The organism is Vibrio sp. 2033 (assembly GCF_033339735.1).
The window spans coordinates 141093-256435 of record NZ_JAWOVC010000005.1 but is presented as its reverse complement, the minus strand read 5'-3'; the positions used below and the strand labels follow the sequence as shown (position 1 = coordinate 256435).

The following is a 115343-nucleotide window of genomic DNA, read 5'->3' as shown; positions in this document are numbered from 1 at the left end:
GTCACCATCAAATTGCAGAGCGCGCTCCGGTAGAGTGAGCACGTTTTCAGACCTCTTCAGAATGATTTGAGCCGTCGATGAAAAACCAGAACGAAGCAACACATCTTGTGGGATCTTGAGTTCTCCCACTTCAACCTCAAAACCGTTATCAAAACTTTTTGCCGAAGCATTGCCCTCTGGTGAGTTGAGGTTCTCAGATTGAATCGCCACTTTGGTTAGCACACCAGAAATCGCCACATCAGGATAAGGCGCAACCGTCAACATAACGGGCATTCCCGGAGACAACTGCGCAGCATCATGCTCACTGACGCTACCTTTAAAAATCAGACTGTTCATGTCGGCCAATGACATCATTTCAGTCGCGGCTTGGCTTGATTGAGTCGAGATGATCGGCTCTCCGACCTCTACTTTCTGGTTGAGTACTGTGCCATCAATTGGCGCGTAGATCGTCGACGTTAAACGCGCATCGCCGATCGACGCCTCACCACTGCGGATGAGTTCGAGATTCTGGCGCTTTTGCAATACGTCCGCTTGCGCAGATTTGACTGCCGAGCGCGCACTTACGTATTCGTCGTAGTTACTTGGAATAATGTCCTGCTTGACCAAGCTTTCTAAGTTGGACAGTTTTTGTTTGGCGGATTCCAGATCGGCTTCGCTACGCATGAGTTCTGCCGATGCATCCGTTAATGCTTGGGGAGTTGGGTTTGGACGCACTTTGATCAGCGGTTGGCCTTGCTTCACCTTTTCACCAACTTTCGCGTAAATTTCACCGACGATACCGTCGATTTGTGACTTGATAGACACAGAGTGTGCAGGGACAATTTTACCAACAGCCACCGCTTGTTTTTCAATCGTGCCTTTTTCCACAATCAATGTAGGCAGCAATTCTGGTTGAGCAGCAGATTGGAGATAGAAATACGTACCACCGCCGAGCAGCGCGAAGCTCACAGCGGAGACAAACCAACGTTTCGTCATTATTTATTCCAACAATTATTGGGTAGTCTAATGACTACTCCTAAAACACAAAGTTGAAGGAATAATATCCTGCTTTAATAGCGGTTTGGTTGTCACAGTTGGTATGGCTTTGTCAGTCGGCTCTGACAATCAAAAACTAAAGAATCATTCAGCAAAGACGTTGTCTACGATGGCGACTAACAAGCTCTGTAACCGCTCGTTTCAACCGCCCCCCTTTTCATTCTGAACAATGTGCAAAATGGCGCTGTTCTGTATCCTTCAATCGCATATCCATACAGTCTTGCGCCTCACGTCCTAAAGCAGGAAAAACCGCATGCGCTTTTAAAATGCCTTGGCTGATAAAGCCACATTTCTCCAACACACGAATACTCGCGTGGTTGCCAATATGCGGGGTAGTGCGAATGCGCTTTATACCCAAGCTTTGCAGGTAAACAACGCCAAGTTTGCAGGCTTGGGTTGCATAGCCTTTTCCCTGATAGCGAGCAGAAATACCAAAATGGATTTCACTGCTGTCTTGCTCAGGTATCAGCACCAGACAACCAATAGGAGTTTGAGAAGTGAGTTCTTCAATAGCGAAGACTAATAGGTTGGGAGACTTTTGATCATATTGAGCGCGCCATCTTTCGATCGCTTCAAGGGTTTGATTAACATTTTGGTGGGCTTGGCGATTGAGGAAGCGGCATGCTTGCTCATCGCCTAAATAGTTTTCAAACAGGGGAGCAGCGTCTGTTGTTTTGAGGTATCTGATTGCCACTTGTTGAGATTCAACTCTCATCATGATTTAGCTCTGATAAACATTCGGTTTCCAGATTTGCATGAAGTTTTCTACTGGAGCAATAGGAGTGAACCCAAACTGTTCGTACAACCCATGAGCATCGCGGGTTGCAAGCATCATACGGCGTAAGCCTTGTAGTTCTGGATGAGCAACAATTTCTGATATCAACAACTTACTGATGCCTTTACCACGGTGTACCTCCACAACAAACACATCGGCAAGGTACGCAAACGTGGTACGATCGGTAATTAACCGAGCAAAAGCAACGAGTTGATTTTCATCATCCAAAACCGCGAAACAGAACGAATGGCGCAATGACTTCTCAAAGCGTTCTCTTGGAATACCCTTTCCCCAATAACTGTTTGAAATGAACTGGTAGATAACGTCTAAATCCATGTCATCTAACGACATAGTAATTCGAAATCCTTGCATTGTATCCCTCAACATTGATTTATATTTTCTCAGCCACACAGACAAGCGAGTTGGCATTCGCCTCAAATACTTGCGCTGACCAAGATTGGTACTTCTCTATGATTCTGAATCCCGCTTGTTCAAGGAAACCCTCTATGTCTTCTAGCGGACGATATTTTAAATCAATGCTGGAATGCTCAATCGTTCCACTTTCAAAATGGCGCTCTTTGTTCAAATACATGATGGACGTTTGCAAGTCATACTCGGCCTTCATACCGAAATAATTCACTTCACCATAAGTTGGAGAAACATAGGTTTGCCACAGCGCCATCTCATGATCCAATTCTAGATTTTCTGGCGTTGGTAACCGCGTATCGAAAACAAATCGCCCACCTTTTTCGAGGTGTCTTGATATTGAGCTCAGTGCACCTGCTAGCATCTCGTCACTTAAAAAGGCTTGGAATGCATTCCCTGTCATTATGGCTAGGTCAAACTTCTTACCTAACGAAAACTGGGTTGCGTCGAGATGAAGAAAACGCAAGTTACTCCTGCTTTTGGCTTTGTCCTTTGCGTGTTTGAGCATCCCTTCAGAAATATCAATGCCAATGGCTTCGTTGAGTTGCTCAGAGACTGGAATCGTGACAATACCGGAACCACAACAAACATCCAATACACTTCGAGCATTGGTTTCTTCGATTAACCTTGTGATGAAAGCAATGTCGTGATGGTAATGCTGGTCGTATTGAGCATCGTATTCAATGCCAGACCCGAATTCGGTTAAATCTTGTGTTTTCAAAAACAATCCTTGTTTGTTACTTATTTCAGCGGTGTGACTTTTTCTGCTCTAGCATCAAGTATCGACACACATAACCAACACCAGATACGTAACCAATCACATTTTCTAGGGAAACCACTTCCAACCCAGCTTGCTGACAGAGTTGCTCAACTTCACTTTCGGTATATGCCTTATGCACGACCGATCCACTATAAGTATTTCGAGGCAAATCTTGTCCATCCGGATCGTGGTATTGAAAGCTGATAAAACATCGTCCATTCGCAGTTAGCTTATGCGAAATGCACTCCAGAAGTTGTTGAGGCTCTGCTAGAAACTCAGTAAAACCAAGTGCGGTGATAAGGTCGAAGGTTTGTTCAAACAAAAGGGAAAATGGCTCATCGAGATTATGAACCGCGACGCTTTGATAGAGGTTAGTTTGGCGCGCTTTATCAACCATTTTGGACGAGATGTCTAAGCCATGGATGGCGAGTTCTGGATAGTGACTTTTTACGACATGGCCGATACTGCCAGTCGCACAGGCTAGGTCGAGAACCGAGCCTTGCTCGATGGGAAAGGTTTTTAACTTCTCAGAAATCCAACGTGGACCGACGTAGTGACTGTCATCCACCAACTTTTGATAACGATCCGACACATCATCATACATTTTTGCTACGTTCATCGTTTCCTCCTTGATAACCAGAACGATGCTCGAATGTAGCACGCAATAAGCATCTAGACACTTATTGGTTAACTAGTTCTTTATGGTATGTGACCGACTGGTTGTTTAGGACAACAAAAAAATCCGATACTCAATATTTTGAATATCGGATTTTTATAGCGTTATCGAGCTAACCAAATTCTCGCTAGTATTCCTATCGGAGTGGTAACGCCAGTTGTGACAGAGGAAATTTCACCATTTCTTAAAACATAAATGGTTGGGGTCACGCTAATTTTCCATTCGCGCATAATATCGCTTGAAGGATCGTTTATGTTTTCGAAACGATATTCTTTTGCCCTCATAAACTGCGCCACACGCTCATTCGGTCCCGACGATCCAGAAACGCCAACTACGGTGTAGTCATCACTCAGCCAGCTCACGCTTGGGCTTACAAATTTACAAGCGGGACACCAAGTCGCCCAAAAATAAACAACGACAGGTTGTTCATAACTTTGCGCGATGGCATCGAAGTGTTCACCAGCGCTCAATACGGAGCTCAATGGTGGTAACTCCTGTTTAGGAATATCTTTAGTGCGATACCAATCCATCGTGATGGAAATGACGGTGACAATGAGCACCATCTGTACGATTTGAACGAGCCAATATCGGAATGTTCTACGCTGCTTTGTCGAACTCATTGAATGGTTCCCCCACTCGCTTGTTTCACCGCGCTTAAAACAACATCATCAGTCAGAATAACAGGTAACGGGATACCTTGTGGCGCCGCCGGGCCATAGACGATGTTAAACGGCACACCGTAAAGCCCATGAGCTCGTAAAAAGTCAGTTACCGAGCTGTCCGGATGTGTCCAATCCCCTTTTAACGTCGCCACATTAGGGCTTCGCAGCAATGAGTAGACAGGATCTTGCCAGATCACACCGATCTTGTTCGCTTTACACGTGACACACCAATCCGCAGTGACATCCACAAACACCACTCGCCCATTATTGACGTGATCTTCAATCGCCGAGTTAGAAAGCTTCTGCCACGCTAAGTCCTCAGGAAGCGGTATCGCCCATTGGTCGGCAGTGACACTACCAAGTAACAGGCCACCAGCTATCAACACTAATGACGCAGTTCCGGATACAGCAAGCGCTTTCTCACCATACACTTTCTTGACTCTTGCCATCATTACAACAAAAGCAGCCACAGCGATAAGTGCAATCCATAGCATCGGTACATGATTTGCCATTAATGAAAGTAGCCAAACGCTGGTTGCCAACATCATTATGCCAAACACTATTTTAACGACATTCATCCACGAGCCAGGCTTTGGTAGTTTCAGCGCGATATTTGGAAACACAGCGACTAAGAGCCAAGGCAGTGCCATACCCAATGCTAATGCTGTAAAAGTTGCAAATAACGTTAATACGTCGGCACCCAAGGCAAATGCCACGGCCGTTCCTAGAAAAGGCGCGGAGCAAGGCGTCGCAAGCAATGTAGCAAACATACCTTGAACATAGTGACCAACTAGGGAGTTATCACCTTTCGAGGCCAGCCATGTATTGGTACCCGATGATAGACGGATTTCAAACAGCCCTAGCATATTGGCCCCAAACAAAGTGGTGACCAACACCATCAAACCTAAGAACCAGGGGCTTTGAAATTGCACGCCCCAACCAATGGCATTACCTGTTAGCTTGAGCACCAAAATAAAACCAGCGAGAATCCAGAACGACGTTAATATACCAAGTGACGAGGCAACAAACTGAGCGCGAATTTGACGACGCTCGATACCTTGAGCGGCAACAATACTACTTAGCTTCATCCCCAAAACCGGAAGAACGCAAGGCATAATGTTAAGAATTAAACCGCCGAGCAACGCGAATAGAAAAACACTCGTTAGAGACGTGCTCGGCAGCGGTTCAACTATTGCCTCAGCAGTTGCTTGAGTGGTTTCTTCTGCTAGTAAATTGGTGTCTTTGATGGTCACAAACAGCGACTGTTCATCTAACGCCACATCGCCCAGCCAAGTATCAACGATATAGCTCGCGGTGACGATGTTTCCTTCTTGATGCATTCCTTCAAGCTTGAAGCTATAGTCTCGCGTTGCTTCATCGACACCATCCACCAGCACTTGTGGTTGTTGCCAACCCTGACTGTTCTGTAGCTTGATTTGTAGTTTCGATTGGTTCGCATCCCAACTCGCCTGAGTAACATCAATAAACGGCGATGGCTGCGGCACGTTACTCACTGCTTGAGCGTAACTGAACATCACGCCTTCATCGACTGTTAGATCAGAAGGCAAGAACGTCAATTGAATTTGATAGTCGGTCAGCACACAAATCGTCGTACAAGAAGAAAGTGTCAGTACCGCATCAATCGTGACAGGTCTGGACATGTCTTCGACGTGCAGCGTCATGGGGAACAAAGTATCGCCTTTATACCCAAGAGTCTCGATACCTAATAGTTCGAATTTTTGTGGGTGCGGCCATTGCCAATCCACTTTGGATAAATTTTGTGAATTTTGCCAATCAATAGATGGTGCTACGCCGCCCTCACCAGGTGAACGCCAGTAAGTTTTCCAATCTCCGGTTAACTTGACATCCAAATAACCTGTAAGTGTTTTGGCTTGCGGATCTTGTTGACCAGTGAGCACAAAGCGCGTTTGCACTGGAGGATGTTGTGGGTTGGTTAGCCAACCTGTATCAGTAGTTTGAGCTGAAATACTCAGAGAGAGCAAACTCAAAGCAAGCGTCATAAAAAACATGAACGCAAACTGAGTCAGTTTAGTAATTTGATTCATAGTGATTCCTAGTTAAAAGACAAAGGTGCTAAATAACTGACGCTAGTGGTCAGAAAGCACGCTTTTATTCTCGGAACACACAGAAAGTCAGATGGACTCGATACTTACGGCCTATCGGTTCCGTCCAATGTTGCGCACCAATATAGGCACTGCACAACCAAATTGCCGAAGCAAAAAGACCGACAAACAGAACAACAATAAATACATCGAGTTGATGTTGAGAAAACTGAATTAACTTTTCAGACAATTCGCACTTGCTGGTTTCTTTAGTATCAATCGACTTGACGCTCGAACGCTCATCAGTAAGTGAAACCGCGGGCGATTCCGTCTCATATTTCATAGAGCATGACGATGCAAAACCTGAATTTTGCATCAGACACACAACCACCACCCAGCCAATAATCGCCAGTAGCCATTTTGCCCGCTTATGTGGCGTGTGATGTCGTTTAGTCAACAAACTCATAAGAATTCAGATAAAGTAAGAACGAAGAAGATAATACGCGAGTCGTCATAAAGCTCAAGTTGTATCCTCTAAATAGCCTTAAGAGGCTTCACTCGGTAAGCTTTAATCTAGCTTGCCATAAATATATGCCAACTCTGCGACGGTTTTTGCCGAGAACTTCTTCAATAGATTAGCTCGGTGTACTTCAACCGTTCGCATTGCTATGCAAAGTTCGTCAGCAATACGAATGTTGCGCTTTCCTTCAATGATCAAACGCAAAATGTCTTTTTCTCTAGGTGTGAGCGATTCATAAGCCGATTTTGCTGCTGCCATATCGAGGTTTGTGGCAGACTGCGCCTGTCCCTGCAAAATGGCTCGTGCCAGTTCATCGCCTTTGACTGGTTTTTGGAAGAAATTGACCGCCCCAGCATGCAATGCATCGACCGCCATCGGAACATCACCATGCCCTGTCAGATAAATAACGGCTAACGGGCTGTTGGCTTTATTTAAAATTTGGTGCACTTGCTGGCCACGAAGGTTGGGCATTCGGCTATCAAGGATCACGCATCCGGCCTGATGAATGTTCACTTTATCGAGAAAAGATTGCCCATCAGCAAAAGTCGTCACGTTGAAGTCATGCTCTTCCAACATAAAAGCGAGCGAGTCACGCACCGATTCATCATCATCGACTACAAAAACAGGTAGCTGCTTTTCACCGCTGCTCATTGAGTGCTCCTATGCCTAGTTCAGATTAGTTTTGATATGGAAACACAAGCTCAACCAAACAACCATGTGGTGCTATCGAGCTGATGACAAACTCGCCACCATGCATTTCCATCACATCGCGACAAATGGCTAACCCTAGCCCAAGCCCTTCTTCTTTGCTACTCACAAACGCTTGAGTCGGATTCTCTTGCTGCAACCCTGTACCATTGTCTAACACTCGAATAGAGAGTTGACTGATTTGGTAATCGCAATGCAGGGCAATTTTACCTTGATAACCTGATGAGTGATATTTCTCTTGGAACAAAGTACACGCATCAATCGCGTTGCTGATCACATTAACTAAAACCTGTTGTACGCCAACTGCATCGACAAGTAACGGACGAATGTTCCCTTCTGTACTGGCCACAATAGAAATGTTTTGCTTCTGCATCCGAAAATGGAGTAACTCAATCGTGTCATCAATGAGTACTTGAAGATCGCACGACGTTTTGTCGACACTGCGCTTGCGAATCAACGTTCTTAATCGCTGAATAATTGCATCGGCTCTTTCAACTTGGCCCTGTATTTTCTCAAGCACAGGGACAATATCTTCATGAGGGCGCTTTTTGGCCAAGCGAAGTAAACCGCCTTCACTATAGTTGCGAATGGCTGCCAGTGGCTGATTGAGTTCATGGGCAAGACTAGTGCCGATTTCTCCGACAATCGCGACCCTTTGTGAATGTTCTAACTGTTCACTTTTCTCTTTTAATCGCAACGATGTCTGCTCCAACGCTTGCTTACTCTTGCTAAATCGATACTCAAGCCAAAAGTGGTACGCGTTCAACACAATCACAAACATGAACAGCGCCCATGCCCATTCTTGATGACTACGCAGCCAGCGTAGAGCCTCACTCCACCAAGGTTGTTGCAACGGATGGAGATCCAACGCCTGATAAAGTTTGTCGATGCTCAGCAAGCTGACGGGGGACGTCCAACCTGACGCGCCTGCCGCAATAACCGCAGGGTGTTCAGGTGGCATCGCTAACAATACTTGCGCAATCTGTTTGGCGATCTGAGCTGAGCCGCGCTCTGTTTTGGCAAATGACCAGTTAGGATAAAGCGGTGTGGAAACAGCGCATAACGAGCGCTCGTTCGGCTGTTGATTTAAAACTCGATAATTACTCGGTTGTAAAAGCCCTTCACTTAGCATCTGTTCCAATAAACAAGCAGGGACAACGGCCGCTTCCACATTGCCATCACGTAATTGATACAGGTTGGCATCAATAGGAAAACCAAGATAGCGGACATCAGAAAAGAAATCGTTTGGATTAAGCCCCATTTTGACTATTTGATAGCGCATCGTTAGATAACCACCAAACGCTTTTTCTGATACCGCCGCAACAGGACGTCCTGAGACATCTTGCACCGTTTGATAACTTGAATTGGCTCGAACCACAAGCGCCGAACCAATGCCGTAATTCGAGTTTTGTGGTGCTCTGCTGGTTAGCGTTGCCATCCACGACAGCGCGTATTGCCTGCCCAACCGCACTGCCTGACCTGGGTTGGTTAAGATGAAATCCATGGTCTGAAACTTCACCGCTTCGCCCATTTCATCCAAGTTAAGGGGATGAAGGACAAAATGCACATCGGAAATTTGCTGATTGAGCCAATCAATGGTCGGTTGCCATCTCTGCTCAGCATAAAGATGGCCGCGTATCGCTAACACGCCCACTTCGACTTTTTGCTTGGCCTGTGGCTGCTCTGCTTTTTGCTCTTGCATTCCTTGCAGATCTGCTTGTTCAGAAACTGCGCCCTGAGCCAAAGATGCAAAGGCAACTAAGCAAAGAACCCAAAACTGAAGCAACCGTGGCGTTTTGTTCATGATGAGTAGAATCGTTCCTTCGAAAGTAATGGAGCAAGAATAACAGCTACCCTTGGTAAACCACATTTGTTTTAGATCAAGTTTGATCTGGGTATGTGGAAATCCACAATATAAGCCTCGCAGTGCATTTCTCACAATGGAATCAGTCAATTCAAATACAACAAAAAAAGCAGGTGAGTTATGGATTCCACCAAACGTCGCTTTCTCAGCGCGGTCACAGCCGGAGCCGCGTTAATTCCAGTCGCTGGCATTGGCACGGCAACTGCGGGAAACATTATTCGAAATAACCAGTCCGCTGACCGAAAAGGACAAGTCGGGAAGCGTTATGCCATGGTGATAGATTTGCGTAAATGTGTCGGATGCCAGGCTTGCACTGTGGGTTGCAGCATCGAGAACCAAGCGCCAATCGGTCAATTCCGAACCACCGTAAAGCAATACGAAGTTACGTTAGATGATGGCTCTACAGCCACGCGAGAAGCAAAAGCCTTTATGCTACCGCGCCTTTGTAACCACTGCGACAACCCGCCTTGCGTGGCAGTGTGTCCGGTTCAAGCAACCTTTCAGCGCGAAGATGGCATTGTCATGGTGGATAACAGTCGCTGCGTAGCGTGTGCGTATTGTGTACAAGCTTGCCCTTACGATGCTCGCTTTATCAATGAAGACACCCTCACCGCAGATAAATGTACCTTCTGTGCTCACCGTCTAGAACAAGGTCTATTGCCTGCCTGCGTGGAAACCTGTGTTGGCGGTGCACGTGTAATTGGTGATTTGAATGATCCATCAAGTGAAGTCCGCCACTTAATTGCGAAGCACCAAGACAATATCAAAGTGCTAAAACCCAATGAAGGCACCAAGCCTCACGTGTTTTACATCGGCATGGATGAACGCTTCACCAGCCACATCGACGGACAACCTGCTATTTACGACCCACAGGGAGAGCGCGCATGAACATCACCGAAGTGTTAGTCCAACCTCAAGCGATGGCTTGGCTCCCGTGGGCGGTGCAATATTTCTTCTACATCGGTTCGGCTTATGCGGCTGCTGTTTTATTCCTAATCGCCCTATTATTTGAAAAACACACCAGTCACAGACTGCGCGCTGCGCTTGTTCTGACGCTGGCCATCGGCGCCATCGTGGGGCCATTAGCGTTAACTGGCGACCTTCACCAACCGGGACGCGCATGGCATTTTTACGCACACATCACTCCGTGGTCATGGATGTCTTTAGGGTCGCTTTTCTTGCCTGTTTTCTCAGGTTTAGCGGTAGTGACTGCATGGCTGTATCTCCGCGAGGATCTGATCAACTTACGTAATCAGCCAGGGAAAGTACTGCCTCTAATTTCAAAGCTGTCACTGGGTGACTGGGCGCTCTCTCGTAGAGTCATGCTTATGGTATCTGTTATCACGGTGCTATCAGGCATCACCATTGCAGTCTACACAGGCGCTGAAATTGCAGTCGTTCAATCGCGCCCTTTATGGCACCAACCCGCGTCACCAATTCTTTGGTTTGTCACTGCATTTATGGGCGCGGTCGGATTTTCTCTGTTGATTTGGCTCTTGCTGCCTAGTCAGTCAAAGACGCTGACATCTGGCGATACTAATTTACTTAAAAAATCAGTGGTTACCAGCGGTGTATTAACGCTGATACTGCTACCGATTTGGGCATCCAACAATTCCGCATTTTCGCTCTATTCTAGCGAACAATGGATGCACAACATTGCCCTGCTCACTTTTGTCGTTTTAGGTTGTGTTTTGCTCGCTTTCATCTTCTTTCGCGATACCAAAAAGTCCACATCAGCCAGATTTCGTCACGTCATAGGGCTCGGTTTTGTGTCTGCTGCCGCACTGGCAAGTGCATGGCTGATTCGCTGGTTTACCATCATGGAAGTGCAAACCATCGCCAAGTTCGATGCAGGGCTGTATCCATACCAACTCACTATGGATGGAAATGGCTGGATAGGCATTATCGGCATGCTCGGATTATGGCTTGCACTGGCACTGCTCAGTTCGGAGCTGGTTCAGCCAAAACAAAAGATCGAAGTAAAAGCCTCATCACTCACCTTAACTGAACGCTAATCAAAGAGGATTTCATCATGGATAACAAACGCCGTCAGTTTTTGAAATCAGGCATTGCAGTGGGTGGGCTTGGCGCATTCGCTGCGGGTTACGCCACCACCACCAAACACATGGTCGAAGGTGCGCTCGAAGGCACTGCGGGAGAAAAAACGCGTGATATTCACCACGGTAACTCGCTTGAACCAGAGTACACGGTCAACAGCAAAGGCAACCTAATCCCTAATCCAAATCAGCGCGTTGCGCCATCGATGTGCTTTGGTTGTTGGTCACTGTGCGGATTGCGTGTACGCATTGATAACCGCAGCGACGATATTTTGCGTATTACTGGCAACCCATATCACCCACTCTCTCATCAGCAACACATTCCGTTCGAAACGCCAGTCAAAGATGCTTATTTAAGTTTGGCAGGAGAAGCGGGCCTTGACGGTCGTTCAACAGCATGCGCACGTGGCAATGGGATGTTAGAAATTCGCAACAGCCCGTACCGCATTACTCAGCCACTGAAACGAGTTGGAAAACGCGGCGAAGGAAAATGGATTCCGATCAGTTACGAACAACTGATAGAAGAAGTCGTCGAGGGCGGTGATTTATTTGGTGAAGGTCATGTTGATGGCTTACGCGACATTCGCGATTTAACAACGCCCGTTGATCCTGAAAACCCAGAATATGGACCGAAAGCCAACCAACTGTTAATGACCAACGCCGGTAACGAAGGCCGAGACGACATATTCAAACGCTTCGCGTTCAACAGCTATGGTACGCGTAACTTTGGGCATCATGGCTCTTACTGCGGCTACGCATTTCGTGCTGGCAGCGGCGCATTTATGAACGATTTAGATAAGAACGCGCACTTGAAGCCAGACTTTGATAACGCGGAATACATCATCTTCATCGGTATGTCACCAGCTCAAGCGGGTAACCCTTTTAAGCGTCAGGCGCGCCAACTCGCCAATGCGCGAACAGAAGGTAGCTTGGAATACACAATCGTCACGCCAAGTTTGCCTGCGGGTTCATCGAGCTTGGCCGCCGGTGACAACAACCGCTGGATACCAATCAAACCGGGCACCGACTCTGCCCTCGTGCTTGGCATGATCCAATGGATTATCGAAAACCAACGCTACAACAAAACCTTCTTGGCGCAGCCGGGGGCAAACGCGATGAAACGAGCCGGCACCGCGCACTGGTGTAATGCTACGCATCTCGTGATAAGCGATAATCAGCACCCGAGAAACGGCACGTTTTTACGCGCGTCGGACTTGAATCTGCCATTCGAGGGCGAAGCGTTGTCTGACTCCGACCCGTACGTCATCGTGGATGAGCAAAGCGGCGAATTTGGTGTTCATACCCAAGCTGAGGAAGCAGCACTGTTTGTCGATAAAACGGTTTCGCTTGCATCGGGCGAAGTGCGCGTAAAATCGTCTCTACAAAGACTCAAAGAAGAGGCGTTCAAATACAGTCTTGAGTTCTACAGCCAACAATGTGAAATCCCTGTCGAACAAGTTGTTGAACTAGCAAAGCGCTTCACCAGTCACGGAACAAAAGCGGTGGTCGATACCCACGGTGGCAACATGCACACCAATGGGTTCTATAACTCGTTTACCATCATGATGCTCAATGCGTTGATTGGTAACATAAATATGAAAGGCGGCGCGATGGCCAAAGCGGGTGGCTACCCAACTTCCGCTGCGGGTCCTCGTTACGACTTCACCAAATTTGCTGGCAAAGTCGGCCCGAAAGGCGTCTTTTTGTCGCGCAGTAAATTCCCCTACCACAAAACCAGCGAATACAAACGTCGCGTTGAGGCAGGTGAATCACCTTACCCAACTCGCGCCCCTTGGTATCCGTTTGCCGCGCCACTGCTGACAGAGCACCTATCTGCGGCTATTGATGGGTATCCATACCGCGTTAAAGCGTGGATCAATCACATGGCGAACCCAATGTATGGTGTACCCGGCTTGAAAGCGCTGCTGGAAGACAAGCTTAAAGATCCAAAGCAGCTCGGTTTGATTGTGTCTGTTGATGCGTTCATTAACGAAACCACCGCATTGTCGGATTATATTGTGCCGGACACGGTCACCTACGAAAGCTGGGGTATGGCAACGCCTTGGCACGACGTTCCGGTGAAAACCATCACCGCTCGCTGGCCGATTGTGGAAGCGCGAACAGAGAAAACCGCCGATGGTCGTTCAATTTGCTTAGAAAACTTTTTGATTGATGTCGCCAAGAAAATGCAACTAGGCGGCTTTGGTGACAACGCGATTCAAGATGCGCAAGGGAATTGGCACGCTCTCCACAGCGCTGAAGATTTCTACTTACGTTCCGCGGCAAACTTGGCTTATGTGAAAGGCGGGGTGCCTGAAGTTTCGGCAGAAGACATTGCGTGGTCCGGCCTAGAGCGTTTAATGCCAGCCATGCAGAAGACGCTGACAGCGGATGAGATGAAACGTGTGGCGTTTATTTTTGCTCGCGGTGGACGTTTTGAAAATGCAACCGAAGCGTATCAAGGTGAGCAAATGAAGCACAAATGGACACGACCTGTCGCGATATGGAATGAACGTGTCGGCAGCGCAAGAAACACCATGACCGGTGATTTCTACACGGGTTGCCCAACATGGCATCCACAAAAACTGGCCGATGGCACACCAATGGAAGACCAGTTCCCAAGCTCAGAATGGCCTTTCAGCCTGACGAACTTTAAATCCAACATTCACAGTGCGGTATCCAATCTATCGCCAAGGTTGAACTCGATTAAAGGCGTAAACCCAGTGTACATCCATCCAATCGATGCCGAGCGCGCAGGCATTAAAACGGGTGATGAGTTTGTTATCGAGACGCCATCTGCAAGCACCAAAGCACTTGCGATGATAGTCAGCGGGATTCGCCCTAGCACACTCGGATTTGAACATGGGTTTGGTCATACCGAGCTAGGACAACGCTCGCACTGGATCGGCGATAAACAACAACCCGTAAAAACGCGCAGCCAAGATGGCGTCAACATTAACGACATTGGCTTAATTGATCCTACCCGAGAAGGTAAAGGTGTATTGTTGGATTGGGTAGTGGGCGCGGCGGCACGTCAGTCCCTGCCGGCCAAAATCCGCAAAGCGTAACGCCGCACGTTAAGACGTCTCTACCACTTAGAGCTGCCGATTTGTGCAGCTCTTCACCACTTTGTTTTTATCGCTTATAGAACAACCAATAAAAACAAATACGGCCATTTACACTTATTAAATATGTGGAAATCCACAATACCTTTCATTATTGACAAGGCCGACAATATCGTCCAAGTGACTACCAAGTAGCACTTAGACATATTAATAAAAATTAAAGTGAGTCAGCATGTCAAAAATTCTTCCAGTGGTGGTGGCCTGTTTGTTAGCAACCACTATGGGCGCAAGCGCCTCGTCTATTCCGGAAAAAGCCAGCGTATGTAGCGGTTGTCACGGCCAAGATGGCATGGGACAGCCAAATATCGCGCCGATGATCGCTGGTTTAAACGCGAATTATCTCAACACTCAAATCGAACTATTCCTTAGTGGCGAACGCCAAAATGTGGTCATGCAAGGCATGGCGAAGGAACTCAGCGATCCCGCAGACCGTAAGGAAGTTATGGAGTACTTTGCTAACCTCCCGAGCTATGGGTTCACGAATCCAGAACAACGCGGCGACCAAGCTGATATTCGTAACCCGTATCGTAAGTTAATTTTCCAAGGCGATTGGGATAGAAACATTCCAGCTTGCGCAACTTGTCATGGAGCCAGCGGTATGGGCGTCGACAAGTTCCCTCGCCTCGCAAGCCAACATGCTGATTACTTAAAAACGCAATTGATGGCATGGAAAAACGGCACTCGCAGTGGTGACCCGCTCAATATGATGGGGACCATCGCAAAAAATCTCACTGACAAAGAGATCGAAAATCTTGCTTACTACTTTGCCTCATTACGTTACTAGGAGCAGTCATGAAATGTTTCTATTCTTTGTTCGCACTGCCTTTCATTTCTACGCTCGTATTAGCTAACGATCTGTTACCGGACCGCCAGAAAGAGCTACCTGCGATAGAAAAAGAAAAGCACGGTGAATACTTAAAACCGCGTGATCTCAGCACAACCCCAAACACCGCATTTGGTGAGCAAGTAAAACGCGGTTACTCGCTCTTTGTTAACTCACAACAAATGCGCGGAAAATACGTTGGCAACGAACAAAACTGTGTGAACTGCCATATGGAGGCAGGACGAAAAGCAAACGCTGCGCCACTGTGGGCAGCTTACATGGCATACCCGGCATATCGTAAGAAAAACGATCGCGTAAACAGCTATGCTGACCGTATCCAAGGTTGTTTCGAGTATTCCATGAACGGTAAAGCGCCCGCTTACGATTCGACAGAAATTGTTGCCCTTAGTGCTTACGCCTACTGGTTAGCGATGGGCGGCTTGCTTGACAAACATGGTATGGCGGATGAACCCATTCCAGAGCTAGACGCAAAAGCGTTGCAAATTGGTGGAAAAGCAAAAGACTTTCCGTTGCCCGAAGCCATCGCACAAGCATTACCAGTTGAAAAGCGAGGTAATCTCTCTGGGCGTGGCTACCCAAAAATCGCCGCCCCTGAGCAAGAACCATCAATAGAGCGAGGCGCATTGGTCTACGAAAAGAGCTGTGAAACTTGCCATCGCGCCGACGGTTCAGGCATCAAAGACACCAACGACCATTCATACATTCCACCACTTTGGGGCGAATATGCGTATAACTGGGGCGCAGGCATGCACCGGATTAACACTGCAGCCTATTTTATTTACGAAAACATGCCGCTTGGGAAAAGTGTGCAGCTGACAGAGCAAGAAGCTTGGGATGTCGCAGCATACGTCAACAGCCATGAGCGTCCACAAGATCCTCGATTCAAAGGCAATGTCACCGCAAACGCGGAGAAATATCACCAGCACCAAGGCTATTACGGCAAAACGCTCAACGGTACGCAAGTCGGCTCCAATGCCTTTAAGAGCGGAACGGTCAAGTAAAGTACAACTAAGCACCTTAAATAAAATGCTCTTTTTCCCTGCTCAGATTATCTGGGCAGGGTTACTTACCCTTAAAAACAAGTAATTACCCCCTCCAATAAACCAAGCAACATCATATTACTTTCGGCTTCCAACATACTCATCTTCGCCGTAAAATCTTGTACCAAACGCGACTTCGTTTATGTCTTAGATCTCCCATATGCTCTAATGCCAAAAGTAAGAAACTCGTAAACTCCTGAATCAAAACAAGCGTGCCCAGTGAAAAAAGAGTATTCTTAAAGCAAATGAATCTAAAACCTACCCGATGAGTATTCAACCTAATTCCCGTCAGTTAATTTCATGCGAAGAGTGCGGCCTTGTTGTTCGCATTCCCGATATCGAACAGGGGCAAAAAGCACAATGTCCTCGATGTTCGCATTCGCTGACTAAAGTGAATGCCAAGCCTTACCAAAGCGTGATCGCCATATCATCGGCATGTTTGATCATGTTAGTGCTAAGCATTTCTTTCCCTTTTATGTCGTTCAGCGTGCAAGGGTTGTCGCAAGAAATCACCTTGTTGCACGCTGCCAAAATGCTGGCTGAGTTTCAAAATGTGCTTTTGGGTGTGCTGCTACTCGCAACAGTTATCGTTTTGCCTGCAATCTATGTTGGTCTCATTCTCTTTCTTCACCTTGAAGCATTAAAAGCACGTAAACATACCCCCTCTAGAAAGCAGCAACGAATGGCAAAAGTTTTATGCCGTCTTCTGTTTCGAGTCGAACCCTGGTTAATGGTGGATGTCTTTTTGATTGGCGTGTTGGTCAGCTTAATTAAAATCGCTTCCCTCGCAGACATAGGTATGGGCACTTCATTCTGGGCGTTTTGTGTATATACCGTTCTGGTAGTCAAATGCATATCAATGGTCGACAAAAGCTGGCTCTGGGGGCACTTTATTCCAGCTATCGAGCTATCTGATGTAAAAGAGGGTGATACGCACCATAACCACAACCATATTGGTTGTCATACGTGTCACCAGCTCAACCCTATTGAAGCTAAAAAACACCAACACTGCATTCGTTGTAAAAGCCCTATTCACAAATACAACCCCGCAGACAATTTACAAAAAGCTTGGGCGCTTTTGTTTGCTTCAGTCATTTTCTATATCCCTGCGAACCTCTACCCTATGATGTACACCGTAAGCCTTGGACATGCAGAAGGTTCAACTATCATGGAGGGGGTAATATTGCTTTGGCATTTAGGTTCTTACCCTATTGCGATGGTAATTTTCTTTGCTAGCGTATTTATTCCAATGGCGAAAATGCTGGCACTCGCGTGGCTGTATTACAATGCGCAAAAAGCGCGATATCTTCCGCACGAAGAGAGTATTTCACGCTTAAAGATCTACCGCATAACTGAGTTTATTGGTCGTTGGTCCATGATCGATATCTTCGTCGTCGCGATCTTAGTTGCACTGGTTCAGCTGCAAAACTTAATGGCGATTTATCCAGGTCCTGCTGCGCTCTCTTTCGCGGCAGTGGTCATTTTTACTATGCTTTCTGCAATGATATTTGACTCACGTTTGTTGTGGCAATTGCCACAAAACGAAGTGCAGGAGCCGATTTCTGACAACTTAAACGAGAAAGCCAAATATGAGTGATGAGAACAACGTAACCGCTCAAATAAAACCGCAAAAGCAGATTTCTGCGATATGGATTGTCCCGATCCTTGCGCTAGCCATGGGAGCGTGGATGCTGTTCCAATATATCAACAGTACAGGCCCACAAATTACTCTCCAACTGCCAACCGCAGATGGGATTGAGGTTGGCAAAACCGAAATCCGAGCATTGAATGTAAAAGTCGGACTGATTACTGAAGTCACTCTCAGTGAAAATTACGATCACATCATCGCTAAGGCACAAATGAACAAGGATGCAGAACGCATGCTGCGAGATGACACCATGTTTTGGGTGGTGAAGCCTCGTATTGGCCGTGATGGCGTTTCAGGTTTAGAGACCTTGCTCTCTGGCGCTTATATCCAACTTCAGCCGGGTAAATCTAAAATAGAGAAAGAGCGCTTTACGGTCTTAGATGTTCCCCCAGTGGCCTCTCCTGATGCAGAGGGGTTACGCCTTGTGTTAACACACCGCGAGGCTGGTAAGCTAGGCGTTGGTGACCCCGTCATTTATAAAGGCTTTACGGTTGGTCGTGTAGAGAAAACTAGCTTTGATGTTGACACTCGCAAAGCGTTATACCAACTCTTTATTTTCAAGCCTTATGACAGCTTAGTGCGCACTCGTACCAAGTTCTGGCTGAATTCTGGCGTAGATTTACAGCTCAATGCTGAAGGGTTCGAAGTCAAGTTTGGCTCATTAGAGAGCATGCTAACGGGTGGTGTTACCTTCGATACCGTTCCAGGTCTTGAATCCGGTGAACAGCTCACTGAAAATATGGTCAACTTCCGCTTGTACGATGATATTAAACAACTTCGAGAAGGCATGTACGATGATTATATTGAATTCGTTATGCTTTTTGATGAATCGGTACGAGGACTTAAACGTAAGGCACCTGTCGAATATCGAGGCTTGAGAATTGGTACTGTGATGCGTGTACCAATGCGACTTCCAACCCCAGAAGAGAACTTTTCTGCGAAAAAAATCCCTGTATTGGTACGTATCGAGCTCGGCCGTGTTTATGGCGATTTCCAATCCCAATCTTTACCAATGTTAAAAGATAAATTGAAGAGTGAGTTTGCTAAAGGCCTACGTGGTACTTTAAAAACAGGTAACTTATTAACAGGCGCACTGTATGTTGACGCCGACTTCTATCCAAACGACGAGCCTTACGTACCGAGTAAGTTTGCTGATTTAGATGTTTTCCCAACTATGCGTGGTGGTTTTGCGCAGGTTCAGCGCCAAGTGAACGACTTCCTAAATAAGATTAATAACTTACCAATGGAAGAAACACTAGACTCTCTCAATTCAACGTTAAAAACGTCCGAAAAAACGTTAGCTTCAGCAGAACGCGTGGCGGACAGTATTGATAAACTTTTGAATCAAAAAGAGACGCAAGAGATCCCAACAGATATTCGCCAAAGCTTACAGCAATTACAAAAAACACTCGATGGTTATGGGCCCAACTCAACCATGTACAGCGAAATGGAAGCCACGCTAAAAGAATTAGAAAGCGTGATGACAGAGTTTAAACCCGTACTTAAACAGCTAAACGAAAAGCCAAACTCTCTCGTGTTTGGAGAAGATGAAACCAGTGACCCAATACCAGTTAAAGGCAAAAACTAATGAAACGAGTATTCTTTCTGTCTATCGCGCTATTTGTCGGTCTAACGGGTTGCAGTAGCGCTCCGCAAACTAAAGGAGCTATGTACCTTCTACCTAAGGCGGAACCAGTGACGCTGAGCTCTTCTGATATCGCTCAGCGCCCAACTTTAGTTGTTCGTCCAGTGACATTGGCGAGTTATTTGAATGATAATGGCATTGTTTATCGAACCTCTGAGACCCAAGTTATTCAGGCGAAGCACAATCAATGGGCGCACAGTATTTCTGAGCAAATCACTCAGAGAGTCGTCGCGGAACTACGTCACAAGCAAAGTCATTACTGGCCGACTGAAATGAATAATCTGTTGGATCAAAGCGGTGAAGCCAAACTCCAGCTTACGTTAAATAAATTTAATGGCAGCTACAAAGGTAATATCGAAATTGAGGGGGAATGGTTACTCATTAATGCCGAAGGTAAGGTAGAAAACAGCGCGCCAATACAAATCTCTCAGCTGCTTCAAGATGAGGGCTATGAAGCGCTCGTCAACGCTTTATCCATAGGCTTAGAAAGCCTAACCTCAGACATTGCCAAACAACTCTAAGTCAATGTTAATTACAGGGAAGCAAGTTGCTTCCCTTTTTTATGCAGAGTGTAGCGACTTCTACTAAGCTGAAAGCTGACGAAAAGCCGAAAAGGAAATTGGATGAAACCATGTAACCTGCTATCACTCTCCTCACTCATTCTTGTATTACCTACATCAGTAGCGCTCTCAGCCGAGACACAAGAATCTCGTTGGCGAAATAGCATAGAAGTGTACATGCTAGGACTGAATATCCACGGGGATACCAGTATTGGTCGCTTTTCATCAGAGGTGGATGTCGATCCTAAGTTTATCGTAGACCACCTCGATATTGGGGCGATGTTGCGATTCGAGAGTATTTACCAAAGTAAGTGGGGCTACTACATAGATTATAGTTTCATGAACTTAAGTGGTGATGTTAATAATATCAAGGGCGCTCTGACTAACGCTCGTTATCGTGCGGACATCGAAATACGGCAAGGTGTTCTAGAAGCAAAGGCATTCCAACGCGAACAATATTCATTTGGTAAACTGGATTATATGTTTGGATTACGTTGGTGGGACAATGACATCACCGGCAAGCTGTATCGTAATAACAACCGGGTACTAGAAGATAGACTGTCATTACAAGAAGATTGGGTCGATTTTTTAGTTGGCTTGCGACTCATTGATGAATTGAGCGAAAACTGGCGATTTCATGCCAGCATCGACGCCGGACTTGGCAACGATACTCACTTCACTTATGCCATTCAAACTGGTGTTCGTTATAGCTTTAACGAATGGTCTGATCTCAACTTAGCTTACAAGTCGACCTGGGTCGATTACAAAAATGAAGAGGTATTTGAATATGATACGGCTTCTCAAGGGCTTTTAGTCGGACTTGGCTTTTACTTTTGATTAGGTTGAACCCTAGCCTATATTCAAGCGTTGTAACTTGTACCAACTCTAGGTACACGTCTAGTGCCACGTTACAGATGCTTAAATAAGGCAAATTGATCTTCATCAGACTATAAATTGCTCTTCGGTGCTACTCTCTGTCACAAAATATAAAACCCCACTCTATGACCTCATATAGGTCTTGTTGATAAGGTTCCCGAATAGCAATGTCGATTAACATTTCCGATTTAACCACCGCCCTAAATAAGGTGGAGCATATTCATAAAGTGCAGCTTGAAAACGTACATCAGTTCTTCAAAGCAAACGAAGCTTTCTCGTTGCAAACATTCAGCCAGCTGATATCAAGCGACTCGCTTGATGATCGATTTAAAACCATCGATAAAGCGTTCTCTTTGCTTGGTGATGCAAAAACCTACCTTTTAGAAGCGTCTTACCTTATTAAGTAAAAAAGAAAGCCCCGATAAAATTCATTACCGGGGCTATCATTTTCTATCTAAACTACTGATTTACAATTTGTAACGATCATCAATTACCGTTAATTCTGGGAAGGTTTTACCCTCGTCCATCGCTTCTTCTGTCTCTTCTTTTACTTGGTTATCAATCCAGAAATTACCGATATCCATTGGATGAAGCACCCATTCTGTCGCTTTTGTCATGCCATTTTTAGGAATTTTAACCCAGCGCCAATGAGCAACTCGAGAATAAGGCACCATGTAGCCAGGAACGATGATATTCGCTTTGCTGACATAGTTTTGGATTTGATGCGACAAGTCGTAACGCTTCTCCTGATCAAACTCAGAATCATACGCTTCAATTAACTTGTCTAGCTCAGGGCTGCTGTAATTGGTGTGAGCATTCGTTTGTGGTCGATTTGCATTATCCGAGTGTAGGTATTCCCAATACGCAGGGATCTCACCAGAGCCCATATTCAAAAACGCTAGCTGATGCTTTTTCTCAAGAATGTATTTAAACGCAGATGAGCCATCCACCAAGTTTAACGTGAACTCAAGACCAGCAAGTTTCGCTTGCTCTTTCAGGTATGCAATACGCGGTGTCCAAGAGTTGTATCCGTAGGTGATAGCAAAGCTCAAGCGTTGGCCCTTGTCGTTAACACGAATACCATCTGCGCCCACTTTATCAAAGCCCGCTTTTTCGAAGTGTTTAACCGCCGCATCAGCATCAAACTTTGGCGGTGTATTGCTAGGATCATCGTATTCGCCATGACCAAAGCCGAGTCCATGCGGTTTACGTGAATAATCTCCACGCATGATGTTTTCAATCATGCCGTCATAGTCAGTGGCTGCCATAACACCTTTACGCACTTCTAGGTTATCCAACATAGGCATCGCTGTGTTCATCCAAAGACCACCAGCTCCTTGCGGTGCTTCGTTAAAGCCCCAGTACTTTTGGATATAGCCTTTTTTGTACACATCACTATTGGTTTTGTCATGCCAAAAGCTTGGTAGCACCATCTCAAAGTAGTCTAAGTTGCCTTTCTCAAAGTGCTTCATGGCAATATCAGGATCGCGAATTACCTTAATGCGAACCTTTTCAACGTTATAACGGTTTTTATAGTAGCGGTTGTTGTATCCCCACCAATCTTCACCGACATGTTTGAATGTCACGCTCTTACCTTTCTTCACTTGATCAATGTAGTAAGGCGCTGCGGTTGGCTCAGATTTAAAGTTAAACTTTCTGACGAAGTTATCAGGCATGCCATCGTTATTTGCGTCCTTTTCTCCTTCAAAGAAGTGTTCAGGACGAGGCTGAAAACCATTACTTGGCATGTTAATCATAACCATAAGTGAGTCATGACTTTGAGCTACAGCAAGATTGACTTTGATCGTGTAGTCATCAATTTTTTCAACACTCACAATACTGTTTGTGAAGAAGTCGTTATACCACGGGTCGATAATGTCTTTTGACGTGTAGTACTTCATCATAAAGACGTAATCATCTGCTGTAATTTTTTCACCATCTGACCACTCGGCCGTTTCGTCGAGTTTAAAGAATACGGTTTTGTTGTCTTCTCCAAATGCCCATGACTTAGCAAGTTGAGGGATCCATTTGCCAGTATTTGGATGACGCTGAGCCAGTTTTGGTGAACCATCCATTAAGTATTGGCGCAAACCTGAGTTCGCATCTGGACCAACACTTCGTAATGTTTGCGGAAAGCTCTGAATGTAAGTGCGATAGGTGCCACCTCGTACCGCTTCTTCAGAGGCAAATAGAGGTTCGTTGTTGTTTGAAATCCATTCGATATCAGCTGGCAATTCTGCCGCACTCAGTTGAAAACTGGCAGCGGTCAGTGTTGCTAGTACTGAAAATGGCAGTTTTTTAGTCATGTTTCTTCCTTGTTGTGTTTGCGCACTAAGGTCGTAACAAGGAAGACAGCGTGTGAAAGCTCACAGAAAGCTGCGATTTAAAATACGCAGATAGGAAATAATAGGAACGTAATATGAAGTGACGTCCTGCCAGCTTCTATATTAATTTCAAAGAGTTTCACTAGGTCATCCTAGACCTTACAACGCAGTGAATGCATCTTCGCCATAGTATTCTTTAGATATTTGTAACGCAAGCCATCAATAACACATGATTGCATTTTCGAGGCATCACAGTGAGTTATGTTACAAAAGTGTGATCAGCATAGTACCAAGCCCTACTTTACTCAGAATAAACCGCAGAACCTTTATCTCTATTGGCCCCGATATACCAGTTACAGCGAGTAAATGATCAGACATAGCTGGTTAAAAGGAATGGTTGTTTACCGCGATCAGTATTTTCACTCGATATAAAAAGTGAGGCATCTTAGCCTCACTTTTCTCCATACAATCGAGACAGTGCTTACATTTTAGATAAGCTCTCATTGATCGACTTCAGCACTTCTGCAGGATTTGACGCTTGAGTGATAGGGCGACCAATCACAAGATAATCTGAACCTGATTGGATAGCGTCTACTGGCGTCATGATACGGCGTTGGTCACCTTGTTCTGAACCAGCAGGTCGAATACCAGGGGTCACTAATTTAAATTCTTGGCCTAGTTCGCTCTTCAGTAGTGAGGACTCTTGCGCTGAACATACGACACCATCTAAGCCCGCGTTTTTGGTCAAGGTTGCTAGACGAATCACTTGCTCCTGAGGCGCAACATTCAAACCAATACCAGCTAAATCACTTTGTTCCATACTGGTTAGTACCGTTACACCGATAAGAAGTGGACGATCTTTACCATATGGCTCAAGAATTTCACGTGATGCCGTCATCATACGCTCACCACCGCTCGCGTGTACGTTCACCATCCATACACCCATTTCAGCCGCAGCGCGAACTGCTTTCGAACAGGTGTTTGGAATATCGTGAAATTTTAAATCTAGGAATACCGAGAAACCACGTTTATGGAGTTCACGTACAAAATCAGGACCAAATAGCGTAAACATCTCCTTGCCAACTTTTAGTCGGCATGACGCAGGATCAATTCTATCTACAAACGCAAGTGCATCTGCTTGGTTATCATAATCCAGTGCGACAATAACTTTTTGGTCGATCATTTCATCTCCTAACTGTTTTGGTTCTTATTAAATAAAAAGTTAAAAAAATGCAGCGGACAGAAACTCTGCCAGCTGCATTAAGAATTATTCACCATCCAATCCGCGGATTGGCTTGATCGTCCCCCATCCTTTACAGGACGGACAATGCCAATAAAGGGAATGGGTAGAAAATCCACACTTCCGGCATCGGTAATGCGGTTTCACTTTTAACTGTTCACCCACCATCGCTTGTAGTGTTGATAGGCTGTCTTTCGCTCGACCATCTTCTGCTTCTGCAATGTGGTAGTCAATTAAACGGTAGAAGCCCTTCATGGTTGGGTTTTTCAGCAATTGTTTCGTCAGTAACTCTTGAGCAGCCCCAACGTTCTCGTGATGAGCAACTAATTGAGCCAACATCAACTCGGCTGATACGCCTGCTTTCTTATCAATACAAGCTCTCAGAAACTCGACAAGTTCATCTTCCTGACCCAGATGATGATAGCATTCTGCAATAGTTGGCAAGACATCACTGATAAAGTCTTTATCTTGCTCAAGTACCCCCGTCAGATATTTGATGGTGTGCTTATAGTCTTCAGACTCTAGGTAAATTCGTCCCAAAGCAATACTTGCTCGAACACACTTCGGGTCTTCCGCTAACGCTTTTTTAAAATGCTGTATTGCCTTATTAGTATTCCCATCAGCTTGGTCGAGCATGGCTATTTCACACCAAAAATGGGCAATATTTGCACGCATCCTTGAGCGTTTATTACCTAACTTAGCCAATTGGTTCGCGTAATAAATCGCCTTTTCCCATTCTCGTGTTTGCTGATAAATGGTCACTAATTGTTGAAGAGCCGCCTCTTTGTAATCTGGCTCTTCGACTAACTGTTCGAAGATTTTCTCTGCACGATCAAGAAAACCAGAGACCATGTAGTCTTTCGCTAACTGTTGAAGGGCGAGGTTCTTTTGGTCCAGTGTTAAGCCTGAACGAGAAATAAGATTTTGGTGAATTCTGATTGCGCGGTCGACTTCACCACGAGACCGGAACAGGTTACCCAACGCAAGGTGAGTATCGATGGTCTCGTTATCAACTTGGAGCAATTCAATAAAGTGATCGACAGCCTTATCTGATTGGTCAGAGAGCAGCAGATTAAGACCCGTCATATACTGACGAGAGATTTGATGAGATTGCTTCTGCTTGTCTTGCTGAGCGCTGCGATGCCCCATATACCAGCCATACGCAGCAGCTATAGGCAACAACAAGAAGAGTAGTTCAAGCATTAAAGTTAAGCCTTATCCTTATGCCTGTTTTTCAATGGCTGGCTTATCAGCAGCGTTGTTTGATTCAGTTGGTTCGTACTTTTTCAGTTTTTTCTTTAAACGACGGACCTGTAGCTGAGTTTTCAGTTGGATGCTACCAAATATAACCCACGCTAAAGCAAAGCCAACCACAAATACTACACCTAATAGCGTAGATAAGTGGAACTCTCCTTTTGCTAGAAGATAGTTAAAAGTCACGAGCTCTTGGTTTTGGGAACCTAACGCCAATGCAATTAAAAAGAGAGCTAAAACAGCAACGATTTTTATAATTTTCATGTTACATCACCCTTCTAGGAGTAAGTCGGTAAGATTATGCAGGAAAATGCTTCTTCAGACTACGTATATTAGCAATAATCTATACCCAAGTAACCTCAAGATGCTTAGTTTGTAGACATGCTTAGAAGTTAAAGTTATTTGGGTATAGAAAACAGCTGAATCCACAATTAGATTAGTAAACGATCTTGGATGTATGACTAACTTGGATACATTACAAAAAAGCGGCATACACAAACGTATGCCGCTTTTTTCAAACTAATAAGAGTGCATTAACCAATATTTACACGCTCACGAAGTTCTTTACCAGGTTTGAAATGTGGAACGTATTTACCTTCCAATTCCACTTTATCGCCCGTTTTAGGGTTACGACCTACGCGAGGCTCGCGGTAATGAAGAGAAAAACTACCAAAGCCACGGATCTCGATACGGTCACCGCTCTCTAGTGTAGAGGCCATGTGCTCTAAAATATCTTTTACAGCATCCTCTACCTCTTTCGCTGATAAGTGTGTTTGCTCAGCGCAGAGTCTTTCAATCAGTTCAGACTTAGTCATAGTTGCCCTCTTTGAGTATCTTTATCACTTATTATAGTAAGTAATACTAATTCCAACAAACACTTGCTGACAATTCTAGACAAATTTTATGCAAAATGCGCAATGAAGAAATGCCTTTTATTAAGATAGTTTACTGTCATTAGTATTACTACTTAAATATGACCAAATATAAAAAAGGAGCCTTGCGGCTCCTTTTTTGCTTAAGCGAGTATATTATTCGCCTTTAGCAGCTTTGAAAGCGTCAGCCATTGCGTTACCGAATGCATTGTCATCTTGCTTGTTGATAGATGCCATTGCTTCTTGCTCGTCAGCTTCGTCTTTAGCTTTGATAGATAGGTTGATTACGCGGTTCTTACGGTCTACACCTGTGAACTTCGCTTCAACAACATCACCAGCGCTTAGGATTAGAGAAGCATCTTCTACGCGATCGCGTGATACTTCAGAAGCACGGATGTAACCTTCAACGCCTTCTGCGATTTCAACAGTAGCGCCTTTAGCGTCAACAGCAGTTACAGTAGCGTTAACTAGAACACCTTTCTTGTTGTCAGCAACGTAAGCATTGAATGGGTCATTTTCCATTTGCTTGATGCCTAGAGAGATGCGCTCACGCTCAGCGTCTACTGCTAGAACAACTGCAGAGATCTCGTCGCCTTTCTTGTACTCACGTACAGCTTCTTCGCCAGCAACATTCCAAGAAATGTCAGATAGGTGAACTAGACCGTCGATGCCGCCTTCTAGACCGATGAAGATACCGAAGTCAGTGATAGACTTGATCTTACCAGTAACTTTGTCGCCTTTAGCTTGTGCTTCAGCGAATGACTGCCATGGGTTAGCTTTACACTGTTTCAGACCTAGAGAGATACGACGACGTTCTTCGTCGATTTCAAGAACCATAACCTCAACTTCGTCGCCAACATTAACAACTTTAGAAGGGTGGATGTTCTTGTTAGTCCAATCCATTTCTGAAACGTGAACTAGACCTTCAACGCCTTCTTCGATTTCAACGAAGCAGCCGTAGTCAGTTAGGTTAGTTACGCGACCAGTTAGTTTGTGACCTTCTGGGTAACGCTTAGCGATTGCTACCCATGGATCTTCGCCTAGTTGCTTAAGACCTAGTGATACGCGAGTACGCTCACGGTCGAACTTAAGAACTTTAACTTGGATCTCGTCACCAACGTTAACGATTTCAGATGGGTGCTTAACGCGCTTCCAAGCCATATCAGTGATATGTAGAAGACCGTCAACGCCACCTAGGTCAACGAACGCACCGTAGTCAGTAAGGTTCTTAACGATACCTTTAACTTCAGAACCTTCTTGTAGAGTTTCTAGAAGCTCGTCACGCTCAACGCTGTTCTCTGATTCGATAACTGCACGACGTGAAACAACTACGTTGTTACGTTTTTGGTCAAGTTTGATAACTTTGAACTCTAGCTCTTTGTTTTCTAGGTGAGCAGTGTCGCGGATTGGACGTACGTCTACTAGAGAGCCAGGAAGGAAAGCACGGATACCGTTTAGTTCAACAGTGAAACCGCCTTTAACTTTACCGTTGATGATACCAACAACAGTTTCAGCTTCTTCGTAAGCTTTCTCAAGTACGATCCAAGCTTCGTGACGCTTAGCTTTCTCACGAGAAAGTTGAGTTTCACCGAAACCATCTTCAACAGCGTCTAGAGCTACGTCTACTTCAGCGCCAACTTCAACTTCAAGTTCGCCAGCAGCGTTCTTGAACTGTTCAGCAGGGATAGCAGATTCAGACTTAAGACCAGCGTCAACAAGAACGAAACCGTTCTCGATAGCTACTACAGTACCTTTAACGATGCTGCCTTGTTGGAATTCTGTTTCGTTTAGAAACTCTTCAAAGAGTTGAGCAAAAGATTCAGTCATTTAATTAATCTTCAATAAATTAAACTTCCACGGGTATCCTACCGCATGGGGTTATTAAATTCGCCAGTCATCATCCTTGCGACCAACGCTCTTAGCCTAGTCGAGTATTATTACTCAGCTAGCTTCGATTCGATATATTGTAGTGCCTTTTCTACTACTTCGTCGATAGTCATCGACGTAGAATCTAGCACAAGCGCATCCTCAGCAGGGCGTAATGGCGCCACTGGGCGGTTACGATCTCGGTCGTCACGCTCTTGGATCTCGCTTAAAAGGTCAGCAAATCTAACATCTAACCCTTTCTCTTGCAACTGTTTAAGGCGTCGATTTGCACGCTCTTCAGCACTCGCATCAAGGAAGATTTTTGCTTGCGCACTCGGGAATACAATTGTGCCCATATCACGACCATCAGCAACCAGACCCGGAGCGGTCTCAAATGCACGCTGACGACGTAGTAATGCTTCACGAACACGTGGCAAAGCCGCAACTTTAGATGCTGCCATACCCGTTTCTTCTTTACGAAGCTCCCCTGACACGTCTTCGCCTTCTAGAATGACCTTAACTAAGTCACCTTCCGCGATAAATTGAACGTCTAGGTGGGTTGCTAGTGGGACAAGAGCATCTTCTGACTCGGTGTCGACACCGTGGTGAATCGCAGCGAGTGCAAGTACACGATAAATTGCGCCAGAATCTAAGAGTTGGAAACCCAACTTTTTCGCCAGCAACATACATAAAGTGCCTTTACCTGCACCACTAGGTCCATCTACGGTTACAACCGGAGTTTGAGAGGACATGTTCTTCTCCACCAATAGTTTCTTTTCAGCAATTTGCTCGGTTTTCGAGGCGCACATTATACGGGTAATCAGTCTTTGGAGCGAGGAAAAATGTCGTGTAAAGCATTACACCTAATGCGTAATTGGATTCATCAATAAACATAAAGTTCAACAAAAACGGCGAGAGCTTCCGCCCTCGCCGTTTTAAATGTCATGAACTTAAGCTCGATTAAACAATCGGCTTTTGACCACGCTCAGCTAACTTTAAAATAACACTATCAGCGACTTTACCCGCCACACCTGCTAGCTTGTCGGCCAGTTTTTTCTTTTGTACATAATGCACAGAAAGTACAGTTTTATCTTTGCATGCTGCAACAACGATATCATCAGATGTACTAATGTCATCCACCAAACCAAGCTCTTTCGCTTGTGTACCGAACCAGTGCTCACCAGTGGCTACTTTGTCTAGGTCCAAACTAGGACGACGCTCACGGATGAAGTCTTTAAACAAGACATGTGTTTCTTCAAGTTCTTGCTTAAACTTATCGCGCGCTTTATCGGTATTCTCACCGAACATCGTTAGCGTGCGTTTATATTCACCCGCTGTTAGTTGTTCGTACTCAATGTCATGTTTCTTCAACAGTTTGTTGAAGTTAGGAATTTGTGCGATAACGCCAATAGACCCCACAATTGCAAATGGTGCAGAAACAATCTTATCTGCTACACATGCCATCATGTAACCGCCACTTGCTGCAACTTTGTCAACAGAGATGGTCAGAGGAAGACCTGCGGCTTTGATTCGGTCCAGTTGAGAAGAGGCAAGGCCGTAACCATGAACCATACCACCGCCAGACTCTAAGCGAAGTAACACTTCATCACCTTCACGTGCGACAGCCAAAATAGCGGTGATTTCTTCACGTAGAGACGCAACTTCTTTTGCGTCTATGCTACCGTTGAAATCAAGAACAAATAGGTGTGGTTCACGCTTGCTATCTAATGAACCGTCTTTGCTCGCTTGTTTGATTTCTTTCTCGCGAGATTTGTTCTTCTCTTTTTCTTCTTTCTTGACGGCTTTATCTCGAGCCTTGATGAAAGCATCGTCATGCAAATGATGCTCTAACTGCTCAACAGATTGTTTGTGTTGCTCTGAAAGGTTGGTAATCTCTAACTCCCCTTTCGCCGCACCCGATTTGCCACCAGCCGATTTTGCAATAATGAGCAGAACAATTATCGCAGCAACCACCGTGATAATTTTGGCCAGAAACAGACCATAATCTAATAAAAATTCCAACGAGAGCTCCTTTATCTCATTTCAGATGACGTTAGTATGTTACGCAGAAACATCAGCGAGAAGGCAGCGCGGTTTGTAACCACTTGTTCTGATTGATAGCATACCTAACGAAAGTTCTGGAATTGGTATAACACATGAATTGGTGTATTGTAACCATCTTGTCACGATTACCAAGATTTTCCATTGAGAAACAGGCGTTTTTTAGCGTCAATTAACTATCATGGACCCTCTTACAATAATAAGGATTTATCGCCGTGAACTACTCCGTTTCAGCTGATGCTCTAAAAGGTAAAGTCATTCTTGTTACTGGCGCTGGTAATGGCATCGGCCGTCAAGCCGCGCTTTCTTATGCCGAGCACGGTGCAACTGTTATTCTCTTGGGTAGAAATGTGCAAAACCTTGAATCTATCTATGATGAGATTGAAGCTGCTGGCTATCCACAAGCTGCTATCATTCCATTGGATCTCAAGGGTGCAACTCAGCAGAATTACATTGATATGGCAGAGACAATCGAAGGACAGTTTGGTCGCTTGGATGGTCTATTACACAACGCAGGTGTCTTGAGTTCGCTGTGTCCATTTGATCAAATCAAAGAGGAAGACTTCGACGATATCATGCAGATCAACGTGAAAGCCGAAGTGCTAATGACTCAAGCATTACTGCCTGTGATGCGTAAATCAGAAGCTGGGCGTATTATCTTTACCTCTTCAACCGTCGGCCACTCTGGCCGCGCATTCTGGGGGCCATACGCTATCTCTAAATTTGCCGTAGAAGGCATGATGCAAGTTTTAGCTGACGAGCTGAGTGATACACCGATCCGCGTTAACGCAATTAACCCTGGTGCCACTCGTACTCGCATGCGTGAAAAAGCATATCCGGGTGAAGATGCGAATACTCTCAAAACGCCACTGGATATCATGCCGCTATATTTGCACTTAATGGATCCTGCGGTTACCGATGTGAACGGTCAGTGCATCGACGCTCAACCGAAGCGTAAATAACTCATTCAGGTTACCTCACATAATCGATTGAAAAGGCAGCAAACGCTGCCTTTTTTCATTTCTCTCTTCATAAAAATCTTGCGACTTTCTCCCACAGAAATATACTGTACATATACACAGGTATTTATTATGCAAGATATTATTCAGAACTTAAAAAGCCAACACCTTGTTTGGCAAGCAAATTTAACGAAAGCAGATCCTCAGCAGTTGCAGACTAGTTCCGGTTTTTCTGAATTAGATGATTTGCTCGGCGGAGGCTTTCCACCTCATGGCGTAGTGGAGATGGAATCTATTGGTAGTATTGGTGAATTGCGTTTGCTCGCTCCCTATTTAAAAGCCACTCAGACCAATGGTATGACCGCATTTATTCAACCACCTGCGCTAGTGAATTCTCTGTTTTTACACTACATCGGGTTGGATATAAACCAAGTGTGGGTCGTTACTCCAACTCACCCCAAAGACGCTCTTTGGGCTGCAGAGCAATGTCTGAAAAGTGGGGTATGCAGTAATGTTTTGTTATGGCAAGAAGAGCTTGAAATACATCAAGTGAAACGCTTACAGGTAGCGAGTGAACAAGGTACTTGCCCTCTCTTTATGCTTAAAACAGATACTATCAACCGCTTGTCTTTGCCTGTATCACTCAGTTTAAAACTGAAAGGCGACGAGCAAGGGATTCATGTTGAAGTGCTGAAAAGGAAAGGAGGCTGGAATAGAGGTAGCGTTAGTATCGGATTCCAACACCATTACCCGCAACTGGTGAAACCATCATCTGAAACTGTGCACTCGACTGTGGTCAATTTCCCACTGGCGAACCAAGGTTAGTGATATGTCTCTGTGGATTTACTTGCACTTCCCTCGCCTGCAGCTAGACGCACTCTTTGGTGATAACCAAGAACAACCCGTGGTGATTGTCGAAAGCCAACGTTGCCAGATTCTTCAATACAACGAGATTGCCGAACAACAAGGCATTAAGCCTGGTATGGGCTTAGGCAGTGCTGCGTCCTTGTGTCGAGATTTACAAGTGCATCCTTATCATCCACAAACCGAATTAAATAAATTACAAGAGGTAGCCCAGTGGTTGTATTTGATCACATCTGACGTTGTGTTGATGCCAAACCAAGGTATTTTACTGCGTGCTACTCCAATGCTCGCTCTGTATGAAGGGCTTGAAAACTATTGGAATAAAGTCAGAGCTCACTTATCGGAGCTGAAACTGAGTTTTCAATTCGGATGTGGTTTTTCGCCTTTTGCTGCCAAATTGATGGCAATATCAGGAGCGAACGTCATCAGTGAAGACAAATCTGCCATACAAAAAGTCCTATCACCATTACCGTTAACACTGGCAGATTTATCAAGCGCTACCGTAGAGAAGTTACAACGTGTAGGCGTCACCACATTGCAAAACCTGCTTGAACTGCCATTGCAAGACATCGCACGACGCTTTGATATCGATTTGGTGAACTACGTTGGTCGACTGACTGGGCAGTTTAAACACCCTGTCGACCTTTATCACCCTACCGAATCCTTCCAAGTTTATTTAGAGCTGTTGTTTGAGATCGAAAACGTTCAGTGGATTGAAAAACCGTTGGCCAAATTACTTCGTCAACTCGAAACCTTTCTTAAATTAAGAGATAAGGTCGCTTTTGAACTGTGTTTAACACTCCACCAGCGTGAGAAACAAGAGCAACACCTTCAACTCACTTCTGCGCAAGGTGATTACCTATGTCAGCGTTGGCAACAGTTAGCGAGTTTAAGCTTAGAATCACTCTCGCTTAATGGCCCAGTCACAGGGCTAACGTTAAAAGTCATCCGTCAAGGTGAGCCTCTTAGTGCATCACGCGATCTCTTTGCTGGGCAGAAAGGAAACATGAATGCTTTAGAGCTGCTCTCTTTACTGCAAGCTAAATTGGGGAAAAGTGCCGTTTTAAAACCCAATATTGCTTGCGATCCTAGACCAGAAAAGGCCAGTCAGTATCGCCCTGCTGATGCTCCAGATAAAAAGGGGCACGCCATACCTTCCATACTACGCCCCGCAATGCAATTACCCACTCCCATTGTATTGCAAGAACAAGTTTCTTTGGTCCACGGACCTGAGCGAATAGTTTCTGGGTGGTGGGATGGTGATGAGATCATGCGTGATTACTACATTGCACACACCAAGCAAGGCCGCTGGTTATGGATATTTCGCGATCAGCACAAGCACTGGTTTCTTCATGGCTATTTTTGTTAAATCGACAGTTATTTTTGTTGGATCATTATGAGTTACGCGGAACTATTTTGTCAGTCTAACTTCTCTTTTTTGACTGGGGCTTCTCATGCAGAAGAGCTGGTACTCCAAGCTGCTTTCTATCGCTATCAAGCTCTAGCTATAACGGATGAATGCTCAGTCGCGGGCGTTGTCAAAGCCCATGCAACCATCGAACAACATAAACTCGATATCAAACAAATCGTTGGAAGTATGTTTTGGTTAAATGATGAATGCCAAATCGTACTGCTTTGCCCTTGTCGCAAGGCTTATGCCGAGTTGTGTCGTATCATCACAAACGCAAGGAGACGCAGTGAAAAAGGCAACTATCAACTGTTCGAATGGGATTTGATGTCGGTTCGACATTGTTTGGTATTGTGGCTGCCCACACATCAAGAGAGTGATCACTATTGGGGGCGCTGGCTCAATCAACACCACGCTAATCGTTTGTGGGTAGCGATTCAGCGCCATTTGAGTAACAACGATACTGAATACATTGCGCACTGCGAGCAGTTAGCACATGAATTTCAATTACCTATAACTGCCTGCGGAGGCGTTCTCATGCATGATGTTGAACGCTTGCCATTACAGCATGTACTTACTGCTATAAAGCATGGGTGTAGCGTCGATAAACTCGGTTTTGATCGTATTTCGAATACTGAGCGAGCACTTCGTCCTTTTAAAAAGTTGATTCGGATTTACAAACCAGAATGGCTGGAAGAAAGCACTTACATCGCCGATTTATGCGAGTTTAAGCTCTCCGATTTAAAATACGAATATCCTACCGAGCTGATCCCAGATGGTTACACACCCGACTCTTACTTACGTATGTTGGTCGAACGCGGTAAAAAGCTGCGTTTTCCTGAAGGCGTGCCAGCAGAAGTCAATCAAACCATCGAGAATGAACTGGCGCTTATTCAAGAGCTAAAATACCACTACTACTTCCTTACTATTCACGACATTGTAATGTTCGCGAAACAGCAAGGCATTCTTTACCAAGGGCGAGGTTCCGCTGCAAACTCTGTGGTGTGTTATTGCCTGGAAATTACCGCCGTCGATCCTCGACAAATCGCTGTCTTATTCGAACGATTTATCAGTAAAGAACGTAAGGAACCGCCGGATATTGATGTGGACTTTGAACACGAGCGCCGTGAAGAAGTTATCCAGTATATTTACAAAAAATATGGCCGTGAGCGTGCAGCACTTGCTGCAACAGTGATCAGCTATCGCTTTAAAAGTGCCGTGCGTGAAGTCGGTAAAGCACTAGGGATTGAAGAGACCCAATTGGATTTTTTCATTAAGAACGTTAATCGCCGAGATCGCAGCCAAGGCTGGCAAGCTCAAATTATTGAACTGGGCTTACAACCAGAATCTCTCAAAGGGCAGCAGTTCATCCAATTGGTCAACGAGATCATTGGCTTCCCACGCCATTTATCTCAGCACGTAGGTGGCTTTGTAATTTCATCTGGACCTTTATATGAGTTGGTACCTGTTGAAAATGCCTCGATGGAAGATCGCACTATCATTCAATGGGATAAAGACGATTTAGAAAGCTTGAAGCTACTAAAAGTCGATGTGCTCGCACTCGGCATGTTAAACGCCATCAAAAAGTGCTTTCAACTGGTCGAGAAACATCACCAGCGATCCCTCTCTATTTCCGAGATCACTCGCCGACAAGATGATCCACACGTGTACCGCATGATCCAAAAAGCCGACACGATAGGCGTATTCCAAATTGAATCTCGTGCACAAATGAGCATGCTTCCTCGCCTAAAGCCTGCTTGTTATTACGACTTAGTGATTCAAATTGCAATTGTTCGTCCAGGCCCTATTCAGGGTGATATGGTGCATCCTTTTTTAAAACGACGAGATCACAAAGAGCCAGTCAGTTATCCATCGGAAGAAGTAAAAAGCGTTCTGGAGCGGACTATGGGCGTCCCTATTTTCCAAGAGCAAGTCATCAAGCTAGCCATGGTAGCCGCAGGGTTTAGCGGCGGCGAGGCCGATCAACTCCGTCGAGCGATGGCATCATGGAAAAAGAATGGCGATCTCGCTAAATTCAGACCAAAACTGATCAATGGTATGCAAGAGAGAGGCTATGACTTAGCGTTTGCTGAGCGCATTTTCGATCAGATTTGCGGCTTTGGTGAGTACGGCTTCCCTGAAAGTCATTCAGCGTCTTTCGCAGTGCTGGCATATTGTTCTGCATGGTTAAAATATTATTACCCAGCCGAATTTTACACTGCATTGTTGAACAGCCAACCAATGGGATTTTATAGCCCATCGCAATTAGTACAAGATGCTCGCCGACATGGCATCGAAGTATTGCCGGTGTGCGTCAATCATTCAAAATATCAGCATCATCTCGTCTCACGTCCGAATGGCAGGCTCGGCGTGCAACTTGGTTTTCGCTTGGTGAAAGGCTTTAACGCAGAAAGCGCACAAAGGCTTATTGAGCGCAAACCACTTAATGGTTACCGAACGATTCAAGAAGTAAAGCAGATATTAAGAAGCCGAAGTGACATTGAATTATTGGCTTCAGCCAATGCATTTCAGGCCTTATCGGGGAATCGTTATAACGCTCGCTGGGCAGCAATGGATTCCTTATCTGACCTACCATTGTTTCACAAGGTCGAAGAACCCAATGTTAGCTACCAGACTCAACCCTCTGAATATGAAAATTTAATTGAGGATTACGCAAGCACGGGACTATCTCTTAGCCGCCATCCAATTAAATTATTAGAAGAAACGGGCAAACTCCCTCACTTTACTCGCATGATGCAACTGGCAGAGAAGCCGCATAAGTCACTGGTCACAGTGGTAGGCGTGGTAACAGGAAGACAATCTCCAGGCACCGCCGCTGGCGTGACATTTTTTACGTTAGAAGATGACACGGGCAACATTAATGTGGTCGTTTGGCAAGCGACAGCACGAGCCCAAAAGCAAGCGTATTTAGGCGCTAAAGTATTAATGGTGAAAGGCATTCTTGAAAGAGAGGGAGAAGTCACGCACGTTATTGCTGGCAAGTTGATTGATTGCACGCACTACTTGAACAATCTACAAAGTAAATCTCGGGATTTCCATTAGTACAGAGGAATTAAGGAGAGAGATGTTAAAAATCAGAGAGAGGTGCGCTCCCTCTGATTTCACTAGATCTAATCATGCACTTTTAGAAAGCATCTGGCGTAATCGGTCTTGAGCAACTTCAACCAGCAGATCCGGTTGGAATTTAGATATAAAGCGATCACAGCCTACTTTTTGTACCATGGCTTCATTAAAACTACCGCTCAGAGAAGTGTTCAATGTGATAAACAACTTAGACATACGTGGATCTTGGCGCACTTCATGGGTCAGTTTATAACCATCCATTTCAGGCATTTCAGCATCCGTAATCATCATCAACAGCTCTTTTTCTACATCTTTACCTTCATCACACCAACGTTTTAAAACCGTTAACGCTTCCAGCCCGTCACGACACTCGATGATATTCATACCTAATTGAGAAAGCGTATCGCGAACTTGATTACGAGCTGTAGAGGAATCATCCACAATCAGAACATTACGCCCGACCATTGCTTGGGCCAGTTCTTGATCGAGAATGTCCTCCGAAATAGTCACGTCGTAATGCACGATCTCTGCTAAAACTTTTTCAACGTCAATAATTTCGACAATTTGAGAGGCATCCCCCTCTTTGATTTGCGTGATAGCCGTGAGGTAATTCGAGCGACCAGACGTGGAAGGAGGCGGCTGAATTTCAGTCCATGCCGTATTAATAATGTTTTTAACCGGACCGACTAAGAAGCCCTGCACCGTGCGGTTGTACTCTGTCACGATCAAATTTTCTTCTTCCGCTTCACCACGTAAAGCAGGAAAACCAATTGCGCCTCGTAAATCAATCACTGGTACCGCTTCACCTCGTAGAGAAGCAACCCCACGAATATTGTAGTGCGACCCAGGGAGCTTGGTTAACGGTGGAAGCTTGATGACCTCTTTCACTTTGAACACATTAATCGCAAATAATTGGCGACTATTTAAAGTGAACAGCAGAAGCTCTAGTCGATTTTCACCAACCAAGTTTGTACGCTGGTCAACCGTATTTAACACTCCGGACATACTACTACCTAAATTATGGATAATTCTTATTTTACTCGAAATCAGTACAGACACAGCAAGGTTATATAACCAAATAACCTTAAAATATTTGGCTTTTCGAGCACAGCTTTAAAGTACAACAGTTTTAGCGTATTACTTCTCTTTGCATCAGACGCAAAGTCACGCAGCACATTGAAAGCCATTTTGTTTATTTACTTGAGCTTTTTAGGAAATTACATGAATGGCGCAGATATAGCAATGCAACATAACTCAAATTCCCTTTCTAGTAATAGGCGATCAAAAAGGGTGAGCCGTTAAGTCTCACCCTAAATCACCTACAAATGCAGTCTCAACAGCCAGGCACATCATCATGTTAAAAAGTACTTAACCTTCCACAACCTTCATCAATAGTTGACCATCGTACAACGCTTGCTTAATCAACGCGGCACCAGGCATTGTGGCTTGCTTATAGAAACGAGACTCCACCAGCTCAAGATCTTGGTGATAAACAGGTAAACTCTGCTCTTCGATACAGCGACGAACCGCAGGATAAAGCACATCTTTTGCTTGGTTAATCACACCACCGATCAAGATTTTCTCAGGGTTAAATAAGTTGATCACAATAGCAATTGCAGAGCCTAAGTAGCGTCCAAGTTTTTCAATCACATCGACGGCCAAAGGATCACCGTTTGCAGCGGCTTCACAAATGCTCTCAATACTCATTTCTTCTTGTTTAGCAAGAATAGAGTCTTCGCCATCAGCGATTCGTCTTACGACTTCTTCACGAATTGCTTGAGAACTGGCAACGGTTTCCAAACAGCCAATATTGCCGCAATGACAACGTTTTCCATTTGGGTCAATTTGAATATGCCCGAGTTCACCAATGTTACCGTGACGGCCTTGCAAAACGCGCCCATCCAGAATGATGCCCGCACCTAAACCGTGGTGGATAGAGATAAGAACGGAGTTGTCATTATCTTGAGAATGACCAAAAAGCTTTTCTGCTAATGCCCAAGCTCGCGTGTCATTGGCAATGAAAACTGGCAAGCCTGTTGCTTTGTATATCTCTGGTCCAAGAGCAAGATTTTCGACATTGTAATGAGGCATCTGCAAAACGACACCTTGCTCTGAGTTCACGAGACCAGGCAGCGTAAGGGCAATACTGGTAACCCGATCAAGTTGATCCGCGTAAGTCTGAAAGAATTCATCAATTTCGTAAAGCAGGCGCTCAAGCACATCGTCTTGATCAAGCTCGTGTATCTCGATTTTAGTATCGATCAGTACATCACCGCCTAACTCATGCAAAGCAATGGTTAAATAACCTCGCCCCAAACGCATTGACAAAAATTGCCAGCCTTCATTATTGACCTGCAAACCGACAGCAGGTCGACCACGACTCGTCGCTTCTTGTACTGTCGTTTCATGAATCAAGTGCGCTTCAATTAATTCTCGAGTGATTTTGGTGATACTAGCAGGAGCAAGCTCACTCTGCTTGGACAAATCAATTCGAGAAATAGGACCTTTTAGGTCAATTAGTTTATATACACGACCAGCATTGACCTGTTTGATATGATCAATATGGCCCGGTTGAGCCATGTACATCTTGCACTCCGAAATTCTATAACGGGACAATTTTTTTACTTTGCGAACTAATTGTGAAGTGAATTAATAAATCCCCGTGACAAGCATCACGTATAAACCTGTTTGTTTGTGTATTCAATCAAATAACGAAGAATCTACTCCTGTTAAATTGTTTGAAAAATAACTTATTTTTATTCACTAAATTATGAAGTAGTGCCTTTAAAGCAGCGCATTTTTATCAATAAGGCCATTGCCTGTCGAATATCTGTCTGTTTTACCGGGGTTACTCTTAATATAAACATTCTGTGCATATACTTATATTCAAGTAGCTTTAAGGTGTGGGCTCAGCAACGAGGCTAACCTTGAGAGCGATTGCGTAAAGTAAGGATAGAGTTCAAGTTACCTTTACACACACATTCATCGGAGAATCTATGACTTCCAAATTAAGACGAACAAAAATTGTCACTACGCTGGGTCCTTCAACGGATAAGGACAATATACTTGAGGAGATCATCAAAGCCGGTGCAAACGTTGTCCGTATGAATTTTTCACATGGAACCAGTGAAGACCACATTCAACGTGCGAACAAAGTCCGTACCATTGCAGCAAGACTTGGGCGTCAGGTTGCAATTCTTGGTGACTTACAAGGCCCTAAAATCCGTGTATCAACGTTTAAAGACGGCCAAGTCATTTTGAATGTGGGCGATAAATTCACATTAGATAGTGATTTACCAAAAGGTGAAGGCAATCAAGAATCTGTAGGGTTAGATTATAAAGAACTGCCGCAAGATGTTTCACCAAATGACATTTTATTACTCGATGATGGACGCGTTCAGCTGCAAGTTACTACAGTAGAGGGTAATAAAGTTCATACCCGTGTGATTGTCGGTGGTCCACTGTCCAACAATAAAGGGATCAACAAAAAAGGCGGCGGATTGTCAGCGGATGCGCTCACAGAGAAAGATAAAGCCGACATTCTTACCGCCGCAGCAATTCAAGTAGACTACCTTGCTATTTCATTCCCGCGTAACGGCGAAGACATGCATTACGCTCGACGCTTAGCCAGAGATGCAGGCCTTGAAGCCATGTTAGTGGCTAAAGTCGAACGAGCAGAAACCGTCGCGACCAATGAGTCTATTGACGACATTATTCTCGCATCCGATGTGGTGATGGTTGCACGTGGTGACCTTGGTGTAGAAATCGGTGACCCTGAGCTCATAGGTGTCCAGAAAAAACTGATTCGCCGCGCACGCAGTTTAAACCGTATCGTGATTACTGCGACACAAATGATGGAGTCCATGATTACTAGCCCAATGCCAACGCGTGCTGAAGTGATGGATGTGGCCAATGCGGTTCTAGACGGCACTGACGCGGTGATGCTTTCTGGAGAGACCGCTGCAGGTAAATATCCTGTAGAAACGGTCAAATCCATGGCCGAAGTATGTGTGGGGGCAGAAAAAATGTCGGAGGCAAGTCTATCAACCTATCGCTTAGATAGAACCTTCGAAACCGCTGAAGAAACCATCGCAATGGCAACCATGTACTCTGCGAATCACATGGAAGGAATTAAAGCGATGATCTCGTTAACTGAGTCCGGCAGGACTGCGTTGATGATGTCTCGCTTAAGCTCTGGCTTGCCAATATTTGCCTTATCACGGAATGAATCGACACTCAATCGAGCAGCATTATACCGAGGCGTGACACCTGTATATTTCGAGTCAAAAAGTGATGCGGGTTTACCAACGGCTCAAGCAGCGATTACTAGCCTTAAAGAGCAAGGGTTCTTGCACAAAGGTGATTTAGTCATTATTACTCAAGGCGATGTAATGGATGTTGTTGGCTCAACCAACTGCATGCGCATTCTACAAGCGTAGTCGTTATACCTAACTGGAATTAACCACAAGAACCCGCAAATAAGGCTCCGAAAATGGAGCCTTATTTATATGCTTTGTATATTGCGCACATCGTGAACGTAAGAAGGTTTATGCACTCTCTCTACCATCAATTTCAACATCCAGCTGGTCATAGAGTTGAACTAGGTTAAACCCAGCTTGAAGCCCAAGTTGATAGTCATGCTCTAGTGACTCTTGGTCACTTAACAAAGAAGAAGAACGAAGTCCCTCTTTAGGCGCAACTTGTAAAATAAAAGTGTCGTCAGGTGGAGCAGATATAAAGGCCTGCGTGAGCTCAAATGTTTGATAATGAATCATCAGCATGTCGGCTAAACCTGAGTCAAAATTCTCACCAATCAGGTGGCTTAAACGATACAAGTTATCGGCACCGAACAACCAACGGCCTCCATTTAACAGCATTTTCCCTGCAAGCTTCGATTGATGTGCTGCATTAATTTTTTGTTGGAAGAACGACGCCCAATCCAGCTTCCACTGATTCACTTTTTGCTGCCATGATTGCTGTACTGAGTTGATAGACTCCCGATACCATTCGACAGGCACATCCCCCACCTCACTTTGGGCTCTCGCTTCAATCTCTGAAAACGGCTCTGTGCGAATGACAATAATGTTGCGAGCATTCTGACGCCACGCTTCTTGAACAGGGATAGAGGCAGACACGCCGCCATCAACAAACTTATTGCCATTTACGTCGACAGGTCCGTGGTACAACTTGGGAATCGCACATGTCGCTAGCATAGTGTTAAACCACGAGTCATCCAAGATTGGTAGATATTGATCTGATAGCGTCTCTATATTCGTTACCGCAGCAAACGCTCCTCGTTTTCCCAATGCACTACGACCTAAATCAAGGTCAAGCTTGTATGGGAAATCTTGAATCCGTTCTAATGCCCACTCTAAACCTAAGTACTGCTGCTTTCGGATATAGCGAAACAGATTAAAAAATTCAGGAGACGTTGTCAGCTCGGTAATAAAAGCTTTGCCCATGCCATGTTGACGACACAAGTAAGAACATAAGTTAAGTGCTCCGGCAGAGGTGCCATAGAATTCATCGAAAGGATCGAAGTTGGAAAGTAAAAAGGCGTCTAAAACGCCAGCGGTAAAAATCCCTCTCTGCCCTCCACCTTGCGTGACTAAAGCAGTTTTACCATGCCTAAAGTGCTCATAAACTTTTACATCAAGCTCTGCATGGCTTTCTGTGATTATACCGCTGTTACGTATCATAGGCTCACGCCATTTTGTTAAAACGTTTGGTAAAAGTGGTTATCTTAAGCTGTTGTAATAGCAATGATGCCAAATGACAAAAGCACTGCAAAAACAGTCACCACAATGATTAATGCGGATTTTAGATCGTGTTCCATAAACACCTCCTTAATATGTAACAAATTAATAACACCGGTGTGAAATATGTTCAAGATTTGCTTAATTTAGTCGCGCAATTTTGACTAACCCATCACAATTAGCTTAGTCATAATAAGGAGATAGGGCATGAACCAAAAACTCAGCTGGCTAGTAGGAATCATGATGATGAGTACTGCTATCAATGCACAAGCGAATATCATCGTTACACCATACATAGGCTATACAGGAGGCGGCCAAGTAGAGGATGAAAGTGGTAATACATACGATCTCGACCCCGCAGTGAACTACGCTCTTTCAGTCGAGACTCCCTTAGAAAAAGGAAGGATCGGATTGTTTTACTCCAATCAATCGACGGAACTTGAAAAGCTGTCCAACTCAGCAGATATCCATTATCTGCACTTCCAAAGCAGCATGTACTATCCTGTCGCAGAAAATTGGCAAACCTATATCGGTGTAGGTTTGGGCGCTTCTTATGCCGATGTGGATTGGGTAGACAAAAAATACGGATTTTCGGCTAGCGCTTTTGCAGGGCTGGAATATGAATTTTCAAAGAACTTTGCATTAACAGCCCAACTGAGATGGTTAGGAACGGTCGTTGATAACGATACATCTGGCGCCTGCAATCTACCTAATGACGGCTCAAACTGTATCATTAAGTTCGATACTGATTGGATGAACCAATTCCAATCAAATGTCGGTTTTAGTTTCCGCTTCTAATTTTTATGCATGTTCCTTTGTAGGACTCGTCACAAAGAACGCTGAACGAGTCCTGCACAGAGCCGATAAAGGATATCGTCTAAACACCATTGTTTGGCAAAGTAACGAAGCATCATCTAGATAGGTGCACAAAAGATAGCCGTACGCCCTAATTAATCAAAATAGTCTTAAACACCAAAGCAATTATTAGATCCCAGTCATTTATTCCAGACAAACAACCACCTACCCACACAAAACCACAATCAAACTCAAATTTAACAAGATTAAAACCAGACAACGTATCTGAATTAACATTTAGATTCTATTGCGCTAAGTATTATTAGAAGTTAGTCTGATCAGTGAAAACAGATAAATATTTCAGTTTTATCAAACACACATCAAAATTTTAAGATTAATAATCTACTTTCTCTTACAGTAGACAGAATATAGCTCTATAAAATTATAATAAGTTAGAATTAAGGATAGAAAAGCTGATGGATAACAGCGGTCCTTTCTTCCAACTGTTTGCGCAATTATTACTGTGTTACGTAGAGAGCTTCATTCCTCAGGGAGTCTTATAGGAGTCAAATATGAAGCGAGAACAATGGGGATCCCGGGCGGGATTCATCTTAGCAGCAGTTGGGTCTGCTATCGGTTTGGGAAACATTTGGCGTTTCCCATACATGGCCTATGAAAACGGTGGCGGCGCATTTTTTATTCCTTACATTTTTGCCATGATCACTGCCGGTATTCCATTTATGATCCTTGAGTTCAGTATGGGACAAAAATACCGAGGCTCGGCACCAAAAACACTTGCGAAAATTCATTCTAAATTTGAATGGCTTGGCTGGTTCCAAGTTGGTGTGGCTGCAGTTATTGCCGTTTACTATGTGGCTGTTATCGGTTGGTCGATTTCTTACTTTGGGTTGTCGTTCACTCAAGGTTGGGGAACCGATACCAACGCATTTTTCTTTAGTGAATACCTAAAGCTAGGTGACAACTCACCAACAGACTTAGGCAGTATTCAATGGAAGATTGCTTTATCCATGGTGATTGCTTGGGCAATTACTTACACCGCTATTGCCAAAGGCGTGAAATCAGGAATTGAACGAGCATCTAAAATTATGATGCCAATCCTATTCTTGATGGTGATTTTCTTAATCGGACGTATGATTTTCTTGCCAGGAGCTCTAGATGGCGTGAACTACATGTTCGAACCCGATTTCAGCAAAATTTGGGATGTGAAAGTATGGGCAGCGGCATATGGTCAGATCTTCTTTACGCTAAGTATCGGCTTCGCCATCATGCTAGCTTACTCTAGCTACCTACCAGAAAAGTCGGACATAACGAATAACGCGTTTATGACTGTGTTGATCAACTGTGGCTTCTCGATCCTAGCCGGCATCATGATCTTCTCAGTATTGGGTTACATGGCTCAAGAGCAAGGTAAGCCGTTAACAGAGGTGGTATCTGCAGGCGTTGGCTTGGCTTTTGTTACTTTACCTGCGGCAATTAACCTACTACCTGCCCCATATATTCTTGGTCCACTGTTCTTCTTTGCACTGGTGGTTGCGGGTCTAAGTTCGCATATTTCAATTATGGAAGCCGTAACTTCAGCCATTATCGACAAGCTGAAGTGGAGCCGTAAAAAAGCTGCAAATGTTGTGATTGGTATTGGCTTCGTTGTCTCTATGGCGTTTGCTACCAATGGCGGTCTGCTGCTACTCGATCTAGTAGACCACTTTGCAAACAACGTTGGCATCATGGTTGGTGGTCTGGTTGAGATTGTCTTGATGGCGTGGCTATTGAAGCGCGTGCCAGAAGTACGTAATTACGTTAACGAGCGCTCTGATTTCTCTGTTGGTCAATGGTTCGAGATCTGCTTACGCTTCGTTACACCAATCATGCTCGCCATTATCTTAGCGACCAAGCTATACGCCCTAATTACTGAAGGCTACGGTGGCTATGATCTAACTTTAGGCTGGGCACTTATCGCCGCACTCTTTATCTTTGGTCTAGTGATCAACGCAGTGAACCGCAAGGAGACAGCAAAATGACAATCAGCGCAATTATTATGATGGTTATTGGTTTAGGTATCACTTGGGGCGGCGCTGCCGTTTGCATCAAGCGAGCCATGGATAAACAATAGAACGTTAAGTTCCACATAAAAACGCCGGTAGTTACCGGCGTTTTTTTATACATACATTAGTTCAATTCTAGAAACTGTACTTGATGCCAACGGCGCCGCCAAGTTGCAAGTCAGCACCTTTGTAAAGATCTAGCTCTGGGTGTATTTGACCATAAAGGTCCCAGCCGCGTGATAAATCCCAGTTCACACCAAGTGGTACTCTCACACCAAACTCGTCATCCCATTCATACCAGCCACCAACGCCGACATACCAAGTCACAGGCATGTTTTGATCGAATGTTCCACGCTTAGCGATGTAATCAAACGCCATACCATCGTTTCCGATAATGCCACGATATTTGTTATCTAACTCTACAACAACACTTAATTGTTGATCGACAGCCATACCAACTGATAGATCCGTTGGCTCGCTTGCCGCCATTGCCGTACTAGAAACTAGTCCCAAAACTAAAGTGAATTTGTTCTTCATACACGTTATCAATTATTCAAAAAAACATTATTCGCTATTCAAACATAATGGCATATCAATATGTCAACGATGGGTAAGCTCGATGTATGAAAAAGCTGACAAAAGTAAAGATGAGTTTAGGATCACACTAAAAAGGAACTGTCAGTTAATAAAATAGGAACTAAAAAAGGAGGCCGAAGCCTCCTTTTATGCATTACTATGAATGACTGCGATTAACCGTGGTTACGAATCCACTCATCCATTTCAGTTTTTAGGTTATCAGACTTAGTACCGAAGATAGCCTGTACACCACCAGCTACAACTACAACACCAGCAGCGCCTAGTTGTTTTAGCTTGTCTTGGTCAACAGCTGCTGTATCTGCAACTGCTACACGTAGACGTGTGATACATGCATCTAGACCAGTAATGTTAGCTTTACCGCCAAACGCTGCAACCAGTTCACCGCCCATATCAGAGCCAGAAGTTACAGCTGCACTTTCCGTTTCATCTTCACGGCCAGGTGTTTTTAGGTCAAGCGCTGTGATTACACCACGGAACACTACGTAGTAAATTACTGCGTAAACTAGACCAACGGCAATCATTAGCACCATCTTCTGAGCGTTACCAGATAGAACTAGGAAGTCGATCAGACCGTGAGAGAAAGAAGTACCGTGTACAAAGCCTAGAGTGTTCGAAACGATGTATGCAGAACCAGCTAGTAGAGCGTGGATACCGTATAGTAGTGGAGCAACGAATAGGAATGAGAATTCGATTGGCTCAGTAATACCAGTTAGGAATGAAGTCAGTGCAGCTGACGCCATGATACCCATTACTTTTGCACGGTTTTCTGGTTTAGCACAATGAGCAATTGCGATTGCTGCAGCTGGTAGACCGAACATCTTGAACATGTAACCACCCGCTAGCTGACCGAAGCCATTACCAGCAGCACGAGATGCTTCATCAGCAACTAGGTAACAAGTTAGTACACCATTTTGAGCTTCACCGGCAGCGTTAACACAAGAACCTGCTTCGAAGAAGAACGGTACGTTCCAGACGTGGTGTAGACCGAATGGGATTAGAGAGCGCTCAACAACACCGTAGATACCGAATGCTAGCTGTGGGTTTTGGTGTGCAGCCCAATCAGAGAATGCAGAAATTGCACCGCCAATTGGTGGCCAGATAACAGAAAGGATAACACCTAGGATGATCGCAGCAAAACCAGTGATGATTGGCACTGCGCGCTTACCAGCGAAGAAGCCAAGGTACTCTGGAAGTTGGATTTTGAAGAAACGGTTGAATGCCCAAGCAGCCACACCACCGACAAGGATACCACCTAGTACACCTGTATCGATTTTCTCAACACCCATAACGCCCGCCATTACACCTAGCGTTGCCGTCATGATGCCGTAACCAACGATAGCTGCAAGACCTGCAACACCGTCGTTGTTAGTGAAGCCTAGCGCTACACCTACTGCAAATAGAAGTGCCATTTGGCCGAATACTGAACCACCAGCTTGTTCCATAAGATTAGAAACGATCTCTGGAATAAAGCTTAGATGGGCAGCACCCACACCTAATAAAATACCTGCAACTGGTAAAACTGATACTGGAAGCATCAGAGCCTTACCAACTTTTTGCAGGTTAGCAAAAAGGTTCTTAAACATGTTTATGCTCCTGATAAATTTATAAGTATTATTTGGGCACTAACGGCACACCCCCGTAGCCTAAAGGTTAGCACCCAATGAAAATGTAACCACAACTGCATTATATTTTCCGGCTCTAAATATATATTGATGACCCTCAAACTTTCCACACAGTTACGAAATTTAGTTTCAAAACAAGTCTTGGATCACACCCAAAAACAGCCGATGAAAAGGTTTGCATTGCACTTATATTACTGTTTTATAATGAATTAATTATTTATATAATTAATTTTAAGGCGTAAATAAAATACGCCTCAATGTTATTTTTAGTAACAAAATTACATTTGTGATTTTTGAATGTTATTAAATCAACATTTTTAGTAAACATTAAACTCGTGAGCGTATCTGTTGTTTTTATCAACAAAAAAGGAGCCTAAGCTCCTTTTTTATGCTCTTATTATTTTTTCATCACAAAAAAAGATTTCGGAAGTTTTCGGTGGTTTTTTGTGCCACTTCAGAAAGAGAGCACGATTTGAGTTGCGCAATATAAGAAGCGACTTCGACAACGTAAGCGGGTTGATTCTCTTTGCCACGATGAGGGACAGGAGCCAAGTAAGGAGAATCTGTCTCAATAAGAAGCTTCTCTAAAGGTAGAGTCTTCACCACTTCTTTTAACTCTGTAGCTTGACGGAAAGTAACAATCCCCGAGATAGAAATATAAAACCCCAGCTCCAGTGCAGCTTCAGCAAATGGAAGATCTTCTGTAAAACAGTGGATAACACCACCACATTTCTCTGCCCCACCCTTACGCAAAATATCTAGAGTATCCGCACGTGCGTTTCTGGTATGGATAATTAAAGGTTTGTTGAGCTCCACTGCAAGATCAACGTGTTGCTCAAAGCGCTCTTTCTGTAACGCGGCCGTTTCGGGCTTGTAATGATAATCTAAACCCGTTTCGCCAATAGCGACGACTTTTGCATTCGACGCATGGTGGCGCAATACGTCCATCGAAAAGTCGCTTTCAACATCAAGTGGGTGCACACCGCACGAAGCATAAACATTGTCATAAGGCTCGATCATTTCCATCATTTTCGGGAAAGAATCCAGCGTTACTCCAACAGAAAGTAGCTCAGTTACGTTTGCTTGTTTAGCTTTGTTAATAACGTCTTCCACATTGATGTGGAGATCGTCGTAATTCAATTTGTCTAAATGACAATGAGAATCTACGAACATAATGCCTCTCGTGATTCAATTAACCAATTCATTGATAGTAGTTCAAGGTTCAGGCCAGGAAAGGCTTGCACCTGAGCTTTCAGGTTCATCAGCGCCTTCGCTGATGAGTACAAACCGTTATAGTTGTCCGGTTGAAACTTTGTCGCGCCCGGAAGCATTTGAGCTTCTGATACACCAAACTGCGCTTTCTGAGCATCTGTCAGTAAATACCATGCCCAGTCTAATGATTGCTCTGAGTGTTTAGCGATTAAAGAAGCACACTCAGAAACGTCTGAAACAGGCGAAGACATTGCCTTAATAAAACTGCGTTCAAAAGCCAAGTAAGCTTCGAGCTCACCATTATTTAACGCATCCAATGTTTTTATTGGAGAGCCCATATTCAGTTTTAAGGCATAAGCAGGAACTTGCTTCGCCCCTTGTTCGTGCATCCATTGCATCGCTTGTTCCGCTGACGGAGGCGCAACAACCCAGTGTTGGCAACGGCTACGAATCGTTGGGAGCAGACGCTCCTGATTGTGGGTAACGAGCAAAAACAAGCACTTTGCCCCAGGCTCTTCTAGCGTCTTTAACAGCGCATTCGATGCCGACTCGTTCATAGAGTCCGCCGGTTCTATTATAAATAGGCGGTAACCATTAAGCTGAGATGATTCCTTAGCAAGACGGTTACAAGCGCGAATTTGGTCCACCGTTATCGCCTTTCCTTCTTTCTCTGGCTTGATCCAGTGTAAATCAGGGTGGTTTTGAGATTGATTTAGCTGGCAGCTATGACAAAAACCGCATGCTTCACTCGCGTAATTTTGGCAAAGAAGTGCTTGGCTAAAAAACTCGATAAGTTTTTCGATGCCCAAGCCCTGCTCGCTTTGTAATAAAAGCGCACCTGGTATTCTGTCAGACTCTAACCCTACTTTGAGGTTATCCCATATTGGCTGTAGCCATGGATAATCATTTAACATGAGTCACCTAAATTTACGTTTCACTTATTGACGAGCTAGCCACTCGTTTAGAGCGTCCCGAATATCACGCGACACGCCTTCAATCGTCTGTTCTGCGTTAATGATAACGATGGAAGGATCGGCATGAGCAATCTCCAAATAACGCTCACGTGTACGCTCGAAGAAACTAATATCCATCTTCTCTATACGATCTAACTCACCACGCCCACGTGCACGCTCAAGCCCAACACGAGGGTCAATATCCATATAGAGAGTGAGAGCAGGTTTAAAATCACCAAGCGTTGTATCCCGGAGATTTTTCATTAACGATGCGTCAATCTGACGGCCACCACCTTGATAAGCTTGCGACGACATATCGTGTCGGTCACCAACCACCCACTGACCGTTTTCCAAAGCTGGTTTGATCACGTTCTCAACCAACTGAACACGTGCAGCGTACAGAAGAAGCAACTCCGTCATGTCCTTAAGTTCTTCGCCTTCGTGCTCTTCTTTCACCAGAGCGCGCATTTTTTCTGCTAGCGGTGTGCCTCCTGGCTCACGGGTATTTACGATATCCTCAATACCGGCCGCTTTTAGCGTATCTAAAACGGTTTTAATCGCAGTGCTTTTACCCGCGCCTTCTAGGCCTTCAACGACAATAAAGTTTGCTTTCATCATTTGTTCTTTCTTAGTTCTCTTAAATAGGCACGAACAGCACGGTTGTGCTCAGCAAGGGATTTCGAAAATACATGTCCGCCCTTTCCACTTGCTACAAAATATAAATAGTTGCTGCTTTCTGGATTCAAAGCCGCTTCAATGGAAGCTTTACCAGCCATCGCAATCGGTGTTGGTGGCAAACCATTGATGGTATAGGTGTTATATGGTGTCGGCGTACGCAAATCTTTCTTACGAATGTTGCCATCGTAGGCGTCACCCATACCATAAATAACTGTCGGATCAGTTTGTAACCGCATGCGTTTGTTCAATCGGTTGATAAACACAGAAGCGACGCGCTCACGCTCAGAATCAATAGCCGTCTCTTTCTCGATGATAGACGCGAGAATCAAGGCTTCATATTTGTCCTGTAATGGCAGCTTTTCTTGACGAGCTTCCCAGCTAGCATCCAGTATTTTATTGAGTTTTCGATGCGCTCGTTTTAATAACTGGCTTTCACTCGCACCCGCTGTGTAATGGTAGGTTTCTGCTAAAAACAACCCTTCTAGCTTTTCTCTCTCAATTCCGAGCTTCGCAGCCATTTCTTTTTCTGAAAGATCGGTTAAATCATGCTTTAAATAAGGAGCACTTTTTAGTTGATCTACCCATTCAGAAAAGCGGCTGCCTTCAACAAAAGTGATCGCAAACTGGTATTCTTTTCCAGTATTCAGATGCTCCAATGTTTGCGAAAGCGACATACCAGGCTCAAGTTGGTAAGTACCCGCTCGCACCTGCAACAATTCTGGATATAAGTGAGGAATTAAACGGATGTACTCCGATGTTTCAATCACCTCATCTTCAACTAAGGCGCGCATGACATGATGAAAGCTTGTACCACTTTCTACAGTAAACAGCTGAGGTTGTTCCAATAGAATAGGCTTTTCAACGTATTGTTTAGCCTGTGAAATTATATAAAAAACAGCTGCTGCGCCTATCACTGCGATCAGCACAACAAAAGCCAACAGTTTTTTAATCACGTAGTTAAATTCCCTTGCAGTCGTTGAGTCAATTTTCCTATCGGAAATATAGTCTTAGAGTTCGATGTCACTATGCTGCGAATAGGTGCGACACCTAATATTGAGTTACACATGAAAGCCTCGTCTGCACTCAGCAAATCTGGAAGTATAAAACGCCCCTCGATGACTTCAATATGACTTACTTTAAGTAACTCAAGCACCTTACGACGCATTACGCCCGTAACGCCTGATAAGGTCAGCTCCGGCGTAAATACTTTATTACCTTTAACCCAAAAAAGGTTGGCCATTGTAGTTTCAATGACATGGTTTTGCACATTTAACGTTATTGCATCTGCAAACTCTGTATTGTCGATTTCAGCCTTGGCGAGAATCTGCTCTAAACGGTTGTTGTGCTTATGTCCAGCAAGTAAAGGTTGAATCCCTAGACGAGTATTACAAACGCCCAAGTCCACACCTTGTTCTTGCCAAGATGAATAATGAGAAGGAAACGCAAAATTGGAAATTGTCACGATAGGGCCTTCAATCCCATTAGGGCTATACCCTCGCCCGCCAATACCGCGGCTAACGTGAATCTTCACCCCCGCTCGTGCGTCAGATAATACCGCTTTGCTTGCCCAATCATGCACAACTTTCCAGTCAGGTGAAGAGATCTTCAAAGCGTCAAGGCAAGCACTCATGCGCTCAGTATGTTCTTGCCAGTAAACCAACTCTCCATTTTGGGTCAGGATGGTGGTAAAGCCTCCATCACCGTATTGGAATGAGCGATCACCTAGCTCTACATGCGTTTGCGGAACTCCATTTACCCAAAACATTCACGTACCTTCAAATTAGCAGACAACAAATAAAACAAAACGGCTCAATGCTAAGCATCGAGCCGTTAGAATACAAGTTTCGCTTATCTAAATTAGGTTAGATAGCGTTACTCAGCGAACTTCTTAAAGATCAAAGAACCGTTTGTACCACCAAAGCCAAACGAGTTACAGATAGCGTACTCCATACCTTCAACTTTGCGCGCTGTATGCGGCACAAGGTCGATGTCTAGACCTTCTTCTGGATCATCAAGGTTAATGGTTGGCGGAACAATTTGGTCAACCAAAGACATAACCGTGATAATTGCTTCAACAGAGCCAGCAGCACCTAATAGGTGACCCGTCATCGACTTAGTTGAAGACACAAGAACTTGCTTCGCACCTTCTTCACCAAGAGCACGTTTCACGCCTTTGATTTCTGCAACATCACCAGCTGGAGTAGAAGTACCGTGAGCATTCACATAACCTACTTGAGTACCTGTGATGTTAGCATCACGCATCGCCGCTTCCATCGCAAGTGCACCACCAGAGCCGTCTTCGCTTGGAGATGTCATGTGGTAAGCATCACCAGACATACCAAAACCAACCAGTTCTGCGTAAATCTTCGCGCCACGTGCTTTCGCGTGTTCGTACTCTTCAAGCACCATCATGCCAGCACCATCACCTAGAACAAAACCATCACGGCCTTTATCCCATGGGCGAGACGCTTTTTGAGGCTCGTCATTACGAGTAGATAGCGCTTTAGCTGCACCGAAGCCAGCCATGCCAAGAGGCGTAGAAGCTTTTTCTGCACCACCAGCAACCATCGCATCTGCATCGCCGTAGGCAATCATACGTGCTGCATGGCCGATATTATGCAGGCCAGTAGTACATGCGGTAGAAATCGCGATATTTGGACCACGAAGACCACGCATGATAGATAGGTTACCTGCAACCATGTTTACAATGGTCGAAGGAACAAAAAATGGGCTAACTTTGCGAGGGCCTTTGTCTACTAATGCAGTATGGCCAGTTTCGATAAGGTCAAGACCGCCAATGCCTGAGCCGATAGCAACACCAACTCGAGCCGCATTTTCTTCGGTAATTTGTAAGCCAGAGTTATCAAGAGCTTGAATACCCGCTGCAATGCCGTACTGGATGAAAAGGTCCATCTTACGAGCATCTTTTTTAGACATGTACTCTGTGCAATCGAAATCTTTAACAAGACCTGCAAAACGAGTTGAGAAGTTCGTAGTATCAAAGTGCTGGATATTTACGATACCACTTTGACCTTCTAGCAGGGCTTTCCAAGATGATTCTACTGTGTTGCCTACCGGTGACAACATACCCATGCCAGTGACAACTACACGACGCTTGGACACGATATAATTCTCCGGGAATTGAATATTTCTATGAGAGGATAGAAGAAGTTAGAAAGAACACAGGCGGTCTAGGAGACCGCCTGGGAGAGCTAATTACTGAGCGCTGTTTACGTAGTCGATTGCAGCTTGAACAGTAGTGATCTTCTCAGCTTCTTCGTCAGGAATCTCAGTGTCGAATTCCTCTTCTAGAGCCATAACTAGTTCTACAGTGTCTAGAGAATCAGCACCTAGATCATCAACGAAAGAAGCTTCGTTTTTAACTTCTGCTTCGTCTACACCTAGCTGTTCAATAATGATTTTCTTTACGCGTTCTTCGATGTTGCTCATTTTTCTTTTCCTTTACAGATTTCGCCTAATGCGATGATTCCGTAGTTTATTCGAACTATTGAAAGTTGCAAGGGGGTCCTTGCTGGTCAAACCACAAAATTAGCGAATTTAACCGAATTTCAATACATTTTTGACTTAAATCATGCACAAATCTTGCGCATAAGCATGACAAGTTCATGACAGTTAACTGCAACTATAGGCTATTTTTCACAATGTAAAATAGCTTATTTTGCATAAACTGTCGCATTAAACCATGTACATACCACCATTTACATGCAAAGTTTCACCAGTAATGTACGCTGCTTCAGGAGAAGCAAGGAAAACTACTGCTGATGCAATTTCACGTGGGTCACCTAAACGACCTGCTGGCACGTTCGACAAAGTTGCCGCACGTTGGTCATCATTTAGTGCCTTAGTCATGTCAGTTTCGATGAAACCAGGAGCAACAGTATTCACTGTTACACCACGAGACGCAACTTCACGAGCCATTGATTTAGTAAAACCAATCACGCCCGCTTTCGCTGCTGCGTAGTTAGTTTGACCTGCGTTACCCATGGTACCAACAACAGAGCCTACGTTGATGATACGACCCGCACGTTTTTTCATCATGCCGCGTAAAACCGCTTTAGACATGCGGTAGATAGGCGTTAGGTTGGTATCGATGATGTCGTTCCACTCATCATCTTTCATACGCATCAATAGGTTGTCACGAGTAATACCAGCGTTATTCACCAGAATATCGATCACACCAAATTCTTCGTTGATCGTTTTTAGTGTCGCTTCGATAGACTCGACATCGGTCACGTTAAGAGCTAGACCTTTACCGTTATCACCAAGATACTCGCTGATAGCAGCCGCACCACTTTCAGAAGTAGCAGTACCGATAACCGTAGCACCTCGCTCGACAAGAAGTTCCGCGATCGCGCGGCCAATACCACGGCTTGCGCCGGTAACTAGCGCGATCTTACCTTCTAGATTCATCATGTTGTGTTTCCTTTTCTTATCGCAAATTTATCGCTTGATGGATTACTTCGCAGCGTCTAGCGATGCGATATCATTCACTGCTGCTGCAGTTAGCGTTTTCACGATACGTTTTGTTAGACCTGTTAAAACTTTACCAGGGCCAAGCTCAAGAAGATTTTCTACGCCTTGTTCGTGCATCAGTTCAACTGTTTCAGTCCAACGAACTGGGCTATGTAGCTGACGAACAAGCGCATCTTTGATTTTTGCAGGATCTGTCTCAGCAACCACATCAACGTTGTTGATAACTGGCAGCTGTGGTGAGTTAAATTCGATAGACTCAAGAGCTACAGCAAGTTTTTCCGCTGCTGGCTTCATAAGTGCACAGTGTGAAGGTACTGAAACAGGAAGAGGAAGCGCACGCTTCGCACCGGCTTCTTTACATAGCGCACCAGCTCGCTCTACTGCGTCTTTGCTACCAGCGATAACGACTTGACCAGGCGAGTTAAAGTTTACTGGAGAGACCACTTCGCCTTGCGCTGCGTCTTCACACGCTTTTGCAATCGCATCATCAGCCAAACCGATAATCGCGTACATTGCGCCAGTACCAGCTGGTACTGCTTCTTGCATAAGTTGACCACGTAATTCAACCAGCTTGATGGCTTCTTTAAAGTCAATAACACCCGCACATACAAGTGCTGAATACTCACCTAGGCTGTGACCGGCTAGGTTTGCTGGTTGCTCTAAGCCAAGTTCCTGCCATACACGCCAGATTGCAACAGATGAAGCTAGCAAAGCTGGTTGAGTACGGAAAGTCTCGTTTAAATCTTCTGCAGGTCCATTTTGAACAAGCGCCCATAGATCGTAACCTAGTGCGTCAGATGCTTCTGCAAATGTTTGTTTTACTACGTCATATTGTTCGCCTAGTTCTGCAAGCATACCTACAGCTTGAGAACCTTGACCTGGAAATACGATAGCAAACTTGCTCATGTTGTTTTCCTTTAAGCAAAGTAAAAAGAAATAAGATGCACCAAGTGCACCTTAAATTTTGAATTCTTGTGAAACTTAGAACTTCACAAGGGCCGAGCCCCAAGTGAATCCGCCGCCAAACGCTTCAAGAAGCAGAGTTTGACCGCGTTTAATACGACCATCACGTACCGCTTCATCTAGTGCTGTTGGCACCGTCGCAGCTGATGTGTTGCCGTGTTTATCAAGTGTAATCACGACTTGGTCTAGTGACATCGAAAGTTTCTTCGCTGTCGCTGAAATAATGCGGTAGTTCGCTTGGTGCGGCACTAGCCAGTCTAGTTCAGACTTATGCATGTTGTTGGCTTCAAGCGTATCTTTTACTAGTTTCGATAGCTGAGTGACAGCGACTTTGAATACTTCGTTCCCAGCCATATGAAGCCATTTATCCGCATCTTGCCCCCGCACAGGTACAGGTAGGCTTAGAAGCTCTCCGAATTGACCATCCGAGTATATGTGGGTAGAGATAATGCCAGGCTCTTGGCTAGCGCCTACGACAACGGCTCCGGCACCATCACCAAATAGAATAATGGTTGAACGGTCTGTCGGATCACACGTTTTAGACAAAGCATCTGAACCAATCACAAGTACGTTTTTGCACATACCAGATTTGATATGTTGGTCTGCAACAGATAATGCGTACACAAAACCAGAACAAGCAGCGGCTAAGTCAAAAGCTGGACAACCTTTAATGCCAAGCTTTGCCTGCACCTGACACGCAGATGAAGGGAAAGTATGGCTACTGCTCGTTGTGGCTACGATAATCAGGTCGATATCGTTTTTATCAATACCCGCCATATCGATAGCGTTTTCAGCTGCGTAGAATGCCATGTCTGCTACAGTTTCGTTTTCTGCAGCAATTCGACGCTCTTTAATACCCGTGCGAGCAACGATCCACTCATCACTTGTATCTACCATTTTCTCTAGATCTGCGTTTGTACGCACCTGAGATGGCAGGTAGCTGCCAGTACCTAAAATTTTGCTATACATGAAGACTAATAATGCCTCTCGAGTAAAACCGCTTCCAAACGATCGCTAATACGGCTTGGTACTTGTCGTTTGACCTCGTGTACTGCCTCGCCAAGTGCATTGACAATCGCAGATACATCCGCACTTCCATGGCTTTTTATGACAATGCCGCGCAATCCTAGCAAACTTGCGCCGTTATACTGGTCGGGGTTCAGTGTTTTTAGTTCATTAAACAGCCTAGAAAACAACTTTCTAGCTATCCAACCCTTTATCGTTGATGCCATTATGCTGGTTTTAATTTTTTCGATAAAAAGTTGAGCTGTTCCCTCACTGGCTTTTAAGCATACGTTGCCGACAAATCCATCACAAACAATGACGTCAGCAACATCATGCAAAATTTGATTACCTTCAATATAACCGACAAAGTTAATCGCATCGGTCTGAGAAAGCATTTCTGCGCAACGTTTGACTAAATCGTTACCTTTAATCTCTTCTGCGCCAATATTGAGTACAGCAACGCGAGGAGGACGACCCAAGTGTTCTTCAGCTAATGCACTGCCCATTACAGCAAATTGGAACAAGCTATCAGCATCGCACGATACATTCGCCCCCAGATCTAGCATCCAAGTGCGCTTTCCGGTAATCGTCGGTAAAGCGGAAACTAAAGCAGGACGTTCAATGCCAGGAAGTAACTTAAGAATGAAACGCGATAGTGCCATTAATGCACCGGTGTTGCCACCACTAACACAAGCATCCGCTTTCTGCTCAGAAACCAAATCGATAGCCATACGCATAGAACTATTTTGGCTATTACGTAACGCCAATGAAGGTTTTTCTGAGTTCGAGATAACTTTCTCGCTGTGAAGAATAGTCAAGCGGGAACTGGTCGAGGTACCGAGTTGAGATAATTGAGACGTGATCAGAGATTGATCACCAATAAGAATCACTTTTAGCTCTGGGAAATGAGACAGTGCCTGCACGGCGGCAGGCACTGTTACGCGTGGACCGAAATCCCCGCCCATTGCATCAAGTGCAACGGTAATACTTTGCAAAGGTTCAACCTTACTTGTTGATAACCTTTTGACCACGGTAGTAACCTTCAGCAGTTACATTGTGGCGTAGGTGAGTTTCACCAGAAGTCGCGTCTACAGATAGAGCAGCTGTAGTTAGCGCATCGTGTGAACGACGCATACCGCGCTTAGAACGAGTTTTACGGTTTTTCTGTACGGCCATTGACCCTACTCCTATACTATTGGGTTAAAAACCTGAAGAAGAATCGGCTACCACACCTATTACTTTTTCAGACTTTTCAAAACGTCGAATGGATTCGGTTTTTCTTCCTCAATTTCTTCAGGAATCTCACCAAAAACCATGTTATTTGAATCAACGCTACAATCCGCTTCATCGTGCATCGCAATTTGAGGTAATGCTAAGATGAACTCGTCTTCAACAAGTTGTATGAGGTCTAATTCACCATATTCATTTAGATCTACCAAATCATAAATTTCTGGTGCTTCCTGTTCTGTTTTCTCACCGTAGTAAGGAGTAGAAAGGAATTCAACTTCGCACTCATGTGCGAATACCTCATTACAACGCTGACACTCTAAATCGACTTCGATGTTAGCTTTACCAGAGATAACAACGAGTCGCTGTTCATCCATCCCAAATGACAATGAGACTTCTGCGTCGCGTTTTACGCCTTCAGTTGTTTCCACTAAGCGCTTGAAAAGACTAGCTTGGATGATGCCATCGTAATCCAATCGTTTCTGTGCAGCTTTAGCTGGGTCAACCGTTCGCGGTATTTTTACCTTTTGCATAGGGCGCGAATATTATCTTCCAAATCAAAATTAGTCAAAGAAAAAGGCAAAAAAGTTGTACTTTTTTACGCTTAACATACAGAGCATTAGCCAGAATCATTTTTGATCGATTATCCTATTGGAAATGCTCCCACGAATTGTAATTCAAAATGAAAAATTACCAACTGGTTTTAGCCTCAACTTCCCCTTTTCGTAAACAACTGCTTGAAAAGCTCTCACTACCATTCGTTTGTTTACCACCTGATTGCGATGAAACACCTTTTGACCAAGAAACGCCAACTGAACTTGTGCAGAGACTGGCCCAAGAGAAAGCAATATCTTGCCAGACGGATAAAGCAAGTTTAGTTATCGGCAGTGACCAAGTTTGTGTCATTAATGGTGAAATCGTTGGCAAGCCTTTAAATAGAGATAACGCGATAAATCAACTTTTGGCTCAAAGTGGAAAAGTCATCACTTTCTATACTGGTCTTGCGGTACATAACACCGTCACAAACCATACAGAAGTCGGCTTTGATTCTTTCGAGGTGCACTTTAGAGATTTAACGCTTGAACAAATCGAACGCTACGTCGACAGGGAAGAACCTTTTTACTGCGCAGGCAGCTTTAAAAGCGAAGGCATGGGAATTTGTTTGTTTACGAAATTAGTTGGTAAAGACCCGAACACACTTGTCGGACTACCATTGATTGATTTGATTGATATGTTGCATGTTCAAGGACTCGATGTCCTTTAACCCAAATACGATAAAAGGGAGCCACAGGCTCCCTTTTGCATCCGCGAGGAAAACATGGTTACGCGTTTCTTAAACCCGCCAACACTTTTTCTAGTTTCGGTTCCATCGGTGCGTTGATTTCCATCCACTCATCATTTGATGGGTGTTGGAACTTGATGTTTGCCGCGTGTAGGAACAAACGATCTAAACCAACTTGACCTGTATAAGCATCAAAGCGACGATCACCGTAGCGATCATCCCAAGCGATTGGGTGACCAGTGTATTGCGTATGAACTCGGATTTGGTGAGTTCGACCAGTAATCGGACTCGCCTGAATCAATGTAGCTTGTTCGAACTTTTCCAAAATCTTAAAACGCGTTTCTGACGGCTTACCATTAGGGTTAACACGAACAATACTGTTCACTTCGTTTTTGAGCAGTGGCGCGTTCACAACCTTACAACTGCTTTTCCATTGCCCCATGACAAGAGCTAAGTAAAACTTCTTTACTGTCTTTTCACGAAACTGGGCTTGCAAGTGACGAAGTGCAGAACGCTTCTTAGCAACCAGCAAAATCCCTGAAGTATCACGGTCAATACGATGCACAAGTTCAAGAAAGCGAGCTTGAGGTCGCAGAGCCCTAAGCGCTTCAATCGCACCAAACTTTAAACCACTGCCACCATGCACAGCGGTGCCAGATGGTTTGTTTAGAATCAACATATGATCATCTTCGAAGATAATCATATTTTCCAACTCAGCGACTTTGTTAAGTTTCGTACTTGGTGCGACATCGTCATCTTTTTTCTCGACGGTAACCGGTGGAATACGAACGAGATCGCCTGCTTTTAACTTGTACTCTGCTTTTATACGCTTTTTATTTACGCGCACTTCGCCCTTACGCACAATTCTGTAAATCATGCTTTTAGGAATGTCTTTTAATTGGTTGCGCAAAAAATTATCAATGCGCTGACCCGCCATATCTTCGTCAATGTCGACGAACTGGACTTTTGTTCTTATTTCGTTCATGAGCCGTATTGTAAACTCAATTTCGTGCGACTTCACATTATTCTTGTCGTAAAAGAAACACTCGGTGGCACATACTGGTCTAAATTTCGCCAAGCTTTTGTTTAAATTATTAAAACTCTCAATCAAGTTCTCAATTTGTTTTCTGTCTTGAACAGTTTGCACATCTCAATTGCTTATGAAACAGCCAGTTATAAAATAGAAATTTTGAGTTTAGCGGCAAATTTTCTATCGTTTGCGTGAAAGCAGATTGCTGATAGCCACGCGCACTGCTATAGTTCACAGCTGCTAAGGAAGGTTTGGTTACATTTTATTCATTACCAATCATTTATCCTCAAGCAATGTGAGTAGATCGTTGAAGGTCGAGTGCAGCATTGGCGTGAGACACATCGAATTCAACACTCTTGCCACCCTACTCCTCGCATATTCACGTTGAGTACCTACCGCCCAAATAGCGGGTCACAAGTCTACGTTTCCAACAGAAACCACAAGAGGCTTGTGATGACTGAAGTGCCCGAGAGCATCCCCTTCCAGCCGGGAGGCTGCAAAATACAAGCCATGGGATCAGGCACCGTGAAAGAGCGAAAAAACAGTGGCAAGTCGACAAGAAAGATATAAAAGAAAAGACAACGAGAATTTTCAATGAAAAGAATGTTAATTAACGCAACTCAAAAAGAAGAGTTGCGTGTCGCTCTGGTTGATGGCCAGCGACTTTTCGATCTTGATATCGAGAGTCCAGGTCATGAATCTAAAAAAGCGAATATCTACAAAGGACGTATCACACGTATCGAACCAAGCTTAGAAGCCGCATTTGTTGATTACGGCGCCGAGCGTCACGGTTTCCTCCCTCTCAAAGAAATTGCCCGCGAATATTTCCCTGAAGGTTACACCTACCAAGGTCGTCCAAGCATCAAAGAAGTGCTAACGGAAGGCCAAGAAGTTATCGTTCAAGTGGAAAAAGAAGAACGTGGAAGCAAGGGCGCAGCTCTTACTACTTTCATTTCTCTTGCTGGTAGTTACCTTGTTCTGATGCCTAACAACCCTCGTGCTGGCGGTATTTCTCGTCGAATCGAAGGTGACGAGCGTACTCAACTAAAAGCCGCATTAAGTACTTTGGAACTGCCTCAGGGCATGGGCCTAATCGTACGTACTGCTGGCGTTGGCAAGAGTGCTGAAGAGCTTGAGTGGGATTTGAATGTACTACTTAACCACTGGGGTGCAATCAAAGGTGCAGCGGACTCTAACCCTGCTCCATTCTTAATCCACCAAGAAAGTAACGTTATCGTTCGTGCAATCCGTGACTATTTGCGTCGTGATATTGGCGAAATCTTAATTGATAGCAACACCATCTACGAACGTGCAAAAGAGCACATTCAATTGGTGCGCCCTGATTTCCTTAACCGCGTTAAGAAATATGAAGGCGAAGTTCCACTATTCAGCCACTACCAAATCGAAAGCCAAATTGAATCGGCTTTCCAACGTGAAGTGCGTCTGCCATCTGGCGGTTCTATTGTTATTGACCCGACTGAAGCACTAACGTCTATCGATATCAACTCTGCTCGTGCAACCAAGGGCGGTGATATTGAAGAAACAGCCCTAAACACGAACCTAGAAGCAGCCGACGAAATTGCTCGCCAGTTACGTCTACGTGACTTGGGTGGCTTAGTGGTTATCGACTTTATCGATATGACACCTGTTCGCCACCAACGAGAAGTAGAAAACCGTCTACGTGAAGCCGTTCGTCTTGATCGCGCTCGTGTACAAATCGGTCGTATTTCTCGCTTTGGTTTGTTGGAGATGTCACGTCAACGTTTAAGCCCTTCTCTAGCAGAAGCAAGCCACCACATCTGTCCTCGCTGTAGCGGTACTGGAGTCGTTCGCGACAACGAATCTCTAGCACTTTCTGTACTTCGTTTAATCGAAGAGGAAGCACTGAAAGACAATACAGCGCAAGTTCTCGCAGTTGTACCTGTGCCAATCGCTTCTTACTTGTTGAACGAAAAACGTCGTTCAGTTAACCATATCGAACGCATTCAAGAAGTGAAGATTACGGTTGTTCCAAACTCTGACATGGAAACGCCGCACTTCGAAGTTATCCGTGTTCGTGAAGGTGAAGAGTTCGATCTGATTTCTTACCTACTTCCTAAAAAACTGGAAGCAATGAAAGAAGCGGAAGGTAAAGAGCCAGCGGAAGTTGACGTAAAACCAAAACGAATTGAAGAGCCAGTTCTTAAAGGCTTTGCGGCTCCGTCTCAAACCGCACCTGCACCAACAGCTAAACCAGCTCCTGAGGCGAAGAAGAAAGAACAAAACGTTGAACAAGAAGAGAAACCTGGATTGTTCAGCCGTCTGTTTAAAGCACTTGGTAGCTTCCTATTCGGTGGTTCTGAAGAAACAAAAGAAGAACAGAAACCTCAGGAAGAGAAAAAACCAAATCGCGATAATCGACGTAACAAACGTGATCGTAACGATCGTCGTCGCAATAACAACCAGCGCGATAATCGTGATAACCGCGACAATCGCGATAACCGACGTCGTCGTAAGCCTCGTGATGAGCAGGCTAATGAGCAAAACGAAGCTCAACAACAAACAAATAAACCGCAAAACCGTAACCAAAAGCGTAAACCTAAAGCTCAACAGGCAGATAAAGCCCAAGAGCAGAAAGCAAACGCAAAAGTAGCGGAAAAAGGTCTGCAGCTAGCAGCGGAAGCTCGTACTGAAACAAAACCAGAAGAGAGCAAACCGAAGCAGCAAAATGCGAAAGCAGAAAAAGTGAAAGAGCGCCGCCAACGTCGCAAATTGAACAAGTCTGTACGCGTTAAGGACCAAGAAGCTATTGAGAAGAAAGCCGAAGAAACAGCGGTTAAGACTCAAGAAACGGTTGAAGCTAAAGTTGAAAAGCCAACAGAAGCAGCGGTAGAGGCACAGCAAGACAACAAGCAAGCAGAGTCTAAGCAACGTCGTAATCGTCGTTCGCCACGTCACCTGCGTGCAAGCGGCCAGCGTCGTCGCCGTGGCCGTGATCGCCGCCCTAACCCGTTCCGCCTACGTAAGGGAGGTGTCGCTTCTCCTGAAATGGCTATGGGTAAAGTAATGCCACGTTACATTCCGAAACCAGCACCTAAGAAGGAAGAGCGAGTTAAGGAAGAAGCTGTAGCAGCAGTACCTACAATCCAAGGTGGCTTTGCGTGTCCAGAAATGGCAATGGGTAAAGTGATTATTCGTCGCGAGCAGCCTGTCGTAACAGATGCGCCAGTTGTTGAACACAAGGTTCAAGAAACCGTTGAAGCGAAAGTGGAAGCTCCAGTAGTAGAAGCACCCGTTGTGGAAGCACCTGCTGTGGAAACAGTAATCACAGAAAAAGCTGAATCAGCAGTAATAGAAACAGCATCGGTAGAGCCTATCGTTGAAACTCCTGTAACTGAACATGCTGAACCGGTTGATGCCATTGTAGAAACGGCACCTGCTGAAGAGCCTGTGGTTGAAGCAGCAAAAGAGATTGCAGCCGAAGCGCCAGTAGCTAAATCAGAGCCTAAAGTCGAAGCCATTAAAGTTGCGGCTAAGCTAAACGCTAGCGCACCGATGACGAAAGCACCTGGCCCTCAAGAGCTACGCGAAATCACGGTTGCAGCAGCACCGTTCAAAACCGAACGTTACCAAGCTAAAGGTGCGGGTAGCCAAGTGGCTAAAAACCGCGCATCAGCAGAGATGACAAAGCCTAACTTTAACTAGGCTAAATCATTACGTTCAACTGCTTAACGGCATAAATAAATTAAAGGCTACCATCTGGTAGCCTTTTTTATCTTCATATTTGCCCAATAAATTGTTCATATAAATACCAATTCGTGATCACATTTGTACGCCATTATTCGTATCATTCTTGAACTTAATCACACTTTTCGGTAGCATGCGCCGACTCAAGTTTTCGACACCATTCTGATGCTGCTCTTTTAATACTACGGTTTACACTGCAATGTTTGATTAGAAATCAACCACTCAGTGGCTTGTGCAAATACGAATATGTGTCGGGTTTAACTCATTGCAAAGAGAACTTAAAAACAAACATGTTCGAATTTCCCCAATTTTCTAAGCACTCCGTAAAAAATGATGTGCTATCAGGCTTAACCGTTGCGCTAGCATTGGTTCCTGAAGCTGTCGCATTTGCGTTCGTCGCAGGCGTAGATCCGATGGTCGGTCTTTACGCTGCATTCATCGTTGGTCTTATTACTTCCATTTTCGGTGGTCGTCCTGGCATGATCTCTGGTGCAACAGGTGCCATGGCAGTCGTAATGGTTTCGCTTGTCGCGACTCACGGTGTCCAGTACCTATTCGCAGCCATCATGCTCGCTGGTATTCTTCAAATTGCCGCTGGTATGTTTAAATTGGGTAAGTTCATCCGTATCGTACCTCACCCTGTGATGATCGGTTTTGTGAACGGTCTGGCTATTGTTATCTTCCTAGCTCAGTTGGGTCAGTTTAAAGCGCCAGACATCAACGGCATGCTCACTTGGCTACCACAAGACCAGATGCTGCTAATGCTTGGTTTGGTTGCGCTGACTATGGCAATCATTCACTTTCTACCAAAAATCACAACAGCTGTACCCTCTTCACTTGTTGCGATCGTAACGGTGACGGCTTTAGTGGTTGGCTTGGATCTGGAAACTCGAACTGTTGTTGACTTCCTGCGTACAATGTCTGGTGATGAAGCTGCAACACTCGCAGGTTCACTACCAACCTTCTCTATTCCTGCGGTACCATTTACACTAGAGACACTACAAATCATTCTTCCATACGCGATCATTCTCGCGGCCATTGGTCTAATTGAATCTCTACTAACACTGACAGTTTTAGATGAGATGACGAATACTCGTGGTCAATCTAACCGCGAATGTATCGGTCAAGGTATGGCAAACATGACGTGTTCTGTGTTTGGCGCGATGGGTGGTTGTGCGATGATTGGTCAGTCGATGATCAACGTAAACTCAGGTGGTCGTGGTCGTCTATCTGGTATCGTTGCGGCTATCGCTCTATTGATGTTTATCTTATTCGCTTCTTCGCTAATTGAAATGATCCCACTCGCTGCTCTGGTTGGTGTGATGTTCATGGTTGTCATTGGTACATTCGAATGGGCAACATTTAAGCTAGCACGCCGCGTACCGAAGCAAGACTTCTTCGTTATTGTTCTTGTGACCGTTGTTACTGTTCTTACTGACCTTGCTGTTGCCGTAGCGGTTGGTGTTATCGTTTCTGCATTAATGTTTGCATGGCAACACGCTAAGCACATCTATGCCGACACGTGCTTAAACGAGGAAGGTTCAAAAGAGTACAAGATTCACGGCCCTATTTTCTTTGGCTCTGCGGCTAACTTCCTGGAGTTGTTTAACGCGCCTGAAGATCCAAAAGATGTGATTGTCGATTTTGCAGACTCTCGCGTGACAGATCACTCTGCAATTGAAGCCATTGAAACACTGGCTGAGCGTTACAATGCTCAAGGTAAAACGCTGCACCTTCGTCACCTAAGCCCAGATTGTCGTAAACTTTTGGACAAAGCTGGCAGCTTGGTTGAAATTAACGTGAAGGAAGACCCAAGCTACAAAGTCGCAACCGACATACTAGCGGGTTAACACGAATAAAAAGGGATGAGCTGAGCTCATCCCTTTTTCTATTGTCTTCAAGCACGGCGATTATAGCTTCTTCAAAATTGCGTCTGATGCCTCTTCGATTAAATCAAGCACCAGTTCAAAGCCATCTTCCCCACCATAATATGGGTCCGGGACTTCGTCGTAACTTGACTCAGAATGACTTAAAAATAACGATACTTTGTGTCGATACTTCAACGGACAAATATCCAATAAATCGGCCAAATTTGCTTTATCTGCGGCTAATATAAGGTCAAACTTTTCAAAGTCATCAATGGTGACTTGGCGCGCTTGCATTCCTTTAAAAGAATAACCTCGCTGCTTTCCTGCTGCCATCGCTCTTGAATCCGGTCGGTTTCCTGCGTGGTAGCCAATTGTACCTGCCGAATCAACCTCTACTTCAACGCCTAGCTTTTGAGCTTTCGCTCTTAACACTGCCTCTCCAGTTGGTGACCGACAAATGTTTCCCATACAAACAACAAGTATTTTCTTCATTTTATTCCCTGAATTATCGGTGGTTTTTCTTCACGATATGTTGGTCTATCATAGCGAGATAAATCAATGAACCCAAATTAGCTTGGGCACAGCACGAAAAGGAATTGAGGAAGTATTATGTCTATCGAAGAAAATAAAGAAGCACGCCATAAAGCTCGCCAACAAAAAGTCAAAGAACAGGTAGACGCAAAAATCGCTGCTGCTCAAGAGGAAAAAGGTCTGCTACTGATCATTACCGGAAATGGTAAAGGTAAATCGACATCAGGATTCGGTACGATCGCACGCGCAGTGGGTCATGGTTTGAATTGTGCTGTCGCGCAGTTTATTAAAGGTACTTGGGACAACGGTGAGCGCAACCTACTTGAGAAACTCGGCGTTGAATTCCAAGTAATGGCGACCGGCTTTACATGGGAAACTCAAAACAAAGCCGCTGATACCGAAGCAGCGCAAGGCGTATGGCAAGAATGTAAGCGCATGCTCAAAGATGAATCTATCGATGTGGTTCTTTTTGACGAGCTGACGTACATGGTGAGCTACGGCTACATTGATTTAGACGAGGTCGTTGAAGCGCTGAACAACCGCCCTAAAATGCAGTCGGTTATTATTACTGGGCGTGGCGCACATCGAACCCTGATTGAAATGGCCGATACCGTTTCTGAAGTGAAAAATGTAAAGCACGCATTTGAATCTGGCGTAAAAGCCCTCAAAGGCGTCGATTGGTAACACTCGCAGAGTAATTTAAAAAGGGTTGGCAAAATGCCAACCCTTTTGATTTTCACGCACGGTTAGTTGAAAAGATTCTTCAATAAACCATCGACCGCATCTTTGGTTTTCTCGTCTTTGATTTTGTCCGTTAGCTTCTCCACGCCACGATCGATTTCTTTTTGAGCTTTCTGCTTCAGAACATCATCGAATACGAGCTTGAATTTAGGATCTGCCCACTTACCAGACACATTGATTGGAATCGTGATGTCTTTCAGCTCATCTATATCTTTACCGCCCTGGCCTTCTAGGCTGCCTACAACTGACGTGCTGATAGTAAAGTCGACTGTTTCATTGATGTAGTTTGCGGTACCTTTACCACGAACACGTAACAATGGAGACTGAGCTTGCATATTATCCGTTGATACAACACCTTTGTTGAGTTTCAATGTCGCCGTCATCGCACTGAAGTCTGTTTTCTTAGCTACATTGGTGCCTTCAACTTTTTGCCCTTTAAATTTCGCATAGTTTTCACGAATCAACTGAGCAACGTTGATGCCATTCACCGCACCGTCAGCAAAATTGATAACAACCGTACCAGATAGATTCTTCTTGATACCGGTAGGCGTGAGACTCTTACCTGTAACATTCACATCAATGTTACCTGTCCCTTCAAGTTTGTCGTTTTCAGCAACGTCTATAAGTAGCGGTTGAACTTTCACGCCTTTGATTGACTTTTTAACACTGTAAGTCGCTGGTGATTGGCGTGCATCTAACTTCGCTGTCGCTGAGATTGAGCCTTGGTACAACTTCGAACTAAATGATGTAAGCTCAAACACGCCACGATTCACAGTGAAGCTCGTTTTTACCGCTTCCATCTTCGCATTTGCCGCTTTGAATTTGTCGATGGTAATGTCACCCTTTACATCTAACGTTTTCAACGCAGACAAATCAGGCTCAACCTCAGGTCCGGCAGGAGCACTCTCGCCACCAGAAGCAGGCTTATTACCTTCGGCAGCTTGCTTATCTAACCCTAACAACTCATCAAGATCGATATTGGGGCTATGGAGAGCAAAGCGTACTTTAGGAATATCACCGAGTGTCACATCTGCCTTACCATCTAGGGCGATAGCATTCGCTGTTAACTTCTCTAGAACAAAACTCAGGTGGTTTTTCGTTAGGTCGAAAGACAGATCAGACACCATGTCGACTTTCATCGGGGACTGAGGTAAGGCATCACCCTCAAAAGTCGATTTAAGAGTTAACTTATCCAACTGTACTTTGCTGATAGCCTTGTCCACGCTAAGTTGACCAGCACCCTGCATATCTAACTTCATACCACCAGCGTCACCCTTAATGGCATAAGTCAGGTTATTTACTGTATCGAATTCAAACGTGTCTAAACCGATCGTTGCCGATTCAATCTTATTGGCAGGGTCAGAGTATGTCGCATCAAAGTTGATGTTCTTTAGCGCGTAGTTTGCCAAACCTTTTTCTAGCTTAAAGTCTGCCTGACCTTTCGCGGTGAACTTTTGGTCGTTCATTTCGCCCTTCACGCCAAAATCAGCCGTTGTCCAGTTGTCAAAAGCGAATTCGGAAAGGTTTAATGAAATATCATAAAGTTTGGTGTAACTACCGGCTTGCTTATCCTGCATTTCTAATGAGCCATTAGAAACCGTAACACCAGCAAGATTAATGCTCCAATCAGAGCCAGCAGGCTGCGTTTCACCATTTTGCGTAGGCGCAGTATCGCTCGCTTGCTCTGCTTGTTGTGTTTGGGCTTTCGTCAATGCATCAATATTCTTGCTGCCATCTTTCTTGGTTTCAATGTAGAACTCAGCCCCATCAAGCGTGACGTTTCCAATTTCAAGCTGTTGACTAAAAAGTGGCATGACAGAGATATCTACACCAACGGTATCAACTTTGAATAAATTGGGTTTACTAAAGCCTTGTGGGTTTCGCAACTCTGTATGTCCCAACTCAAAGCCAATCGATGGGAAAAATTGCCAACTGATATCCCCTTCAATCACCAACTCTAATCCCGTTTGCTTTTGCGCTTGCTCAACAATAAGGGGTTTAAACTGATTCGGATTGACGAAGATGGTTAACGCTAAAATTGCGACCAAAATGACCACAATCGGTATTGCTAGAATTAAGAGCAGTTTCTTCATTTGTTTTTCCTTGCTCGAGTGTTTTTACAATTATAAGCGCAGACTCCATTTACCGCTGACAGTTCCACAAAAGCGTGAAAAGTGTCTGGTTTTAACCTGCAACTGACTAATTTAAAAACAAAAAAAGAAGTGGCACTTAAGGTGCCACTTCTTCTCGTAAAAATAAAGCGATATAGCCGTCTATAGGCTTAAGCTTTCAAAAGTCTTGCAATGTGAGCTTTTAATACATCAATTGCGATACGGTTTTTACCACCGCGAGGAACAATAATGTCCGCATATTGCTTAGAAGGTTCGATAAACTGCATGAACATCGGACGTACTGTTTGTTGGTATTGCTTAAGAACAGACTCCATAGTTCGGCCTCGTTCTTCCACATCACGCTTAACACGGCGAAGCAAGCAAATATCTAACGGTGTGTCCATAAATACTGTCGCATGCATCAAATCACGAAGACGAGGGTCTGTAAGAAGAAGGATACCTTCTAGAATGATCACCTTTTTAGGTGTCATTGTGGTGGTGTTAATTGTTCTTGTGTGCTCAGTGTAGCTGTACTCAGGCACTTCTACTGCTTCACCACGTACCAATTTTTCTAGGTGCTCACACAGTAGGTCGTGGTCCAACGCACTCGGGTGATCGTAGTTCGTCTTTACTCGCTCTTCCATGCTTAGGTGGCTTTGGTCGTTGTAGTAGCAATCTTCCGTGATGACACCGATTTGATGATCGCCTACTTTCGCGCGAAGCTCATTATAAATAGTGCTCGCGATCAGACTTTTTCCAGAAGCAGAAGCGCCAGCAATACCTACGATGACGCATTGATTATTATCAGACATTAGTTTGCACCCGATGATGATTTCTTGTCACATAAAAAGATAAACTGCCTGATTATAGGGAGTTCACCCCATAGTTACTAGTTGGAATTAGGGTTTAGTCATAAGTTTCTGCCTGCTCAGAGGATTAACCTCCGAGCAAACGTTAAAATGTGCAATTATCAACCAACAGGCATAGTAAACTTAGTTCACCATTGTAAAGCTAATCGCATCTGGTTTTGCTTTGCCTTGCCAAAACATCGTGCTACATACGCGATCGGCAAGTTGCTTATAATACCCTGCATGCTCACTTTCTGGGCGTCTTGCTACCGTTGGCACGCCAGCGTCAATATCTTCTCGCATAGAGATATGAAGCGGAACTTGTCCTAACAATGCTAAGCCAAATTCTTGCGACATTTTTTCAGCTCCGCCCATACCAAAAATATGCTCTTTCGCGCCACATTGACTACAAATGTGATAACTCATGTTTTCCACAACACCAATAACCGGGACATGGACTTTGTTAAACATTGCCGCTCCCTTCCTTGCATCGGCAAGGGCTAAATCTTGCGGCGTTGTGACTAGCACGCTACCTGTTACCGGAATTTGTTGTGACAGAGTCAATTGAATATCCCCCGTACCTGGCGGCATATCAATCACCAAATAATCCAAATCTGGCCAATCTGTTTCAGTTAATAACTGCGACAATGCTTTTGAAGCCATTGGACCGCGCCATATCGCCGCTTCTGATTTATCCACCAAATAACCGATAGAATGAGTATAGATGCCGTGAGCAAAAATGGGTTCCATCCACTTGCCATCACGAACTTCTGGTTTAGCATCTTCTTGCCCCAACATCATAGGTACAGACGGACCATAGATATCTGCATCCAACAATCCCACTTTCGCCCCAGATTGAGCAATCGCCAACGCTAAGTTAACTGCGGTAGTAGATTTACCAACGCCACCTTTCGCAGAACTGACGGCAATGATGTTCTTAACACCCTTAACCGAGTTAGCCACTTGAGTTTCTAAAGCTTTAACTCCAAGGCGAATATTAAATGGGAATTCAGCCACTTTACCCGAGGCTTGCTGCTGTTTGATCCAGTCATGCAGTACGGTTTGAAGCTCATTACTTGCGAATGGCAACGTTATATCAATAGAACCCTGTGTCGTAATCGAAATTGCGCCATGAATATCTGCCCAGTTTTCCACCAAATGTAGATGTTGGAATTGGTTAAACCAGTGACAAAAATCTTGTTTTGAAGTGAACTGATGCATAAGCCCTCCTTTTAGATGTCATGCTACCACCGTCCAGGCTCAACCAGAACCCCAAAAAAACTAAGGCATTCCGCAGTTTGACACCTTGGAGTTAGTCAGTTCATGGGGTAGTATTATCCATCAAAATTTATTTATACCTATCAAGAAAAGCGAATATTAAGTATGGCAAACGATCCAAAAAACTTTCCGTCAAGGAAAATGCTGGTAACTTGTGCCCTTCCGTACGCTAACGGTTCGATCCACCTTGGTCATATGCTTGAGCATATCCAAGCGGACATTTGGGTTCGTTACCAACGCCTACGCGGCAACACTGTAAACTTCATCTGTGCTGACGATGCTCACGGCACGCCAATCATGCTTAAAGCGCAACAGATGGGTATTACTCCTGAAGAAATGATTGCCGCAGTTAGCGAAGAGCACCAAAAAGACTTCGCTGGATTTGATATCAGCTTTGATAACTACCACAGCACACACTCAGATGAGAACCGTGAGCTAGCGTCACACATTTATCTTGAGTTGAAGAAAAATGGCTTTATCTCTAGCCGCACTATCTCTCAGCTGTTCGATCCAGAAAAAGAGATGTTCTTACCGGACCGTTTCGTAAAAGGTACCTGTCCAAAATGTAAGTCTGAAGACCAGTACGGTGACAACTGTGACAACTGTGGTGAGACTTACAGCCCAACAGAACTGATCAATCCTAAATCTGCGGTTTCTGGTGCGACGCCAGTAATGAAAGATTCAGAGCACTTCTTCTTCGACCTGCCTCAGTTTGAAAGCATGCTAAAAGAGTGGACTCGCTCTGGCTCGCTACAAGCTGAAACAGCGAACAAAATGCAAGAATGGTTCGAATCTGGTTTGCAGCAATGGGATATCTCACGTGACGCACCATACTTTGGCTTCGAGATCCCTGGTGAGAAAAACAAATTCTTCTACGTGTGGCTAGACGCGCCTATCGGCTACATGGGCTCTTTCAAAAATCTATGTGACAAGCGCGACGACCTAGATTTCGACGAGTATTGGAAAAAAGACAGCTCAGCAGAGCTGTACCACTTCATCGGTAAAGACATCGTTTACTTCCACAGCCTATTTTGGCCAGCAATGCTAGAAGGTTCTGGCTTCCGCAAGCCTAACAACGTATTCGTACACGGTTACGTAACCGTAAACGGCGCGAAAATGTCGAAGTCTAAAGGTACGTTCGTAAAAGCAAGCACTTACCTAGAGCACCTAGACCCTGAGTGTCTACGTTACTACTACGCTGCGAAGCTAAACAGCCGTATCGATGATCTAGATCTTAACCTTGAAGACTTCACTCAGCGCGTAAACGCTGACGTTGTTAACAAGATCGTTAACCTGGCATCTCGTAACGCAGGTTTCATCGCGAAACGTTTTGAAGGCAAACTGTCTGACAACTTTGCAGAGCCTGAACTTTACAACGAATTTGTTGCTGCTGCTGACCGTATCGCTGAGCTTTACGAAACGCGTGAGTTTGGTCGTGCAATCCGTGAAATCACGGCATTGGCAGACAAAGCTAACCAATACGTTGATGAAAAAGCACCGTGGGTTGTAGCAAAAGAAGAAGGCAAAGATCAGGAACTACAAGACATCTGTTCTGTCGGTATCAACCTGTTCCGCGTACTGATGACTTACCTGAAACCAGTAATGCCATCGCTAGCTGCGCGTACTGAAGCGTTCCTAAACCAAGAGCTAACTTGGGAAAACATCGCTGCTCCACTAACAGGCCACGAGATCACTAAGTTCAAAGCACTGTTCAACCGTATCGATCCGAAGAATGTTGCAGCGATGATCGAAGCGTCTAAAGAAGATGCGGCGGCAGAAATGGCGGCGAAAGAGAAAGCTGAAGCGGAAAAGAACAAGGCTAGCCAAACCGAGCTAGACAAAGAACCAATCGCTGAAGAGATTGAGTTCGATGCTTTTGCTGCAGTAGATATGCGTATCGCTCGTATCATCTCTTGTGAAGAAGTACCAAAAGCCAACAAACTGCTTAAGTTCCAATTGGACATCGGTGGTGAAACTCGTCAGGTATTCTCTGGCATCAAGTCAGCTTACAAACCTGAAGAGCTAGAAGGCAAGCTAACGGTAATGGTAGCAAACCTAAAACCTCGTAAGATGAAGTTTGGTATGTCTGAAGGTATGATCCTAGCGGCAGGCCCTGGTGGTAGCGACCTGTGGATCCTTGAGCCACACGAAGGCGCTCAACCTGGCATGCGCGTAATGTAAGTTGTAGCTTTACAATCAAATTTAAAAAGTCCTCGCCAGTTCAGCGGGGACTTTTTTTGACTGAATTCACACTTTTGGGGAGTTTGTGCACCAAACTTGTACAGCACCTCTCCCATCACAATCCTAAATTACTGTTTTAATAGAATTTAATTAGTGGCATCAAAACTGCAATCTTCCTTGTTAGGTCCAAACACTAACAAGGAGTTGGTTATGTTTGTTTTGATTTCCACACTATTGTCCATCGCTATTTTAGCCGGAATATATCACTTATCTTCTAAACGAGAGCAGCAACATGCGCGCAAATATCAGCTGTTAACATTGTTGCGAGATGTTGTTCACCTTCTGAGACACCACCGAGCTGCTACTCACTACTCGCTTCAATTCCAACAAAACGATCAACAAAAATTGGACGCTCTTCATGATGCTCTGACTAACAAGCTGCATCTTTTAGTCGAAACATCACGGTTTGAAAACAAACCCATGTATCGCGTATTACAGATTAAAGTAGGGAAACTACTTGAACAATGGAATGACCATAGTGTTGCAAGAAACCAGATGGAGCATGGTAAGTTAATTCGTCATTGCTTGTTTTTGATGGATGAAGTAACCATCGCATGGCTAGCGGTTGAGCAAAGAGATGACTTGCATAATGAGTATCACATGAACTGGCAAAACATTATGGATAGCTTGGAGACCCTGACTCAGTTACGAATCAGCATTCAAGATTTAGGAGAGCAAGGCGGAAATGAGCGTTTCAAAAATTATGCATCGGTCATGATGCGTAAGCTAAACCAACTAGCGGTTATCGCTCCACTTAGCATTACCTCTCCTGCTTCCACGCGCTCAATACAGACGCTAAATGAATACGTGACAGGGAGTCATGTCGACTTAACAGAAGCAGAGCTTTATGGCATCACATCGGACTTGTCATTGACCATCTTCAATACTTACGACCATGTCCTTTCAGATGTCGTAGAGTCATTATATCTACCGTTACCCAGACTCTCGCTAGCAGGATAAACGTTCCATGCCTTATTATTGGTGCTTGGTTCGTCGCCGACTTATAAATAAAAACAAAAAAACCGCAGGCCTAAGGCACTGCGGTTTTCGCTTATCCAACTTGTCAGCGCTTAACTGTCGTCTTCCGTGAAGTTCGTTGGTAATTGCTTTTTCATTTCGTTCCAGATCAACGCACTTTCCATACCATAATGACGAATCACTACTGGTAGTTGTTCACGCTGGCCACTTTCACAAGTTTCGAGCAATTGATGGTAAAACTTCAGAGCTAGCTCACGAGAAGCTGGATTTGAGAAGTAGTAGCTACCGACACGATCGTAAAGCTTCTTCAAACCATTAAAGATCAAACCGTAAATTTGATTTCCTGAATGGAATGCTAGGCGCTGGAAAAGCATATAATCGTAAAAGTTGAACGTTTTAGCAATCAAGATTTCTTGACGCTTCGCTTCATCTTTCTCGTTATCTTCTTTCACATTCTGCAGAACTTTTTCAGCATACGGCGAAGAAGCGATGAATTCGTCCCAGGAAGCCGCATTCATTAAAGCTTCACAAGATTCGATTACGTTCTTAATTGTACGCTCAGAGCTCTCTTTGTTCGCTTTAAATGCATAGCGCATAAAGATAGGACTGATGTTGGTACGTGCCGCAAGCAGATCTTCTACAATGTTTGTCGCATTATCAACGTCTAGCGTCATTAAAGTATCCAAAATATGCAGACCAGAGGTCTCCATAAATTGGTTAACTTTCGTAGGTTTGCCGTGCTGGATAGTCAGCCATCCATCACGGGCTAGTCGTTGAAGAACCTCTCTTAAAGTCGTTCGAGTAACACCAATCAGTTCGGACAGCTCGCGCTCAGCAGGTAAAATTGAGCCTGGAGGAAAACGGCCGTTCCAAATGCTCTCGATAATATATTTTTCTGCGAATCCCGCAGGGCTTTTCGCCTTTATGACCATTCTACTTTTTATCCAATATTGATTTCTGAGGGTCGATACTACTCATCATACCACTACTTAGCGGTTTGAGAAAATTTACGATCAATAGTGGAAACGACTACATAACATAGAGTTAATACTCTATATGTTGTGTCAATTTAAGAGGCTCTAACATGCGAGCGAAAGCAGTAAAATATGAATTTTCATTTAATTAAACAGCTCACAAATCTCGGAGAAATAAAGACAACCGTGTCACATTTTTATATTCAAAATATGAAAAATTACTTTGTATATCACAGTTAATATTCTTTCTTAATTTGCCTTTTCTCGTCACTGACCGTCATTTAAAATCCAAGAGGATTTTTTTAAGACTTTCATGGTATAGTAACGCTGTTTTGATCGCGTTATTACATTTAAAAAGTCATTTTAGTCGGTAGCATCACGTTTTGTTATTGACTAATAAATGCCTGAGTGTAGAGTTTGCGGTCGAAAGTGAGCGGTGCTTGAGTTCAGGGGAAGTAACTTGGCAAGACTACAATAAACAAAGGATTGTTGTTTTACTAAGTTATTGTTTTTAAAGACTAGTTAATAAGTCTAACAAACAGATACTTAAGCACTATTGTAGTGTCTATTCATAATTTTGTTATAAAGAGAATTATCATGCCGATATCGCTCGGAAACGCTTTTATCAAGAACTTCCTTGGTAAAGCGCCTGATTGGTACAAAGTTGCCATTATAGCCTTCTTAATAATTAACCCGATTGTATTCTTCCTAATAAACCCATTTGTAGCTGGATGGTTGTTGGTCGCTGAATTTATTTTCACGCTAGCAATGGCATTAAAATGCTACCCATTACAACCTGGCGGTTTACTTGCTATTGAAGCCATTGCTATCGGCATGACTAGCCCTGCGCAAGTTAAGCACGAATTAGTAGCAAATATCGAAGTACTGCTACTTCTGGTATTTATGGTTGCGGGCATCTACTTCATGAAGCAGCTATTGCTGTTCATTTTTACCAAAATTTTACTTGGCATTCGCTCTAAAACCCTACTATCACTCGCGTTCTGCTTTGCTGCGGCATTTTTGTCTGCGTTTTTGGATGCCTTGACGGTTATCGCCGTTGTTATCAGCGTGGCGATCGGCTTTTACTCTATCTATCACAAAGTGGCGTCTGGTAACCCTATCGGTGACCATGACCATACACAAGATGACACGATCACTGAACTAACGCGTGATGACCTAGAAAACTATCGTGCCTTTTTGCGCTCTTTGTTGATGCATGCTGGTGTAGGTACTGCCTTAGGTGGCGTAACCACGATGGTTGGTGAACCTCAAAACTTAATTATTGCAGACCAAGCGGGTTGGTTATTTGGTGAATTCCTAATCCGTATGTCTCCAGTGACACTCCCTGTATTTTTCTGTGGTCTCATCACTTGTGCTTTAGTTGAAAAGCTTAAAGTGTTTGGCTACGGCGCGAAGCTTCCTAACAACGTTCGTCAGATCCTCGTCGATTTTGACCGTGAAGAGCGTAAAACGCGAACAAATCAAGATGTCGCAAAACTATGGGTTCAAGGTCTTATTGCGGTTTGGTTGATCGTTGCACTCGCTTTGCACTTAGCGGCTGTCGGCTTAATTGGCCTTTCTGTGATCATTTTAGCGACCGCATTTACTGGTGTCATTGAAGAGCACTCCATGGGGAAAGCGTTTGAAGAGGCCCTGCCCTTCACTGCACTGCTTGCAGTGTTTTTCTCGATCGTTGCTGTAATCATTGACCAAGAGCTGTTTAAACCAGTCATTGATGCGGTGCTTGCCGTTGAAGATAAAGGTACTCAGCTAGCTCTGTTCTATGTGGCGAATGGCTTATTATCTATGGTGTCGGATAACGTGTTCGTTGGTACGGTTTACATCAATGAAGTAAAAACTGCACTCATCGAAGGCCTCATTACTCGTGATCAGTTCGACTTACTGGCGGTGGCAATCAATACTGGTACTAACCTGCCTTCTGTTGCAACGCCAAACGGTCAAGCGGCATTCCTATTCTTACTCACATCGGCTCTCGCTCCATTAATTCGCCTGTCTTACGGTCGAATGGTTATCATGGCGCTGCCTTACACCGTCGTTCTTGCGATTGTCGGTCTGATGGGAATCATGTTCTTCCTAGAGCCTGCAACCGCTTCTTTCTACGAAGCTGGTTGGATTTTACCTCATAGTGGTGATCTGACTCCCGTAGTATCCGGTGGTCACTAAAATTTGAGTTGATTAGGAAACTTATCCACGATAAAAAGCTCTGAGTATTCAGAGCTTTTTCTATTTCAGACAGGAACAAAAACGTGACTATTTTAAATTCACTTAACCAGTTTTCAAAGGGACGTTTATCGTGGCTACTGCTTCTGCTATTCGTCGTTTTCTTTGAAGCATGTGCCCTCTATTTTCAGCACGTCATGATGCTTGCACCATGTGTCATGTGTATTTATGAAAGAGTCGCGATGATGGGAGTGGGCGTCGCTGCAATAGTTGGTATATTGGCACCCAAGAACCCAATTTTCCGCTGGCTAGGTTTGATAGGCTGGGGATTAAGTGCTTACAAGGGTTTGTTACTTGCGATGCAGCACGTGGACTACCAGTTTAATCCATCACCATTCGCGACTTGCGATTTATTCGTCACATTCCCTAGCTGGGCTCCGCTCAATCAGTGGGTTCCTTGGATGTTTGAAGCATATGGTGATTGCTCTAAGGTTGTATGGCAGTTCCTTGATTTATCAATGCCACAATGGTTAGTCGTAATTTTTGCAGGCAATTTAATCGCTTTGGCATTAATTGTAATTGCACAATTCTTCCCTGCAAAACGCGTTAATCCAATTCATTAATCCTACTGACGCGTAAAAATTAACAAAAAGCCGACCATCTGGTCGGCTTTTTGTTAAGTGGATAGCGTGGCAATTCGATTTAGCCGCGTGATTGACCACAGCACTGCTTGAATTTTTTTCCGCTCTCACAAGGACAGGGATCATTGCGCCCGATACCTTTGAATGGGTTTAGGCTTTGAGCTTTATTGCCCACCATCAACTCATCCGCGCCCAACGCGACTTCACCGACCATTAAATCAAGCTGGTCGACTAAATCTGTCAGGGCCGGTGGCGTTTCAATACCTGCGTCACGCATCTGTTGCTGCGTTGCTGGCTCATCGATCGCCAGCATCAAAGTGGTCAGTAATGCTTGCAGCATACGCTGTAATCCATCATTGAGCTCAACGTCTTGCCACTGTTCTTCAATCATTGGCCAAACAGACATAAAGCCTTCGGCAAAATCAGCAAGTTGTTCAGGTTCTTTGCCTGTTAGCTCTAGCACGGAATATTCGTTTCGTTGAATTCGGTTATGCTGCTTGTGAATTTGCTCTTCCACAGCTGGTTGAATCGCTTTGAATCCCTCACCTAATAGCGGCTCTAACCACTTTTCAGGAGCGAGTGGTTTTGTCGTCAGATTCGCAGCTAACACTGCGCCTTCGATAAATTGGCAAGATTCATCAACGTGAACTTCACCTTTTTCAATCAATGTGTATTGCATGGCATCTGGTTTCCCATAAATTTGGCGGCATTATACCTCAGAGCTCAAAAGCACGTAACCTAACGTTGTGTGTTTGACTGCATTGGCCGCTTCGACTCTTTTAATGACAAACTTAACTTACATCGCTACAATCGCCCTCCTTTTTACCACCAAACTGTATTAGGCAAGCTATGCGAGTTGTACTAGGCCCAATGGAAGGCGTTTTAGATCATTTGATGCGCCAAATCCTGACCGAGATAAACGACTATGACCTGTGTGTTACGGAGTTTGTTCGGGTAATCGACCAGCTATTACCCGATCATGTATTTCACCGTTTATGCCCAGAGCTGTTGCAAGGTTCTCAGACTGCATCTGGTGTGCCAGTACATGTGCAATTGTTGGGACAAGAACCAAACTGGATGGCTGAGAACGCAATTAAAGCGGCAAATCTTGGCGCCAGAGGTATTGATATAAACTTTGGTTGCCCAGCCAAAATGGTCAACAAAAGTAAAGGTGGTGCAGCGCTACTCCAGCATCCAGAGCTCATTCACCGTGTGGTTAAAGCTTGTCGAGAAGCCGTTCCAGAAGCCATTCCCGTAACTGCAAAAATTCGTCTTGGCTGGGAGAACCCTGAAGATTGCTTTGAAATTGTCGATGCCATTCAGTCTGCTGGCGCAAATGAACTGACCGTACACGCACGTACTAAACAAGGTGGTTATAAAGCTTCTGAGATAAAATGGGATTACATCAACCAAATTCGCGAACGTTTCGATATCCCACTGATAGCGAATGGTGAAATTTGGAATTATGAAGACGGTCAACGTTGCATTGAAACGACTGGCGTTAGCTCTTTAATGGTGTGCCGAGGCGCTTTCAATATCCCTAACTTAGGCAATATGGTAAAACATAACCACCAGCCAATGTCATGGCCCGAGGTGGTTGAGTTGCTCATCTATTACTCCAAGTTCGAGATGAAAGGCGATAAAGGCTTGTATTACCCAAACCGCGTAAAACAATGGTTCTCTTACTTACGTCAAGCTTATCCTGAAGCAAAAGACCTATTTAGAGAAATCAGAACGTTCAACAAAGCCGCACCAATTGTTGAGCATATTCAACGCTACCGCGATGACTTAAACTCTCAGGTTGCATAACTCCCGAACACAAAAAAGGACGAATATCTCGTCCTTTTTTGTATCTAAATCCTAGTAACAGATCTTATTTTTGCCGGTACTTTTGGCTTGATATAACTTTTCATCCGCCGCTTTAAACAATTCATCAAAGTTTTCTACTCGGCTCTCTTTACTAAACACCACACCGCCAGAGATCGTAAAGCCTTCTTTCGTTACGCGTGTCGAGCGCTCATCTATGGCCTTTTTTACTCTGTCTAAAATGAGTTTAATGCCCTCTGAATCTTCGTCATAAATCGCTAAAACGAACTCTTCGCCACCAAACCTTGAGGCAACATCGGTATGGCGAATATTTTCACGTATACATTTTGCAACAAGCTGAATTGCAGAATCACCGACATCATGACCATAGGTGTCGTTGATCTTCTTGAAGTTATCAATATCGAACACTGCTAAAGCAACCTGTTTTTTTGTCATCTTATTACGCCACACGGTTTGCATACCTCGACGATTCAATAAGCTGGTCATTGGGTCTCTTGCTGCCAGTTCTTTAAAGTAGCGTCGCTCGCTATGCATATTCACATAGAACAAGACGACGGTACTCAGCACGTAAATAAATAGTGCGACAATAAGGCTGTATTTTTCAAAAACCGCTAGGTTCTTAGCTTCATCCCAAAGGTTGTACTCGTAGTACATGCTGTGATTCGCACTCAATCGCTCTAATTCGACTGGTTTGATTCGTGTACTGTTTGAAGGAATGGATTGTAAATTGGAAACCAAATGAAACTGACCAACAAGACCTAGCGACGAAGCCATGAGCGTATTGATGTCAAAATCAATAGACAAAACACCTTGGTGTTCTCCTTTCTCATAGACGGGTACCGTCATACTAATGACTTGACCTTCCATCGAGTCCAACACTGGCCCTGGTCCAGCCAAGGTAATATTCACTTTATCTTGCGCGGTTTTTTGCCAAAAAGGTCGGGCTTTTAGCGTTGACAAAAGTTCTCTCGTGAAATTTTTTGCGTAGGTATCGGGTGAGGAGATAACGTAACCGCGCTTGTCAATGTAATGAATTCCAACAATGTGCGATTCAATATCGTGCAGAAATGACAATGACGGCGCAAAACCCGCCTTTTGTTCAGCTAACTGGTTAATCGTTGAACCTTGCTGACATAAGCTTTCGTCCCCTACGATCATATAATCAAGGTCAACCGCAGGTAACCCTTCACTATAAACACTTTCGAGTAATAACACATCTATAGGCCAAAGATAACAAAGCCCTTCTTTGACTAAAGAATTATGTTCTTCAAACAGTGGGTTAGCGTAATTGGTATAGTTGGTGAAGCTGTAATCTAAAGCCGTGAGTACTTTAATACCGCGAGACATTGCACGCTCGATACGCGAATACTCAGAATCGATATAGCGGTTAACCGCATCATAGTAATTTTTCGTTGTCACGAGTAAAACCACTACAAATAACGCCAGAGGAAAAAAGATGACAAATGAGAGGCTAAATCGCCTTTGGTTTACCATTGAGTACCATGCATATGAAAGGTCAATAGTCTCTTATGACTGCTATTAAATTGATACTCGTTATCTGGTGACGCATGCAATGCAGCACCAGATAACAAGAGACCAAACAAATGTGTGCGCGCTGTTTGAGACCGTTTATATATTAAAGGAGTTTAATCAATATAGAGTGTGGTGTCACTTTAGTCGCCATAATTTGCAGCTCTGTGCCGACATATTGACAGAGATATGACCTTTATAATCAACCTGTTCTGTGTCATCTAACAACGATATAACTTGGCTAACCTCCAAGCCCAGTTGCCACATAGGTAAATCGATTGAACATTCATTACCACTGAGATTAACCATTACAACGACTGCTTCACGACCCAGTACACGTGCGTACGCCAACTGGTTGTTAGTACAATGAAGCCATTGAATACAGCCCGACTCTAAAGGCTTACATTGTTTACGGATCTTGATCCATTGTTGGTAAAGCGATAGCCATTGTGAACTTTCAATTTCATTCCAAGGAAAACAACGACGATTATCCGGGTCTAGCCCTCCTTCTAGACCGACTTCACTCCCATAGTAAATACAAGGCGTGCCAACGTAAGTCATAAGCATTGCTAGCGCGATGTTCATTTTACGCTTATCACCATCAACCAATGTGATAAACCGAGCAGTATCGTGACTATCGAGTTGATTTAGCTGCGATAGCTGATTAGAAAATGGGATTTTTGCTCTGGCTTCGTCCAACCATGCTTTAAACTCCAAACCATCAATGTTGATTGGATCGTACATAATGTCTTGTCGTGCGATAAAAGCTCGAACTGGATGAGCAAAACCGTAGTAGTTCATCGCCCCATCCTCTTGATCACCTTGCAACCACTGCGTTGCTTCAAAAAAGTGCTCACCTAACACATAAGCATTCGGGTTTACTGACTTAGTCGCATTACGAAACGCTGCCACATAATGAGCATTGTTTTTCGCGCCGTCCCCTTCGCCAAGCATATGAATTACATCAAACCGCCAGCCATCAACCAAGTACGGTGGCTTCAGCCAATACTTGATGACAGAATCTTCACTTTGGTAGATGTAGTCGCGCACCTGTTCATTTTCGAAGTTCAGAACCGGTAAGTTACCAATGCCTTTCCAACCGATGTAGTGATTGGTTTCGCCTTCGAAAAAGTAGTAATCACGGAACTTTGACTGCGGATTGCCATACGCTCCTTCTCCTTTTTGATGGATATCAAACCAAGGATGATGCACTGACGTGTGGTTAAACACCGCGTCTAAGACAATCTTCATATTCTTACCACGGATTTTCTCACACAGTTCAGCAAACTGATCGTTGGTGCCGAACATAGGGTCAACAGTGAAGTAATCAGTGGTGTCGTATTTATGATTACTTGGTGAAGAAAAGATCGGATTAAAATAAAGCGCAGTAACGCCGAGCTGTTCAAGATAGTTCAACTTTTGCTCCACACCTTTGAGGTCGCCGCCAAAGAATTCACGTGCCCCGGTATTTTGGTGAGAGCCTACCGCGTCTCCCCACGCCTTGACGATCGATGCAGAATCATACTGAGCATAAGCGTGGCGAATATCGGACTCACTTTTACTAGCAGAAAAACGGTCAGGAAAGATTTGATAGAAAACTTGCTCTTGGACCCAGCTTGGTGGTTGATGGTTTACATTCAACTTAAAGTGGAACTCTTTGGGTGGAATACGCTTTTGTACGCCTCGTGCATCGAGCCAGTATTGTTGTCCGTCTTTGAGGAGCTTAAACACATAATGTGTGACATCTCGATCTCGATTTGGTCGAAACGATGCCTCCCATAGTAACAATTCCCCAGCTGTTCCAATTTGAGCCATGTCGACCAGATATTCTTCATTGTCCGGCTCAATACGCACATAGACGGAATCAAAATCCAATGTCTCGGTTTTCAGTCTGACTGTAATTTGCTCGTCATTAAAAGCTAAACCATCAATAGTTTGACTATGAAAAATAAATGGCAGGTTCATTATGGGCACTCCTCGTCATCGGATATGCCACTATGTTATTGAAGAATTAGAGACAAGAAATCCTCCTTGCGAGTTGACATATCAGCCAATTTTCTCAAGGAGGATCACACTTAGTAGGCGTAGTGACTTGTCGGATACCGCTTAGTTCAACAAGAGACTGTCATCTGCCAGCTCTTCACCACGCACTTTGGAGAACATATCCAACAAGTCTGGTACTTGCATGTTAGTGCGCTGCTCTCCAGCCACATCAAGCACAATTTCACCTTGGTGAAGCATTACGGTCCTATCGCCACATGCTAATGCGTCTTTCATCGAATGCGTCACCATCATCACTGTTAAATCGAACTCATCGACAATACGTTTAGTTAAGTCGATAACAAACGCCGCCATACGAGGATCAAGCGCAGCCGTGTGTTCATCAAGCAATAACAACTTACTCTCCGATAACGTCGCCATCACAAGGCTAACGGCTTGTCGTTGTCCACCAGACAGTAACCCAATGCTATCGCCCAAGCGGTCTTCTAAACCAAGACCGAGGATGCTAATTCGCTCTTGGAACAGCTTGCGACGTTTAGTAGAGAGCGCCAACCCCCAGCTGCGTTTTTTACCACGCATGTGCGCTAGAGCCATGTTCTCTTCTATCGTCAGTTCACCACAAGTCCCGGCCAATGGATCTTGAAACACTCGGGCGCATTGCGTCGCACGTTGGGCAACCGTCTGCTTGGTGACGTCTTTGCCGTCAATGATAACCTGACCACCTATCATCGGCGTCTCACCTGTCACCGCACCAAGCAACGTCGATTTTCCTGCGCCATTAGAACCAATCACGGTAAGAAATTGATGCTCTGGAACCTCTAAAGAGACGCCTTTCAATGCACGATTTTCCAAAATCGTCCCAGGGTTGAACGTGACCTGAATATTATTTAGTTCGATCATAATGCCTCCCCAGAACCATTTTTTGATGCCGCTTGTTTAGCATCAGTAACGCGTTGTTTCGCTCTCATGCTCTGTTTTAGCTTTGGAGCAATAAGCGCCACAGCCACCAATACTGCGGTAACCAGGTTGAGGTCTGAAGCTTGTAAACCAAACATGCCAGAGCTCAAAGCGAAAGCCACTGCAAGGCGATAAAGTACCGAACCGATGATGACCGCAAATACCGCAACCCAAATCTTGCGCCCGGGAATAAGGGTCTGCCCCAAAATCACAGCAGCCAAACCAACCACAATGGTGCCCACGCCAGAGGTCACATCTGCAAAGCTGTTCGTTTGTGCAAACAACGCGCCTGCGAATCCGACAAAACCGTTAGATAAAGCCAAACCAAAGTAGGTATAAAAACCAGTGCTCGCCCCTTGCGCAGAAACCATACGCGCATTAACGCCCGTGGCTCGTAAACCAAGACCAAAGTCGCTGTTCAGCAGGCGAATGACAAAGAAAGCGGACAAAAGAACTAAGACCCCAACAACCAGAGGACGAATGAACATCGGATCGCCCAATGCTTCAAACGGAGTGAGAATCGTATCCTCTCCAAGCAACGCCATATTAGGTTTACCCATAATACGAATATTGATTGAAAATGCCGCGATCATGGTAAGAATGGAAGCTAACAGGTGTAAAATACCACACCGAACAGCCAGAAAAGCGGTTACCCACCCCGTCATACTACCAGCTATCATCGCCATTATTGTCGCAAGCCAAGGATTAATACCTGCGACAATCGCCGTTGCAGCCACCGCAGCTCCCATTGGAAAGCTGCCATCCACACTCAAATCGGGGAAATCGAGAACACGGAACGTAAGATACACACCCAGTGCGACTAGGCCATAAATCAAGCCAATTTCGAGTGCGCCAAAAAAAGCAAATGCAGACATAACTGCTCCTTTCTGCATGCTCAGGCTGGCTAATACCAACCTGAACGTAAGACTTCTAACGTATACTCCCCTTCTTCTCTAGCAGAATGCTCTACACGAGAAATCCGGCGAGTATCAATTTTGGGGCAAGCGTCTACCAACCAACGTGACAGGCTTAACCCCAAAAAGCGTTACTTATTGCATGCTTGTCGCACGTTCAACCACAGAACTTGGCAGCTTGATACCGAGCTTAGATGCTGCGCTTTCATTAATTACAAGGTCAGAGCCCGTCGCGACTTTTACATCCAGCTTGCCTGGTTCTTGACCATCAAGAATCGCCGCCACGTAATCCGCGGTTTGTACACCAACCTGGTAGTAGTCAAAACCTAAGCCTGCAATTGCACCCTTTTCCACATACGACGTCGCGCCACCAAATACAGGTTTCTTCGCTTGATTCGCTGCCACAATCATCCCTTCAATCGCACTTGCAACTGTATTGTCTGTTGGGGCGTAAAGAATGTCTGATTTCGCTGCAATCGCTTGAGTCGCAGACTGAACATCAGCACTTTTTAGTGCGGTCGCTTCAACCACTTGTATGCCTTTTGCTTTTGCGCTTTCTTTTAGTAATTCAACTAAAGTCACGGCATTAGCTTCACCGGGATTAAATACAACCCCGATGCTTTTCACCTGAGGAAGAATTTCTTGGATGAGATCGACATGCTGAGCAACGGGTGAAAGATCAGAAAGGCCAGTTACGTTTTTGCCTGGTTGTTCCATCGACTTAACCAATTTCGCACCAACCGGATCTGTTACCGCAGTAAAGACAACAGGAATAGAGCGAGTAGCCGACACCAAGGCTTGTGCCGAAGGTGTCGCGATGCCAACTAACACATCAGGATTTTCGCCGACGTACTGACGGGCAATTTGCACCGCAATCGCTGGATTACCCTGTGCGGTCTTATAATCAAATTCTAGATTTTTGCCTTCTTCGTAGCCTTTCGCTTTCAAACCATCAAGTAATCCTTGGCGCGTCGCGTCTAACGCCGGGTGTTCGACAATCTGTGAAACTGCGACAGTTGCAGTGGCGGCCAGTACATTGGTAGAAGAGAAAATAGCAGTAGCAGATAGAACGGCGGTGGCTAATAAACGTTTCGTTTTCATCATAACTCCTTGATGTGACTTCGTCCTTGTTTCACGAGCTTTCAATATGTGTATCGACTCGTGAATTCAAATGTTTGAAGGCGGTATTGTTGTGTTCGTATAACTGTGCACTTCTTGCGCATCTTGTTTTTATTATTACTACTAAGTCTTAGTAAAGAAAAGAAAGATTTAACACTAAAGCAACATTTGTGATCGGGGGGACTTCTTCATCCGGAAAGAATCTTTGGTAAACAAAGCTTCGCTCGCTTCATCGACGACCGTCAAAGTAGGTAATAGAGGCAGGATCAAAAATGGAGCGGCCAGTGCACACTCCATTTCAAACAATTTAAATTAGAACCAACGCTCTAATGACGATTTATCGAGCTGGCGAAACGCTCGGTTCAGTATGATCGCAAGCTCTTTGTAACGAGGGCGAGCTTTGACAGGCTCTAATGCAAAACCTGTTTCCACAATTTTTTGATGCAACTCCCGATACCAAGAGGCCAAAGAAGGCGGCAATTTCGTGTTGGATCGAGCACCAAGCCACCAAATGCCTTGAAGTGGCAAGCTAATCGCAAACAAGGCGACAACAATGGATTGAGGTAACGCGTGGTAATTGTTGAATGCCATTTGAGTGAGTACGCTGATCGCAGCAACGGCCGGCATGACTTTAATGCCAAAGCGAGTCGCCTTAATGATACGCTGTTCCGGAAATATGGCGCTTAGCTCTTTACGAACCGGCCAGATCTCCATGTAATTCTGGCCATCTTTCAGGCTATGGATCAATCCGACTTTATTACTCATACCGCTCTCTCACTAAAAAATAGTTGAACATTTCAACTGAAGGTACAAAAAATTGATGAAAGTTAATATTCTTTCAAATTTTTTTTGTTATCATTGCTTATTATCGCTATCCTTTGCAGACCCTCAATCTCATTGTTGCTGTTATTTACAATTTAAGCAACTCCGAGATATCTATCTGCACGGATCGCATCATAGTGATGGAAGGGTTCATCACTATTTCTTTATATGGAATTAGAACAATTTTTGACCAGGATTAGTACGCAGCCTTCTGGGTATCGGCTATTCTTGTGATTAATTTTTCATTCTTTAACTGATTTTTTATCAGACGAATAACAGGTAGTCATACATGTCTAAGCTAGTTTTAGTTTTAAACTGCGGTAGTTCTTCTCTTAAATTTGCCGTTGTTGATGCCGAGAACGGCGACGAGCACTTGTCAGGTCTTGCTGAGTGTCTTCACCTTCCTGAAGCTCGCATCAAGTGGAAACTTGATGGCAAGCACGAAGCTCAACTAGGCAATGGTGCAGCTCACGAAGAAGCACTAGCGTTTATGGTAGAAACTATTCTTGCTTCTAAGCCAGAGCTTAAAGCTAACCTAGGCGCAATCGGTCACCGTATCGTTCACGGCGGCGAGCAGTTCACTCAATCTGCACTAATTACTGATGAAGTTCTAAAAGGTATTCAAGACGCTGCAACATTTGCACCTCTTCATAACCCTGCTCACATCATCGGTATCGAAGCGGCTAAGAAAAACTTCCCAGAGCTGAAAAACGTTGCTGTATTTGACACTGCGTTCCACCAAACTATGCCTGAAGAGTCTTACCTATATGCTCTTCCATACAACCTATACAAAGAACACGGTATCCGTCGTTACGGCATGCACGGTACTTCTCACTTGTTCATCACTCGTGAAGTTGCAGGCCTACTAAACAAACCAGTTGAAGAAGTAAACATCATCAACTGTCACCTAGGTAACGGCGCATCTGTATGTGCGATCAAGAACGGTCAATCTGTAGACACTTCTATGGGTCTTACTCCACTTGAAGGTCTGGTAATGGGTACTCGCTGTGGCGACATCGACCCTGCTATCGTCTTCCACCTACACGACGCTCTAGGTTACTCTGTTGAACAAATCAACACGATGCTAACTAAAGAGTCTGGTCTTCAAGGTCTAACTGAAGTGACTTCTGACTGTCGTTTCGTTGAAGACAACTACGGTCAAAAAGAAGAAGCAACGCGCGCAATGGACGTGTTCTGTCACCGTCTAGCTAAATACGTTGCTGGCTACACGGCTTCAATGGAAGGCCGTCTAGACGCAATCACTTTCACTGGCGGTATCGGCGAGAACTCTGGCCCTATCCGTGAAATGGTTCTAAACCGTCTTGGCATCTTCGGTATCGAAGTAGATAGCGAAGCTAACCTTAAAGCTCGCTTCGGCGGCGAAGGCGTTATCACGACTGAAAACAGCCGTATCCCTGCAATGGTTATCTCTACTAACGAAGAGCTAGTCATCGCTGAAGACACTGCTCGCCTGACAGGTCTTTAATTGAATTCCTGGCTAGCCACTCGGCTAGCCAGATTTTCATTCAAACGAATTTCTTAGGGGCTCAACTCCTATTCTTCGAGCTTCATGGAATAAGAGTTGAGCTTTTATCCCCCAAATAGCTAAAGGTACTCTACGAATGTCTCGTACTATTATGCTTATCCCTACTAGCGCAGGCGTTGGCCTAACAAGCGTTAGCATGGGTGTTCTTCGCGCTATGGAGCGTAAAGGCGTTAAAGTTTCTTTCTACAAGCCAATCTGTCAGCCACGTTCAGGTGGTGATCAGCCAGATCTGACTTCAACTATCGTTGGTCGTAACAGCGATATGAAGATCGGTGAACCAATGGCGATGTCTGTTGCTGAAAGCCTAATCGGTAACGACAACATGGACGAGCTGCTAGAAACCGTTGTTGAACGTTACAACCAAATCAACAAAGACGCAGACGTTACGCTAATCGAAGGTCTTGTACCTACTCGTAAGCACCCATTTGCAAACCAAGTAAACGCGGAAATCGCGGCAACACTTGGTGCAGAAATCGTGCTAGTTGCGACTCCAGGTACTGATAACCCTGCGCAACTGAAAGAGCGTATCGAAGTAGCATGTTCTAACTTCGGCGGCACTAAAAACAAAAACATCTCTGGTGTTATCATCAACAAGCTAAACGCTCCTGTTGACGAAGCTGGCCGTACTCGCCCTGACCTATCTGAAATCTTTGACGATGCAGACAGCGCGAAACAAAACGAATTGAAAGTGATGGAAATTTTCAACACTTCTCCAATTCGTGTACTAGGTTGTGTGCCATGGAGCATTGATCTGATTGCGACTCGTGCAATCGACATGGCTAAACACCTGAACGCAGATATCATCAACGAAGGTGACATCAACACTCGTCGCATCAAGAGCATCACTTTCTGTGCACGTTCTCTGCCAAACATGATTGAGCACTTCAAACCGGGCTCTCTACTTGTTACTTCTGCAGACCGTCCTGATGTTATCGTTGCTGCTTCTCTTGCTGCAATGAACGGTGTGGATATTGGTGCTGTACTGCTAACTGGCGGTTACGATATCCCTAGCGAAATCGAAGGCCTATGTAAACCAGCATTCGACACTGGTCTACCTATCTTCAAAGCACAAGGTAACACTTGGCAAACGTCTCTAAACCTACAGAGCTTCAGCATCGAAGTACCTGCAGACGATAAAGAGCGTATCGAGTTCATCAACGAACACGTTGCTGGCCACATCGACGGTAACTGGATCGAGTCTATGACTGAAGGCACTCAGAAGTCTCGTCGTCTAAGCCCACCAGCGTTCCGTTACCAGCTAACTGAACTTGCTCGTAAAGCAGGTAAGCGTATCGTTCTTCCAGAAGGTGACGAACCACGCACAGTTAAAGCAGCGGCAATCTGTGCTGAACGCGGCATTGCAGACTGTGTACTTCTAGGTAACCCAGATGAGATCCGTCGCGTAGCGGCTCAACAAGGCGTTGAGCTAGGTACTGGTGTAACCATCATCGATGCAGATGCTGTTCGTGAAAACTACGTTGCTCGCCTAGTTGAGTTGCGCGGTGCGAAAGGCATGACTGAAGTTGTGGCTCGTGAGAAGCTACAAGATTCAGTATTCCTTGGCACAATGATGCTTGAGAACGACGAAGTTGACGGCCTAGTTTCTGGTGCTGTTCACACTACGGCGAACACTATCGTTCCTCCGTTCCAAATCATCAAGACGGCACCAAATGCGTCTATCGTATCTTCAGTATTCTTCATGCTTCTGCCTGATCAAGTACTGGTTTACGGTGACTGTGCAATCAACCCAGATCCAACTGCTGAACAGCTTGCTGAAATCGCTATCCAATCTGCTGACTCTGCAGCAGCATTCGGTATCGAACCACGCGTTGCAATGATCTCTTACTCTACTGGTGAATCTGGTAAGGGTGCAGACGTTGATAAAGTACGTGAAGCAACAAAACTGGCTCAAGAGAAACGTCCTGATCTTATCATTGACGGTCCTCTACAATACGACGCTGCTATTATGGAAAACGTTGCTGCTTCTAAAGCACCAAACTCTCCAGTTGCAGGTAAAGCGACAGTATTTGTATTCCCAGACCTAAACACGGGTAACACGACTTACAAAGCGGTACAACGTTCAGCTGACCTAGTATCTATCGGTCCAATGCTGCAAGGTATGCGTAAGCCTGTAAACGATTTGTCTCGTGGAGCGCTAGTAGACGACATCGTGTACACCATCGCTCTAACAGCTATCCAAGCAGACCAAGAAGCTAAATAATCGCTTCTGACATCTAGTTAGATATAGATACAAAGCCCTCGATTCGTCGAGGGCTTTTTCTATTGCTGGCCAGAACACTTATTTGTTTTTTATACCAATCACTGCACAACCTATAATTACTGGTGCGCAAAGCTTTTCTCCCTATCGCCCCACCACACCTAATCGACAATGCTCGCGCTTGTTCTTACACCGATTGACCCATTCCCCAAAATACATTGGCTCCAAGGCAGCACGGCCCCTGTTCAATTTATCGGCATTATTTACGTTTTAGCTAAACTTTTTTGCTAGGAAATACGTAAAAGCTACTGCAATGCACAAACTCATTGACTGCTAAGGAATATATATGAAGGATTTCATCAATACATCACTGATAAAGTTTGGTTTAGCTGCGTTTCTGATTAGTTTTTCTTCATTCAGCTTTTCCGCCTCGAGTATTAAAGGCGTCGATCAAGATATGTCCGGAGGAACGGTGACCGCTGAAATGGCTCATGCTGATGACAATGGGTGGATGGTTGTCCACCGAACAGACGAATCAATGAAGCCTGGTCCTGTTATCGGCTACGCTCCGTTAAAAATGGGAAAGAATGAAAACGTAAATGCAATTTTGATGGAACCAGTAGAATCAGGCGATATGCTGATGTTAATGGTCCACGGAGAGAAAGGTGGCATGAAGACTGGTGTGTTTGAGTATACGCTCGGCGCTAAAGAGGACGGTCCTGTAAAAGTGGACGGAAAGCTAGTGATGGACATCGTACGCGCTAAGTAAGGTGACGATGAATGAAAAAGTAAACTTCCTACTCCCGGTATTTAGATGACACAAAAGTACTTAACGGCATTGCTAACCGTTAAGTACTTTTTCATTTGCGATGGAAGCAGCAAACTAGCCAATCCTTTCTCTTCCATGAGGAGTATTTAGGTCTAAATCAGGCCCTTTTGGTACAACTTGCGTCGGATTAATCCCTGTGTGGCTGAAGTAGTAGTGGCGTTTAATGTGATAGAAATCCGTCGTATCTTCGACGCCTTCAACTTGATACAACTCTTTTAAGTAGCCTTGTATATTTTCGTAGTCTGCGATGCGCTGCTTGTTACACTTGAAATGCCCCACATACACCGCATCAAAACGAATAAGAGTCGTAAACAAACGCCAATCCGCCTCAGTAATTGTGTTCCCTGCTAAGTAACGATGCGTCGCTAGGTGAGCATCGATTTTATCTAACGCATTAAACAAAGAATCAAACGCTTCTTCATACGCCTCTTGCGTAGTCGCGAAGCCACAACGATACACTCCGTTGTTGACATTCGGATAAACAAAATCGTTCCACTCATCAATAACGTGTTTTAGATGTTCTGGATAGTAGTCGTCGTGATTCCCTGTTAACGCATTGAACTCCGAGTTAAACATACGAATGATCTCTGACGACTCGTTCGACACAATAGTATTGGTCTTTTTATCCCAAAGTACAGGCACGGTTACGCGGCCCGTGTAATCGGGTTTGGCCTGCGTGTAAATTTGATACATGCGCGTGTGACCAAACAATGGCTCAGGAAGCCCCATTTGCCAACCTTGGCTGAGCATATCAGGGCAAACGACCGTGACATCAATATGTGGTTCTAAACCTTTCAGCTTGCGGAAAATGAGGGTTCGATGTGCCCAAGGACAAGCAAGAGAGACATACAAATGGTATCGACCGGACTCTGGCGTAAACTCCGCATCAGGGTCGTTTTTAACCCAGTTACGGAATCCGGCATCTTCGCGCACAAATTTGCCACCATTTGATTTTGTGTCATACCAGACATCTTGCCAAACACCTTCAACCAACTTACCCATGAGTGCTCTCCTCTCGTTCTGTTTGTGTCTATATTAGCGTTTCCTATCAAACAGAGAATCATCGAACTTAGGACATCATGTTCAAGAAATTCGAATGTATAAATCAGACACATAAAAAAAGCGCGACCCGATGAAGGTGTCGCGCTTAAGCCCGTCACAGGCTGAATTTATACACTAACGTGTAAACAAGATACCGCGTGAACGTCATTACCTAAAATGGTTGGCTTTGTCTTCGCACACTCTTCGGTTGCTTGTGGGCAACGAGTGCGGAATACACAACCCGACGGTGGGTTGATAGGTGAAGGAAGATCACCCTCTAGCATTTGGATTTTCTTATTGCGCTCAATATCCGGGTCCGGGATCGGAACCGCAGACATCAGCGCACGCGTATATGGGTGCTTAGGATCAGCAAACAGAGCCTCGGCCTCGCCAAGTTCCACGGCATTACCTAAATACATAACTAAAACGCGATCTGAAATGTGTTTAACGACAGACAAGTCATGCGCAATGAATACCAGAGAAAGCCCTAACTCTTTTTGAATCTCTTTAAGTAGGTTAACCACCTGAGCTTGAATAGATACATCAAGCGCCGATACTGGCTCGTCACAAATGATCATCTTAGGCTTAAGGATAAGCGCACGCGCTATCCCGATACGCTGACACTGACCACCCGAGAACTCGTGTGGGTAACGGTTAATCACGTTAGGTAATAGGCCAACTTTCGCCATCATCTCTTTAACGCGATCTTTCACTTCCTGCTTAGACAGTTCTGGATAGAATGTCTCAAGAGGTTCAGCAATGATATCACCAACAGTCATACGCGGATTCAGCGATGCCAATGGGTCTTGGAAAATCATCTGAATTTCTTTACGCGTCTCACGGCGCTGAACGCTTTTCATTTTAGTAAGGTCTTGACCCAACCAAACTACTTGGCCGTCAGTAGCTTCAACCAGACCAATGATGGCACGAGCAAACGTCGATTTACCACAACCTGACTCACCTACTACACCAAGCGTTTCCCCTTCGTATAGTCGAACGTTCACGCCATCTACCGCTTTCAGGCTCGAAGGCTTTGACCACGGCCATGCCGACTTTGAGGCAATGCTGAAGTGAACTTTCAGCTCAGAAATGTCCAGAATTAGTTTTTTGTCTACTGCGTTCATTTGTTCCAAGCCTCCCATTCAGAAAAACATGCACGCTGACGACCATCACCAAATGGTGTCAGAATTGGCGCCTCGCGCTTACAACGATCCATCACACGGTGACAGCGCTCTTGATAAGGGCAGCCCGGCGGTAGACGAAGCAAGTTTGGTGGATTACCAGGAATGGTCGGCAGAATTTCACCCTCAGTATCGAGGCGAGGAATCGCCTTCAGCAGCCCCTCCGCATAAGGATGGCTTGGATTGTAGAAAATTTCGTTTACGTTGCCGTACTCCATAGTACGGCCTGCATACATCACCAGCACCTTGTCACACGAACCTGCAACCACACCAAGGTCGTGCGTGATCATGATGATCGCTGTGTTGAACTCAGATTTCAGCTCATTCAACAAGTCCATGATCTGTGCTTGTACCGTCACATCAAGTGCTGTTGTTGGCTCATCGGCAATAAGCAGTTTAGGACGACATAACAACGCCATCGCGATCATTACACGCTGACGCATACCGCCTGAAAACTCATGCGGGTACATCGTGATACGCTTACGCGCTTCAGGGATTTTTACCGCTTCCAGCATGCGTACTGATTCTTCAAATGCTTCCGCTTTGCCCATGCCTTTGTGCAGCATAAGCACTTCCATCAACTGATCACTCACTTTCATGTAAGGGTTCAGTGATGTCATTGGGTCTTGGAAGATCATTGCGATCTGTTCCGCACGCACTTTGTTCAGTTCTTTTTCCGGTAAGTTTAGGATTTCTTTGCCTTCAAACTTTGCGCTACCAGAAATAATACCGTTCTTAGCCAAAAGGCCCATGATTGCGAATACGGTTTGAGATTTACCTGATCCCGACTCTCCAACGATACCTAAGGTTTCGCCTTGGTTGAGAGAGAAGTTCAAATCGTTTACTGCGGTTACGATACCATCTTGCGTGGTGAATTCGACGCGCAGATCTTTGACATCTAATAAGCTCATCATTGCTTCCTTAATCTTATCTTTTAATTATCTGTCTTTTGGATCCAGCGCATCGCGCAGGCCGTCACCAACGTAGTTGAAGCAGAATAGCGTCACAACCATGAACACTGCTGGGAATGCCAGCTGCCAGATTGCTACTTCCATTGTCTGTGCACCTTCTTGTAGAAGAGCGCCCCAACTTGTCATTGGTTCCTGAACACCAAGACCAAGGAATGATAGGAATGATTCCGTTAGAATCATACTTGGGATAAGCAGCGTAGAGTATACCGCTACAATACCCAGTACGTTCGGTACGATATGACGAGTAATGATTTTCCAGTTGCTTACACCACACACATGTGCCGCTTCGATAAACTCCTTGCTACGTAGACTAAGAGTCTGGCCACGTACGATACGCGCCATATCTAGCCATGCGATAGCACCAATCGCAACGAAGATCAGCATGATGTTACGACCGAAGAATGTTACCAGTACAATCACCAGGAACATAAACGGTACCGCGTATAAAATTTCTAGAATACGCATCATTACGCGGTCAACTTTACCGCCGATGAAACCAGATGCTGCGCCGTAGAGCGTACCAATCAGTACCGCTACAAATGCACCCATAACACCTACCATCAACGAAATACGACCTCCAATTAGCGTACGCACGTATAAATCACGGCCTAAGCTGTCAGTACCAAACCAATGGTCAGCATTCGGTGCAACGTGCATCGCGTACCAGTCAGTATCATCAAATGTGTACGGTGCGATCATTGGCAGGATAATAACCGCCAACGTCATTAGAACAAGAAGGAATAAGCTCACCATCGCCGCTTTGTTGCGCATGAAACGGATACGAGCATCTTGCCAAAGACTGCGACCTTCAATCTCCAAGTTTTCGGAGAATTTCTCAATCGCTTCTAGGTTTTCTTTTTTCGTTAACATAACCAAACGTCCCTGTTAGTAGCGAATTTTCGGGTCAATCATTGCAAGTAAAATATCTACAATCGCGTTGAATAGAATGAATAGGAAACCAATCAGAATGGTTACCCCCATTACTAGCGAGTAGTCACGGTTAAACGCAGCGTTAACGAATAGTTTACCAATACCAGGCAGACCAAAAATGGTTTCGATAACAACGGAACCGGTGATGATACCTACGAAAGCTGGGCCCATGTAAGAAACAACAGGGAGAAGTGCCGGCTTAAGAGCGTGTTTGATAATGATATAACGGTAACTTAGACCTTTAGCACGTGCCGTACGAATAAAGTTACTGTTTAGGGTTTCGATCATCGAACCACGCGTGATACGAGCAAAGGTAGCAACATACAGTAGCGACATACCAATAACAGGAAGCACTAAATACTGCCAGCTACCATCTTGCCAACCGCCCGCAGGGAAGATATTCCAATGAAGCGAGAATATGTAGATAAGCGCAGGCGCTAATACAAAGGATGGCATTACGACACCAAGCATCGCAGTCGACATAATGGTGTAATCAATCCAAGTATTTTGCTTGAGCGCAGCAATGGTACCGACGGTAACCCCCATTATCAAAGTAAAGATAAAGGCGATGAAGCCCACTTTAGCCGAAACAGGTAAGGCAACCGCGATCAGCTCGTTTACTGAGTAATCAAGGTATTTAAATGACGGTCCGAAATCACCTTGGATAACATTGGTCAAATACGTGGTGTATTGTTCAAATACAGGTTTATCCAAGCCATATTTAGCTTCGATATTTGCCATTACTTCGGGTGGCAATGGACGCTCTGTCGAGAAAGGGTTTCCCGGTGCAAAGCGCATAAGAAAGAAAGATACGGTGATCAAAACCAACATTGTTGGGATCGCCTCAAATATCCTTTTTGCGATGAATTTAAGCATAAACTCACTCTTTCAGTCTGTGACAGTTAAATTAAAGAAGTCGTCCAATTCTTTTGGACTAAAGATAGGCGCTACATGCAATTTCTCACATGTAGGGCCTCATTTTTATAGTTCTATCGAGTTACGAATTACTCTGTGATGTAGAGATCTTTAGAGTAAATCTTGTCTTCCGCGTTATTTACTGGGAAGCCACCAACTTTCGGTGATAGTAGACGTGATTTCACGTACTGGTAGATAGGTGCGATTGGCATATCTTTTGCCATCAACTTCTCTGCTTCTAGGTAAAGTGCTTGGCGCTCTTCGTCAGAAGTTGAAGCAAATGCTTTGTTCATGATCGCATCGTACTCTTTGCTGTCGTAGTGAATACCACCAGTAGTGTTATTACTCATCATCAGCGTTAGGAAAGATGAAGCTTCGTTGTAGTCGCCACACCAACCTGCACGAGCAACCTCAAAGTTGCCAGAATCTTTGGTAGATAGGTAAGTTTTCCACTCTTGGTTTTCTAGCGTAACGTCTAGACCAAGTGTCTTCTTCCACATTGAACCCAGTGCAACCGCAAGTTTCTTGTGGTTCTCTGATGTATTGTATAGAAGGTTAAATTCAAGAGGGTTGTCTGCGCCGTAACCCGCTTCTTCCAATAGACGCGCAGCTTCTGCGTTACGCTCTTCTTGCGTCATTTTGCCGTATGCAGGAATTTCTGGGTTGAAACCTGCCGTAATTTCAGGTGTTAGGAAGTAAGCTGGCTTTTGACCTTGACCTAAAATCGCATCGGTCACAATGTTACGGTCAATCGCATAAGAAATCGCTTTACGCACACGAACATCATCAAACGGCTTTTTCTTCGTATTGAAGATGTAGTAGTAAGTACATAAGTTACCGGTTACCGACACTTCTTGTGGGTGCTCTTTCTTCAGACGCTTGAAGTGCTCTGTAGGCAGCTCGTTCGTGAAGTCGATTTCACCCGCTAGGAAGCGGTTCATTTCCGCTACTTGGTTCTCGATTGGTAAGAAAGTAACTTGGTCAAGCGTCGTGTTTTCGTTGTCCCAGTACTGTTCGTTACGTTTTAGAACCAAACGCTCGTTTACAACCCAGTTGTCAACAACATAAGCACCGTTACCTACAAAGTTCTCTGGCTTCGTCCATTGATCGCCGAACTTTTCAACAGTTGCTTGATGAACAGGTTTCACTGTCGTGTGGCCCATCATCATTACAAAATATGGTACTGCAGTATCTAACTCAACCACTAACGTGTGGTCGTCAACCGCTTTAACACCTAACTCGCTCTTATCTTTTTTACCCGCAACAATGTCTTTTGCGTTCTTCATCTTGGTGTATTCCATGTACCAAGCATATGGAGAGGCGGTTGCTGGATCGACTGCACGTTGGAAGCTGTAAACGAAATCACCTGCAGTGACAGGATCACCGTTTGACCATTTTGCGTCTTCACGTAAGTGGAAAGTGTATGTTTTGTTGTCTTCAGTTTCCCAAGATTCTGCAACACCAGGGATAGTGTTACCGTCCGCATCTTGGTTTACAAGGCCTTCAAGAAGATCGCGAATCACGTGGGATTCTGGAACACCTTGAGATTTATGAGGGTCTATTGTCGCAACTTCTGTACCGTTACCACGCACCAATTCTTGAACAGCAGCAAGTTTTGGCTCTTTAGAATCAGATTTAGCTTCAGGGGCTGGAGCCGGAGCAGGCTCAGCAGCTTGTTTCTCCGCAGGCTTTTCACCACAACCAGCTAGAGCGAGAGAAAGACCAGCACCAATAAATAAAGCGCGCGTGATTTTATTCTTATACATGCGTAAAACTCCAAATTTTTTCGTTAGCATCCATGACTTCTTTGTAAGGGCCTGGAACGGTCAGAGTTTTAGATTTTTTTAGTGCACTTTCTGAGCACAAAAGTCTAAAACCTTACAAAGACTGCGGCACACATTAGCAATCATTGAAGTAATTTGCCATAAAAATGTAGCAAAAAAACCAATAATGCTGACTAAAACACACATATCTAGCAGTAAACTCTAACCCCAAAGCATTCACCAGCCAAATAAAGACCAGAAGCGACATTTAACAGGCGAAACTTTCGATTAATCTGAGTTTAAACCATTTACTAGCATCTTATGCTAGATATTTACACATCATTTAACATTTATGACAAATCAAGTCTAACAAATAATTGTTTATATATTGGGCAAAAAACTTTTATTGTGAAGAATATCACCAGACAAAAGATAGGAAATATTGAAACAAAGTGAGCAATACAATGAAGATAAATACAAAAAAAGCTAAGTACCATTAGCACTTAGCTTTTTTCACTAGAATGCGGGTTAGTTCTATTTTTCCCAACGCTGTGCAGCTTGATGATCGGTGTCGCGCGACTCAACCCAACGATCTTCATTCGTCGTACGCTCTTTTTTCCAAAATGGAGCTTGGGTTTTCAGATAATCCATGATGAACTCGCACGCATCAAATGCCGCGCCGCGGTGCGCACTGGAAACGCCCACAAATACAATTTGATCACCGCTATCCATGTCTCCGACGCGATGAATCACGCGTACACCTAATAGTGGCCAGCGAGACTCAGCTTGATCACAAATGTCGCTCAAGCTCTTCTCTGTCATCCCCGGATAGTGCTCTAGATGTAAACCAATGACATTATCCCCAAGGTTCATATCTCGAACTTTACCAACGAATGTAACGACAGCGCCGGCAGCCGTCCCTTCAGATAGACGTTGATATTCTTGCTCAACCGAAAAGTCTTCAATTTGTACAGAAACACGAGAATCCATCTTAACCCCCAGTTACCGGCGGGAAAAACGCAACTTCGTCACCTGCTTTTACTTGTGTATCCAAAGGGACGATGGATTGGTTCACTGCAGCAAGTAGCTTTCCTGGCTCGAGCGCTAAATCCCACTTGCCATCTTTCTTAGTGCCTTCTTCCACTAGATGTGCACGAATTGATTCAACCGTTTCAAACGGCCCGTCTAACTCGACACTGTCGATGCCAATCAGCTCGCGAGTTTGAGCAAAGAAAAGTACTTTAATCATGATTCCACCTTAAAGTGACCAGATTTACCACCCGTTTTCTCTAGTAGACGAACTTGACCAATGACCATGTCTTTTTGTACTGCTTTACACATATCGTAAATCGTTAGAGCAGCAACGGAAGCTGCCGTGAGCGCTTCCATTTCCACACCAGTTTTACCCGCAAGTTTACATACTGATTCGATGCGAACTTTGTTTTCTGCTTCGATAGCTTCCAGTTGAACTTCAACTTTAGAGAGTAGTAGCGGATGACAAAGTGGAATCAAATCCCAGGTTTTCTTCGCAGCTTGAATACCAGCAATACGAGCCGTCGCAAATACATCACCTTTGTGGTGCTGGCCAGAGACAATCAGTTGAAGTGTTTCTGGGGCCATGTGAACAAATGCTTCAGCACGAGCTTCACGAACCGTCTCCGTTTTTGCTGACACGTCAACCATGTTTGCTTCGCCAGAAGCATTGATATGTGTAAATTGGGTCATTGTTTTTCCTTCGCTTTTAGGAAAGGTTATACAGATAGGTGTGGCATGAAGTTACAAGGGCGATGACTTGCATCCAACTGCTGTTTAATAATTTTTGTCCAGCCTGTGCGGCACGCACCAGTTGAACCTGGCATTGCGAAGATCACGGTGTGGTTAGCAAAACCAGCAATCGCACGAGACTGAATCGTAGACGTACCGATCTCTTCGTACGACACCATACGGAACAACTCACCAAAACCTTCAACTTCTTTATCAAATAGAGGCTTAAGTGCTTCTGGCGTGCTATCACGTGAGGTGAAACCTGTACCGCCAGTAATCATGATCGCTTGTACGCTTTCATCAGCAATCCATTGAGAAACAATCGCGCGGATCTTGTACATGTCATCAATAACAATTTGCTTGTCTACTACGTTGTGACCCGCTTCTTGAGCATGCTCAGCTAGGTAACGACCAGAGGTATCGTTTTCTTCAGTACGAGTGTCAGATACCGTTAGAACGGCAATATTTGCAGGTTGGAATTTGCTTTCAGCGTGACCCATTTGTTCACCTATTCTCTTAATTAGCTTTGATACGCTTGGTATCGATTCGGAAAAAGTTAGAGCCAGCTTATCAGTGAACTCGCTCTAAAAATTGAATGAAGTTAGCCGCCGATAGACGCGAGGTGTGGCGTCATACCAGTATTGCCATCATGCAAGAAATGGCTTACCGACTTGGTTTGTAACTGCGCCTGGATACGTTCAATAAGCTCACTCTCTTGCTCATCACGTTCCAAAAGATCACGCAATTCTACACCGTGGTCTCCAAACAGACATAGGTGCAGCTTACCCATCGCAGAAACGCGCAGTCGGTTGCAGCTTTCACAAAAGTCTTTTTCATAAGGCATGATAAGACCTATTTCACCCTTGTAATCAGGATGAACAAATACTTGCGCAGGACCATCATTATGCGAGCGCACTTTCAGCAACCAACCATTTGCAATTAGCTGGTTACGAATTGCCACTCCGGATACATGGTGCTTATTAAATAGCTCATCCATCTCACCCGTTTGCATCAACTCAATGAAACGCAGTTGGATTGGACGATCTTTTATCCAGTTAAGAAACGCTGGCAGCTCGTGATGGTTCAGATCTTTCATCAACACCACATTAACTTTTACTTGCTCATAACCGACCTCGAACGCACGTTCGATACCATTCATGACTTCAGTAAACTTATTTTCACCTGTGATTTGATGAAACATACGCGGGTCAAGGCTATCCACACTGACATTAATGTGGGTTAAACCCGCTTCACGCCAATCTGCGACTTGTTTTGCCATACGATAGCCATTGGTTGTCGTTGCAACTTTTTGAATGCCAGGCGTCGCCGCTACTGAATGGATAATGTCGGTAAAATCTTTGCGTAAGCTAGGCTCACCACCAGTGATGCGCACTTTTGACGTGCCACAATCAGCGAATGCTTTTACGACCCGTTTGATTTCAGGGAGAGATAAAAAAGACGAGTTTTTATTGCCCGAAGGCTTATAGCCATCAGGAAGGCAATAGGTACATTTGAAATTACATACGTCGGTCACAGACAGACGCAAGTAATAAAACTTACGATGAAATTTGTCTTCGAATTGTTGCGCCACGGAACACCTTTCCAAACACGGGAGGCATGGCCATTTCCAATCATGCCCTTGTGACAGTATGCCACTGGCTCAAAACGCTTATCCAAGGACTTAGCAATAGTGAGCTCGGAGTTATGGCAACCAGAGATATGAAATCTCTGATAGCTTTGCGGTGTAAAATACTTAATATTTGTAATGGAATCCAGACTTGAGTGATAAAAAACTCTCTAGAGACACAATTTACCGCTAAGTGAGTACCTTTAAGACACTCCTTAAGATAAATTGTAGCCGTTTTTTATTAGATTATTAGAAGAACATAATGAATATCTACACAGATAAAAAAGTGGTCGCTGTTGGCGGTGGTCATGGCTTAGGTCGAGTGCTGGCCGCATTACGAGATTTTGGCAGCAATGCAACTGGGATTGTTGCCACGACTGACAATGGTGGTTCCACAGGAAGAATTCGTCACTGCCAAGGAGGAATCGCTTGGGGAGACACACGTAACTGTATTAATCAGCTCATTACAGAGCCTTCGATCAGTTCTATGATGTTTGAATATCGCTTCAAAGGCACTGGCGAACTTGATGGTCATAATCTTGGTAATTTGATGCTTACTGCACTCGATAACTTATCGGTCAGACCTTTAGATGCCATTAATCTGATTCGCAATATGTTAAAAGTCGACGTTAACATCCTTCCTATGTCCGAACACCCTTCGGATCTTTCCGCGTTATCCGTAGATGGGAAGTGGGTTACGGGAGAAACAAATGTCGACGAAATGAAAGCAGACTTGCGACGTTTGGATCTTTCACCAGAAGTGCCTGCTACCAAAGAAGCCATCACAGCTTTGGCGGAAGCGGACGCGATTATTCTTGGCCCTGGCAGTTTTTTAACTAGTATCATGCCTCCTTTATTGCTGCCTGAACTCGGCAAAGCGATTGCAGCAAACACAAAAGCAAAAGTCATTTTTGTTGCTAACCTGAGTCCAGAATACGGCCCAGCGGGACGAATGACGATGGCTCAAAAATTAGAATGGTGTGAACGTGCCTGTCAAGGAAGAAAAATAGACGTGGTTCTAGCAGAGAAAACCGAGCAAGACGTCTTAAGTCAATGGAATGTAGTGACGGAGTCACTCGCCTCCTCTAACCGAGACTGGCGTCACGATAGAAACAAGCTCAAACTAGCGATTGAAAATCAGCTACAACTTTCTATTTAAGAGCACGTTACCTGGCTAGCGCCCTCTTTTAAGGTGTTTATTGATAATGAAAACCCTTCTGTCATCGAAGGGTTTTAGTTCAGGCATCCAGTAAAAACAGATGTTTACTAAGAAAAAATGGTTAATAGAAAAAATAGCTACTGTCGCCAAGAGCGATAAGCATCTCGAGTTTCGTGCAAAAGATCGAACATAGCCTCTAACTCCTCAGACTCCGCAGTCAACTCACCGGCTTTCGCTTTTTTGTCTATGGACATAGCCAGTTCACAAAGGCGATCTGCCCCAAAGCTCGCAGCACTACTTTTCAACGCGTGGCTGATTTCTTTTGAGTAAGCTAATCGCTCTGCCCCCTGCAGTTGGGATAAGTTCTCGATATAGGTATCCATTTCTCCTAGGAAGATATCGAACAGTACAGGTACGTTGTCACTGCCAATTTCCATCGACAGTTCATCTATTTTTTGCTGATTTAATACATTTACACTCATACTTTTTGCCGCTCTTCCTTGCCGTTCCATGCCTGTAACTTGCGGTAAATCGTCGACGGACTGACATCAAGATATCCCGCCGCTCGAGGAATATTGCCATCACATGCTTCAATCGCTTGCTCGATTGCCATTTTTTCCGTCATCCATAATGGCATAATCTCAGATGCGGTCATCGCTTTCGGCTCAATTAATTTAGCCACAGACGACGGACGGTCAAGCGGTTGATTCAACGGTGGCGGTAACATGTCCAACGTAATCTCTTTACCGTTGTTTAGAACAACGATGTTGCGTAGCACGTTTTGTAACTGACGAACGTTACCCGGCCACTCATAGCTGTTGAATCGCTCGATGACATCAGGCGCAAAACGTATGAAGCTTTTTCCTTCTTCGTGTGACATGTAACCTAGCAGTGAGTATGCAATTTCAATAACATCTTCGCCTCGTTCGCGTAAAGGCGGTAAATGCAAAGGAATGACATACAAACGATAGTACAAATCTTCACGGAATCGACCTTCTTGTACCTCTTTCCAGGGATCACGGTTAGTGGCACACACAAAGCGCACATCCACGCTCTTCATTTTTGAGGAACCCACTTTTTGGAATGTGCCCGTTTGAATAAATCGTAGCAACTTGGTTTGTAAATCCAAGTCCATCTCACAAAGCTCATCTAGAAAAAGTGTGCCGCCATCCGCTAACTCAGCTGCCCCTTGACGATCATTCGCAGCGCCAGTAAAGGCCCCTTTTACGTGACCAAACAGTTCACTCTCAATCAAATCTTTTGGAATTGCAGCACAGTTAATTGCAATAAAAGGTTTGTCACCACGTTTACTTGCTGCGTGAATAGCCTCGGCACATACCTCTTTACCAGTACCACTTTCACCTGTGATAAAAATACTCGCTTTACTGCTCGCCGCTGAATCTATCGTACGGTAAACCTGCTGCATGGTTTGGCTACTGCCGATAAACCCCTGATAGCTCTGATTACCTGGATTATCGGCTTCATTTTTTAGCTTGGTCGCTTTACGAATGGCATTGTTAACCGTGACACGTAAACGGTCTGCTTCACACGGTTTGATTAAAAAGTCTTGTGAGCCATGACGCATGGCCTCGACAGCGGTATCGATAGAACCGTGAGCGGTCATAAAGATTATAGGTACGTCGGGATGACTCTTTTTAACGGCATGTAAAACGTCCATCCCCGTCATATCTGGCAGACGGAGATCGAGTAAAATAAGATCTGGAATTCGATGATTTAGGCTCTCAATGGCATCCCTACCTGTGCCGACGATATTGATATCTATGCCAAGCGGTGTCAGGTATGAGCGGTACAGAGCCGCAACAGATGCGGTGTCCTCGACCATTAAAAGGTAACGAGACTTTGGGCCTTCGGGTTTTTGTTGCATAACCTAGCTATTATTTTGTTGTGTTTTAAACAATAATCGCATTACGCTTTGCATTTTGCAAATAACATTAGCTAAATTATGGGCAAAGGAAAAAATTCAAAAATAATATCAATTATTTAAAAAGTGGCACAAACCATGCTGTAACGATAATGACCCCTCGGGTCACCTAGCCAACTGACGTTGTTAGTGAACGATATGTTCACAAAACAAGCCAATAGACCCGACTGCCTATTGGCTTCTTTTTTTTTACAAGCGGCCTAAAATGCTTGGATAGCTAAATCGGTAAGTTTGTTCAACTATTTGCGATGAACTGCGCTCGTAGTTTTTCAATCTCGTCACGCTTTTGTGCCGCTAACTCAAATTCTAAATCTTGCGCATGCTGATACATCGCCGCCTCCAGTCGACTGATTTCTTTTTCTAGCTGCTGAGGGGACAGTGCCTCGTAAGTTTGCGAAGGCTCCGCCACTTTCGATAATGGTACCTGTTTAGTGTTACGCTGGCGTTTAGACTTAGTGATATCGCCAAGTTCCATGATGTCTTTGATATTTCGTTTGAGCGCTTGTGGCGAAATACCCATTTCTTTGTTGTACGCTTCCTGCTTCTCGCGACGACGGTTAGTTTCATCCATCGCCTTTTTCATTGAGTTGGTGATTCGGTCAGCGTATAAAATCGCCTTACCTTCGATGTTTCGTGCAGCACGACCAATGGTCTGAATGAGTGAGCGTTCAGACCGCAAGAAGCCCTCTTTATCCGCATCCAAAATTGCAACTAACGAGACCTCTGGCATATCCAGGCCCTCTCTCAATAAGTTTATTCCCACCAGCACGTCAAATTCCCCAAGACGAAGGTCACGGATAATTTCCACACGCTCAACAGTATCAATGTCTGAGTGTAAATAACGTACCTTAACATCATGTTCGTGAAGGTATTCGGTGAGATCTTCAGCCATTCGTTTGGTCAGTGTTGTAACCAGAACTCGTTCATCTTTAGCAGCGCGAATACGGATCTCAGACAATAGGTCGTCGACTTGGGTCGCTACTGGGCGAACTTCCAACTCAGGGTCAAGCAAGCCTGTTGGACGAACGACTTGATCCGCCACATCACCCGCCGATTTTTCTAGTTCGTAATTTCCGGGCGTAGCAGAGACGAAAATCGTTTGTGGCGCTAGTGCTTCAAACTCCTCAAACTTCAGTGGACGATTATCCAAAGCTGAAGGTAACCGGAAACCAAACTCCACCAGCGTTTCTTTACGCGAACGGTCACCTTTATACATGGCACCTATCTGCGGTACTGTCACGTGAGATTCATCGATGATCAACAAGCCATCATGAGGTAAGTAGTCAAACAGGGTTGGTGGCGGCTCACCTTCCGAGCGTCCACTGAGATAACGAGAATAGTTTTCGATACCGGAGCAAAAGCCCAACTCATTCATCATTTCGATATCGAATTGAGTGCGCTGGCTAATTCGCTGCTCTTCCAGTAGCTTGTTGTTATCTAGAAGCTGCTTTTTGCGCACTTCTAGTTCGACTTTAATATTTTCAATCGCTTCAAGAATGCGATCTCTTGGCGTGACATAGTGCGTCTTGGGATAGATGGTATAGCGCGGCAAGTCTCGTTGTTTGACCACGCCTGTCAATGGGTCGAACACACTGATGCAATCCACCTCATCGTCAAACATCTCAACGCGCACAGCGTCTTGGTCTGATTCGGCTGGGAAGATGTCAATCACTTCACCTCGAACACGGAATTGGCCACGCTCAAATGCAACGTCATTGCGCGAGTATTGGAGCTCCGCTAGGCGACGAAGCATATCACGCTGATCAATCACATCTCCACGTCGCAAATGAAGCATCATTTGTAAGTAGGATTCCGGATCACCCAAACCATAGATAGCTGAAACCGAAGCAACGATAATAGCGTCTTTCCGTTCCAATAAAGCTTTAGTGGCAGACAGTCGCATTTGCTCAATGTGGGCGTTAACCGAAGCGTCCTTTTCAATGAAAGTATCTGTTGTGGGAACGTATGCTTCAGGTTGGTAGTAATCGTAGTAAGAAACAAAATACTCAACCGCATTATTAGGAAAGAATGACTTCATCTCACCATATAACTGAGCAGCAAGCGTTTTGTTTGGCGCAAGTAATATTGCAGGTCGTTGGGCTTGAGCAATCACATTCGCTAGTGTGAAGGTTTTACCTGAGCCTGTGACCCCCAACAAGGTTTGATGTGCTAGCCCAGCATCGAGCCCCTCAAGCAACTGATTGATCGCTCCTGGTTGATCGCCCGACGGCTGATAATCGGAGACCAATTCATAGACTTTACTCATACCCTTCCTCAATTTTACTGCGCTTTGGCTGTATATATATACACCTTAGCTAATGAAATCTACGTCTATCGAGAATTTAACCATCATTGTTAATAAATTTTCTTGTTTGTCTAGAATGCTATAGCCATACAAAAGTGACTCTGATATAGTACTTCGCCCTAGTTGAAGAGCTACACACATTCTTCACATTATAGTTTCCACAACTTTTCCCCAAAAATTAGCTTAAAACTTTCTTATCCCCAAAAGATTGATTTTTATCCACTTTGAATACCTTTTGATTAACATCGATAAATCTCTGTTTTATTTGCTTATTTTACGCATAACTCTGACTAAAGATTCATTAAATAAAAACTTAGTTGCATATCAATTTTCTTTACCCAGATCTCATCAACATACTTATCCACAAATTTAGTGGATAACTAACCTCGAGCCTTTACTGGCAAGCCATACAGAAAAGTAAAGCCCTTAACTCAATATTTTTTTCTAAAAATGTATTTTTTTACTGTTGACAGTAGTTTGAGTGCTCGGTAAGATTCTTCCCGCTTTCAAGCAAAGCAATTCCTCCTTAGCTCAGTTGGTAGAGCGACGGACTGTTAATCCGCAGGTCGCTGGTTCGAGCCCAGCAGGAGGAGCCAGATTATAGAAAAGCCGTGTCGCAAGACACGGCTTTTTTTGTATCTTAATCGCCATGAAATCTAAGCCAATCTAGGCGTCATAAAATCACACCGAAATAAGTTCAAATTACAGAACTCATAACATTGTCATAGATAGTGTTCTCACAGTACCACACATTTAATTCTGTCTCTTTTCTAGCAAAAAATAATCATAACCAATTGAATCTATTATTAATGCAATTTAATCATTGAAAAAATGAAAAGCATTCATTTTACTCATACCAAATAAATCCATACGATTAAAAGGGTTAAGAATGGTTCCGTCCTACTCGTCGCCTCCATTCTAATTATCAATAACTTAGGGATTTACTTATGACTATTCCGACAACTGACATGCTAGATGCATGGGCTGGATTTACTGCTGGTGAATGGCAAAACTCTGTCAACACTCGTGACTTCATCCAAAAAAACTATACACCCTATGAGGGAGACGAGTCTTTCTTAGCCGAGGTTAGCAAATCCACTTCAGCATTATGGAACCAAGTGCTTGAAGGCATAAAACAAGAAAGCCGCACACACGCCCCTATTGATTTTGACACAGACTTGCCCTCAACAATCACTTCCCACGATGCAGGCTACATCAACAAAGATCTGGAAAAGATCGTTGGCTTACAAACTGATCAACCGCTAAAACGTGCAATCATCGCCAATGGCGGGATTCGCATGGTAAAAAACTCGTGCGAAGTTTATGGCCGCGAATTGGATCCAACGGTTGAAAAAATCTTCACTGAATACCGTAAAACTCACAACAAAGCGTGTTTCGACCTTTACACCAAAGAAATTCTAGCCTGTCGTAAATCCGGCATCATCACGGGCCTTCCTGATGCTTATGGCCGTGGTCGTATCATTGGTGACTATCGCCGTCTCGCCCTATACGGTATCGACTTCTTAAAAGCAGACAAAAAAGAACAATACAATTCAACACAAACGTTCTTAGAACAAGGCAACGATCTTGAGAAAACACTTCGTCTTCGCGAAGAAATAGCCGATCAAGTTCAAGCACTTGAAGACATTCGTCAAATGGGTCTGAAATACGGCATTGATATGTCGCTACCTGCAAAAACAGCACAAGAAGCGATCCAATTTACCTACTTTGGCTACCTAGCGGCGGTTAAATCGCAAAACGGCGCAGCAATGTCACTGGGCCGTACTTCGACTTTCCTAGACGTCTATCTAGAGCGCGATATCGCAAACGGTTTGATTGATGAATCACAAGCGCAAGAAATGATTGACCACTTCATCATGAAGCTACGCATGGTTCGCTTCCTACGCACACCAGAATACGATTCATTGTTCTCTGGCGACCCAATCTGGGCAACCGAAGCCATGGCTGGTATGGGCGTTGATGGCCGTACGCTAGTATCTAAAACGACATTCCGGTACTTAAATACACTACATACTATGGGCCCTGCTCCTGAGCCAAACATGACGATTCTTTGGTCAGAGCAATTACCTGAAGCGTTCAAACAATATGCTGCAAAAGTGTCGATTGATACCTCTTCGGTTCAATACGAAAACGACGATCTAATGCGTCCTGATTTCGACAATGACGACTACGCGATTGCCTGTTGTGTGAGCCCGCAGGTTGTTGGTCAGCACATGCAATTCTTTGGTGCACGTGCCAACCTTGCAAAAGCGCTGCTTTACACCATCAATGGTGGTATCGATGAAAAATCGAAAGCGCAAGTGGGTCCGGTAGTGGACAAAGTTCAAGATGAAATTCTCGACTTTGACGCTTTGATGCCTCGTTTCGACAATATGTTGGAGTGGCTAGCAACGCAATACGTCACAGCGTTGAACATCATCCATTACTCACATGACCGTTACAGCTACGAAGCGTCACTGATGGCACTGATGGATCGCGACGTGCACCGCACGATGGCGTGTGGTATTGCAGGTCTGTCTGTTGTCGCAGACTCTTTGGCAGCAATTAAATACGCGACCGTGAAACCTGTTCGTGATGAAGATGGCATCGCCGTTGATTTTGAAATCGAAGGTGATTATCCAAAATTTGGTAACAATGATGCCCGTGTTGATGACATCGCTTGTGATCTGGTTGAGCGCTTCATGAAGAAAATTCAGAAGATGCACACCTACCGCGAAGCAGTGCCAACTCAATCGATTTTAACAATCACATCTAACGTGGTTTACGGTAAAAAAACGGGTAATACACCAGATGGCCGTCGCGCAGGTATGCCTTTTGGACCGGGTGCAAACCCAATGCACGGTCGTGATGAAAAAGGGGCGGTTGCGTCTCTGGCATCGGTTTCTAAATTACCGTTCGCTTACGCGAAAGATGGTATTTCTTACACTTTCTCAATTGTGCCTAACGCATTGGGTAAAGATGACTTGAGTCAGAAGAAGAACCTAGCTGCGCTAATGGATGGTTACTTCCATCACGAAGCAAGCAACGAGGGCATCGCGATTGAAGGTGGTCAACACCTTAACGTCAACGTTCTAGACCGAGAGATGTTATTGGATGCGGTTGAACATCCAGAGAAATACCCTCAGTTGACGATTCGAGTGTCTGGTTATGCGGTACGTTTTAACTCTCTAACGACAGAGCAACAGCAAGACGTCATCACTCGTACCTTCACGAGTAAGATATAAACACAGTCCATCAAGCACTCAGAAAGTTTAAATAATTAGCTTGTAAATATGCATTGCCCGCCTCTCTTTTCTACCTGGGAGAGGCGGGCTTTTTTTAAAATCACACATTAGATGAAAATTAATAGGTAGTATCCTCTCGCTAACAATACATTCAGCAAACGATTCAATTTCTTATTGATTCATCAAAATAGATCAAATAGACGACTATTTTTCCATCGTGTATGTAAAACCACATCGTTCACTGGTTGTTATTGGTGTCACAAAACACGATAATATCAAGATCGGATTTTAAGAACGTAATAACTATGACCGAATATGTTTTGTTGTTGGTCGGCACTGTGCTGGTGAACAACTTTGTACTGGTGAAGTTTTTAGGCCTATGTCCTTTTATGGGTGTGTCCAAAAAACTGGAAACAGCAATAGGTATGGGCTTAGCGACAACTTTTGTGCTAACGCTCGCGTCAGTGTGTGCGTATTTAGTGGAAAGCTACATCCTTCGTCCACTGGGTATTGAGTACCTTCGAACCATGAGTTTTATTTTGGTGATAGCCGTTGTGGTGCAGTTCACCGAAATGGTTGTGCACAAAACCAGCCCGACGCTTTATCGCTTGCTTGGCATTTTCTTACCGCTGATCACAACAAACTGCGCAGTATTGGGCGTGGCACTTCTTAACATTAATGAAAACCATAACTTTATTGAATCGATCATCTACGGCTTCGGCGCCGCTGTTGGTTTCTCATTGGTGTTGATACTTTTCGCATCCATGCGAGAGCGCATAGCCGCCGCCGACGTTCCTGTACCTTTTAAAGGTGCATCAATAGCAATGATTACAGCAGGTTTAATGTCACTCGCCTTTATGGGCTTTACAGGTTTGGTGAAGTAAGCGATGAGTACGATTTTAATTGCGATTATCGCGTTAGCGGTTCTGGCTGCGATTTTCGGCGCGATACTTGGTTTTGCTTCTATTCGCTTTAAAGTTGAAGCGGACCCTATTGTGGATCAAATCGACGCCATTTTACCGCAAACTCAATGCGGTCAATGTGGCTACCCTGGTTGCCGCCCTTATGCTGAAGCAATTGCAAATGGCGACCACATCAACAAATGTCCACCTGGTGGTCAGGCAACAATCGAAAAGCTCGCCGACTTAATGGGTGTTGAGCCAGAAGAATCTGCGCACGATCTCGACAGCAAAATCCCAACCGTTGCGTTTATTCATGAAGACATGTGTATTGGCTGCACTAAGTGTATTCAGGCGTGTCCGGTGGATGCAATTGTAGGCGGAACAAAGGCGGTCCATACCGTAATCAAAGACGAATGTACGGGCTGTGACTTGTGTGTTGCCCCATGTCCGACTGATTGTATTGAAATGATTCCTGTGGCAACGACCACAGAAAGCTGGAAGTGGCAACTTCACTCCATTCCGGTACTTAACATTACGGATGCTGCCGACAATGCAGCGAACGTGAAAGATTCAATTAAGTAAGGTTTCACATGTTGTCTTTGATTGAACAAATTCGTACAGGCGCGCTTTGGGATTTCCCAGGTGGTGTGCATCCGGCAGAAAATAAAAAGCAGTCCAACAAAACTGAACTCGCTCATGCGGCTATCCCGTCAGAAATTGTATTGCCGCTAAAACAGCACATTGGTAAAGCGGGTAACCTACTGGTTGCCGAAGGTGACTACTTATTAAAAGGTCAGCCATTAACGCAATCGGAGACCGGCTTTACGGTTCCAGTGCATGCTCCAACATCAGGTACGCTCACCGCGATAGAGCCACGAACTGTCGCGCACCCTTCTGGGTTAAGTGAGTTGTGCGCAGTCATCACGCCTGATGGGAAAGATGCATGGTGTGAAAGAAACCCCGTCGCAGATTACCAACAAGAAACCCCTGACGCACTGATTGATATTATTCGTCTCGCTGGTATTTCTGGTATGGGTGGCGCAGGCTTCCCTACTGCAAAAAAAATCCAATCAGGTTTTGCTCGTACCGAGATTCTTATCGTTAATGCAGCAGAGTGCGAGCCATACATCACGTCTGATGACAAGCTCATGCAAGAACATGCCGAAGAGCTTATTCAAGGTATCGAAATTGTCGAACATATCCTGACACCAAAGCTCACGATTATTGGCATTGAAGACAACAAACCAGAAGCAATCAAAGCGCTAGAAGCTGCGGCTATAAACAAAGATATCGTTATTCGCGTTATCCCAACTAAATACCCTTCTGGCGGTGAAAAACAGCTGATCAAAATTTTAACCAATAAAGAAGTACCAAGTGGCGCGATTCCAGCCGATATTGGTATTTTGGTTCAGAATGTTGGTTCTCTTTACGCTATAAAACGCGCAGTCATCGACGGTGAGCCGATGATAAAGCGCATCGTGACTCTCACTGGTAAAACCTTCAAACAACCACGCAACGTTTGGGCATTGTTAGGGACACCAGTACAAGCACTGTTGGATGAGTTTGGCTATAAAGCAGATAAGAAGTTACAGCGTTTAATTATGGGTGGGCCAATGATGGGCTTTACCCTTCCTCACTCCCAAGTGCCGATTACCAAGACAGCAAACTGTATCCTTGCTCCGACTCGTCGTGAGATCTCTCCGCACCAGTATGAGATGGAATGTATTCGCTGTAGCCAATGTGCCGAAGCGTGCCCTGCTTCGCTGCTGCCTCAACAACTGCAATGGCATGCGAAAGCTGAAGAATATGACAAACTCGATGAATTAAACTTAAAGGATTGTATCGAGTGCGGCGCTTGTGCGTTTGTATGTCCAAGTGAAATTCCGCTCGTACAGTACTACCGCCAAGCGAAAGCAGAAATTCGAACTAGAACACAAGAAGCGGAAGCTGCAGAGCGAGCAAAACTGCGTTTTGAAGAGAAAAAAGCGCGTATGGAACGCGAAAAAGCAGAACGTGAAAATCGCTTCAAGAAAGCTGCCGATCAACGCCGAAAAGAGATGAAGTCTTCTGGTAGCGATGATGCGATAGCAGCAGCGATCGCACGAGTGAAAGCTCAAAAGACAGAAACCACAGAAAAAGCAGAGCCAGCAGTAAAACCCGCCGTAGCGGCAGCCATTGCCAAAGCGAAGGCGAAACAAGCTGCAGCAGCTAAAGCAGGCTCTAGTGAACCTGATAACTCAGAAATGGCAAAACTGCGCGAAGAACGCAAACGTCTTGCTCGCGAACGTAAAGCGCAAAAAGAACAAGGCGAAACGCCAGACAATAACGCTGATGATAAAAAATCGGCAGTTGCGGCCGCCATCGCCCGAGCTAAAGCGAAAAAAGCACAACAAGAAGATTCAACTGAATCTGTAGAATCGGAAACGTCTGCACAGCAAGACAGCGATCCGAAGAAAGCCGCGGTTGCTGCTGCCATTGCACGTGCCAAAGCACGTAAAGCGAAGCAAGCAGACTCAACTGAAGCGGAAGAAGCTGAAGCACCTACTGAGCAAACAGACGATCCGAAAAAAGCCGCCGTGGCTGCTGCGATTGCACGTGCCAAAGCACGAAAAGCGAAGCAAGCAGACTCAACTGAAGCGGAAGAAGCTGACGCACCTGCCGAGCAAACCGACGATCCGAAAAAAGCCGCAGTTGCCGCTGCAATTGCTCGAGCCAAAGCGCGCAAAGCGAAGCAAGCAGACTCAACCGAAGCGGAAGAAGCTGACGCACCTGCCGAGCAAACCGACGATCCGAAAAAAGCCGCAGTTGCCGCTGCAATTGCTCG

General features: G+C 44.7%; 99 protein-coding genes, 1 tRNA gene and 1 riboswitch (1 of these 101 only partly in view). Of the genes, 36 read left to right on the top strand and 64 right to left on the bottom strand.

Features of this window, described 5'->3' with window-relative positions; all coding sequences use genetic code 11:
• The 10 genes from R7P74_RS10060 to R7P74_RS10015 all read right to left on the bottom strand — a co-directional run.
• Positions 1–975, bottom strand: partial view of an efflux RND transporter periplasmic adaptor subunit gene (locus R7P74_RS10060; RefSeq protein WP_225473346.1) — the 5' portion only. 159 nt of this gene lie to the left of the window's left edge; only the first 975 of its 1134 coding nucleotides appear in the window; its start codon is at positions 973–975; its stop codon lies beyond the left edge, outside the window.
• A 217-nt stretch (positions 976–1192) separates the two neighbouring features.
• Entirely contained in the window at positions 1193–1753 is a 561-nt protein-coding gene (locus R7P74_RS10055; protein ID WP_225473347.1) for a GNAT family N-acetyltransferase, read from the bottom strand.
• Positions 1754–1756: 3 nt separating this feature from the next.
• The gene (locus tag R7P74_RS10050; protein WP_053349639.1) at positions 1757–2182 is read right to left on the bottom strand and encodes a GNAT family N-acetyltransferase; all 426 of its coding nucleotides are present in this window, start codon (positions 2180–2182) and stop codon (positions 1757–1759) included.
• A gap of 19 nt (positions 2183–2201) precedes the next feature.
• Complete coding sequence (locus R7P74_RS10045) at positions 2202–2957, bottom strand: class I SAM-dependent methyltransferase (protein WP_054866271.1); 756 nt, start codon at positions 2955–2957, stop codon at positions 2202–2204.
• Between the two features lie 25 nt (positions 2958–2982).
• Positions 2983–3615 carry a class I SAM-dependent DNA methyltransferase gene (locus R7P74_RS10040; protein WP_225473348.1) on the bottom strand — a complete coding sequence of 211 codons (633 nt, stop codon included), beginning with the start codon at positions 3613–3615 and terminating at the stop codon, positions 2983–2985.
• A 161-nt stretch (positions 3616–3776) separates the two neighbouring features.
• Complete coding sequence (locus tag R7P74_RS10035) at positions 3777–4292, bottom strand: protein disulfide oxidoreductase (RefSeq protein WP_213968757.1); 516 nt, start codon at positions 4290–4292, stop codon at positions 3777–3779.
• The gene (locus R7P74_RS10030; RefSeq protein WP_225473349.1) at positions 4289–6400 is read right to left on the bottom strand and encodes a protein-disulfide reductase DsbD family protein; all 2112 of its coding nucleotides are present in this window, start codon (positions 6398–6400) and stop codon (positions 4289–4291) included. Before R7P74_RS10030 ends, R7P74_RS10035 begins: the two co-directional genes overlap by 4 nt.
• A 64-nt stretch (positions 6401–6464) precedes the next feature.
• Positions 6465–6863, bottom strand: a complete 399-nt coding sequence (locus R7P74_RS10025; RefSeq protein ID WP_033905718.1) for a hypothetical protein — start codon at positions 6861–6863, stop codon at positions 6465–6467.
• 102 nt (positions 6864–6965) lie between these two features.
• The gene (locus R7P74_RS10020) at positions 6966–7568 is read right to left on the bottom strand and encodes a response regulator transcription factor (protein ID WP_186584814.1); all 603 of its coding nucleotides are present in this window, start codon (positions 7566–7568) and stop codon (positions 6966–6968) included.
• 25 nt (positions 7569–7593) lie between these two features.
• The gene (locus tag R7P74_RS10015; protein ID WP_225473350.1) at positions 7594–9429 is read right to left on the bottom strand and encodes a sensor histidine kinase; all 1836 of its coding nucleotides are present in this window, start codon (positions 9427–9429) and stop codon (positions 7594–7596) included.
• A 180-nt stretch (positions 9430–9609) separates the two neighbouring features.
• Between R7P74_RS10015 and dsrO the strand changes: the two genes are divergently transcribed.
• From dsrO to R7P74_RS09965, 10 genes are all read left to right on the top strand, one after another.
• Positions 9610–10377, top strand: coding sequence for a sulfate reduction electron transfer complex DsrMKJOP subunit DsrO (gene dsrO, locus R7P74_RS10010; protein ID WP_318122826.1), 768 nt, complete (start codon positions 9610–9612; stop codon positions 10375–10377).
• On the top strand, positions 10374–11504 hold the full coding sequence (gene nrfD, locus R7P74_RS10005) for an NrfD/PsrC family molybdoenzyme membrane anchor subunit (protein WP_225473351.1): 1131 nt from the start codon (positions 10374–10376) through the stop codon (positions 11502–11504). The genes dsrO and nrfD overlap by 4 nt, the downstream gene beginning before the upstream one ends.
• A gap of 17 nt (positions 11505–11521) precedes the next feature.
• A complete protein-coding gene (locus R7P74_RS10000; RefSeq protein ID WP_318122825.1) occupies positions 11522–14614 on the top strand; it encodes a tetrathionate reductase subunit A in 3093 nt (1030 codons plus the stop codon).
• Positions 14615–14891: 277 nt separating this feature from the next.
• Complete coding sequence (locus R7P74_RS09995) at positions 14892–15455, top strand: c-type cytochrome (RefSeq protein ID WP_373921227.1); 564 nt, start codon at positions 14892–14894, stop codon at positions 15453–15455.
• An 8-nt stretch (positions 15456–15463) separates the two neighbouring features.
• Entirely contained in the window at positions 15464–16516 is a 1053-nt protein-coding gene (locus tag R7P74_RS09990) for a c-type cytochrome (protein ID WP_318122824.1), read from the top strand.
• A 304-nt stretch (positions 16517–16820) separates the two neighbouring features.
• Positions 16821–18152: a paraquat-inducible protein A gene (locus R7P74_RS09985; protein WP_005385807.1), complete on the top strand. Its 1332-nt coding sequence runs from the start codon at positions 16821–16823 to the stop codon at positions 18150–18152.
• Positions 18145–19791, top strand: a complete 1647-nt coding sequence (gene pqiB / locus R7P74_RS09980; RefSeq protein WP_213876378.1) for an intermembrane transport protein PqiB — start codon at positions 18145–18147, stop codon at positions 19789–19791. The genes R7P74_RS09985 and pqiB overlap by 8 nt, the downstream gene beginning before the upstream one ends.
• On the top strand, positions 19791–20369 hold the full coding sequence (locus R7P74_RS09975) for a PqiC family protein (RefSeq protein ID WP_318122823.1): 579 nt from the start codon (positions 19791–19793) through the stop codon (positions 20367–20369). Before pqiB ends, R7P74_RS09975 begins: the two co-directional genes overlap by 1 nt.
• A gap of 102 nt (positions 20370–20471) precedes the next feature.
• Positions 20472–21245, top strand: coding sequence for a hypothetical protein (locus tag R7P74_RS09970; RefSeq protein ID WP_318122822.1), 774 nt, complete (start codon positions 20472–20474; stop codon positions 21243–21245).
• Positions 21246–21451: 206 nt separating this feature from the next.
• Complete coding sequence (locus R7P74_RS09965; protein ID WP_005376679.1) at positions 21452–21691, top strand: hypothetical protein; 240 nt, start codon at positions 21452–21454, stop codon at positions 21689–21691.
• 60 nt (positions 21692–21751) lie between these two features.
• Here R7P74_RS09965 and R7P74_RS09960 read toward each other — a convergent pair whose 3' ends face one another.
• From R7P74_RS09960 to sohB, 8 genes are all read right to left on the bottom strand, one after another.
• A complete protein-coding gene (locus R7P74_RS09960; RefSeq protein ID WP_042523082.1) occupies positions 21752–23590 on the bottom strand; it encodes an extracellular solute-binding protein in 1839 nt (612 codons plus the stop codon).
• A gap of 499 nt (positions 23591–24089) precedes the next feature.
• Positions 24090–24791, bottom strand: coding sequence for an orotidine-5'-phosphate decarboxylase (pyrF, locus tag R7P74_RS09955; protein ID WP_017821659.1), 702 nt, complete (start codon positions 24789–24791; stop codon positions 24090–24092).
• Between the two features lie 84 nt (positions 24792–24875).
• Positions 24876–26051: a lipopolysaccharide assembly protein LapB gene (lapB, locus tag R7P74_RS09950; protein ID WP_005376665.1), complete on the bottom strand. Its 1176-nt coding sequence runs from the start codon at positions 26049–26051 to the stop codon at positions 24876–24878.
• 18 nt (positions 26052–26069) lie between these two features.
• Positions 26070–26366 (bottom strand): LapA family protein, encoded by a 297-nt coding sequence (locus R7P74_RS09945; RefSeq protein WP_005376663.1) that lies wholly within the window; start codon positions 26364–26366, stop codon positions 26070–26072.
• A gap of 269 nt (positions 26367–26635) precedes the next feature.
• Entirely contained in the window at positions 26636–26917 is a 282-nt protein-coding gene (gene ihfB / locus R7P74_RS09940; protein WP_005385816.1) for an integration host factor subunit beta, read from the bottom strand.
• 213 nt (positions 26918–27130) lie between these two features.
• Positions 27131–28801 carry a 30S ribosomal protein S1 gene (rpsA, locus tag R7P74_RS09935; protein ID WP_005385817.1) on the bottom strand — a complete coding sequence of 557 codons (1671 nt, stop codon included), beginning with the start codon at positions 28799–28801 and terminating at the stop codon, positions 27131–27133.
• 110 nt (positions 28802–28911) lie between these two features.
• Entirely contained in the window at positions 28912–29592 is a 681-nt protein-coding gene (gene cmk / locus R7P74_RS09930; RefSeq protein WP_021033981.1) for a (d)CMP kinase, read from the bottom strand.
• A 208-nt stretch (positions 29593–29800) separates the two neighbouring features.
• Entirely contained in the window at positions 29801–30862 is a 1062-nt protein-coding gene (gene sohB, locus R7P74_RS09925) for a protease SohB (RefSeq protein WP_005385819.1), read from the bottom strand.
• A 254-nt stretch (positions 30863–31116) separates the two neighbouring features.
• Between sohB and R7P74_RS09920 the strand changes: the two genes are divergently transcribed.
• The 4 genes from R7P74_RS09920 to R7P74_RS09905 all read left to right on the top strand — a co-directional run bounded on the left by R7P74_RS09920 (position 31117) and on the right by R7P74_RS09905 (position 37195).
• A complete protein-coding gene (locus R7P74_RS09920) occupies positions 31117–31863 on the top strand; it encodes a YciK family oxidoreductase (RefSeq protein WP_005372980.1) in 747 nt (248 codons plus the stop codon).
• Positions 31864–31992: 129 nt separating this feature from the next.
• Positions 31993–32685, top strand: a complete 693-nt coding sequence (gene imuA, locus R7P74_RS09915) for a translesion DNA synthesis-associated protein ImuA (protein ID WP_005372979.1) — start codon at positions 31993–31995, stop codon at positions 32683–32685.
• Between the two features lie 4 nt (positions 32686–32689).
• Positions 32690–34093 (top strand): Y-family DNA polymerase, encoded by a 1404-nt coding sequence (locus R7P74_RS09910; protein WP_225473355.1) that lies wholly within the window; start codon positions 32690–32692, stop codon positions 34091–34093.
• 27 nt (positions 34094–34120) lie between these two features.
• Complete coding sequence (locus R7P74_RS09905) at positions 34121–37195, top strand: error-prone DNA polymerase (protein ID WP_064354175.1); 3075 nt, start codon at positions 34121–34123, stop codon at positions 37193–37195.
• A 72-nt stretch (positions 37196–37267) separates the two neighbouring features.
• Here the strand turns inward: R7P74_RS09905 and R7P74_RS09900 are convergent, their stop codons facing one another.
• Both R7P74_RS09900 and mlc read right to left on the bottom strand, forming a co-directional pair.
• Positions 37268–38221, bottom strand: coding sequence for a chemotaxis protein CheV (locus R7P74_RS09900; protein WP_005372976.1), 954 nt, complete (start codon positions 38219–38221; stop codon positions 37268–37270).
• A gap of 363 nt (positions 38222–38584) precedes the next feature.
• On the bottom strand, positions 38585–39802 hold the full coding sequence (gene mlc, locus R7P74_RS09895; RefSeq protein ID WP_005385828.1) for a sugar metabolism global transcriptional regulator Mlc: 1218 nt from the start codon (positions 39800–39802) through the stop codon (positions 38585–38587).
• A gap of 410 nt (positions 39803–40212) precedes the next feature.
• Here mlc and pyk point away from each other — a divergent pair, with 410 nt between their 5' ends.
• The gene (gene pyk, locus R7P74_RS09890; RefSeq protein WP_025767228.1) at positions 40213–41655 is read left to right on the top strand and encodes a pyruvate kinase; all 1443 of its coding nucleotides are present in this window, start codon (positions 40213–40215) and stop codon (positions 41653–41655) included.
• Positions 41656–41763: 108 nt separating this feature from the next.
• Here the strand turns inward: pyk and R7P74_RS09885 are convergent, their stop codons facing one another.
• Positions 41764–42915 carry a patatin-like phospholipase family protein gene (locus tag R7P74_RS09885; RefSeq protein ID WP_005372971.1) on the bottom strand — a complete coding sequence of 384 codons (1152 nt, stop codon included), beginning with the start codon at positions 42913–42915 and terminating at the stop codon, positions 41764–41766.
• A 44-nt stretch (positions 42916–42959) separates the two neighbouring features.
• Positions 42960–43052 carry a cytochrome bd-I oxidase subunit CydH gene (gene cydH / locus R7P74_RS09880; RefSeq protein ID WP_005372970.1) on the bottom strand — a complete coding sequence of 31 codons (93 nt, stop codon included), beginning with the start codon at positions 43050–43052 and terminating at the stop codon, positions 42960–42962.
• 127 nt (positions 43053–43179) lie between these two features.
• On the opposite strand from cydH, the gene R7P74_RS09875 reads away from it, so the two are divergent.
• From R7P74_RS09875 to R7P74_RS09865, 3 genes are all read left to right on the top strand, one after another.
• Complete coding sequence (locus R7P74_RS09875; protein WP_047103413.1) at positions 43180–43770, top strand: outer membrane protein; 591 nt, start codon at positions 43180–43182, stop codon at positions 43768–43770.
• Positions 43771–44339: 569 nt separating this feature from the next.
• Positions 44340–45806: a sodium-dependent transporter gene (locus R7P74_RS09870; protein ID WP_005372966.1), complete on the top strand. Its 1467-nt coding sequence runs from the start codon at positions 44340–44342 to the stop codon at positions 45804–45806.
• Entirely contained in the window at positions 45803–45898 is a 96-nt protein-coding gene (locus R7P74_RS09865; protein WP_005372963.1) for a MetS family NSS transporter small subunit, read from the top strand. Before R7P74_RS09870 ends, R7P74_RS09865 begins: the two co-directional genes overlap by 4 nt.
• A gap of 67 nt (positions 45899–45965) precedes the next feature.
• Here the strand turns inward: R7P74_RS09865 and R7P74_RS09860 are convergent, their stop codons facing one another.
• From R7P74_RS09860 to yceD, 15 genes are all read right to left on the bottom strand, one after another.
• Positions 45966–46367, bottom strand: a complete 402-nt coding sequence (locus tag R7P74_RS09860) for a hypothetical protein (RefSeq protein ID WP_191116261.1) — start codon at positions 46365–46367, stop codon at positions 45966–45968.
• Positions 46368–46579: 212 nt separating this feature from the next.
• Positions 46580–48010, bottom strand: coding sequence for a PTS glucose transporter subunit IIBC (gene ptsG, locus R7P74_RS09855; RefSeq protein ID WP_005372959.1), 1431 nt, complete (start codon positions 48008–48010; stop codon positions 46580–46582).
• Positions 48011–48457: 447 nt separating this feature from the next.
• Complete coding sequence (locus R7P74_RS09850) at positions 48458–49222, bottom strand: TatD family hydrolase (protein WP_054577648.1); 765 nt, start codon at positions 49220–49222, stop codon at positions 48458–48460.
• Positions 49213–50175, bottom strand: coding sequence for a DNA polymerase III subunit delta' (locus R7P74_RS09845; RefSeq protein ID WP_318122821.1), 963 nt, complete (start codon positions 50173–50175; stop codon positions 49213–49215). The genes R7P74_RS09850 and R7P74_RS09845 overlap by 10 nt, the downstream gene beginning before the upstream one ends.
• A gap of 24 nt (positions 50176–50199) precedes the next feature.
• A complete protein-coding gene (gene tmk, locus R7P74_RS09840) occupies positions 50200–50832 on the bottom strand; it encodes a dTMP kinase (protein ID WP_005387350.1) in 633 nt (210 codons plus the stop codon).
• Entirely contained in the window at positions 50829–51845 is a 1017-nt protein-coding gene (gene mltG / locus R7P74_RS09835; protein ID WP_005387347.1) for an endolytic transglycosylase MltG, read from the bottom strand. The genes tmk and mltG overlap by 4 nt, the downstream gene beginning before the upstream one ends.
• Positions 51842–52657: an aminodeoxychorismate lyase gene (gene pabC / locus R7P74_RS09830; protein ID WP_104975488.1), complete on the bottom strand. Its 816-nt coding sequence runs from the start codon at positions 52655–52657 to the stop codon at positions 51842–51844. Before pabC ends, mltG begins: the two co-directional genes overlap by 4 nt.
• Positions 52658–52764: 107 nt before the next feature.
• Positions 52765–54015: a beta-ketoacyl-ACP synthase II gene (gene fabF / locus R7P74_RS09825; RefSeq protein WP_318122820.1), complete on the bottom strand. Its 1251-nt coding sequence runs from the start codon at positions 54013–54015 to the stop codon at positions 52765–52767.
• Between the two features lie 93 nt (positions 54016–54108).
• Complete coding sequence (acpP, locus tag R7P74_RS09820; RefSeq protein ID WP_225473360.1) at positions 54109–54342, bottom strand: acyl carrier protein; 234 nt, start codon at positions 54340–54342, stop codon at positions 54109–54111.
• A 246-nt stretch (positions 54343–54588) separates the two neighbouring features.
• Positions 54589–55323: a 3-oxoacyl-ACP reductase FabG gene (fabG, locus tag R7P74_RS09815; RefSeq protein ID WP_031781117.1), complete on the bottom strand. Its 735-nt coding sequence runs from the start codon at positions 55321–55323 to the stop codon at positions 54589–54591.
• Positions 55324–55368: 45 nt separating this feature from the next.
• On the bottom strand, positions 55369–56292 hold the full coding sequence (gene fabD / locus R7P74_RS09810; protein ID WP_005387313.1) for an ACP S-malonyltransferase: 924 nt from the start codon (positions 56290–56292) through the stop codon (positions 55369–55371).
• A gap of 75 nt (positions 56293–56367) precedes the next feature.
• The gene (locus R7P74_RS09805) at positions 56368–57318 is read right to left on the bottom strand and encodes a beta-ketoacyl-ACP synthase III (protein ID WP_017821385.1); all 951 of its coding nucleotides are present in this window, start codon (positions 57316–57318) and stop codon (positions 56368–56370) included.
• A 5-nt stretch (positions 57319–57323) separates the two neighbouring features.
• Positions 57324–58349, bottom strand: coding sequence for a phosphate acyltransferase PlsX (gene plsX / locus R7P74_RS09800; protein ID WP_017633846.1), 1026 nt, complete (start codon positions 58347–58349; stop codon positions 57324–57326).
• Between the two features lie 10 nt (positions 58350–58359).
• The gene (gene rpmF / locus R7P74_RS09795; protein ID WP_005396978.1) at positions 58360–58530 is read right to left on the bottom strand and encodes a 50S ribosomal protein L32; all 171 of its coding nucleotides are present in this window, start codon (positions 58528–58530) and stop codon (positions 58360–58362) included.
• 59 nt (positions 58531–58589) lie between these two features.
• A complete protein-coding gene (gene yceD / locus R7P74_RS09790) occupies positions 58590–59114 on the bottom strand; it encodes a 23S rRNA accumulation protein YceD (protein ID WP_005387307.1) in 525 nt (174 codons plus the stop codon).
• A gap of 149 nt (positions 59115–59263) precedes the next feature.
• On the opposite strand from yceD, the gene R7P74_RS09785 reads away from it, so the two are divergent.
• On the top strand, positions 59264–59845 hold the full coding sequence (locus R7P74_RS09785; protein WP_054729223.1) for a Maf family protein: 582 nt from the start codon (positions 59264–59266) through the stop codon (positions 59843–59845).
• A gap of 58 nt (positions 59846–59903) precedes the next feature.
• Here R7P74_RS09785 and rluC read toward each other — a convergent pair whose 3' ends face one another.
• Positions 59904–60848 (bottom strand): 23S rRNA pseudouridine(955/2504/2580) synthase RluC, encoded by a 945-nt coding sequence (gene rluC, locus R7P74_RS09780; RefSeq protein WP_021033985.1) that lies wholly within the window; start codon positions 60846–60848, stop codon positions 59904–59906.
• Positions 60849–61487: 639 nt separating this feature from the next.
• On the opposite strand from rluC, the gene rne reads away from it, so the two are divergent.
• Together rne and R7P74_RS09770 are read left to right on the top strand one after the other, a co-directional pair.
• Entirely contained in the window at positions 61488–64577 is a 3090-nt protein-coding gene (gene rne / locus R7P74_RS09775; protein ID WP_318122819.1) for a ribonuclease E, read from the top strand.
• Positions 64578–64909: 332 nt separating this feature from the next.
• The gene (locus R7P74_RS09770) at positions 64910–66469 is read left to right on the top strand and encodes a SulP family inorganic anion transporter (protein WP_005380840.1); all 1560 of its coding nucleotides are present in this window, start codon (positions 64910–64912) and stop codon (positions 66467–66469) included.
• A 60-nt stretch (positions 66470–66529) separates the two neighbouring features.
• On the opposite strand, the gene R7P74_RS09765 is transcribed toward R7P74_RS09770, so the two are convergent.
• On the bottom strand, positions 66530–66979 hold the full coding sequence (locus R7P74_RS09765) for a low molecular weight protein-tyrosine-phosphatase (RefSeq protein ID WP_104979551.1): 450 nt from the start codon (positions 66977–66979) through the stop codon (positions 66530–66532).
• A 117-nt stretch (positions 66980–67096) separates the two neighbouring features.
• Here R7P74_RS09765 and cobO point away from each other — a divergent pair, with 117 nt between their 5' ends.
• The gene (gene cobO / locus R7P74_RS09760) at positions 67097–67702 is read left to right on the top strand and encodes a cob(I)yrinic acid a,c-diamide adenosyltransferase (protein WP_104979552.1); all 606 of its coding nucleotides are present in this window, start codon (positions 67097–67099) and stop codon (positions 67700–67702) included.
• 62 nt (positions 67703–67764) lie between these two features.
• Here cobO and R7P74_RS09755 read toward each other — a convergent pair whose 3' ends face one another.
• The 3 genes from R7P74_RS09755 to apbC all read right to left on the bottom strand — a co-directional run bounded on the left by R7P74_RS09755 (position 67765) and on the right by apbC (position 71939).
• Positions 67765–69852 (bottom strand): AsmA family protein, encoded by a 2088-nt coding sequence (locus R7P74_RS09755; RefSeq protein WP_318122818.1) that lies wholly within the window; start codon positions 69850–69852, stop codon positions 67765–67767.
• Between the two features lie 188 nt (positions 69853–70040).
• Positions 70041–70682, bottom strand: coding sequence for a uridine kinase (gene udk, locus R7P74_RS09750; protein ID WP_005380833.1), 642 nt, complete (start codon positions 70680–70682; stop codon positions 70041–70043).
• Between the two features lie 180 nt (positions 70683–70862).
• The gene (gene apbC / locus R7P74_RS09745; RefSeq protein WP_137282267.1) at positions 70863–71939 is read right to left on the bottom strand and encodes an iron-sulfur cluster carrier protein ApbC; all 1077 of its coding nucleotides are present in this window, start codon (positions 71937–71939) and stop codon (positions 70863–70865) included.
• Positions 71940–72101: 162 nt separating this feature from the next.
• Here apbC and metG point away from each other — a divergent pair, with 162 nt between their 5' ends.
• Together metG and R7P74_RS09735 are read left to right on the top strand one after the other, a co-directional pair.
• Positions 72102–74177 carry a methionine--tRNA ligase gene (metG, locus tag R7P74_RS09740; protein WP_213895505.1) on the top strand — a complete coding sequence of 692 codons (2076 nt, stop codon included), beginning with the start codon at positions 72102–72104 and terminating at the stop codon, positions 74175–74177.
• A gap of 210 nt (positions 74178–74387) precedes the next feature.
• Positions 74388–75197, top strand: a complete 810-nt coding sequence (locus R7P74_RS09735) for a hypothetical protein (protein WP_005380827.1) — start codon at positions 74388–74390, stop codon at positions 75195–75197.
• A 110-nt stretch (positions 75198–75307) separates the two neighbouring features.
• Here the strand turns inward: R7P74_RS09735 and fadR are convergent, their stop codons facing one another.
• Positions 75308–76147: a fatty acid metabolism transcriptional regulator FadR gene (gene fadR / locus R7P74_RS09730; RefSeq protein ID WP_005380824.1), complete on the bottom strand. Its 840-nt coding sequence runs from the start codon at positions 76145–76147 to the stop codon at positions 75308–75310.
• Positions 76148–76786: 639 nt separating this feature from the next.
• Here fadR and nhaB point away from each other — a divergent pair.
• Together nhaB and dsbB are read left to right on the top strand one after the other, a co-directional pair.
• Entirely contained in the window at positions 76787–78373 is a 1587-nt protein-coding gene (gene nhaB, locus R7P74_RS09725; protein WP_005380822.1) for a Na(+)/H(+) antiporter NhaB, read from the top strand.
• Between the two features lie 83 nt (positions 78374–78456).
• Positions 78457–78993 carry a disulfide bond formation protein DsbB gene (dsbB, locus tag R7P74_RS09720; RefSeq protein ID WP_213895504.1) on the top strand — a complete coding sequence of 179 codons (537 nt, stop codon included), beginning with the start codon at positions 78457–78459 and terminating at the stop codon, positions 78991–78993.
• A 79-nt stretch (positions 78994–79072) separates the two neighbouring features.
• On the opposite strand, the gene R7P74_RS09715 is transcribed toward dsbB, so the two are convergent.
• Complete coding sequence (locus R7P74_RS09715) at positions 79073–79690, bottom strand: YecA family protein (protein ID WP_033905759.1); 618 nt, start codon at positions 79688–79690, stop codon at positions 79073–79075.
• Positions 79691–79860: 170 nt separating this feature from the next.
• On the opposite strand from R7P74_RS09715, the gene dusC reads away from it, so the two are divergent.
• Positions 79861–80820: a tRNA dihydrouridine(16) synthase DusC gene (gene dusC / locus R7P74_RS09710; protein WP_005380816.1), complete on the top strand. Its 960-nt coding sequence runs from the start codon at positions 79861–79863 to the stop codon at positions 80818–80820.
• A gap of 51 nt (positions 80821–80871) precedes the next feature.
• Here dusC and R7P74_RS09705 read toward each other — a convergent pair whose 3' ends face one another.
• The 6 genes from R7P74_RS09705 to yfbV all read right to left on the bottom strand — a co-directional run bounded on the left by R7P74_RS09705 (position 80872) and on the right by yfbV (position 88124).
• Positions 80872–82332 (bottom strand): sensor domain-containing diguanylate cyclase, encoded by a 1461-nt coding sequence (locus R7P74_RS09705; RefSeq protein ID WP_005380815.1) that lies wholly within the window; start codon positions 82330–82332, stop codon positions 80872–80874.
• 174 nt (positions 82333–82506) lie between these two features.
• Complete coding sequence (gene malZ, locus R7P74_RS09700) at positions 82507–84333, bottom strand: maltodextrin glucosidase (RefSeq protein WP_213908059.1); 1827 nt, start codon at positions 84331–84333, stop codon at positions 82507–82509.
• A 141-nt stretch (positions 84334–84474) separates the two neighbouring features.
• Complete coding sequence (locus R7P74_RS09695; RefSeq protein ID WP_213868080.1) at positions 84475–85269, bottom strand: ABC transporter ATP-binding protein; 795 nt, start codon at positions 85267–85269, stop codon at positions 84475–84477.
• Positions 85266–86201 carry an ABC transporter permease gene (locus R7P74_RS09690; RefSeq protein ID WP_054574798.1) on the bottom strand — a complete coding sequence of 312 codons (936 nt, stop codon included), beginning with the start codon at positions 86199–86201 and terminating at the stop codon, positions 85266–85268. Before R7P74_RS09690 ends, R7P74_RS09695 begins: the two co-directional genes overlap by 4 nt.
• A 174-nt stretch (positions 86202–86375) precedes the next feature.
• On the bottom strand, positions 86376–87341 hold the full coding sequence (locus R7P74_RS09685) for an ABC transporter substrate-binding protein (protein ID WP_017633858.1): 966 nt from the start codon (positions 87339–87341) through the stop codon (positions 86376–86378).
• A 330-nt stretch (positions 87342–87671) separates the two neighbouring features.
• Complete coding sequence (yfbV, locus tag R7P74_RS09680; protein ID WP_005380809.1) at positions 87672–88124, bottom strand: terminus macrodomain insulation protein YfbV; 453 nt, start codon at positions 88122–88124, stop codon at positions 87672–87674.
• Between the two features lie 346 nt (positions 88125–88470).
• On the opposite strand from yfbV, the gene R7P74_RS09675 reads away from it, so the two are divergent.
• The 3 genes from R7P74_RS09675 (at position 88471) to R7P74_RS09665 (ending at position 92714) form a co-directional block, all read left to right on the top strand.
• Positions 88471–89667, top strand: coding sequence for an acetate kinase (locus R7P74_RS09675; protein ID WP_064354187.1), 1197 nt, complete (start codon positions 88471–88473; stop codon positions 89665–89667).
• 136 nt (positions 89668–89803) lie between these two features.
• Positions 89804–91948: a phosphate acetyltransferase gene (pta, locus tag R7P74_RS09670; RefSeq protein WP_033905765.1), complete on the top strand. Its 2145-nt coding sequence runs from the start codon at positions 89804–89806 to the stop codon at positions 91946–91948.
• A 343-nt stretch (positions 91949–92291) separates the two neighbouring features.
• A complete protein-coding gene (locus tag R7P74_RS09665) occupies positions 92292–92714 on the top strand; it encodes a DUF7282 domain-containing protein (RefSeq protein ID WP_005387269.1) in 423 nt (140 codons plus the stop codon).
• Between the two features lie 114 nt (positions 92715–92828).
• Here R7P74_RS09665 and R7P74_RS09660 read toward each other — a convergent pair whose 3' ends face one another.
• The 11 genes from R7P74_RS09660 to moaA all read right to left on the bottom strand — a co-directional run bounded on the left by R7P74_RS09660 (position 92829) and on the right by moaA (position 102930).
• Entirely contained in the window at positions 92829–93776 is a 948-nt protein-coding gene (locus R7P74_RS09660; RefSeq protein ID WP_042523110.1) for a glutathione S-transferase family protein, read from the bottom strand.
• Between the two features lie 167 nt (positions 93777–93943).
• Positions 93944–94957 (bottom strand): murein tripeptide/oligopeptide ABC transporter ATP binding protein OppF, encoded by a 1014-nt coding sequence (gene oppF, locus R7P74_RS09655; RefSeq protein WP_005387265.1) that lies wholly within the window; start codon positions 94955–94957, stop codon positions 93944–93946.
• On the bottom strand, positions 94936–95907 hold the full coding sequence (locus R7P74_RS09650) for an ABC transporter ATP-binding protein (RefSeq protein ID WP_005380792.1): 972 nt from the start codon (positions 95905–95907) through the stop codon (positions 94936–94938). Before R7P74_RS09650 ends, oppF begins: the two co-directional genes overlap by 22 nt.
• A 27-nt stretch (positions 95908–95934) precedes the next feature.
• Positions 95935–96837, bottom strand: a complete 903-nt coding sequence (oppC, locus tag R7P74_RS09645; protein ID WP_017633861.1) for an oligopeptide ABC transporter permease OppC — start codon at positions 96835–96837, stop codon at positions 95935–95937.
• Between the two features lie 15 nt (positions 96838–96852).
• Entirely contained in the window at positions 96853–97773 is a 921-nt protein-coding gene (gene oppB / locus R7P74_RS09640) for an oligopeptide ABC transporter permease OppB (protein ID WP_005380786.1), read from the bottom strand.
• A 128-nt stretch (positions 97774–97901) separates the two neighbouring features.
• Positions 97902–99578 carry an ABC transporter substrate-binding protein gene (locus tag R7P74_RS09635; RefSeq protein WP_017633862.1) on the bottom strand — a complete coding sequence of 559 codons (1677 nt, stop codon included), beginning with the start codon at positions 99576–99578 and terminating at the stop codon, positions 97902–97904.
• A gap of 531 nt (positions 99579–100109) precedes the next feature.
• On the bottom strand, positions 100110–100565 hold the full coding sequence (moaE, locus tag R7P74_RS09630; protein WP_017821374.1) for a molybdopterin synthase catalytic subunit MoaE: 456 nt from the start codon (positions 100563–100565) through the stop codon (positions 100110–100112).
• A gap of 1 nt (position 100566) precedes the next feature.
• Positions 100567–100824 (bottom strand): molybdopterin synthase sulfur carrier subunit, encoded by a 258-nt coding sequence (moaD, locus tag R7P74_RS09625; protein WP_005388938.1) that lies wholly within the window; start codon positions 100822–100824, stop codon positions 100567–100569.
• Entirely contained in the window at positions 100821–101300 is a 480-nt protein-coding gene (gene moaC / locus R7P74_RS09620; protein WP_005380779.1) for a cyclic pyranopterin monophosphate synthase MoaC, read from the bottom strand. The genes moaD and moaC overlap by 4 nt, the downstream gene beginning before the upstream one ends.
• 26 nt (positions 101301–101326) lie before the next feature.
• The gene (gene moaB / locus R7P74_RS09615) at positions 101327–101839 is read right to left on the bottom strand and encodes a molybdenum cofactor biosynthesis protein B (protein WP_005388935.1); all 513 of its coding nucleotides are present in this window, start codon (positions 101837–101839) and stop codon (positions 101327–101329) included.
• 101 nt (positions 101840–101940) lie between these two features.
• Positions 101941–102930 (bottom strand): GTP 3',8-cyclase MoaA, encoded by a 990-nt coding sequence (gene moaA / locus R7P74_RS09610; RefSeq protein WP_017636052.1) that lies wholly within the window; start codon positions 102928–102930, stop codon positions 101941–101943.
• A riboswitch (molybdenum cofactor riboswitch) is annotated at positions 102919–103053 on the bottom strand. It overlaps the preceding gene by 12 nt.
• A gap of 175 nt (positions 103054–103228) precedes the next feature.
• Here moaA and R7P74_RS09605 point away from each other — a divergent pair.
• Positions 103229–104125: a YvcK family protein gene (locus tag R7P74_RS09605; RefSeq protein ID WP_213908060.1), complete on the top strand. Its 897-nt coding sequence runs from the start codon at positions 103229–103231 to the stop codon at positions 104123–104125.
• A 137-nt stretch (positions 104126–104262) separates the two neighbouring features.
• Here R7P74_RS09605 and luxU read toward each other — a convergent pair whose 3' ends face one another.
• The 3 genes from luxU to uvrB form a co-directional block, all read right to left on the bottom strand.
• The gene (gene luxU, locus R7P74_RS09600) at positions 104263–104607 is read right to left on the bottom strand and encodes a quorum-sensing phosphorelay protein LuxU (RefSeq protein ID WP_017636054.1); all 345 of its coding nucleotides are present in this window, start codon (positions 104605–104607) and stop codon (positions 104263–104265) included.
• A complete protein-coding gene (luxO, locus tag R7P74_RS09595; protein WP_005380768.1) occupies positions 104604–106010 on the bottom strand; it encodes a quorum-sensing sigma-54 dependent transcriptional regulator LuxO in 1407 nt (468 codons plus the stop codon). The genes luxU and luxO overlap by 4 nt, the downstream gene beginning before the upstream one ends.
• Before the next feature lie 292 nt (positions 106011–106302).
• Positions 106303–108333 (bottom strand): excinuclease ABC subunit UvrB, encoded by a 2031-nt coding sequence (gene uvrB, locus R7P74_RS09590; RefSeq protein ID WP_213908062.1) that lies wholly within the window; start codon positions 108331–108333, stop codon positions 106303–106305.
• Positions 108334–108892: 559 nt separating this feature from the next.
• Here uvrB and R7P74_RS09585 point away from each other — a divergent pair.
• From R7P74_RS09585 to rsxC, 5 genes are all read left to right on the top strand, one after another.
• Positions 108893–108968, top strand: a tRNA-Asn gene (locus tag R7P74_RS09585).
• Positions 108969–109319: 351 nt separating this feature from the next.
• Complete coding sequence (gene pflB / locus R7P74_RS09580; RefSeq protein ID WP_318122817.1) at positions 109320–111617, top strand: formate C-acetyltransferase; 2298 nt, start codon at positions 109320–109322, stop codon at positions 111615–111617.
• A gap of 305 nt (positions 111618–111922) precedes the next feature.
• Positions 111923–112501: an electron transport complex subunit RsxA gene (gene rsxA, locus R7P74_RS09575; RefSeq protein ID WP_005380762.1), complete on the top strand. Its 579-nt coding sequence runs from the start codon at positions 111923–111925 to the stop codon at positions 112499–112501.
• Between the two features lie 3 nt (positions 112502–112504).
• Positions 112505–113101: an electron transport complex subunit RsxB gene (gene rsxB / locus R7P74_RS09570; protein ID WP_005380760.1), complete on the top strand. Its 597-nt coding sequence runs from the start codon at positions 112505–112507 to the stop codon at positions 113099–113101.
• A gap of 8 nt (positions 113102–113109) precedes the next feature.
• Positions 113110–115343 (top strand): electron transport complex subunit RsxC (gene rsxC / locus R7P74_RS09565; RefSeq protein ID WP_225473370.1); only part of this gene is annotated, 2234 nt, incomplete at its 3' end.

Excerpts from the sequence above, each read along its gene's own strand:
- R7P74_RS09650 (WP_005380792.1), bottom strand. The coding sequence starts at position 95,907 with ATGAGCTTATTAGATGTCAAAGATCTGCGCGTCGAATTCACCACGCAA.
- fabG (WP_031781117.1), bottom strand. The coding sequence starts at position 55,323 with ATGAATCTAGAAGGTAAGATCGCGCTAGTTACCGGCGCAAGCCGTGGT.
- R7P74_RS09605 (WP_213908060.1), top strand. The coding sequence starts at position 103,229 with ATGAATATCTACACAGATAAAAAAGTGGTCGCTGTTGGCGGTGGTCAT.
- R7P74_RS09960 (WP_042523082.1), bottom strand. The coding sequence starts at position 23,590 with ATGACTAAAAAACTGCCATTTTCAGTACTAGCAACACTGACCGCTGCC.
- R7P74_RS09675 (WP_064354187.1), top strand. The coding sequence starts at position 88,471 with ATGTCTAAGCTAGTTTTAGTTTTAAACTGCGGTAGTTCTTCTCTTAAA.
- moaB (WP_005388935.1), bottom strand. The coding sequence starts at position 101,839 with ATGGGTCACGCTGAAAGCAAATTCCAACCTGCAAATATTGCCGTTCTA.
- R7P74_RS09985 (WP_005385807.1), top strand. The coding sequence starts at position 16,821 with ATGAGTATTCAACCTAATTCCCGTCAGTTAATTTCATGCGAAGAGTGC.
- rpsA (WP_005385817.1), bottom strand. The coding sequence starts at position 28,801 with ATGACTGAATCTTTTGCTCAACTCTTTGAAGAGTTTCTAAACGAAACA.
- cobO (WP_104979552.1), top strand. The coding sequence starts at position 67,097 with ATGTCTATCGAAGAAAATAAAGAAGCACGCCATAAAGCTCGCCAACAA.
- nrfD (WP_225473351.1), top strand. The coding sequence starts at position 10,374 with ATGAACATCACCGAAGTGTTAGTCCAACCTCAAGCGATGGCTTGGCTC.
- moaD (WP_005388938.1), bottom strand. The coding sequence starts at position 100,824 with ATGATTAAAGTACTTTTCTTTGCTCAAACTCGCGAGCTGATTGGCATC.
- lapB (WP_005376665.1), bottom strand. The coding sequence starts at position 26,051 with ATGCTTGAACTACTCTTCTTGTTGTTGCCTATAGCTGCTGCGTATGGC.
- R7P74_RS09910 (WP_225473355.1), top strand. The coding sequence starts at position 32,690 with ATGTCTCTGTGGATTTACTTGCACTTCCCTCGCCTGCAGCTAGACGCA.
- R7P74_RS09805 (WP_017821385.1), bottom strand. The coding sequence starts at position 57,318 with ATGTATAGCAAAATTTTAGGTACTGGCAGCTACCTGCCATCTCAGGTG.
- rne (WP_318122819.1), top strand. The coding sequence starts at position 61,488 with ATGAAAAGAATGTTAATTAACGCAACTCAAAAAGAAGAGTTGCGTGTC.
- R7P74_RS09850 (WP_054577648.1), bottom strand. The coding sequence starts at position 49,222 with ATGTTCGTAGATTCTCATTGTCATTTAGACAAATTGAATTACGACGAT.
- yceD (WP_005387307.1), bottom strand. The coding sequence starts at position 59,114 with ATGCAAAAGGTAAAAATACCGCGAACGGTTGACCCAGCTAAAGCTGCA.
- R7P74_RS09970 (WP_318122822.1), top strand. The coding sequence starts at position 20,472 with ATGAAACCATGTAACCTGCTATCACTCTCCTCACTCATTCTTGTATTA.
- R7P74_RS10055 (WP_225473347.1), bottom strand. The coding sequence starts at position 1,753 with ATGATGAGAGTTGAATCTCAACAAGTGGCAATCAGATACCTCAAAACA.
- pflB (WP_318122817.1), top strand. The coding sequence starts at position 109,320 with ATGACTATTCCGACAACTGACATGCTAGATGCATGGGCTGGATTTACT.
- R7P74_RS09690 (WP_054574798.1), bottom strand. The coding sequence starts at position 86,201 with ATGTCTGCATTTGCTTTTTTTGGCGCACTCGAAATTGGCTTGATTTAT.
- R7P74_RS09770 (WP_005380840.1), top strand. The coding sequence starts at position 64,910 with ATGTTCGAATTTCCCCAATTTTCTAAGCACTCCGTAAAAAATGATGTG.
- R7P74_RS09875 (WP_047103413.1), top strand. The coding sequence starts at position 43,180 with ATGAACCAAAAACTCAGCTGGCTAGTAGGAATCATGATGATGAGTACT.
- R7P74_RS09885 (WP_005372971.1), bottom strand. The coding sequence starts at position 42,915 with ATGATACGTAACAGCGGTATAATCACAGAAAGCCATGCAGAGCTTGAT.
- R7P74_RS09845 (WP_318122821.1), bottom strand. The coding sequence starts at position 50,175 with ATGTTAAATGATTATCCATGGCTACAGCCAATATGGGATAACCTCAAA.
- R7P74_RS09965 (WP_005376679.1), top strand. The coding sequence starts at position 21,452 with ATGTCGATTAACATTTCCGATTTAACCACCGCCCTAAATAAGGTGGAG.
- R7P74_RS09990 (WP_318122824.1), top strand. The coding sequence starts at position 15,464 with ATGAAATGTTTCTATTCTTTGTTCGCACTGCCTTTCATTTCTACGCTC.
- moaE (WP_017821374.1), bottom strand. The coding sequence starts at position 100,565 with ATGGATTCTCGTGTTTCTGTACAAATTGAAGACTTTTCGGTTGAGCAA.
- R7P74_RS09705 (WP_005380815.1), bottom strand. The coding sequence starts at position 82,332 with ATGGTAAACCAAAGGCGATTTAGCCTCTCATTTGTCATCTTTTTTCCT.
- R7P74_RS09900 (WP_005372976.1), bottom strand. The coding sequence starts at position 38,221 with ATGTCCGGAGTGTTAAATACGGTTGACCAGCGTACAAACTTGGTTGGT.
- R7P74_RS09945 (WP_005376663.1), bottom strand. The coding sequence starts at position 26,366 with ATGAAAATTATAAAAATCGTTGCTGTTTTAGCTCTCTTTTTAATTGCA.
- R7P74_RS10040 (WP_225473348.1), bottom strand. The coding sequence starts at position 3,615 with ATGAACGTAGCAAAAATGTATGATGATGTGTCGGATCGTTATCAAAAG.
- R7P74_RS10000 (WP_318122825.1), top strand. The coding sequence starts at position 11,522 with ATGGATAACAAACGCCGTCAGTTTTTGAAATCAGGCATTGCAGTGGGT.
- pqiB (WP_213876378.1), top strand. The coding sequence starts at position 18,145 with ATGAGTGATGAGAACAACGTAACCGCTCAAATAAAACCGCAAAAGCAG.
- luxO (WP_005380768.1), bottom strand. The coding sequence starts at position 106,010 with ATGCAACAAAAACCCGAAGGCCCAAAGTCTCGTTACCTTTTAATGGTC.
- metG (WP_213895505.1), top strand. The coding sequence starts at position 72,102 with ATGGCAAACGATCCAAAAAACTTTCCGTCAAGGAAAATGCTGGTAACT.
- R7P74_RS09765 (WP_104979551.1), bottom strand. The coding sequence starts at position 66,979 with ATGAAGAAAATACTTGTTGTTTGTATGGGAAACATTTGTCGGTCACCA.
- R7P74_RS09865 (WP_005372963.1), top strand. The coding sequence starts at position 45,803 with ATGACAATCAGCGCAATTATTATGATGGTTATTGGTTTAGGTATCACT.
- tmk (WP_005387350.1), bottom strand. The coding sequence starts at position 50,832 with ATGATGAAAGCAAACTTTATTGTCGTTGAAGGCCTAGAAGGCGCGGGT.
- rsxB (WP_005380760.1), top strand. The coding sequence starts at position 112,505 with ATGAGTACGATTTTAATTGCGATTATCGCGTTAGCGGTTCTGGCTGCG.
- yfbV (WP_005380809.1), bottom strand. The coding sequence starts at position 88,124 with ATGAGTAATAAAGTCGGATTGATCCATAGCCTGAAAGATGGCCAGAAT.
- R7P74_RS09685 (WP_017633858.1), bottom strand. The coding sequence starts at position 87,341 with ATGAAAACGAAACGTTTATTAGCCACCGCCGTTCTATCTGCTACTGCT.
- rsxA (WP_005380762.1), top strand. The coding sequence starts at position 111,923 with ATGACCGAATATGTTTTGTTGTTGGTCGGCACTGTGCTGGTGAACAAC.
- ptsG (WP_005372959.1), bottom strand. The coding sequence starts at position 48,010 with ATGTTTAAGAACCTTTTTGCTAACCTGCAAAAAGTTGGTAAGGCTCTG.
- moaC (WP_005380779.1), bottom strand. The coding sequence starts at position 101,300 with ATGACCCAATTTACACATATCAATGCTTCTGGCGAAGCAAACATGGTT.
- oppC (WP_017633861.1), bottom strand. The coding sequence starts at position 96,837 with ATGTTAACGAAAAAAGAAAACCTAGAAGCGATTGAGAAATTCTCCGAA.
- pyrF (WP_017821659.1), bottom strand. The coding sequence starts at position 24,791 with ATGATCGACCAAAAAGTTATTGTCGCACTGGATTATGATAACCAAGCA.
- cydH (WP_005372970.1), bottom strand. The coding sequence starts at position 43,052 with ATGGAACACGATCTAAAATCCGCATTAATCATTGTGGTGACTGTTTTT.
- luxU (WP_017636054.1), bottom strand. The coding sequence starts at position 104,607 with ATGAGTGTAAATGTATTAAATCAGCAAAAAATAGATGAACTGTCGATG.
- apbC (WP_137282267.1), bottom strand. The coding sequence starts at position 71,939 with ATGCATCAGTTCACTTCAAAACAAGATTTTTGTCACTGGTTTAACCAA.
- R7P74_RS10015 (WP_225473350.1), bottom strand. The coding sequence starts at position 9,429 with ATGAACAAAACGCCACGGTTGCTTCAGTTTTGGGTTCTTTGCTTAGTT.
- R7P74_RS09785 (WP_054729223.1), top strand. The coding sequence starts at position 59,264 with ATGAAAAATTACCAACTGGTTTTAGCCTCAACTTCCCCTTTTCGTAAA.
- R7P74_RS09975 (WP_318122823.1), top strand. The coding sequence starts at position 19,791 with ATGAAACGAGTATTCTTTCTGTCTATCGCGCTATTTGTCGGTCTAACG.
- dusC (WP_005380816.1), top strand. The coding sequence starts at position 79,861 with ATGCGAGTTGTACTAGGCCCAATGGAAGGCGTTTTAGATCATTTGATG.
- R7P74_RS09715 (WP_033905759.1), bottom strand. The coding sequence starts at position 79,690 with ATGCAATACACATTGATTGAAAAAGGTGAAGTTCACGTTGATGAATCT.
- uvrB (WP_213908062.1), bottom strand. The coding sequence starts at position 108,333 with ATGAGTAAAGTCTATGAATTGGTCTCCGATTATCAGCCGTCGGGCGAT.
- acpP (WP_225473360.1), bottom strand. The coding sequence starts at position 54,342 with ATGAGCAACATCGAAGAACGCGTAAAGAAAATCATTATTGAACAGCTA.
- R7P74_RS10050 (WP_053349639.1), bottom strand. The coding sequence starts at position 2,182 with ATGCAAGGATTTCGAATTACTATGTCGTTAGATGACATGGATTTAGAC.
- pta (WP_033905765.1), top strand. The coding sequence starts at position 89,804 with ATGTCTCGTACTATTATGCTTATCCCTACTAGCGCAGGCGTTGGCCTA.
- nhaB (WP_005380822.1), top strand. The coding sequence starts at position 76,787 with ATGCCGATATCGCTCGGAAACGCTTTTATCAAGAACTTCCTTGGTAAA.
- rpmF (WP_005396978.1), bottom strand. The coding sequence starts at position 58,530 with ATGGCCGTACAGAAAAACCGTAAAACTCGTTCTAAGCGCGGTATGCGT.
- R7P74_RS09735 (WP_005380827.1), top strand. The coding sequence starts at position 74,388 with ATGTTTGTTTTGATTTCCACACTATTGTCCATCGCTATTTTAGCCGGA.
- R7P74_RS10030 (WP_225473349.1), bottom strand. The coding sequence starts at position 6,400 with ATGAATCAAATTACTAAACTGACTCAGTTTGCGTTCATGTTTTTTATG.
- R7P74_RS09995 (WP_373921227.1), top strand. The coding sequence starts at position 14,892 with ATGGGCGCAAGCGCCTCGTCTATTCCGGAAAAAGCCAGCGTATGTAGC.
- fabD (WP_005387313.1), bottom strand. The coding sequence starts at position 56,292 with ATGAGCAAGTTTGCTATCGTATTTCCAGGTCAAGGTTCTCAAGCTGTA.
- R7P74_RS09870 (WP_005372966.1), top strand. The coding sequence starts at position 44,340 with ATGAAGCGAGAACAATGGGGATCCCGGGCGGGATTCATCTTAGCAGCA.
- udk (WP_005380833.1), bottom strand. The coding sequence starts at position 70,682 with ATGTCTGATAATAATCAATGCGTCATCGTAGGTATTGCTGGCGCTTCT.
- R7P74_RS10020 (WP_186584814.1), bottom strand. The coding sequence starts at position 7,568 with ATGAGCAGCGGTGAAAAGCAGCTACCTGTTTTTGTAGTCGATGATGAT.
- fadR (WP_005380824.1), bottom strand. The coding sequence starts at position 76,147 with ATGGTCATAAAGGCGAAAAGCCCTGCGGGATTCGCAGAAAAATATATT.
- R7P74_RS09665 (WP_005387269.1), top strand. The coding sequence starts at position 92,292 with ATGAAGGATTTCATCAATACATCACTGATAAAGTTTGGTTTAGCTGCG.
- malZ (WP_213908059.1), bottom strand. The coding sequence starts at position 84,333 with ATGAACCTGCCATTTATTTTTCATAGTCAAACTATTGATGGTTTAGCT.
- R7P74_RS09635 (WP_017633862.1), bottom strand. The coding sequence starts at position 99,578 with ATGTATAAGAATAAAATCACGCGCGCTTTATTTATTGGTGCTGGTCTT.
- oppB (WP_005380786.1), bottom strand. The coding sequence starts at position 97,773 with ATGCTTAAATTCATCGCAAAAAGGATATTTGAGGCGATCCCAACAATG.
- pyk (WP_025767228.1), top strand. The coding sequence starts at position 40,213 with ATGACTTCCAAATTAAGACGAACAAAAATTGTCACTACGCTGGGTCCT.
- R7P74_RS10035 (WP_213968757.1), bottom strand. The coding sequence starts at position 4,292 with ATGAGTTCGACAAAGCAGCGTAGAACATTCCGATATTGGCTCGTTCAA.
- R7P74_RS09860 (WP_191116261.1), bottom strand. The coding sequence starts at position 46,367 with ATGAAGAACAAATTCACTTTAGTTTTGGGACTAGTTTCTAGTACGGCA.
- R7P74_RS10025 (WP_033905718.1), bottom strand. The coding sequence starts at position 6,863 with ATGAGTTTGTTGACTAAACGACATCACACGCCACATAAGCGGGCAAAA.
- mlc (WP_005385828.1), bottom strand. The coding sequence starts at position 39,802 with ATGTACATGGCTCAACCGGGCCATATTGATCATATCAAACAGGTCAAT.
- pabC (WP_104975488.1), bottom strand. The coding sequence starts at position 52,657 with ATGTTTTGGGTAAATGGAGTTCCGCAAACGCATGTAGAGCTAGGTGAT.
- oppF (WP_005387265.1), bottom strand. The coding sequence starts at position 94,957 with ATGGGAGGCTTGGAACAAATGAACGCAGTAGACAAAAAACTAATTCTG.
- ihfB (WP_005385816.1), bottom strand. The coding sequence starts at position 26,917 with ATGACTAAGTCTGAACTGATTGAAAGACTCTGCGCTGAGCAAACACAC.
- R7P74_RS09905 (WP_064354175.1), top strand. The coding sequence starts at position 34,121 with ATGAGTTACGCGGAACTATTTTGTCAGTCTAACTTCTCTTTTTTGACT.
- imuA (WP_005372979.1), top strand. The coding sequence starts at position 31,993 with ATGCAAGATATTATTCAGAACTTAAAAAGCCAACACCTTGTTTGGCAA.
- cmk (WP_021033981.1), bottom strand. The coding sequence starts at position 29,592 with ATGTCCTCTCAAACTCCGGTTGTAACCGTAGATGGACCTAGTGGTGCA.
- R7P74_RS09695 (WP_213868080.1), bottom strand. The coding sequence starts at position 85,269 with ATGATCGAACTAAATAATATTCAGGTCACGTTCAACCCTGGGACGATT.
- rluC (WP_021033985.1), bottom strand. The coding sequence starts at position 60,848 with ATGAACGAAATAAGAACAAAAGTCCAGTTCGTCGACATTGACGAAGAT.
- R7P74_RS09755 (WP_318122818.1), bottom strand. The coding sequence starts at position 69,852 with ATGAAGAAACTGCTCTTAATTCTAGCAATACCGATTGTGGTCATTTTG.
- R7P74_RS09660 (WP_042523110.1), bottom strand. The coding sequence starts at position 93,776 with ATGGGTAAGTTGGTTGAAGGTGTTTGGCAAGATGTCTGGTATGACACA.
- dsrO (WP_318122826.1), top strand. The coding sequence starts at position 9,610 with ATGGATTCCACCAAACGTCGCTTTCTCAGCGCGGTCACAGCCGGAGCC.